Raw genomic sequence first — 115,343 nt, 5'->3', positions numbered from 1 at the left:
AGATACAGCCTAATATACACTTGCATCATCAACGAAATATAGCTTACCTTAATCGATTAATAACCGTTCCTAGCAAATAAATTTAGAATTTTACTTTACCCCTCCCATTAACTGGATGATTAATAGCTAAATATCAGTTCTAAATTGGAGGCTATGGTTAAACTAATACCTTATTTATTTCATAGTTCACTTTTTAATATTCTTAATTCACGATACTTAAGGTGTTTTGTCTTAAGCTTTGCTGTGAGTATTAATTTGCTGAACGCTCAGGCGCCATCCTGGGGTGCCGCTGGTTTGGAGAATGAAAACCTGGTAAACCCGACCTCTCTGGATTTCGGCCCTAACGGAAAGTTGTATGTATCCCAGCAGGATGGATTAATCTGGGAATATACAGTGGAGCGGGATAATGCGCCCGCAGGAGAGGGAAGCTACACGGTTAAGCAGGGAAATGTTATAACTCTTATAAAAAACAATACCCAGAATCATAATGACGATGGTAACTTAAACAATACCAAAATCAGGCAGATCACTGGTATTCTTGCTACCGGAACTGCTGAGAATCCGGTTTTATATGTTACCTCGTCCGATTGGCGTATCGGAGGGAAAAATCAGCCGGGAAACGATGTAAACTTAGATACAAATTCCGGCGTGCTCTCCCGACTTACCTGGAACGGTAACAACTGGGACAAAGTAGAACTGGTAAGGGGCCTGCCCCGATGTGAAGAGAATCATTCCACAAATGGAATGGAATTATTCACCAAAAACGGAAATCAATACTTATTTATTCAGCAAGGGGGCAATACCAATCAGGGGGCTCCAAGTAATAATTTTGCTGGTTCCTCTGAATATTTTCTTGCAGGAGCATTGCTTATTGTTAATCTTACCCAATTAGAGAATATTGAACAAAGTAACGGAGGGCCTTTTACCGATTTAAGAGATAACAACTCGAAATACATTTACGATCTGCCGACCCTGAATGATCCGGAACGACCTGATATTGATAACAGCAGTCCTGATTTCCCCTATGGGCCGGGACATCCTCTTTATAATGCTACCATAGATAAGGGAGATCCCTTTGGAGGCAATAATGGTCTGAATCAGTCATTTCCCGAGCCCAACGGTCCTGTACAGATTTTTTCTCCGGGCTATCGCAATGCCTATGACATCGTGGTGACAGCAAAAGGCGATATCTACACATTTGATAATGGCCCGAATGGGGGGTGGGGAGGTCCGCCTCTTATCAGAACCCAAAACGGATCCATAAAAGGAGACGATTACTCTACTTCTTTTAATCCTGGTTCAGGAGATTACGTCACAAATGAATTTAATTATTCGAACGGGAAAACCCATTCCGATCAGCTGCATTATGTGGGTAACATCAATGACCCCAATAACACCTATTATGCCGGTCACCCGGTACCAATTAGGGCATTTCCTTCGAAGGCAGAAGTTATCGAATACGAATATAATGGGAACGAGTGGATCATTTCAAAGAGATTCAATTGGGCCGAACTTATAGAAGGTGTTTCAGGATACTTTCAACAGAATTTCTCCATGAATGACTTCCCCGATGATCCCAGACAAGGATTTTATACTACTGATGAAATTAATAATCCAGATCTTAACATGCTGGACTTTGTACCCTCTTCTACCAACGGAATGTGTGAGTACACCGCAAGCAACTTCAATAACCAGTTAAAAGGTAATTTATTTGCCGCATCGTTTAATGGAAATATTAACCGTTATGTCATTGAACCGAATAACCACACCCTTATTGAAAAAAATAATACCTACCTCAGCGGATTTGGAAGTATTCCCCTTGACGTGATTGCACAGGGCGATGATGAGATCTTTCCAGGAACCATTTGGGCCGCCACTTACGGAGAAGATAATATAACCATATTTGAACCGGCCGATTTTGGCCAGTGCTTTTCTCCGGATGAGGAGGGATATGATCCAGAGGCGGATTATGACAAAGACGGATTTTCCAACGCAGATGAGGTAGCGAATCAGACCGACCATTGTTCAGCTGGTTCAAAACCAGCGGATGCTGATGGTGACTTTATTTCTGATCTGATTGATACTGATGATGATAATGATGGCATTCCGGACAAAGAAGACACATTTGCGTTAGACCCCTTAAATGGGACAGGAACAGACTTACCAATTACCTACCCCTTTTGGAATAACGATCCGGGTACCGGGATGTTCGGTCTTGGATTTACCGGACTCATGCTCGATCCTTCAGGGCAAACAGATTACCTTGAAACATTTGATCCGGAGAATATGTCTTTTGGGGGAGCCGGAGGGAAAGCTACAATAGACTTTACCACTCCAGGCGATGCTTTGGAGCAAAAAAATAATCAGGATTATGCATTTCAATTCGGCGTAAATGTTGATGAAAACTCAAATCCGTTTACCGTCCATACAAAAATTGAAACTCCTTTTAATGGCGAACGTCCTTTAGAAGGTCAGTCTTACGGAGCTTATATAGGTACCGGCGATCAGGACAATTATCTTAAGGTGGTTTTAATGAATGGTTCCAATCAAAATGACAATCTCGACGGAATTGCAATAGTACTGGAAACTCAGGGAAATACTGAAATACAGATTATAGATATCCCAGGCATTTTGGGAGCTATCGGGGTGGATTTATATATGGGAATCAACCCCAAAACCAAAACCATGCAAGCTTCATATTCCCTTGATAATGGTCAAACGGTACTCGCATTAGGCAATGAATTATTGCTGCCGGATAATTTTTTTACCCCTGATGATAACCATGGATTGGCAGTGGGTATAATTAGTACTGCAGGAAATTCAGGAGTTGGCTTTACGGCTACATGGGATTTTTTAAATGTCACTGAAGATCAACCCAATACACTGACTGCTAATCCGGATGCCATCGACTTTGGGATTACTACTATTAACAGCAATCCCTCAGGAATCAGTTTAGAATTGTTTAATCTCGGAGGAAATGAAGATCCGGTTATTGAGATCACCGATCTTAAAATCATTAACGATGCGGAGCAAATATTCAGTGTGAATCAAAATCTGCCTATCAGCATAGGTACAGGTGTGATACAACAGATTCCGGTTACAATTACCCCAAATGATATTACCGGAAAAAAAACGGGCGACCTTGAGATTACCCATAGCGGAATTAACAGCCCTTTGGTGATCCCCTTATCAGTGGAATTGGAAAATGCTAAGATTGAAGAACCCATAGTTCGCATCAATGCAGGTGCATTGACCAATTTCCTGGCTACAGACGGAGGACCGGTTTGGGAGGCTACGGCAAGTAACGGATTTTACAAAGGAAGTTTTTTTGAAGTAAATACAGGAATTAATTACAATACACAATTTAGTTATAACTTAAGACATGAGAGTATTCCTTCATATGTCGATCAACCCTCTTTTAACGAGATTTTTAGTCATGAAAGGTTTGATAGTGCTTCGGGGGAAGAAATGAAATTCAGTATCCCATTAAAAAATGATACCTATGCGATAAGAATTTATCTTGGGACAAACTTTAATGGCACAAGTGAAATCGGTAGTCGGGAATTTGACATCCTTGTAGAAGGCCAGGTCGTAAAACCTGCATTCGACCCTGTTTTGGAGTTTGGATTCGGAAAAGCCGGAATGCTTGAATTCCCGGTGAATCTGCAAGACGGGAATTTGAATATATCCTTCACCCATATCACCGAAAACCCCAACATCTACGCAATTGAAGTGCTTGGTTATTCCCTGTTCAATGGGGTAAATGCACAGGCCCTTGCCTTTCCTGTAAAAGGTACTGCTCCTCTGGAGGTTGCATTTAATGGCAGTGGCTCCAGTGCCTTTAATAATCTGGAGTCCTATGAATGGGATTTCGGCGATAATTCCTCCTCTACAGAAATCAATCCGATCCATACATTTACCTCCTCCGGAAAATATACGGTTACATTAACTGTTTCTGACGGGAAAAATCAGGATACAGATACCTTAACCATCACGGTAGATGAGCCAGTAAAACCAGAAGATTTTGCCTTATTGATCAATGCTGGTGGTGAAGAAATTACCTATAATGGGAAAATCTTCAAACAAGATCAATATTTTAACGGAGGAGATATCTACAATAATAAGCAGGCAGAAGTTCCTAATATTTACCGAACAGAAAGAAACAGCAGTGAATCTTTAAGTTATGGCATACCAGTAACCAATGGGACCTATGAACTAAACCTCCATTTCGCTGAAATATATTTTGGAGCCAATGGTGGCTTCTATGCTGTTGATCCCGGGCAACGTGTCTTTGATGTATATATTGAGGATAGCCTTGTACTCGATAATTACGACATCCTGAAAGAAGTTGGCCCCGAAACACCCGATATAAGAACATTTACGCAAAAAATATCAGATGGTGAGATAAACATATTCTTAACTTCATCGTTTTCGACCGGAGGAGTTGGTAGCGCAAAAATTTCTGCACTGGAGATTTATGGACTGGACCCTAATGGTAAATTTTCACCTCTTGTGGTCGAAAGTATTCCCGATCAATACAATGATGAGGGAGAAACTCCAAACCTATCTATTAATGCCTCAGGAGGAGATCCATCAGAAAACTTTACATATTCGATTTCAGGACAACCTCGGGGGATAAATATAGAGCCCACCAACGGAATGGTCTTTGGTGTTGTAAGTTCTGGGGCCAGAACAGAAGGTCCCAATTCGGATGGTGTATACAACGTAACTATAACTGTTTCAAAAACTGGATCGCAACCTGTCCAAACTGAATTTACCTGGACAATTACACCAGCACTGAATGAATGGTTCAATAAAGATGAAAATGAAAATTATACAGCCAGACATGAATGTTCCTTTGTTCAGGCAGGACAAAGCTTTTTCCTGATGGGAGGAAGGGAAAACGCAAACAGCGTAGACGTTTACGATTATCAGAATAACAATTGGTCAAACCTTGACAACAATACTCCTTTTGAATTCAATCATTTTCAGGCTGTAGAATATCAGGGCTACATTTGGGTAATAGGCGCATTTCAAACCAATTCCTATCCAAATGAAATTCCTGCGGAGTCAATCTGGATATTTAATCCTTTAACTTATGAATGGAAAAAAGGACCGGACATACCTGAATCCAGACGCAGAGGCTCCTCTGGACTTGTAGTTTACAATGATAAATTCTACATAGTGGGAGGAAATACAGACGGACACGATGGCGGATATGTCCCCTATTTTGACAGCTATGACCCTATAACTGGTGAATGGAATGTACTACCCGATGCCCCTCATGCCAGAGATCATTTTCATGCCGTTTTAGCCGATAATAAACTATATGCCATCGGAGGTAGGCTTTCCGGTGGGAACGGAGGGGTATTTACCCCGATTATACCTGAGGTTGACGTTTACGATTTCAATACGAACTCCTGGGAAACCCTTGATCCATCTTCTAATATCCCCACACCCAGGGCAGGCGCCATAACGGTGAATTTCAAAAATAAGATTTATGTTGCAGGAGGTGAGGTAAATAACTCTCCCGAAGCCTTTAAGATAACTGAGATATTTGACCCGGTTAGTCAGCAATGGACAGTGGGAGATGATATGAATCATAATCGTCATGGCACCCAGGGTATCGTTTCCGGAAATGGAATATTTGTAGCGGGTGGTTCCCCTGTAAAAGGGGGAGGAAACCAGAAAAATATGGAGTATTACAACTATGATACCCCATCCGGGATAAAGTTAATTAATAGTAAAATTAATCTCCCTTCGCAGGTGGTTTTCAAACCAGGGGAAACTAAAATCATTGAAACCTATGTTAGAGATGGTAATATGGCAATTTTACCGGATTCTTTGACCATTACCGGATCGAGTTCAAATCTTTTTAAAATAGAGAATGTAACCCTTCCTGAATTGATAAAATCGAATTCTACTATAACATTTGAAATTACATACACTGGAGAAGGGCAATTCGATGCAGCTAATTTTACTCTCTATTATAATAACGATCAAAAAGTTTCGGTTAATCTAACATCTAATGATATCCCGAATACATTGGAGCTTATCCCAATTTTGAGAATAAACACGGGAGGAGAAGGAATTGTTTCAATGGATGAAGGACCTGATTGGTTTCCGGATAATAAGAATGGAACTCAAAAATATGATGATTTCACAGTTAACGGAGGTAGCGTATATAATGGAACTGATCTCAATTATTTTGACAAAAATGGGTCTATCCCGAATTATATCGATAAAAGTACATTTGAACAACTGTTTTCTTCCGAGAAATATAATGCCAAATCTGAACTGAAATACAGTATTCCTGTCGTCAATGGTACTTATGTAGTGAACCTGTATTTTGGAACCTCATTTGAAAAAACAAGTTCTGTTGGAGATAGGTTGTTTAGCATAACCTTGGAGAAAGAAGTTGTAGATCCTCAATTTGATGTGATTAAGAAATTTGGATTTAAAATTGGAGGAATGTTCTCCAAAGAAGTTTTAGTAGAAGATGGGGAATTAAATATAGATTTAAAAGGTATCGTTCAAAATCCATTTATCAATGGAATTGAAATATTAATTGACCCTAGAAACTATAATGAGCCTCCGATAGCTAAAATTAGCACTGATAAAAATACCGGTTATAATCCGCTTTCCGTCAGCTTCTCTGCCAGGCAGTCCACAGATGATTATGGTATAAACACCTACGCCTGGGACCTTGGAAATGGAGACATCGCTAGCGGGCAAGACTTAAATTATACCTTTGAGGAACCCGGAGAGTACCTGGTTACTCTTACCATAGCAGATCGTTATGGTCTTACAGGTACCGATACTACCACCATCAAGGTTATAGAACGCCCAGAACCTGACCTGGTGAGCAATCGCGATACCTTAGATTTCGGGAAACACATCATCGATGGCGAGATCGCCAATATGGAATTAATTTTAACGAATCCTTCTCAGGAATTCAATGGAATAAATAATATAAGTTCTATTTCCATTAGAGGTGAAGACGCTTTCTTATTTGAGCATGAGTTTGAAATACCTGCTTCGTTAAATACAGCCTCAAGTATTGCGGCGGATATAACCTTTAATCCTGCAACACAAACCATTGGTAAAAAAAAGGCCTTGTTACAGGTTGTTCATAATGGTGAAAACTCTCCCCTGGAAATTATCCTGCAGGCCGAGGTAATTAACAACCCCGAACTTAAACCTCTTTATCGAATCAATGTTGGTGGAGATGTCACAGTAAAAGCCAACGATAATGGCCCGGATTGGGAAAAAAATCCGGATGACGGATATTACCTGGGTACCTATTATGAGGTTTTTGGAGGTAAAAACAATAAGGGAGAATTGAACTATAGTGACAGAAACAGTTCCATCCCCCCTTACCTGGATGAATCTACCTATCTGCAACTTTATTCTACGGAAAGGAATGTGGATATGAACGACCCACAAATGGAATTTGAAATCATCGTTCCGAATGGTGATTACGTACTCAACATTTACCTGGGCAGGGAAGATGAAAACAATGTCGTGTATGATCTTAGCGTAGAAAATGTTGAAATAAAGAACCTGGATCTGGGAAAACTTATATCCAGTAAGCAATCTGCTATGATGAGCATACCGGCAACCGTTACGGATGATCGACTTAATTTCTTAATCAATGTCCTTGATGGTACGTATTCGCTATTTGCATTAGAGGTATTATCTGCTAAAAATGTAGAATTAGAAGACCTTATTACCTTCGATGATGAAAGAGGAAATATCGCATTAAATATATTCCCAAATCCGGCAGCTGAAGAAGTGAATTTCCTTTACGGAAATAGCGGGATTCCATTAAAGACTATTCAGCTCTTCGACCTGAATGGAAGGCTCATTAAAGGTTTTGATCCCTCAGCATTAAAATCAAGTGCACCTTTGTCAAACAAAGAGAACAGCAGGTTATACACCCTCCCTCTTGAAGGGCTCTCTCGTGGCTTATATATACTAAGTCTGGAAAATGATAACGGTGACCAAAAGAAAGCCAAGCTCGTAATAAGTAAACCCAGATAATACGAACGCGCACTTAAAGCTATGCTAAGAAAGATATCGGGTGATCTTTTACAAGTCCCACAGCATACCCTGTAAATTAAATGTGAATTGAATATTCAATAACTAGGAAACTAAAATCTTTAAAACTATTATTCCATTCGCTGAAAAATAAAATGATCAGGTAGCAACCGAATTCATAAAAAAAGGCCCCGGAAATCCGGAGCCTTTTTTAATTTTTGGAATACAGGAGAATGTTACTCCCATAAAAGTTTATATTCGGTTCTTCTGTTCTCTCTGTGTTGCTCCGGAGTACATGGAGTACCTTCAACACAATTGTTAACCAATTGATTTTCTCCCAGTCCAACAGCTATCAGCCTGGAGGCATCAATCCCTTTGCTCACTGCATAATCAACAATGCGCTTGGCTCTTCGGTCTGATAACCACAGATTGTACTCTTCTGTACCTCTGCTATCGGCATGCGCCCGGATTTCCAGCTTAGCATTAGGATACTTATTCATAAAGGCAATCATTTCATCTACAATTCTCTTATCATCTTCAGTGATATAAGAAGAATCAAAAGCGTAATAAACCTTATCCATTGCTTCAAGCTCTGCCGTCTTCTGCTCTCTTAAAATTTCCTCTTCTGACTTCGCTGGAATTACTTCTTCTACCTCTTCTTCAACGGGCTCCTCTACAACAGGCAGAACCTCGGGTTCCATATCTGGTTCAGGTTCAGCTTGTCTTACAGGCATCGGAGTAGGTTCAGGCTTTTTCTTAAACAAGTCCGGGCGGATAACCACACCAATACTATGCTGAATGTGATTTCTACCGGAATCATCTCCTAAGCCCCATTTACCCAAGGTTCCAAGGTTTAAGGCTAAATTATCGTTAAACCAGAAATTGGCTCCTCCTCCAAGATTAAAAGTTATTATTTCATTTTTATTAACTGAACTAAGCCCTGCTCCGGTAGCAAGGTAAGGATCGAAAAATCCTCTTTTCCCGAAAAACTTATTTAAAGCATAGGTAATACTACCATCTATGGCGAAATAATTCTGATCAGCTGTGATTTCAGTCCCATCAATAATTTTCCCTTCCTTATATTTATTCAGAGTAAAAACTCCCTGGAAAGTGAACCCGTTAGCTAAGGCGTACCCCGCACCAAACCGGTTTGGATAAAAGGTTGAATTCCAGTTTTCACCGATATTAAAGGGTTCGTTACCCCTGGTTCCTGAATCGTCAACAAAATTATAACCTACATCAAATACCCAGCCTTCCTGCCTTTCCTGGCCAAAAAGTTGAAACGTTGATACCAAGAGAATCAAACAAATTCCAAAAAAGTAATTTTTTTTCATAAGATAGTTTAAGTAATTGCTTTTATTCTAATATGTACGCCCCTGAAAAGGCCAAATTACATTGGTAAATATATAAATTATGTAAGATTATTCAGGATTTAATTATAGAAAAAGAAGGGTCATCTTTTGTAGGAATATCAGTAACATAAGAGGAAGATGAAAATAACGGAGATACCAAAATCACATATTACACTAATATCCAATACATTAAAATTAGTTTAAGGTCTGCAGACACCCTCAATTTCATCCACAAAAATTCGGATTATTTGATCGAAAATTCAAGGCCCAACGCTTGCACGTATGAAGTCGTTTATTTTACGGAAAAGAGGCACTACATCACAAGGAATTACCCACTTACCCTAATACCTTGGTAAAGGCTTCCTTATACAAGTCTTCGTACATCGTTACGATCTTATCAATATCAAACCGGGAAGCCTGTGCTATGGCCTGATTTTTAAATTTAGAAAGTGTTGCATCATCCTTTAATATACTTATCCCCTTTTCAGCCATATCATCACACTCGCCAACATTGCTTAGATAACCACTAAACCCCTGCTCATTGACCTCAGGAATACCCCCGGTATTACTGGAAATTACCGGAACCCCGTTTGCCATCGCCTCAAGAGCTGCCAATCCAAAACTTTCCGTTTCCGAAGGCAACAGAAAAAGGTCCGAATATCCCAGTATTTTATCCACTTCATTGCTATTCCCCACAAAGATCACTTTCTCTGCCATCCCCAGGTTTTCACATAACCGTTCAGCAGCCTCCTTTTCCGGCCCCTCTCCTACCATTATGAGCTTGGAGGGGACTTCCTTCTGGATCAGATAAAAGGTCTTTATAACATCAGGTATACGCTTTACTTTCCGAAAATTACTTACATGAGTTACGATGCGCTCATCCTTATTTGCCATTCGCTCCCGTTTACAGTCTTTGGTAATTCCCTGATATTTATTGACATCGATAAAATTAGGAACCACATGTATATCGATCTTGACATCAAAATGCCTGTAGGTATCCTGCTTGAGGCTCTCAGAAACAGAAGTAACGATATCAGACTTATTAATACTGAAATTTACGGCTGGCTTATAAAAAGGGTGATTCCCAACAAGGGTAATATCTGTTCCGTGAAGGGTGGTAACCATAGGCAGCTTTATACCGACTTCCGCCAGCATCATTTTCGCCATATAACCTGCATAGGCATGGGGTATCGCATAGTGAACATGAAGCAACTCGATATCATGCATTTTAACCATATCCACCAATTTACTGGATAAAGCCAATTCATAAGGCTGATAATGAAAAAGGGGATATTCAGGAACATTTACTTCATGAAAGTGGATATTCTTATCCAGCAACTCCAGCCTGACCGGCTGGCTATAGGTAATGAAATGAATTTCATGCCCTCGTTTGGCCAGGGCCATTCCCAATTCTGTTGCTACTACACCACTCCCTCCGAATGTCGGATAACATACAATACCTATTTTCATATTTCCTGATTTGCCTGCTTTTCCCTTTCTGCAAGGATTTACAGCATCTTTAGCAAATTTAGTTAATATGTAGGTTTTATCAATTAAGAATGGAGTCGTAAATGATTTCCTGTATAACAGTTCGCGTACCTTCAGTGATTAACTTCCTGTTTTCCATGCTTGGAAAGGTTCTGTTCGAAAGAAAGATATAAATAAGGTCTTCTTCGGGGTCAGCCCATGCATAGGTTCCGGTAAATCCGGAATGTCCGAAACTGGTCATAGAAACACATCCGCAGGTAGGTCCTGCCTCACCCAACTGTGGTTTATCAAACCCCACTCCCCTTCGGTTATCCTCTTCACAGTAGTAGCAGGTATTGAATTTATCCAGGGTTTGGGAAGTAAAAAAACGTTCTCCACCGTAATACCCCTTCTGAAGATACATCTGCATGATCTTGGCCACATCATCAGCATTACTGAAGAGTCCGGCATGGCCCCCTACCCCGCCGAGCATGGCCGCAGCCATGTCGTGCACGTATCCCTGAAGGGTCTGGTACCTGTAATAATCATCCACCTCCGAAGGTACAATTTCTCCTTTTTTAAATTTTTCAAGAGGGTTATAAGTAGTATGGCTCATCCCCAAAGGACGATAGAAATTTTCCTGAACCACCTCATCCAAGGGCTTTTTAAGCTTTCTCTCTATAAATCTTTGCAGAAAAAAATAGGGAAGATCACTATAGCGATATTGCTTAACCTTAAGTAAGTCACTTTCTTTGATGATCTTAATAATAGAATCCTGGTAATCTCCGCGCATGTATAGTTCGTCTGCGATCCGGACATTATAATCTGCATCCGGCTCCATACGATAATAATTGTCACTTGGCTTCTTGGTCCCATCGTCAAGAGTATACATATAGAATGGCAACCAGGGTTTTAATCTTGCATAGTGTGAGAGCACCTCTATGAGGCGTAAATTTTCCTTATTACTTCCTTTGAGATCCGGTAACATTTCACCCAAGCGTGATTCCAGGGAAATCTCCCCCCTTTCCGTAAGCTGCATGATCACAGGAAGTGTGGCTAATATTTTGGTTAGTGATGCAAGGTCATAAATATTCGAATCCCGTACCCTTTCTGCCTCCTGGGCGTAATCGAAGCGACCAAAACTTTTATTATATATTACTCTCCCGCGCCTGGCAATAAGAATCTGTGCACTTGGAGTAACTCCTGTTTTAATGGCCCTGTTAATTACAGAATCAATCCTTTTAAGATTAGTACCATCCATGCCTACCGCTTCCGGAAAGCTGTACCCTAATCGCGATAAAGAATTCGTATTATACCCCAGGTTTTCCGGCATCCACTCATTGACAGTTACCGGAAGGATTCCTCTGGCTTTTACAGCACCAAAGATCACCTCTGCAGAGGCGATCTGCGCCAGTGGATCGTTTTGGTAACTCACCACTAAAGATTCGATATTACCAATAGACTTCAACTCCTTCAAAGCGTACGGTTTTACAAATACATCGAGGATCACATCCTTAAGCCTTGAGATTTCATAAAGCCAGGTTTTTTCTGTATCAGTAAGTTCTGCGGCCTTCCAGGGAGTATCAGTATCCCTGTGAAAACCTATAATAACGGTCTCATACGGTTTTAAACGCTCAAGGAGATCAGCAAGGTCTGCTCCCCGAATAAAATCTACTTTGGTATATTTCTTCAATGTCGAAAGGAAGGGCTGATGATCTCCATCCCCCATCTTGACATAGGCAATCCTTCTTTCTTCAAGGTCCCTGACAGGGACTAATTGCCGGTCATTCCTTACGAGGGTTATGGCATTTTCCATGATCTCCTTATACAGCACATCATCATCTGCAGTATGGAGATCTTTAGCAATACCATCTATTGAAACGGGTTGATAACGGTTTAACCCTACTTTATATTTTGCTTTAAGTATTTTCTTAACGGAATGTTCAAGCCTGGGGGCCGTGATCTTTCCTTTAGCCAGGGAACTTTTAATACTCGCTACAGCCTCAGGTACATCTTCAGACATCAAAAGGATATCATTCCCGGCAAGAAAAGCCTGAACATCTGTATCCCCTGCCTTGCCGTATTGAGAAACCCCTTTCATTCCCAGGGCATCCGTGAAAATCAATCCCTTAAAAGACATTTCTTCCTTTAACAGGTCAGTAACCACATTTTCGGATAAAGATGTAGGCATGTCCTTTTTCCGTTCCAGGGCGGGAACATTTAGATGAGCCACCATAACGCTTGCTAAACCTTCGCCGAACATGCGTCGGTAAGGATAAAGCTCAATGCTATCCAGCCGACTCTTATCAAAAGATACGGTAGGAAGTGTCTTGTGAGAATCCTGATCGGTATCCCCATGACCGGGAAAGTGTTTTGCGTTGGCCAGAATCCCTGCAGACTGTAACCCTCTGGTATATGCCATTGCCTTTTCGGTAACGTTCATTTTATTTTCACCGAAAGAACGGTTACCTATTATCGGATTATCAGGGTTGGTATTAACATCCACTACCGGACCAAAATTGACGTGCACCCCAAGTCGTTTACAATGCTCGCCGATACGTTTACCCGCTGCTTCAATAAGATCATTATTTTGTACTGCTCCCATCGCCATATTATAGGGATAGGCAAAGGTTGAATCCAGGCGCATGGAAAGGCCCCATTCAGCATCCAAGGCGATCAACATTTTGGTTTTGGAGAGCTCCTGCCAGGCATTGGTAAGTTCCGCCTGCCTTACTGGACCTCCCTTTGTAAAGATGATTCCTCCAATATGATAATCCCTGATAAGCGATTCGATAGTTTCATTATAGGATTTCTCCTTGTTTGAAAAAGCCTGTACCATGAATAGCTGGCCGATACGCTCATCCAGTGTCATCGCATTATATACGCTATCCACCCATTGGGATTGTTTTTCGGGATTTTCAGCTAACAGAGGATCAGGCGTTGTCTGGCTTTGCAGCCAAAAAACCGACATCATACACAGGAACACAGCAACATTTGCAGATCTCATTCAGCAATCAGTATTTAAGGTTTTGGGGATAGGTTAATTCAGGATTTGGGAAAACTGACGACCTTTAACTCATAAAACGGGCGTGCCAGCTATCTCTTGCGGGCACCTCCCAATAATTTTGGTACTCTTCCTTTGTATTAACCAGGTTGTTAAATACAATGGTGTTTTGGGACACCGCTCTGTCCTTAGCCATTTTCTTAAAATCAACAAGTGGCTTATATGCAATAAAATCGCCCTGCCTGTAGGACACATTCATCTTATCCAGCAAATCAATTCCGTATTTTTTCTCCAGTTCCTGGATAAAATGAACTGATGCATCAATGGAGCATCCGGAAGCCATATTCATAGACTGATCCAAAGCTATAATCAGAAATCGTTTATAGCGAATTTCATACCCGGCCCTGAGGTTGGCCCCATGGGCCGTCCACTGTTTTAGAAATTCGTTGAGACTGGATCTCAGCTCCTCAATTTCATCATCTGTAAAAGTCCTGCTGGCCTGGTATATCCAAACTCTGGCATCATCAGGCAAACTTTCAAAAGACACCAACATAATAATCTTCTTTTTTAAAGATCATCAGCATTGGCTATCAGTTCTGCGATATCCAATACTTCAATCTCTTCTTCCTTTTCCTTTCCTTTAACTCCGTCCGTCAACATGGTATTACAAAACGGGCACCCTGCAGCTACAATATCCGGCCTGGTTTCCAGCGCCTGTTCAGTACGCTCTATATTGATGTCTTTATTACCCTTCTCAGGTTCTTTAAACATCTGAGCTCCCCCGGCACCACAACACAATCCTTTTTTGCGGCAATTTTTCATTTCCACCAGTTCAGCATCCAACTTTTTAATCAGATCCCGTGGAGCCTCATAAACGTTGTTGGCTCTGCCCAGGTAACATGGGTCATGAAAAGTAATACGCTTCCCTTTAAATTTACCACCTTCAATGGTTAACCTTCCATCCTCGAGAAGAGACTTCAGGAACTGTGTATGATGCACTACATCATAATCTCCTCCAAGTGAAGGATATTCATTTTTCAGGGTATTAAAACAATGGGGGCAAGCGGTGACAACCTTCTTTACTTCGTAGGCATTCATCACCTCTATATTGGTCATTGCCTGCATTTGAAACAGGAATTCATTCCCTGCTCTTTTTGCAGGATCGCCTGTACAACTCTCCTCAGTTCCCAAAACAGCAAATTCAACTCCTGCCTTGTTCAGGATTTTCACGAAGGCTTTGGTTATTTTCTTGGCCCTGTCGTCAAAACTACCGGAACATCCCACCCAAAACAAAACTTCAGGCGATTTTCCGGCAGCCATCATCTCCGCCATTGTTGGAACTTTTAATGCTTCACTCATAGCAATTTGCTCGTATTTTTTCCCTTGCGGGGTTTTACATTATCAATCGTGTCTGCCGTCATCGAAAACCTGAATGGTCACTTCCTTATCCACCAGGTCCGTAAATTTACCATTATAACGGGTAGCCTTCACCAGGTGGTTATCTATCCAGTGATAATTCCCTCCTCTGGGTTTTCCCATCACCATCCCATGATATTTAAATCCATGACGATTCAACCACTCCTCGGTAACTGCCCTGTGATCTTCTGTACGGGAGGTAAAGAAGAAAATAATATGGCCTTCATCAAACCACTTGTTCAGGGTTTTAAGGGCATCCGGATAAACTTCAGCGGTTGCCATTCTTTCCGGCTCCTCATTCGGGATATCATCACAAATGGTACCGTCTATATCGATGAGATAGTTCTTCATCCCTTCAGGTAAAACAGGACTAACGTGTGCTCCGTTCTCCAGTTTCTCTTTCAGGATCTTATCTACGTCTTCTTTTTTCATAATCAGTGTATAGGTTAAGGTTAATTAATTATTTATTCATCTTTCCAATTCAGCCTGTCCATTTGATTAAACGGCCAGGGAGCAGCATTGTTCTCAATATTCGACATCATATTATTCAGTTCTGCGGGAGCGGCAGATTGCTCCATAACCAGATACCTTCTCATATCCATTATTATGGATAAAGGATCAATACTCACCGGACAGGCTTCAACACAGGCATTACATGTGGTACATGCCCATAGCTCTTCGCGGGTAATATAATCGTCGAGTAATTGTTTTCCGTCATCCTTGAAAGTGCCGTTGTTAGCATCTATATTTCTACCCACCTCTTCAAGTCTGTCGCGGGTATCCATCATAATCTTACGCGGACTCAACTTTTTCCCTGTTTGGTTAGCAGGGCATTCACTGGTACACCTTCCGCATTCAGTACAGGTATAGGCGTTAAGCAATTGAACCTGATTCAGGTCCGTAACGTCTGAAGCACCAAATTTTTCGGGTTCCCCTTCCGCATCATCCCCTTCAGCAGCTGCAAAAGGATCTGCATCAGGATCCATCATAAGTTGCTCCTCTTTTGTTACCGCCTCAAGGTTATTGAACCCACCCTTGGGCTTAAGGTTAGCATACCAGGTATTTGGGAATGCGAGAAGGATATGTAGGTGTTTTGAAAAATACAGGTAATTCAGGAAAATAAGGATACCCACAATGTGCAGCCACCATGCTGTGCGCTCAATGACAATAAGAGTTCCTTCACTTAACCCATCAAACAACGGAAGCAAATACTGACTTACAGGAAAGGCTCCTGCCTGAGTGTAGTGCTCTGCCCCGAGGTGCTGTAATTGAAGATCACTACCGTTCATGGTAAGGAAAAGCAGCATAAGGACCACCTCAAAATACAGAATGATATTTGCATCATTCTTAGGCCAACCCTTCATTTCCGGCTTGATAAAACGCTGCAGCCTCATAATGTTTCGCCGTATCCAGAATATGACAACTGCAACAATAACAAGAAAAGCAAGAATTTCAAAGGAACCGATGAGCACATCGTAAAAACCTCCTAAAAAAGAAAAGATTCTATGCGTACCGAATATACCATCAATGATAATTTCTAAAACCTCAATATTGATTATAATAAACCCAACATACACGATCACATGTAAGAATCCTGCAATTGGACGAACCACCATTTTTTGTTGTCCAAGGGCAATGCGCGCCATATGCTTCCAACGTTCTGCAGGATGATCGTTACGATCTATATGTTTTCCGAGCTTGATATTCCTGATCAGCTTTTTAATATTCCTGGCGAAATAGCCAATCCCGGAAGCCAGAACAAGCACAAACAGTATTTGAGGTATCAGATTCATGAATAGATTTAAATTTAATGGTATGAGTTAATTTGATGGGTTCTCTTCAAGAGGCCCTTCGTAAGGTTCAGCCTTTTTTCCGAAAAGGGAGAAGTGTACATATCTCTTTGGATTTACACGCATATCCTCCAATAAAAGTTGCAACTCACCCGAAGCACTGTTCAGGTTGTTATACAATTTCTCATCGTTTATTAATTTTGCCAGAGAACCATCGCCCTGCTGGATTTTCGAGATCATCTCGTTCAGATTAGATGCAGTGCTCTCCAGTGCCCTTATAGTCTTACCCAGATCTGCCTCTGCAATGGTATCGCTTACTTTTGCCAGGTTAGCAGTTAATCTGCCCACGTTTTCCAAAGAAGTACCCAGGTTTTCCTTATTGTCATCCAGAAACTGATCCAGTTTTCCGGAAACCGATTTTACATTGACAAGAACATCATTGAGATTTTCAATACCGGAGCGCAAATTTTCACGAGACTCCGGATTCATCACCTTATCCATACCTACCAGAACCGTATCTGCACTGGTGAGTAACATTTCCAGTTTTTCCTGCAGAGGATTTAACCGCTGGGTAACCAAATCGGTAATACCAGGTTTGATACTCGACACCAGAGTGTCTCCGGATTTTGCCGTAGGGCCTCCATCAAAAACCGGGATAATGCGAAGGCTTTTACCCCCAATTATTCCTGTGTCATAGATCTCTACCTCACTATTCTCAGAAAACTCAAAGTCCTTGGAAACCGTGAAGGTAACCACGAGGTTTCCCCGCTCATCGACAAAGCGAATATCCTTTATGCTTCCTACGGCTAAGCCATTTATATCGACTGAGGTACCGGCAGTGAGCCCGTTAACATTTTGATAAACGGCATAAAATGTTTTACTGGAATCAAAAAGTGAAGATGATTTAAGGAAGGTGAATCCAAGTACGAACAAAAGGATCCCCCCTATGATGATTATAGCTGTTTTTAGTTCTCTTGATAATTTCAAAGGGTCTCTTATTTAAGGATAAGTAACAAAATTAGAAATATTTTCAAAAGAAGGATGTTAATTAGCTATTGATTTCACTGCTGTTTCAAGGTCCATTTTCTCACCGTTCTTATATGCAACAATAAAACAGGAAGGGAAACCTTTTGCAGCAGCAGTTTGTTGCAGTCCCTGTACTTCCTCCCAACTGTGGGTAGCTCCATAAAAATACCGATATATAGCACCGGCCTTTTCCTTACTTAGTTCCGACAAACCATTAAAATTAAAAGGTTGCAATTCCAAATCCTTAGAACTGGCGGCAATCTGCACCTTAAAAATCACATCGTGATCGGCATCCTTAAGCAATGCGTCCCTGGATTCTGCAATATCACCCCCCGTCGCAGAATTCAACCCGACATCATCTTTGCGTACTTCGAATGAAAAATCGTCTCCCACAAAGCCTTCGACCATATTTTTATAAGTGAAAACTGCTTCGGTAACCGATACGGCCATTTCCCGCTGTCCCCTGGCAGAGTTTAGATACTGTCCTTCCGGCTTGTAGGTAAGGAATCCGGTCTCAATCAATACACTGGGCATGTAGGTTTGAAGCAGCACAACGAAAATATTCTGTTTCACCCCACGGTTTTTACGCTTAAGTTTATTTTCAAAATTGTCCTGTATAGCGTCTGCCAGTAAAATACTTTGATCAAGATATTCTTCCTGCATCATCGTAAGACCGATGAGCGATTCCGGGGCATTAATATCATACCCTGCATAATTAACCTCATAATCCTCCTCCAGGTAGATTACCGAGTTCTCTTTTTTGGCAACCTCCATATTGTATTTATTCCCGTTTAACCCCAATACCCAGGTTTCCGTACCATGGGCACTTGAATGATGTGAATTACAGTGTACGGATATGAAAAGATCAGCTTTAGCCTTATTGGCTATATTGCCACGTTCTTTAAGGTCAACAAAAACATCCGTTTTACGGGTGTAGACTACTTTGAAAGATGGATTTTTCTCCAGCATTTCCCCGATCTCAAGCACAATGTTCAGGGCAATATCCTTTTCCTTAAACCCATTCCCTAAATTCCCCGGATCATGACCTCCGTGGCCCGCATCCAGAACCACAGTAAAAACCTTGCTCTTAGCAGGTGGATCAAGGGGTTTTCCGTGGAGGAAACTCATACTCAGCAGGCTAAAAAGAATAACAGTAAAAAAATCGGATTGCTTCATAGATATCAAACGAAATCAGGGCTTCTTTATTGGTTAAAAATTAGCATAAATAATTAACAGACCAAAAAATATACGTAAGTTTGGCACGGCTAAAACCTTACCGCTTTATTGTACAAAAATAGGATTTAAAGCTTTGCTAGCAAACAAACTCAACATACTTTTAAGTCTTATACTCCTGTTTTTCAGCAGTGTCATTTTAGGACAGGTTTCTCCCCTTCCAGAACCTTTGCCAACCCAACCTCTTAAAGACAGCATAAACATAAAAGCACCTGAAAATTTCCTGCCCGGGAATCATCAGGACAGCACCGCAACAGACAGCATTCAGCCTGCCCAGGGGTTTCTCCTGGGGGATATCCAGTATAACGCTAAAGACTACAGGCAAATAAACAGAAGTGAGAACAGGATCTACCTTTACAATGAAGCCGAGGTATATTATCAGGAATACGAGCTTAAAGCCGGAATCATCGTTATCGACTACAACACAAATGAAGTCTATGCCGGGCGTATAAAAGACAGTACCGGAAACTATAGTCAGACCCCCTATTTTAAACAGGGAAACAATGTAGTGGAACCGGACTCCATTCGCTTCAACTTTGACACCAAAAGAGCTCTTATCTTTAATTCCAGATCTGAGCAGTCTATAGGAGAACCTATGAAAGTATATGCCGAAACCGTAAAAAAGGAAAACGATTCGGTATACTTTTTAAAGGAAGGTAAACTTACAACTTCGGAAAATGCTGAAGACCCCGATTATTACATCCGTGTAAGAAATGGAAAATTTGTACCTAAGAAGAAGATCATAGCGGGATTCAGTAATATGTATATTGCAGATGTGCCCACTCCAATCGCCGTACCATTTGCATATTTCCCCCTGAACCAGGAAACCAATGCTTCAGGTATCATTCTCCCCACCCCGGGACAAACCAACCTGAGAGGCTATTCCCTTCAAAACGGCGGGTATTACTTTGCGATCAATGATTATATGGATCTTGCGGTACTGGGAGACTATTATACCAACGGCAGTTATGGTTTAAGACTGGAGAGCAGCTACGCCGCCCGCTACAAGTACAGGGGAGCCTTGCGCTTCAGGTATGAGAACCTTATCAATAGTCAGCGGGGATTTCCGGATTATAATCGCAGTACCATATACAATATTCAATGGAATCATAACCAGGACGCCAAGGCTAATCCGAATTCAAGGCTTTCAGCATCGGTGAATTTTGGTAGCAGTCAATACTATCAGCAATCGATTAACCAGATCAATACAGGGAACTTTTTGAACAACACCCTTCAATCGTCTGTAAATTACAACAAGACATTTTCAGGATACCCCATGGTTAACGTAGGTATTACGGCCGCTGTGAGCCAAAACACCCAGACGCAGTCGGTAAACCTCACCCTACCCACGCTTCAGGCCAGTATGGAACGAATTTTCCCTTTTGCCAAACGTTCAGGAACCAAGAAGGGAATTATTCAGAACATAAACTTTCAGTACACCGGTCGGGGCGAAAACCGGATAAACACTATAGACAGCCTGTTGTTCAAGCCGGAGATGTTTGACGATGCCAAGGCGGGTTTCCGCCATGTTATACCTGTAAGTACCAATTTCAAGCTCTTCAAGCACTTCAGTACCTCCCTAAGCTTTAATTACAACGAGGTATGGCAATTAAAAACCATCCGCATAGACGATTACAATCAGTTGCTGATGCAACAACCAAGAGACACGGTTAGCGGATTTGACCGTTTTGGCACTTACAATTTTAACGCCAATGTTGGAACCACGCTTTACGGTACCTTTAATTTCAGGGAAGACGCCAAGATTCAGGCAATAAGACACACAGTAAGGCCATCTGTAGGCTATGGCTACACCCCGGCATTCGACCAGTATTACGACGAGTACGTAGACGAGAACGGAGTGCAGCGCATGTACACCCGGTTCGAAGGCGGACTTTTCGGAACTCCGGGCCTTAACAACTCCAACAACCTGAATTTTGCCTTGAGCAATGTGGTCGAAGCAAAGGTCAGGGACAAGGATACCACTGCTACGGAACCCAAAAAAGTAAAGCTCCTGAACAACCTCAATTTCTCGTCTTCCTATAACATTGCCGCCGATTCCTTAAACTGGAGCCCTGTTCGTATGTCGGGAAACACCCAGCTGCTCAACAACAAAATGAGTATTAACTTTGGCGCTACCCTGGACCCATATGCCCTGGATAATTCAGGCAACCGCACCGATGTTTTTAACCTGGAAAACGGAGGGAGTATATTCCGTCTCACCCAGGCGAATGTAAATGTGAGCTACAGCATCGATAATTCTCTCTTTAGCGGAAGGGATGACGACAGGGACGACAATACCCAAAGTGGTGGTCGTCCGGATGACCTTTTTGGCAGCGGAAGGGATTTCAGCGATAAGCGCACCTTTGGAAGAGACCCCGAAGAAACGGCTTCAGAAGGCCCAACAGAACTGTACAAGGCAAAGGTGCCATGGAATTTCAGAATGGCCTATGCCCTCACCTACTCCAACAACAGGAGGCAAAGTGAGATCACCAACAATTCCTTAATGTTTTCCGGAAATGTAGACTTAACCCCTAAATGGAGGCTAGGTATTTCCTCCGGATACGACTTCAAACAACAGGGATTCACCTATACCCAATTCCGGTTTGATCGCGTAATGGACAGCTGGCAGATGAATTTTCAATGGGTTCCCTTCAGCACCAGAGCTTCCTGGTTCTTTACAATAGGTATCCGCTCTTCCCTGCTCAGCGACCTGAAATGGGAACAGCGACGTGAGCCAGACAGACGACTCTAAAATCATAAAACACCACCATATGAAAACTATCATCAAAACCGACAAAGCCCCTGCACCCATAGGGCCTTACAACCAGGCTATACTCGCAGGGAACACCCTGTACATTAGTGGTCAGATCGGCATTAATCCTGCCACCGGAGAAGTGGCTGAAGGAGGGGTTGAAGAAGAAACCAAACAGGTTATGAAAAACCTTCAGGCCATTCTTTCTGCAGCAGACATGTCTTTTAAAGACGTGGTAAAAAGTTCGATATTTCTGAGTGACATGAATGATTTCAGAGGAGTTAATGGAATCTATGCCGCTTATTTCGACAGTGAAACCGCTCCCGCAAGAGAGACAGTGGAAGTAGGCAATCTCCCAAAATTTGTCAATGTAGAGATCTCCATGATCGCCATTAAATAAAAAAAGTGGTTGTGGAAACTATTTTACATCATCCACAACCACCTTATATATTCTTCATCAGGAACAACCTATCCAAACATGGCCATATGGTAATCTACAAGACCGTCAATAGGCCGTCTTAATACTTTCCCTAAATGCAACCCGTTATCTTCCATAACCTGTTTAAGTTCCTCCTGCAGATAGAAAGCGATACTCCCCACAAAATGGACGGGAACCTGATTCGCCTGTTCGTATTGCCTGATGGCATTATCTATGAATAACTGCATGCCCTTACGAATAAGTTTTTGGGAGTACTCCTCATTCTTATTCTGAATCAAAAACCGGGCAAACGTAGCCAGGTACGTATTTGGATTAGGCTGCTTATACAAATGATTCTTTATGGTATCTTCGTCCAGATCGTATTCTCTGGCGAACTTCGAAGCCAGTTTCTGAGGAATCTTTCGATAGTAGTAATCTCTCAACAGTTGACGCCCAAAATAATTACCGCTGCAATCATCCATCAGAATATACCCCAGAGAAGTCACTTTCTGGTAAAGCTCTTTGCCATCCCAGTAACTGCAGTTTGACCCTGTACCAAGGATGCAAACAATGGCATTTTCGTCGGGATTCACTGTCGCATAAATCGCTGCATAAGTATCCTCTTTAACGGCAATCTTGGCATTCACAAAATAGGTCTCAAAAATGCCTTTGAGAAAATCTCTCATGCGTTGTGTACCACACCCTGCACCATAGAAATACAGCTGAGACACCTCTTTTCGATGTTTGTACAACTCAAAGTTATTGGCCAGCCGTTCGTCTATGATTTCCTTGGTCAACACTTCAGGACTTAAACCCAGCGTTTGGGTCATAAACAATTTTTCGCCCTGTTCATCCAGTGCTATCCAATCGGCCTTTGTGGCGCCACTATCTACTATTAATATCATGATATCAAATCAAAATGATCCTCTCCCTTCCGGGAGAGGATATTTAACACCTGCTAATATTTTAATTTCTTAAAGCCCGTGTACGTACTGAGCCAGGTCAACCAGTTTATTGGAATATCCCATTTCGTTATCGTACCAGGAAACTACCTTAAAGAATTTGGAATTGAGCTCAATACCAGCTCCTGCATCGAATACAGATGTACATTTTTCCCCAACAAAATCCTGAGAAACCACATCTTCTTCCGTATAGCCTAAAATTCCATTAAGTTCTCCCTCTGAGGCTGCTTTCATAACCTTTTTTATCTCTTCATATGAAGTTTCCTTTTCCAGGCGAACCGTAAGGTCTACCACAGAAACATCGGCAGTAGGAACCCGGAAGGCCATCCCAGTAAGTTTACCCACCAATGAAGGTATCACTTTGGTCACAGCTTTGGCCGCACCTGTTGATGCAGGAATAATATTTAAAAGCGCACTTCTACCCCCTCTGTAATCCTTTCTTGAAGGACCATCTACAGTTAACTGGGTAGCGGTTGTTGCGTGAACCGTTGTCATCAGTCCTTCCTCAATGCCAAAATGGTCATTAAGCACCTTGGCTATCGGCGCAAGACAGTTGGTGGTACAGGAAGCGTTAGACACGATATTATCAGACGCCTTTGCCTCCTTATGATTTACGCCCATCACAAACATTGGCGCATCTTTAGACGGAGCCGAGATCACTACTTTCTTCGCTCCGGCATCAAGGTGATACTGAGCAGTATCAAGAGTGGTGAAAATACCGGTACATTCAGCTACGACATCAGCACCTACCTCATCCCATTTCAGACTTTTCGGATCTTTCTCTGCTGTAATTCGAACGGTTTTACCATTAACCACGAGGTGACCATCTTTGATCTCCACGGTACCGTTGAATCTGCCATGAACAGAATCATATTTTAAAAGATATGCCAGATGCTCCACATCAAGAAGGTCATTGACTGCGACAACCTCCACATCATTTCTTTCAAAAGAAGCCCTGAAAACCAGTCTTCCAATTCTACCAAATCCGTTTATACCAATTTTTAATGTTGACATGTGTTCTAATTTTTATTCTACTAATATTAAGTGGTCATGATATCGGAAACTCTGATGAGTTCCTTATCAATCTCTGATTTTCCTTTAACAGCCTGCTCCAGGGGAGTAAGATTAAGTTCGTCATTGCTGATCCCTACCATGAAATTTGATTTTCCTTCAATAAGGGTTTCAACAGCTTTTACACCCATCCTACTGGCCAGTACCCGGTCCCGACAAGTCGGAGTACCTCCGCGCTGCACATGGCCCAGCACCGTAACCCGGATATCGTAATCCGGCATATTTGTTTCTACATATTCTGCGAGCTCAAAAACATTTTTCCCGGTTTTATCACCTTCTGCCACCACTACGATAGATGAAGTCTTTCCGGTAATCCGGCTTTTCTCCAGTGATTCGAGTAAGCGATCCAGACCCAGGTTCTCCTCCGGTATCAAAATCTCTTCAGCCCCTGCTCCAACACCTACATTTAAGGCAATATGGCCAGCATCGCGTCCCATAACCTCAATAAAGAACAAGCGGTCATGCGAACTTGCCGTATCCCTGATACGGTCTATAGCTTCCACGGCTGTATTAAGTGCTGTATCGTATCCCAGGGTAAATTTCGTGCCGTAGATGTCATTATCAATAGTTCCGGGAATTCCAATTACGGGATACCCAAACTCCTCGTTAAAGATCATTCCTCCGGTAAAACTTCCATCTCCGCCGATAACCACCAGGGCATCAACTCCGTTTTTCAACAGATTTTCGTGGGCCTTTTTTCGCCCTTCCTTGGTACGGAATTCCTGTGATCTGGCCGATTTCAAAATGGTTCCGCCACGATTAATGATATTGCGCACACTCCGGGCAGACATTTCCACCATATCTCCTTCTATGAGCCCCTGATACCCCCTGTAGATTCCAACACATTTCACCTTGTGAAATGCGCAGGTTCTAACCACAGAACGAATAGCCGCGTTCATCCCTGGAGAATCACCTCCGGACGTCATCACTCCTATTTTTTTAATACTTGAAGACATGCATTTTTTTTTGATCAACGTAAAACTACCAAAGAATTTTTAATAATAAGGCAATGAAACACCTTGTATTATTAATAATGAAAATTTCAAACGTTTTCGTTGATAAATTCCTATTTAACAAGCTATTCGAGCATAAAAAAGTTCAGGATTTTCACTAATTCCCGGGAATTGAACCCGAAAATAAATGCAAGTAAAACGGGACCGAAAACATGCATACCAGCCCTTCTCCGTTTCATGAAAAGGAAGCATACAAAAGATCATTACAGGTGGGTACTAGTTATCGTTTTTAGGGCGGATGGTTACCATACCATTTCCTAAAGTTCGTTTTGAATTGGAGGTTGTTGAAGGCGCTTGTTTTTCATCTTCTTCAATGGGGGATTGACGATCCTTACCCAGAAGCTTTCTGAAAAGCTCCCTAAAGGTATCAAATTCTACCTGATAAGACAAACCTACCCCCTGGGTATACCCCTGTTCCTGAGCAAAAAACTGACGTATCTCGTTCTCACGATTAAATATGGTGGCACTCAGGGTTCCGTCATCATTTAGAAGGATCTGTACCTCAACATCCCCGGCCACTACACTTTCACTTACCCCTCCGATGGGCATTCCTATCTTACCATTAACCAGGATCCGGTCACTGATTTGTGTGGAAACTGTAACCCCTAACCGGTCGTCAGTAACGAAATCCTGGTTAGGATTGCGTTCCCCGATCTCATAAGATACCCCAACATCGAATACCCCGTCTCCGGAATTCAGGATCTGGTTAAACATACTGGAAGCAGTCTGCACCAGGTTTCCGGTAACGGCTTGCTGGGTAATACTCAGGTCATTAATAAACGCTCCCTGGGAGAGCAGGGAGAAGGCCTGCATTTCCCTTTTTGTATTATCGTCCAAACGGTATTGAAGTTCCGAGTTGGTTACAGCACTTGCTGTTGGAAATCGAATCTCATAATCAAAGGTTGGTTGCACCAGCTCTCCCAGCATATTTATTACTACCTCGGTTTCAATCTTCCGGGTATACTGGGCATTGTCGAGCAGCACCGAAGGGTTTGCATATAAGGAATAGGTGGCGGTTAAATTTACATCAGCCTGTAAAGGATCCCCATTCCAGACGATGGTACCATTGGGTTCCACATTAAATTTCTTATCGATAAAGCCCCCGTACTTAAAATTGTATTCCCCCCGTGAAGTAATAAAGTCTCCCCACATATTAAACTTCCCGTTGGTGTTTATTTCAATGAGCATGTTCCCCGCACCACTTCCCTTAAGGGAACTTCCTGTTTTCTCATCAATCACGATCTCCACTTCCGCTGCCGGGGTTACATCCAGATCAAAAAAGAGCTCAAGGCCCTTATAATCCCTCAATTCCCTTTGATCTGCCCCTCCTTCTCCGTTATTCTTGTCTTTAAAATTAATAAATGATAAATCGCCGATCTCGGTTTCATCACTTATCGGAATCTTAAAAACAGTACCTCGCTCTGTTCGCGCATTCACCTCTATATTTAACAACTCATCCGTTAACCCGGAGATCGTAGCAGACCCAGAGATAAATGCAGTTCCATAATAAAGCTCATCACTGCCTGCCGGTGTATCCAGCACCAGGAAGCGCTCTCCACGGCTCTTCAGATCAAGGTCCAGGTACCAGTCGCTAAAACCATTATGCGATATAGATCCGTTAAAAAGGGCCTTGGTTTTAAATTTCCTGTCCGTCAGAATAAGATCCTCGAACAGGAACGATTGTTTTTCAAGACGCACCCTTGATAATTTATTAAAATCCAGGTCCAGGTTCAGGTAGGGTATTTTTAATCCGGCATCGGCCAGTTCTATATAACCATTAATATCCGGATTTTCCAGCGGCCCCGTAACCCGCACCTTCCCCCCTGCCGTGCCCCGGAGGTCCGAAAGCACTATTCCGCCCAGCGGACTAAAGGGTTCAAGCTGAAAACCATCCAGATTGACATCCAGGCTTAAACGGGTTTCCTTATTCGCATATTTAATCTGCCCCAGCACATTCATGCGTTCCCGGTAACCATCTACAACCTTGGCATTTACATCATAACTCGAAAGGTCCCGGTTTCCGATAATTGCCACAAAAAGATTCCCCAGCCTATAGCCATTGACTTCAAATCCACCAATCTTCACATTGGAGGAAGGAACATAATTATTGTCTCTTTGCAGAATATTCAGGTATCCATCTACCTTTCCCTTCAGATGAAGGCTGTCGATCTCCGGAATAATATTTTGAAGGTTCACCTGGCTGAACTCAAGATCAATATCCTTATAAGTCGTATCAATGAGCATCCCCTCCAGACGTATCTGCTCTTCCCTGTAGTTCATTACCAGCTGGTCGATCTGGATGGTATCCAGGGTACGGTTAAAAGTAACCTTATTCTGCCGGTCGTTATTCTCATTGATCACCCATTCATTCCCTTTAAATCCAAGCTGAGAACGTTTCAAACCAATTACCGATCGCTGTTCCTTATTAAAAGTATGGTAGAAATTCAGGCTGTATTCATCATTAAACTCATTTCCCCCCTTAAATTCTGTCCTGAAGAATAACGTATCCTGTATCTTGGTATTGATCAGGTTAAAATCAGAAACATCGTAAAAGTTAGAATTGATCTGCCCTACCTCCACAAAGGTGTTGAACAGTGGGTTTTTATTATCGATATTCACATTAATGCTGTCAAACACATTGCCGAAAGCATCTATATGGGGCGATTTGAAGGTGAGCTTGAAATCACCATCATCGGCATCCATTTTACCTCGAATCAAGGTGTTTGGTCCAAACTCCACTTCCGGGAAAAAGACCTCTACGATCTTATTGTAGATCTCCAGATTGAAATCTACATACTGCCCGGGTGAGATCTCATAAGGGCTGTAGTTGGTATAGATACTTCCTATGGAATTACTTACAAGATTACCCAGCTCCTTTACTTTAAATACCCCTTCTACCGTACCGGTAATAATATCCGGGGAATTGATCTTTAAAATCCGTTCCCCATCGCGGAATTCAGAAGTAACTTTGAAATCATTGAAATAGTAGGTGTCGTTCTGATTAACAAATTCCGTATCTGAAAACCTGACCTCTCCTTCAAAATCGTCGAGGTTACGTCCTACCACATTCATATTGATCTTCCCTTTAAATACGGCAACACTATCGCGCTTGAGGAAATTGAGACGTTTCAGGTCTGCTTTATTCACTGACGCCACGAAATTAAACTCATTGGTTGTCCCGGAGATATCTGCCAATCCTTTAAAGTCTACTTCGAAATTCTCATCCCGGGAGATCAGTCTCCCGTCAAAAAGCTCATCTTTAAGGATCCCTGAAACTCTCAGGTCATTGTACTCATACCCATTGTAGGTAAGCTTAAAGATCTGACCAATAACTTCAGTATTCAGCACTTCCTTTTTAAAACCACTACCGTCAATATTCATATCCAGGGATGTGAGTCCGAGCTGAGGATTCTCTAGAAAGTTACCCAGATCAAAATCTGTAAGAGACAAAAAGCCGCTATATGAGGCCTCTTCGATATTATCAAAATTAGTGAGATTAATATCGGTATACCCTTTACCCGTTTCTGTTTGTACGGCGATACGGGAATAGATATTATCTTCGGTAAGTTCCAATCTTCCGGTAACATTGAACTGGCCGAAACGACCGAAGTTCGCCGGCAGGGAATTTCCAAGAATATTTGGCATCAACGACCGGAGCTGAAAGTAATTGGAAGAGGCTTTTTCAAGGTCGGCTTCCATGCTAAATCCCTTTTCGAATTCAAAAAGATTATGAAAATCAAAATCACCCCTGATCGAGGTGTTTCCACTTCTCAGGTTTACTCCTTTTAATTGCAGCTGGTTGAGCACACCTTCAAATTCGGTTTGGAAGGAAACCCGTTTGCCCTTTCCGAATTCATCGTAATAGAGATTTAATTCATCCAGGGATAAATTGGATTCTTTAAAACTTCCCTGGAACTGCACCTTATTTACAAAATCTGCAAAATCTTCTCTGTTATAAGACAGATAGATATCTCCGGAAAGGTCAGATCCTTCCGTATGTACCTCAAGACCCTCAAGGCTCATATCCTCCTTGGTATACTTAAAATCTCCCCTTAAATGATCCACCACCAATCCCCGTTCTGAAGTAAATCCAAGCCGGTCGATCAGTGCAAAGACCTTCGGGCCTAAAATCTTAAAATCTTCCACCTCGGCAGTGATGTTATTCAATACCAATAAACGCTCGCTCTCCAGGTTCTTATCAAGCAATAAGAAAGTGCCTTGATTGATATCAACTTCCGGTGCGGTAAGTAAAAAGGGTGGGGTATTGGGGTCGGAAGGGCCGGTATCCAGTTTGTTAACAAAAACATCGAGATTCGTATCGCTTTCACCTTCATAGGTGACCATCTTAAAAAGCACCTTATCCGCCTCAATGCTGCCAAATTCAAGATCGCCCCCCAGGATACGCTTCATACTCAGGAGGGAGGTGTTCAAATGGTTTACATAGACCAGTGTATCTTTCCTGTAGTCACGGATAAAAACTTCTTCAAGAGCCACATCCCCGAAAAATATAGACACCTTTACCCGTTCTACATTTATATCGGTATTAAAATTCTCGTTGATATAGTTGGTTGCCTTTTGCGCCAGTTGCGTCTGTACAGGGGGCAAGGATAGTATGGTACCCGTTAATACTAAGAGGCCTAACAGGACCAAAACCAAACGCAATAATATTTTTCGCAGTTTATTGATAGGGCTTTATGTTTTACCTTTGTGGTCCAATAATTATTCCAAATATAAGATGAATAGCCAAGATATCTTTATTCTTGCCATAGAATCCTCTTGCGACGATACATCTGCAGCCGTATTACATAACGACAAGGTATTGAGTAATGTTGTTGCCAATCAACATATTCATGAGGCCTACGGAGGTGTGGTTCCAGAACTGGCATCAAGGGCGCATCAGCAAAACATAGTTCCTGTAGTGCACCAGGCACTAGCCAAGGCAAATATCGATAAAAATAGTTTATCTGCCATTGCTTTTACCAGAGGTCCAGGGCTCATGGGATCGTTGCTCGTGGGTACTTCATTTGCCAAATCGCTTAGCCTTGGATTAGGAGTGCCGCTTATTGAAGTGAACCATATGCAGGCCCACATCCTCGCACACTTTATTGAAGACCCTGAAATGGCCAAACCTGAATTCCCCTTTTTGGCAGTTACCATAAGTGGCGGGCACACCCAGATCGTTCGGGTGATGGATTACTTTGAAATGGAGGTTATTGGTGAAACCATAGATGATGCGGTTGGAGAAGCTTTTGACAAAAGCGCCAAAATTCTCGGGCTGCCCTATCCCGGCGGACCCCTGATCGATAAAAATGCTGCTCAAGGCGACCCTAAGACCTTCGAATTTCCGATTCCTAAAGTAGGCGGATTAGACTTTAGTTTCAGTGGATTCAAAACCTCTGTATTGTATTTTATTCAAAAAGAAGTCGAAAAAGATCCTGACTTCATCGAGCATCATATGAATGATATCTGTGCCTCCATTCAGGATACCATCATTCGCATCCTGATGAAAAAAATCAAAAAAGCGGTAAAGGAAACAGGAATCCGTAAAGTTGCCATCGGTGGAGGTGTCTCTGCCAATTCAGGAATCAGAAAAGCCATGCAGGATGCCGAAAAAGAATTGGGTTGGCAAACCTTTATTCCTAAATTTGAATACACCACAGACAATGCTGCCATGATCGGCATTGTTGGATACCATAAATATCTCAAAGGTGATTTTACCGATGAAACCATAGCCGCCAAAGCGCGGTTTTCGATCTAAATATACTCGTATGCAAATATTTTATGCTCCCCAAATTAAGCCGGAAAACGCAGAATTTCATTTCGACAAGGATGAAAGTAAACATATCAGCAGGGTTTTAAGAAAAAAAGAGGGAGACAGCATACTCTTAACAGATGGAAAAGGAAACCTGTTCCATGGCACGATAACCCTTTCTTCTTCAAAGGCCTGCCAGGTGCGGATTGACAGGGTAGAAGAAAAGTCCCCGAGAAGGTATTCCCTGCATATGGCAGTGGCCCCCACAAAAAACAACGACCGTTACGAATGGTTTCTTGAAAAGGCCACTGAGATTGGCGTCGATGAAATTACTCCCATCATCTGTGATCATTCAGAGCGAAAAGTAATTAAGACCGACCGTCTGGAAAAGATCCTGCAATCGGCCATGAAGCAATCCCTGAGTTGTTTTCTGCCCCAATTGAATGCCCCTGAAAATTTCAGGGATTTCATAGCAAAAGAAAAACCGAGACAAAGTTTTATAGCGCATTGTCTTGAAGAGGATCGCTACGAACTTAAAAGAAGGGTACAGCCGGACTGCCCTATATTGATCCTGATTGGTCCGGAGGGGGATTTCTCGGAAGAGGAAGTAGACCTGGCCATAGAAAGGGGTTTTTTGCCTGTCATCCTAAGTGACAACCGACTGCGAACAGAAACAGCAGCTATAATTGCCTGCCACACGGTTGCCTTGATTAATCAATAAAGCATGAGATCCGCTATGAAAAAATGGCTTACCACAACGTTAATTCTTCTGTCTTCTCTGGTCATTCATGGCCAGGAAATCGCTGTGTTAAAATATAAAGGCGGCGGCGACTGGTATGCCAATCCCACTGCCCTTCCCAACCTCATCGAATTTTGCAATCAAAACCTGAATACCCGCATAAAATCAAAGCCAGCTACGGTAGATGCAGGTAGTGATGAAATATTTAATTATCCGTTTATTCACATGACTGGTCATGGGAATGTCTTCTTCAGCGAAGAAGATGCCCGTAACCTGCGAACCTATCTTTCAGGAGGGGGCTTTTTACACATCGACGATAATTACGGGATGCGTCCGTATCTGGAAAAAGAGCTCAAAAAAGTATTTCCGGATAAAACCCTCACCGAAATAGGTACTGACCACCCTGTTTTTCATCAGAAATTCGATTTTTCAAACGGCCTTCCTAAGATCCATGAGCACGACGGGTTAAGACCTCAGGCTCTTGGTATTTTCCATGAAAACAAACTGGTATTGCTCTTTACCTTTGAAAGTGATCTTGGCGATGGCTGGGAAAACAGGGAGGTGCATAACGACCCGGAGGATATCCGTCTTAAAGCTCTTCAAATGGGGGCTAATATTGTTCAGTTTGCCTTTGAATTTTAAGACCATGGCAGAACAACTGGAACATCACCAGCATAATTTTAAGCAACGTCAATTCCCCATAACCCTGGTTTGTGACGGGGTGAGCTCTGCTGCCAATACCGGTTCCCTGTTTAGAATTGCAGATGCCTTTGGGGTGGAAGAAATCATTTTTTGCGTTTATCCACCGGCTTTCAGCAGGCGTATGGAAAAAACTGCAAGATCTGCCCACCTAAGGGTCACCAACCGCTTCGAGCCGGAGACATCAGTGGTACTCAAAGCGCTAAAAGATGAGGGATACCGACTGATCGCGCTGGAGATCACCAACACCAGCACACCCTTAAAGGAACTTAAAATCCCTGAACATCAGAAAACAGCACTCATCATAGGAGGAGAAAACCACGGCATAGCACCCGAGCATCTGGCCCTGGCAGACCAACATATTCATATTGAGATGTTCGGAATAAACAGCAGCATGAACGTGGCTATGGCTACCGGCATATGCCTGTATGAAATGACCCGGTTGTTAAAATAATTTTTTATACTACCTTGTAAGAAAATAAAACCAGACCACTTTCCATCAATGAATTCTAAGATTATTGCCAACGGAATTTTACGCGCCATAGCCATCCTTGCAGGCATTGTTCTGCTTGGTTTATTTCTTTATGAAATACAGTCGGTTATTGCTTATATCCTGATTGCTGTGGTAGTATCCCTGATCGGAAGACCCCTTGTCATTTTTCTGCGAAAACGCCTTAAGTTTAATGATACCCTTGCCGTGGTAACCACCATGCTCCTTATGGTCTTGTTCCTGGTAGGACTGATAAGTCTCTTTATTCCGCTTATTATGGAACAGGGGAAAAATCTTTCACTACTGGATTACAACAAGTTACGAGCCAGCCTGGAGGGTGTATTTCTGGAAGTTTCGGACCACCTCAACATCAGCCGCTCACAGGTAGAAGCTTCCTTACAGGCCTCCCTTAAACAATCAGACCTGGTCTCCAAATTTGGTTTGTCGGCTATACCAACCCTGCTTAACAATGTACTTGGAGGTATAGGTACTTTTAGTTTTGGATTATTCACGGTTATATTCATCTCATTCTTTTTCCTGAAAGACAGCATGTTGTTTGAAAATGCCCTTATGGCCTTTATTCCTGATCAGAAAGAAAAAAGAGTAACCAATTCCATCGAAAAAATAAAGAATCTGTTATCCCGGTATTTCATCGGACTGCTAATTCAGATCAGCATTCTTTTCATTTTCTACACCATTGTCCTTCTCATTGTTGGAATCGAAAACCCCGTGGTTATTGCCTTTTTATGTGCCCTGCTCAACCTCATCCCCTATATAGGCCCTCTTATTGGAGGGGCCCTGATGCTCGCCCTTACTATGTCGAGTAACCTGGGCTACGATTTCAGCAGCGTTATCCTGCCTAAAACCATCTATGTTTTCATTGGATTTCTGATTGGGCAGCTTATCGATAACTTTTTCAGTCAGCCATTCATTTTTTCCAGCAGTGTCAAATCACATCCCCTGGAGATCTTTTTGGTCATTATCATCGCCGGATTATTATTCGGCGTATTAGGTATGGTTATCGCAGTTCCCGCATATACCGCCGTCAAAGTGGTACTTCAGGAGTTTCTCTCAGATTACAAAGTGGTGAAATCACTTACCAAAGGTTTGTAATGTGAATAAAAATATACTACATAAAGAGGTTCAGCAATATATCAAAAACCAACTCCGTAACGACTTGGCCTCGCTGGCGCTGAAAGGATCTCCCTTTAATAACATCGATAACAGGGAAATCCTGCAACAGGTAGAATCCATGACAAAAGCCGAAAAGAAACTACCAACCTGGTTTGAAACGGAAGGTATTTTTTATCCGCCTGCGCTGTCTGTAGAACAAACCTCCTCGGAAATTACTGCTAAGTTCAAGGCAGCCCTGGTTGAAGGCACTCATATGGTAGATATCACAGGTGGCTTTGGGGTAGACGATTATTATTTTTCAAAACACTTCAGGAGGGTAATTCATTGTGAGGTTAATACTGCTCTTTCTGAAATTGCAACACATAATTTTAAGCAGCTCAAGGCCACGAATATAAGTACGGTAGAAGGGGACGGACTGGAATACCTCCATGAGATCGAAAGTACCGATCTTATTTATGCAGACCCCGCCAGAAGAGACCAGGCTAAGAGAAAGGTATTTCTGCTCTCTGATTGCACCCCGGACCTTACCAAACACCTTGAATTTCTTTTCAGTAAATCCAGGAAGATCCTCATTAAAACATCTCCCCTTCTCGATCTCAAAGCAGGATTGGGTGAGTTGAGTGGTGTAACGCATATTTATATCGTGGCTGTTAAAAATGAAGTTAAGGAATTACTATGGTTCCTGGATGCTTCCTCCAAACCGGAAGACCTCCTCATCACAGCAGTAAACCTGGACAGAGACTCGGATACAACCTCCGTTTTTAGCTTTAATCCGGAGGAAGAAAACCAGTCCTTAGCCGGTATCGGGCATGTTGCCACTTTTCTTTATGAACCTAATGCAGCTGTCATGAAATCAGGAGCTTTCAACCTGGTGGCAGAACGCTACGGACTTAAAAAATTGCATCCTAACACCCATTTATACACAGGAGATAAGCTTGTGGATTTTCCAGGGAGACGCTTTCGCGTTAAAATTGCGGAAGACTACAATAAGAAAAGTGTGAAAAAATTATTGGCTGGAAAAAAGGCGAATCTGACCACACGCAATTTTCCGGATACCGTCTCAAGTCTCAGAAAAAAGTTCAGGATCAGTGATGGAGGTGACACCTATGCCTTTTTCTGTTCCGGCCCGGAAGACCGGAAACTTCTGATCGTTACAGAAAAAATCTAAGTTATTTGCAATCCCAAACAAAATCGGCTATACCATAATTCAGGGTAGGCCCGAAATTATAATGCCACCATTCTGAGGTAATGGCGTTAAATCCATACGACTCCATGGTTGATTTCAATAGGATCCGGTTGCTGAGTACCTCCTCCGGCAAATCGCTGTATGCATGATGGGCGGCCTTCCCGAAAAAGTCGAAAGTTGTTCCCATGTCAAGTTCTTCTCCATCTATGTTCACAAGAGTAATATCCACAGCGCCCCCTTTATTATGGATTGATCCTTTTGCAGGATCTGCCACATAGGTTGGGTTCGGATAGATCTCCCACATTTTCTTCTGAATGCTGTGCGGACGATAGCAGTCAAAGAACTTAATCCTGAATCCCTGCTCCATAAAGGCCTGGTTCACCTCAATCAGAGCTTTAGCAGTACTTACCCTGGTATAGCATTCATCACAATCATATACCTTTTCCCCTATAAAATTATCCGTCGTTGCATATTTTAAATCGTAAACAAAATCTTTACTGTAATCTGCCAACCGAACAAAGGCAGTATCCGGCAGGTCTTCCAGGGATACAGGGATTGCAGTGGCCTTAGTTTCCTGCTTTAAAGACAATGACTCTTCATTACCCTTACCGGCAGACTGAGATGATTTGACCGAAGGGTTCTTACAACCAAAAACAAATAAAGTAAACAGGGAAATAAAAATCAGATTTCTGTGCATGCGATGGGGTTTGTTTCCAAATGTAAGATATTCTTGTCAATCCACATAAGAGTGTAATCCTCCTGCGAAATTTTCAAATAACGAATTATTCTGGTATCTTATTTTGATGCATACAAAAAAATCATTCCTCCTAAGTATTATAGCATTGTTCACCGCAATCACAATCATGCTCATTGCGATTTCACTGCATCCATTAAAACTCGTTACCTTCCCCTACACCCTCATCCTCAACAGTCTCATGGTAATACTCGCTTTTCTCTGCCTCTTTGGATTTCTTACAGCTATTAAAGCCGTAAAAGAGCCCAATTCTAAAAGAAAATATTTCGCTTTCGTAGTGCACAGTATATTCCTGATTTTTTTCCTTTATGTCATCGCTGTGAACGTTAGTGACCATATCTTAGGAGTCTGAGCCTTTGTATTAATATTACCCTTCTTACATATTTAACAGGAAACTATTAAAACACTGACCAACAAGGTGTTAAAGTTAAATCATTCATGGATAGAATAAATAAAAATGCGTACTTTTAAAGGACTTTATCGGGGTGCTTTTTATGGCTGAGATCATACCCGTAGAATTCAGCAGGTAATGCTGTTGAAGATTTAAAGTGTCAGGGGGAATACAATTGATTTTTCAATTTCTATTCCCCTTGTCTTTTGTATGCATTTCATTTCACAATCAAAGGCTGCCGCTGTCCAAAGCTGCATCTTCTTATTCTTTTACTGCTCTTTTTTCTGAAACTCAGGAGGCTATCTTCATGAACAATTCACAGGAGTAAGAGATATTTTCCTAACTTTACTGTATGCTGAAATGGCTTTACATAGCGATGGCTGGATTAATTACCTTACAATCCATGCACATGAGTCTGAATGACATCCTGAGCATAGGGAACCTCATGGAACATGCCAGTTATCACAAGGATGCCTATGGTGATGATCTGGTTAGCTTCATTGCAAAACATTACGGCTCCCAGCAATCAGATCATATGGACAGTTCCCATAAGGATCAACATCAGGATCTTCCTTTCCAGCATGCCTTTGTTCATGCATTTTACCCAATTGCCTTCGTCGATGGATTTCTGTTTGAATTTTATATTCCTGTAAGCCCCCATCCTGCGATCGATTCCTTTTACCTTCCCATCCGGAAGAATCTTTTTGCCATTAAAACCTTCCAGCCACCCAGGCTAACATAATCTTTTTCATTTGTTACTAAAGCCTTTCCCGGAAGTTGAAAAATTCCGGATGGCAAATATTTCTGTAATCCTTATCGATGCATTATGTTAACCCGATTGATCAAATTCAGTGTTCATAACAAACTGATCATTTTACTTTTCACTGCCTTTCTAATTGCCTTTGGAATATTTTCACTGACACGACTTTCCATTGGCGCTGTACCTGATATCACAAATAACCAGGTTCAGGTAATCACCACCTCCAGGAACCTCTCTACCCAGGACATGGAGCAGTTCATCACCTACCCCATAGAATTGGAAATGGCCAATCTACCCGGGGTAAAAGAGATCCGCTCGGTCTCCAAGTTCGGGCTCTCTGTGGTAACCATCGTTTTTGATGACGATCTGGGAACCTACCTACCCCGGCAACTCATTACAGAAAAAATCAAATCGGCCAGCGACAAGATCCCCCAGGGCTTTGGAACTCCGGAACTGGGCCCTATCACCACAGGATTAGGCGAAATCTACCAATACATTCTGGATGTGGAACCGGGGTATGAAGACCGATACACCGCCATGGATCTTCGCACCATACAGGATTGGGTCGTCAAGCGTCAGTTATCCGGCATTCCCGGAGTAGTAGAGATCAATACCTGGGGAGGGTACCTGAAACAATATGAGGTAGCCCTGAACACCTCTGTGCTCAATGCTATGCAACTTACGGCAGGAGACGTTTTTGAGGCACTGGAGGAGAACAATAACGTTGCCGGAGGAGGGTATATAGAAAAAACCGATCAGGCCTGGTTTATTCGCGGGGAAGGATTGGTAAACAGCCTTGAAGACCTCAGTAACATTGTGGTAAAAACAATAGACGGCAGTCCTGTTTATATTCGTGACATTGCCGAGGTCAACTACGGGTATGCTACCCGGTTTGGAGCCATCACCGGTAATGGAGAAGGAGAAAAGGTTCTTGGGCAGGTAATGATGCTCAAAGATGCTAATTCCAAACAGGTAATTGATGCGGTTAAGGCCCGGGTGTCTTCCATAGAGGCTACATTACCGGAAGGGGTTCGCATCAATGCCTTTCTCGATCGAAGTGAACTCATTTCTGAAACTACGGCCACGGTAACAGAAAACCTCATCCTTGGATTCCTGATCGTGATCTTCGCTGTTGTGCTAATCCTTGGGAACCTTCGATCGGGATTTGTAATAGCATCGGTGATCCCCTTATCCCTGCTTTTTGCCCTGTCCATGATGTATCTTTTTGATGTAGATGCCAACCTGATGAGTTTGGGAGCTATTGATTTTGGGATCATTATCGACGGAGCCGTTATCATTGTAGAATTCATTGCCTTTAAACTGGCCAGGGACAGTTTTGCACCTGAGAAGGCTTCCAAAGCCGACCGGCAAAACCACCGGGATGAAATCAGTATCTCCGGGGCTTCAGAAATGATGAATTCGGCAGTCTTCGGCCAATTGATCATTCTTATTGTATTTATCCCTATCCTTTCTTTAAGTGGTATTGAGGGAAAAATGTTCAAACCCATGGCGCTGACATTTTGTTTCGCTCTTATCGGGGCCATGATCCTTTGTTTCACTTATGTTCCGGTAATCTCCTCATTATTTCTGCGAAAATCCGTTCAAAAGAAAAATATCTCCACGAGGTTGCTGGGGGCTATTCACCGCTTCTACGACCCCATGCTGGACCGGGCCATGGAGAACAAAAAGGTAATTCTGGGAATCGCTTCTTTACTCGTTATTACCGGTGGGATTTTATTCAGCCGGCTGGGAGGGGAATTCGTTCCGACACTGGACGAAGGCGATTTTGTGATCCAACCGGTCTTAAAAACAGGGACTTCCCTGGGCAAAACCATTGAGATCACCACCCGTATCGAAACCATCCTGTTGGAGAACTTCCCTGAGGTCGATCAGGTGGTGTCCCGGATCGGAGCAGCAGAGGTACCCACCGACCCCATGAGTATGGAAGACAGTGATGTGATCATTACTCTTAAAGATAAAGATGAATGGGAATCTGCTTCAACTAAGGATGAACTGGCAGAACAATTCAAGGAAGCCCTGGCGGTAATTCCCGGGATGGAAGTGGAATTTACCCAACCCATCGAGATGCGCTTTAATGAACTTATCTCCGGAGTGCGCTCAGATATTGCTGTTAAGGTCTATGGGGAGGATCTGAATACCCTGGCATCCCTGGGGGAACGTATCAAGGATATCGCTGAACAGGTTCCGGGAGCAGCCGATGTTACCGTTGAGAAAGTAGAAGGCCTCCCTCAGATGAACGTCACCTACGATCGAACCAAGATCGCAAGGTACGGACTGAATATTGCCGAACTGAATAACCTCATTGCCATGGGATTTTCAGGAAAGACCCTCGGAAGCGTTTTTGAAGGCGAAAAAAGATTTGACCTCGTGGTTCGCCTGCAGGAACAGAACCGGAGAGGTATCGATGACCTTAAAGGTCTTTTTATAGATTTGCCTTCAGGAGGCCAGGTCCCACTGGGAGAACTGGCAACCATAGAATACAAAAAAGGAGCGGCAAAGATTTCCAGGGATAATACCCGCAGGCGGATCGTTATCGGTATCAATGTGAGAAACAGCGATCTTCAGACCGTGGTGGATCAGATTCGTTCAAAGATCGAAACCCAGGTGAACCTGCCCGTAGGATATACCATTACCTATGGTGGCCAGTTTGAAAACCTCAATGAAGCTAAAGCGAGACTTAAGGTTGCAGTACCCATTGCCCTCGTACTTATCTTCCTGATGCTTTTCTTTGCTTTTAATTCTCTCAAGAAAGCCATTCTTATCTACTCGGCAATCCCCCTGGCTGCGGTGGGAGGTGTACTTTTACTCTACCTAAGAGGGATGCCCTTCAGTATTTCTGCAGGCGTTGGGTTTATAGCGCTATTCGGGATCGCTGTATTAAATGGAATTGTTTTGATCGAACACTTTAAGGAAATGGAACAACATGCATACAGCAATATCGAAACCCTGGTAAAGGAAGGAACCAAGAACCGGTTAAGGGCAGTTTTACTAACGGCCACAGCTGCTGCATTAGGATTCTTACCCATGGCTGTTTCTACCAATGTCGGTGCCGAGGTACAACGTCCCTTGGCAACAGTGGTTGTGGGCGGACTCATTACTGCAACCCTGCTTACCTTACTGGTATTACCTGTTTTATATGCCTTGTTTTATAAAGGCAGTACGAACGAAAAATCACGAATTGCTCTCAAGCCTTCAAAACTAAGCCTGCTACTGCTGGTTTTTGGCCTTGGCAGTATGATGAAGTCAACCGCCCAGGAAAGGATATTAACCCTTGACAGTCTCCGGATATTGGCTTACGAAAACAACAGCAAACTAAAAGCATTAGAGCTGGAGCAGCTTCAGGAAGAATCTTTAAAGGGAGCCGCCTGGAATTTTGATAAAACCGAGATCTACTATCATTACGACCAGAATAACCTGGCCGTTAATGGCCGTCCTCTTGAGGTATACGGAATACAACAGAATTTTCTTTTCCCCACTGTGTATACTTCTCAGCGCAAGGTTCAAAAGGTAAGGGCTGTTAGAAGCTCGCATCAATTAGATCTTCAAAGGAACATCCTTACAAGAGACCTGGAACAGGCCTGGTACCAATACCAGGTCGCAGCAGAAAAACAAGACATCTATCGCAGACTTGACAGCCTCTATGAAAAATTCGCCTATGCCGCAGGTCGGCGGTTTGAATTGGGAGAGACCAACTATCTGGAAAAGATAACGGCCCGTTCAAAGCAACAGCAGATCGCGATACAACTTAAGGCAGCCATCGCAAAAACCGCGATCAAAAAAAACCGGATACTTGCCCTTGTCCAGGCGTCAGACAGTTTTGCCCTTGGTCGAGAAACCCCTGTAAAATTACCCTATCTACCGGCCGATACCCTGGTTTCGCCGGAATTGAATATTATGGAGAGTAGTATTTCCCTCAGAGCTGCCGAGAATCAGCTGGAAAAAAACCGCTTTCTGCCGGATATAAGTCTGTCCTATTTCCAGGGGAGTAACAGTACGCTTAACGACCAACGCTACGGATACCAGGTCGGACTAAAGATCCCTATACTGTTCGGAGGCCAGGCTTCCAGGGTGAAGGCAAGCAATATCGCCCGTGATGCCATGAATAGCAGGAAGGATGCTTTTATGGTGGCCTACGAGAACAAGGTGATGGAAATGCAGACCCTAATGCACACCTATGCTCAAAGCCTGAAGTATTACGAAACTGAAGGCAAGGCCATTGCAGAGGAGTTGATTCGTACCGCAATGCTTAGTTACCAGAATGGCGAGATCAATTTCTTTCAATACATCGCCTCCCTTGAGAATGCGTATACCATCCTGCTGGAACGGCTGGAGCAATTAGAACTTTACAACAATACCGTTATTGAACTGCAATACTTAACCTTATCAGAATGATCATGAAAAATTCAGCAAAATATATCCTCATTTTTATCCCATTCCTCTTTGCATGTCAACCGTCTGAGAAGGAACAACCCCAAAATGAAATAACCGCACAAAAGAATCCCTCATTAATCGTAGTAAGCAAAGAACAATTCGAAAAGAACCGAATGGACTTCGATACCCTATCTGTGACAATTTCCCCCGATGGCATCAGGGCTACCGGTATTATAGATGTACCCCCGGAAAACAGGGTATCCCTGAGCCCGCTTATGGGGGGATACGTCACCTACAATCCGTTTCTAGTTGGTGACCATGTCCAAAAGGGGCAATTGCTGTTGAGGCTGGAAAATCCTGAATTTGTAACCTTGCAGCAGGAGTATCTTGAAATCAGGGAACAATTAAAATACCTTAGGGAAGAATATACCCGACACAAGGAATTACTGGAAGAGCAGATCACCTCCCGCAAAAACTTTCTTCGGGCAGAGAGTGAATACCGGTCGGCTAACGCAACATACTTTGGCCTGCGCAAGCGGCTGCAATTACTCGATCTCGATCCCGACCGGGTAACCCCGGAAAACATCACATCCCAGATCAGTATTTATGCGCCAATTTCCGGGAGTATCACAAAGATCCATGTTACTAAAGGAAGTTTCGCAAATCCCTCCTCCCCGGCTTTGGAGATCATCAATGGTGACCACCTTCACCTCGAAATCAATGTTTTTGAAAAGGATGTAATGAAGGTCAAGAGAGGCCAAAAGATTTCCTTTCAGGTTCCCGAGGCAGCGAAAGAAACTTTTCCTGCAGAGGTTCACCTGATCAGTGAAGCACTCTCGGACCAAAGAACCATAAGAGTACACGGGCATATTCCCGATTCGCTGAAAAACAACTTTGTTGTTGGGATGTATGTGGAAGCCATGATTCAAAATAATCCATTTAAAGAGGACAAGCCGACGGACTTATCGGCGGCGTCTGCTGCGGTGGTTGAAAAAGAAGGACGGTACTTTATCCTGATCCTTGAAAAAGATGAATCGGATGCATATACCTTCAGGCAGGTAGCGGTAAGTGCAGGAGCAGAAATTGAAGGACGAAGAATACTCAGGAGCCCGGATTTATCTGTAAATAGCGTAGTTCTTAAAAAAGGGGCTTTTGATCTGGTTCGATAAGGTTTTTAAAATTCTGGAATATTATGCGTAGCGCGCCCTTATATTTTCGAATCTTAAATTTCCTGTTCTAACAAAAGAAATACTTTTTCAAAAAAGTATCGATAATAGCTACATTTTCTTTATTATTGACATCCGAAAAGGGTCATTAACTCAGTTGGTTTAGAGTGTCACCTTGACAGGGTGGAAGTCACTGGTTCGAATCCAGTATGACCCACATCAAGCGCAATCCCGGTGCCTTTTGGCACCGGGATTTTTGTTTTGAACACCGTTGAAAGCTTGCTTTCATAAGGTGGGTAAAACAAAAAGACCGACGGCTTAACCGCGTTAAGCCGCGGGATTGCATTTGCAGGAGTGGTTCTTCTCTGGATCATGTCAATAATCCTTCTCTTTATCTCTAAGTCCAAAATAATTCCTCCCAGAAAAATCCCGGGAGAGCGAAGCTCATAGGATGGTCCCGAAGCGTCGGGATGCAGGAGTGGTTCTTCCCTGGATCATGTCAATAATCCTTCTCTTTATTCCTGATTACAAAATATTTCCTCACAAAAAAATTCGCGGGAGAGCGAAGCTCTTAGGATGGTCCCGAAGCGTCGGGATGCAGGAGTGGTTCTTCTCTGGATCATGTCAATAATCCTTCTCTTTATTCCTGATTACAAAATATTTCCTCACAAAAAAATTCGCGGGAGAGCGAAGCTCTTAGGATGGTCCCGAAGCGTCGGGATGCAGGAGTGGTTCTTCCCTGGATCATGTCAATAATCCTTCTCTTTATCTCTGAGTCCAAAATAATTCCTCCCAGAAAAATCCCGGGAGAGCGAAGCTCTTAGGATGGTCCCGAAGCGTCGGGATGCAGGAGCGACTCCCCTTCGGATCACCCATAAAAGGAGGTAATCCGGAAGAACGGAAAGAGGAAAGAACAAAGACTTAAGAAGCAAGAGCTAAGACCCTATATAAAAAGCACCATATCGATAGTCATTTTCCTTAAGATATGAACTAAAAATATTTTCGACCGTACCTGCTATCCCCGACCTCTCTCTGTTTTTTATAATGCTCAACCCGTGAATTTAGCCTTAAACAGATAAAACGACAGGCTTAATCAAAATTTACATAGATTTACTTAATAAACTGAATTAGTGATACTTAAATAAAACATGAGAATCATATGATCAATTATTTAAGAAAGAGAACAGCCCTTTTTTTCCTTATCCTGATCGCTTTCGTTTTTACCTGTCATGGGCAAATTGAATCCAGGTTCGTTGAGGATAGCTTGATTAATCTGGATCCTAAAAAAGATTTTTCCTGGGACATGTCTTTCGCCTTTAAAAGCATGAATGTATTTCGCGGTTTAATTCCTTCAAAAGCTCCCGTTCTATCAACCCAGGCAGGTGTGAGATATAAAGATTTTATAGGAGGTTTTTACGGTGGTGCATCCTTTAACGGCGGCTATACCGAAACGGACCTGATCCTTGTGTATTACCGTCCGAAATTCAACATTCGTGCAGATTGGTATTACAACTTTACTGAGGGCATTACCAATATCCCTGTAGCCACTGGTTTTTTTGATTTCAATCCTGATGTAACCCGTGGATTACTGGATTTCATGGTAACCTATCATATTAACCATAACCTGAGCATCCATTCTTCCACGCTTCTGTATGGCAGAGACCGGGGAGTACTACCGGAAGATGCAGCAAATCAAGTGCAATTAAGACGAGGACCCCAACGCTATTCTCAATACTTCCAATTGCAATATTCCTGGTATATGAAAAAGTCAAAATTCTCCGCCCATGTGGGCGGGTCTTTCAGCTGGCAGGATTTTGGAGGTCCCTCCTTCTACGGAGACCGGCCGGGCTTCAATGATATTGGCATATCTTTCAGCAGAAAACTGGTAGATACTCCAAGTGTGACCATCCCTATAAAAGTTGCGTCCTATCTCAATACCCTTTCTAATAACTTATATCTTGTGGCAGTAATACAACTTATAGATCTTTCCAGCCTGTTGGAATAAGATTAAATGCCAGGGATGTTCCATACAGGAAGTAAAACTGTATGTATTTAGGAACAAGGACTCGAACCAGAGGGCATTCCCGCAGAGTTGTTTCATGGGTAAAACCCAAAAAAACACTTTGTCAAAAAGTGACCTTTATCCACTTACCGACCTTCCAGCTTACCGCATCACCTCTGCTCCTTCAGGTTCAAGGTATTTCCCTCCCATTCCATTCCAAGGATTTTTGCCAGAGTCGGTGCGATCTGGCTGCTGTATAATTGGCTCGTACTACTAACCTCCCCCAATGGCTCGACCCCAACACCAAAGACCAGCATCCAGACCTGGTCGCTCCCTTCTACCTCACTCCCGTGACCTGTCCAGGTATCCAGGGGCTGGGTACCCCTTCCATGGTCGGTAGTGACAAGAAATACTGTCCGGTTGTGGTAAAAGTCGTCTTTCTGGGTAAATTCCCATACATCCCGAAGTAGGTCGTCTGTATTTCGGGCGGCATTCAGATAAGCTTCATAATTCCCTGCATGGGCAAAATCATCGGTTTCCCCATAGGCGATATAAACAAAATCGGGGTGTACCTTCTTCATGTACTCCAGGGCATAATGATGGGTAAAGGCATCAAGGCGCACTTCCTTCCAAGGACTCGGGACCTGCCCCTGCAATTCGTTAAGGAATACTTCCCGGTCACTGAGGTTACCTGAAGCCGTCTCGAATCCTGCATTTACCGGAACTCCTGACCGCTCTTCATTGATGATATAGGGAAATACATCCCAACTCCCAAAAGCTGCGACTGCACCCTCCCTATTCCTTTTATTTTGATAAGCCTCTAATAAGGTCGTGTTTGGATTGGGTACTTTATCGTTACTACGGATACGCGCATCATCGGCTTTACCGGTTAGAATCTCATTGTAGCCCGGATAGGAAAACCACATGGTATTAGTCAGGTTCATACTATTCCCAATGTTCCTGTTTCCATATAGCTGCCCCATGTTCACTGCATCATTCCAAATAAAGGGGAACAGTGCCAGGCGTCTTTCTTCAGCAGTATCCCTCCATAAATCGGCTTTCAGCAACTCAGGGTGATTTGTATATTTTTCATTTGTGATAAGGTCCATATCGGCACCTGTAAAGAGTTCCTGCCAACGCAATCCGTCCATAGTGATCAGAATAACCTTGGTTGAGGGTTGCTGTTGCCCGTAGAACCACCAACCATAATGGAGTAATGCAATAAGAAAGACATGTTTCATAATAATGGGGATTAAAGTTTTATTCTAACCCGGATGTGTAACCGCTGCAAATAAGAACCGGAACAAATACGTTTTTTAAAGATATATAATTCACCTCAGGAACATCTGAAAAATCCTGACATGGATTCGGGAACAAATGTGAGCAAATCATTTCCCTTTTGCCGGACACTCATTTAGGGTCAGTCCGGCACACATTTCAAATACCATTAAAACACTGGTTTTTAACACATTAAAAAACGTGGTCTTTGTATTTTTACATTATTACCAACTGTTTACCTGATGAATAATCCACGCCAATCCATATTTCCACCCCTCCCCCTGGACGAATGGGAAGCTACCAAAGAAACCCTGCACCGTTACTTCCAGATCGCCGGAAAGATCAGGTTAAAGCTCATGCCGCGAAAGAATCATTGGTGGTATATAACCTTGCACCCAAATAGTCGCGGTTTTAGTACGGGAAGCATTCCATACGGACCCCTCTTTTTCGAAATACAATTTGACCTCCTGAACCATCGATTGGTCATTTCGAACAGTAATGGCCCTGATCAGTATTTCGAACTGTATAACGGACTTACGGTTGCACAATTCTATACCCGTATCATGAAATTACTGTTTGATATAGGGGTTGAGGTACAAATTCTGGGCAAACCTTATGATCTGTCGGATGAGATCCCTTTTGCATCCTGTGAAAAACACCATACCTATCAAAAGGACTATGTATACAGGTTCTGGCAGATCATGTTACAGGTAGATCATGTTTTTAAAGAGTTTAGCGGGAGGTCCTACAGCAAGACCTGCCCGGTACATCTTTACTGGCATCATATGGACCTGGCCGTTACGCGGTTTTCAGGAAAAAAGGCCCCGGAGATGAAAGGTGCCGGGATCGCCGATAAGGATGCGTATTCTCATGAGGTGATAAGCTTCGGATTTTGGGCCGGGGATCAGGAAGTTCGGGCCCCAGCATTTTATTCATATACCTATCCCTCACCGAAAGGCCTTGACCTCGAACCGTTACAACCGGATACAGCCCGTTGGATCGATAGCAACGGCAGTCCAATGGCCCTGCTTATGTATGACGACATCAGAGTCAAGGACGATCCAAGGGAATCGATCCTGGAATTTCTGGAAAGCACCTACCTGGCCGGGGCAAAAAGAGCGGGGTGGGATATCGATGGGCATCGTGTACCCTCCCTGGAGGACCTGAAGGCAGGAACCTGACCCTACCCTGTGAATGATCCATGCAGGATGACTTGGTGATCCTTACCAATCCCCCCTGAAAATAAAAGCCTCAGCCCTGCTACCGCAGGCCTGTCTTTTTTTATTCCCCATGCGCTTATAAAAGCAAGCTTGTCTGACGAAAGTCAGGCTTTTGACGTTTTTGGATTATTGATATGGTTCCCCGCCCTGGTCAGGGAGGGGTGGCAACGTCCTCGACGGTGCCGGGGTGGGTTGATCAGGATTACTCTCTGATCCTTACCAATCCCCCCTGAAAATAAAAGCCTCAGCCCTGCTCGCGCAGGCCTGGTCTTTTTTTATTCCCCCTGCGCTTACAAAAGCAAGCCTGTCTGACGAAAGTCAGGCTTTTGACGTTTTTGGATTATTGATATGGTTCCCCGCTCTGGGCAGGGAGGGGTGGCAACGTCCTCGACGTGACCGGGGTGGGTTGATCAGGATTACTCCGTGATCCTTTCAGTTCCCCCCTGAAAATAAAAGCCTCAGCCCTGCTCGCGCAGGCCTGGTCTTTTTTATTCCCCCTGCGCTTACAAAAGCAAGCCTGTCTGACGACAGTCAGGCTTTTGACGTTTTTGGATTATTGATATGGTTCCCCGCCCTGGTCAGGGAGGGGTGGCAACGTCCTCGACGGTGCCGGGGTGGGTTGATCAGGATTACTCCGTGATCCTTACCAATCCCTCCTGAAAATAAAAGCCTCAGCCCTGCTCGTGCAGGCCTGGTCTTTTTTATTCCCCCTGCGCTTACAAAAGCAAGCTTTTGACGCTTGGGGGAATAAAAAAAGCCGCATCATTTCTGACGCGGCTTTTGCTTTAAGTGATCGAGACAGGATTCGAACCTGTGACCGTCTGCTTAGAAGGCAGATGCTCTATCCAGCTGAGCTACTCGACCTTTCCTTTCGGGCTGCAAATATAAGTGTACTTTCATTTAATTTCCAACAGAAATCTCGTTTTTTTCAAAAAAAACAATCCTGAAATGCCTTTACCCATTCCAGGACTTGTCACATACTTCATCGAAGGCTGTGGTTCAGAATTCTTTACCCAAAAATGCATGGTATTGCACAGTATGCAGCTGCAACCATTATTGTTTGCCGGATGGCATGGTCACACTTTGATATTCCTTTTTACTGATCGTATTAGACGCTTCCTTGAGAGCAACACACCGCATGGAAAGATCATTACTATCCCCGGTCTTATCCTTCATATGCATCTCCATCATGAGTCCGTATTTCCCGTCTTTACGCACCCATTCAGGATCAAAATTCGCAGGTAAGTCTTCATTAACACCAAATACATTAGCCATAGTGACCTCCGCATCAAAGGTATTATAAACCGTTACCAGGTACTCCGGCGTTTCCACCTCAAATCCCTGGCAGTCATACCCCAGGATCTCCTTACCCGCTATTTCCCTCACTTCAAAGGGAGAAGCTTCCATATCTTCCTCATTCATTTCTGACAGATCCGTCTTAAAAGCCATCGCCATTTTCTGGCCATCCTGATCCATAAACATCACCATGAGGTTTTTATCAGCATCATGAACCATGGTCATTTGTTCTGCCTGTTTCATTTGCATACCCCAATATCCCGCATCCGGCTCCAGATACATATCCATCGTTGTGGCTTCATTTTGGGTATCATCCTTCATTTCGAGGGTATATACATAAGAAAAGCCATAGGTTTCTGCCACATCAGACATATCTGCCATTTCGCCCCTGCTCATCATCGGATTCTGATTCATGAAATCGCCCTCGAGCATCTGCTCCATGGCCTTCCCTGCCTCATGCTGTACCTTTTCATTGGTTTTATCGATTACGGTCTTCTCCAATCCCTTTTCGATCTTCTTTTGTAATTTCTTTAAAATCTGCGCCTGCACAGGTATCAGTCCCCCGGAAATAAAAAGTATGGTCAATACTATTCTAAGTGCTTTCATAATTCAAATATTAATGGTTTCTTCATTGATTAGGTACAATAGCAGGGTAATGTCAGGGAATAAACATTTTTAAAATACTTAAAATCAATTCTTTATCAAAATGAAAGGGTGGTTTATTTATATCATCATTCCAGGAAAAAAACAGATCGCTCTTCGAAATTTTAAGAGTCTGTTAAAAGACTTTTCCTGATAAATTTTGTTCTTTCAAAAACTAAAATGCAAGTTCATGGAATTATCTGAACGTCAAACCGACAGAATCATTGAAATGGCATGGGAAGACCGGACTCCTTTCGAAGCTATCGATTTTCAATTTGGGTTAGCAGAAAAGGAGGTGATTACACTTATGAGAAAGGAACTGAAGACTTCCAGTTTTAAAAGGTGGCGGAAAAGAGTCAACAGCGGGGTAAGCAAAAAACATCTAAAGAAAAGAAATCCGGAAATTACGCGCTTTAAATGCTCCAGGCAGAAGGCTATTTCCGGAAACCGCATCAGCAAAAGATAAAACTCACGAATCAAATATTGCTATAATTACTCCTGACTGCATCGAGTAGCTGCTTCGCCAGAACAATATAAATCGCATATCCCAAAAAGGCATGGAATATTTTGTTAAGGAAGGTTCTATCGTGAGAAGTATCTGGGGCGACGGCGATACCGTACTTTTAATTTTTGCCGGGGCCGCGGCAGAGTTCGCCCTGAACAAAGCCGTAGATTGGTTGTATTTTACCGGAAAACTTCCTGCAGATCCTCTTGGCCGGTTGTTCTCTACCGTTTCCTACGCCCGGGAGATCGTATTTTCTGATGAAGCATCTGCTTTGAAAGCCATCTCCAGGATCAATCAAATTCATGGAAGCGTAGAACGGATGCGGCAAAGCGAAATCCCCCAATGGGCATATCGGGATGTACTGTTCATGCTGGTTGATTACTCCATCCGGGCTTATGAGGTCATGCACCGAAAGCTCAACTATTCAGAAAAGGAAGAGGTTTTTCAGGTTTTTTACCGGGTGGGATTGGGGATGCATATAGCAGCATTGCCACTGAATTTCTCCACCTGGGAGGAGGCCAGAAAGGAGCACCTTCTTAGCGATCTGGAATATAGCACGTATACCGCGGACCTCTATTCTCAATATGAAAAGCACCTTGGTCCACTGAGGTTCCGACTGCTCAAAGAAGCCCAAAAGATACTGGTTCCGAAACGGATGGCCACGCTCCTAGGGTTTAATTCCATCCCACTTCTGAGACCGGCTTTGACATGCTACATATTTTTAAAAAAGCATGGGTATGCAACCCCCTTAAAAACCGTGATCATTCCGGGAGCTTATCGCGAAAAAGTCAGATCATTAGACCATCACCGTGGATAAACAAGAGACTGCGAGATACTATATCCATCCCCTCAACACCCCCTGTTGCTTTTATATAAATCAAGGCAAGGTTTTCTCCTTTTTACTGGGTTATCCATCACCAATTGAATAAATTTAACGTAGGAAAAAATCCATTAACATATATTCCAAAGGGCCCCTTGTATTCAGAATTTTAAATACCATTTAAACCCCATAAACAGGGAGCCTGAAAACATTCATTATGAAACAAACCCATGTTGTTATCATCGGCGGAGGTTTTGCCGGGCTTGAACTTATTGAACAGCTCAAAACTTCGGACAAGTTCAGGGTGACCCTGGTAGATATGAACAATTACAACTTCTTTCCCCCTTTACTGTACCAGGTGGCTTCCGGATTTATGGAACCTTCCGCAATTAGCTATCCCTTCAGAAAGATTTTAAGGAAGAAGAACAATACCAGGTTCCGACTCGGGGAATTGAAGCAGGTGCTTCCGGAAGAACAAAAGGTGATTCTATCCAATGGGGAACTCAGATACGATATCCTGGTCATGGCCACCGGAGCCGAATCCAACTTTTTCGGGAATGCGAATGTCGAAAAGAATGCCCTCCCGATGAAAACCATCAGCGATGCCTTGTCCCTTAGAAATATGATATTAACAAGGGTGGAAAGAGCTACCAGGATCGAAGATCCTGAACAGCGCAAGAAGCTGCTTACCTTTGTTATTGCAGGGGCCGGACCTACCGGCGTAGAGCTCTCGGGAATCTTTGCTGAAATGCGAAAACACATCCTTATCAAAGATTATCCGGAGCTGGAAAGAAAAGACCTTGGAGAGATCTACCTTATTGATGGTCAGCAGGCCGTATTATCTGCAATGTCTGTCAAATCGCAGCAATACAGCAAGGCAAAACTGGAAAAGCTTGGGGTAAGAGTCAAGCTGAATACCCTTGTTCAGGATTTTGATAAGGAAACCGTATTCCTATCCAATGGGGAAACCATTTCTTCCCGAAATCTTATCTGGGCAGCAGGAATATACGCCAGAGTGTTCGAAGGATTTAATAAAGAGGATTACGGACGTGGCCGACGTCTTAAAACCGATGCCTTCAATAAGGTAAAAAACTATCAGAACATTTATGCCCTGGGTGATGCAGCCCTGGTCGAGGGCGACCCCGGTTATCCGGAAGGACACCCCCAGGTAGCACAGCCGGCCATTCAACAGGCCAGGAATCTGGGTGAAAATCTGTTAAAAGCTCCTTCAAAAACATGGACACCCTTCAAATACAGTGATAAGGGCTCCATGGCCATTATCGGGAGCAACAAGGCGGTAGCCGATGGTCCGGAGGAGAGGTTTTTCCTGAAAGGCTTCATTGCCTGGTTTGCCTGGGTATTTGTGCATATCATGTCCCTGGTCAACTTCAGAAACCGCCTCAGAGCCCTGTACGACTGGACCGGATATTACACCCATAAGGACCAGAGTTTCCGAATGATCATTAAGCCGAGGGAAATGAAAAAATAAATACCCCTCCCAGCATATTACATTTCCATTTTCTCACCATCAGCCGGAATCCAGGTTTTCTCCAATAATCCCTTCGCCTTTAAAATTTCTTTTAATTTTTCCCTGGTGGTGGGACAATGGTTTACCGCCTCCAGATGATTCGCAATGACCTTTCCGGGAGCATTTCTGATAAATCTCACAATATCCTCCGAAGTCATCAGGATAGGCTTGAAAAAATCCATTTGGGCCGAACCACAAGCGACCACACTAAGATCGGGAGCTAAGGTCTTAAGCACTTTATCTACATCGCTTGTGTACACCGTGTCAGAGCTCAGGTATACAGATGGGGCTCCCGGAAGCTTTATAAAAAATCCCATTACCTTACCCATCCGCTTGGCAATGTATCCATAACCGTGGAGTGCGGGAATACCGGTAATGGAGCCTCCAAGAAAGTCTGTAGGTTGTCCGTATTGCAATACCTGTACAATATGCAATCCTTTATCCTTAAAAAAGGTCTCATCCAAAGCGCTGCAGGTTACAGGTATCTTATGTTTCTTTAGAAAGGCTATTCCGGATTCATCAATATGGTCGGGATGCCTGTGAGTGATCAGGCAATGCGTGATCCCTTTCAGAACTTCTCCGGTATGCTCCGGCAGATCGACTATGGGATTCCTCCTTGCCCTGAACCGGAAATAAGTGAAAGCGGGCAAAGAACCCTTAGGACCGAGCATGGGATCTACCAAAATCCTGTCAGTGTCCGTTTCGATAATCATGGTAGCATTGCGTATGTGATGTATCCTCATGCTATTTCCTGCTATTTATTTCTTGATATCCAAAATTAACTAAAAGGAAAACAGCCCACATCTTCCTCAAGTAAGAACGGTAATTTCCCTTCAAATAGCGAACTTATCCACCATCGATAAAACAGGGCTAAATTTTATTTTTGAAAATTAATATTACATTTTATATCAGAAAATATCTTACTGCCACTTTAATTGATCTGCAATTTTTAATACCTTCCGTACTGTTTAAGAAACAATTACTAGGCTCTACAATGAAGAACAACTGCAAACTATGGTTTTTGGGACTGTTAATGTGTACTGCACCGCTTTTAGCACAAGAAAATAAGAATGCCGGCGACAGCACAAAATTGGCTACAAAGGAACTTCCTCTGGAACCTGAAAGAAGCATTTCCTTTACCTCTAACGAAGGTACCTGGCTGTCCCTGGACGTAAGTCCTGATGGAAAGACCATCATCTTTGATATGATGGGAGACTTGTATACCATCCCCATTTCCGGCGGGAAGGCTACCAAAATTACCGAGGGTATGGCGTATGATGTCCATCCCAGGTTTAGTCCTGACGGCAAATCCATCGTGTACATCTCCGATAAAAGCGGGTCAGACAATATCTGGACCATGGACCTCGAATCTGAAGAGACCAAACAAATCTCAGAAGATAAAGACCAGAACTTCTTCTCTGCCGATTGGAGTCCGGATGGCAAATACATTGTGGGTGCCAGGGGCCGCAGAAATATCAAACTTCATCTCTATCATAAAAAGGGGGGCAAAGGTGCCCAACTTATCGATGAACCTAAAAATTTAAAAACCATCGATCCCGGGTTCAGCCCGGATGGAGAACTGATCTATTTTTCGCGCAGAACTGCGGCATGGAATTACAATGCACAGTTGCCCCAATATCAGATTGGAACTTACAATATGAAAGATGGTAAGATGGCAACCATCACCTCCCGCTATGGCTCCGCCTTTACCCCAACCCTTTCCCCGGATGGAAAATGGATGGTGTACGGAAGTCGGTTTGAAACGGAAACCGGTCTGGTGTTACGCAACCTGGAAAACGGAGATGAGCGCTGGCTGGCTTATCCGGTACAACGCGATGAGCAGGAATCCATTGCTCCGCTGGGTGTTTTGCCTGCTATGGCTTTTACCCCGGACAGTAAAAACCTGGTTGCCAGTTATGGGGGGGGAATTTACAGTATCGATATCTCCTCCAACACCGCAACCGAAATTCCTTTTGAAGTAGATGTACATCTTGAGATGGGGCCAAGGCTATCTTTCAAATATCCTATTGAGGATACCCCGGAAGCCCTGGTTACACAAATACGAAATGGGGTACCCTCCCCGGATGGAAGTCAGCTCGCATTTACGGCCCTGAACAGGTTATACGTTATGGATCTGCCCGATGGAACTGCAAAGCGTTTAACCACCAATAACTTCACGGAAGCCCAACCAACCTGGTCTCCGGATGGCAAAAGTATTGCGTTTGTAACCTGGGAGACTGATGGCGGGCACATCTACAAGGTCAATTCCAATGGAAGAGGCAAACCTCAAAGACTCACAAAGGAAGCTGCCGTATATACCCATCCGTCGTGGTCCTATAAGAGCAACCGGATTGCCTTTACCCGGGGAGCAGCTCAGGTGTACAGAGATGCCATTGACCCGTTCACTCCGGGCACTGAAGAAGACCTGGCCTGGATCCCTGCAGATGGTGGGGAAGTCACCATTATCGATAAATCCGGAGGACGTACCCATCCACACTTCTCAAAGATCGATGACCGTATTTATTTAAATAAGGAACGCTCCCTTCTCTCCATTCGTTGGGATGGCACTGATGAAAAAGAACACCTGAAGCTAAGCGGTATCACCACCTATGGGTCATCCAGTATGGGTTTTCACGACCACAAAGGGGGGCACAATATTTTACCTGGATCTTATAATGCACCGGAACCTGAAGATAAATCTTCTGCCCCATCCGAAATGAAAATTTCTCCTGATGGCACAAAGGTCCTGGCCAAGATCAATAACGATCTCTACACCGTTACCATTCCAAAATTTGGAAAAACACCAAAGATCTCTGTAGCCGATGCCGAAAAGGCAGCCTTCCCTGCCATGAAACTCACCGTTATGGGAGGAGAATTCCCGGCCTGGGCAGGAAACAGCCAGGATGTACATTGGTCTCTCGGAGCCAGCCATTTTATCTATAATATTCCTGAGGCAGAAGCCTACGCAGATAGTGTTGCCTTAGCTAAAAAGAAAGAGAAGGAGTTGGAAAAGGTAAAGGACAAGGAAAGCGAGGACAAGGAAGAGGATAAAGAGGAAAAGGATGAAGACCCCGGCTATACGGCACGGGAATTAAAAATAGCTGTGACTTACACCAAGGACATTCCGGAAGGCAATATCCTGCTTCGCGGAGGACGAATCATTACCATGAACAATGATGAAGTCATTGAGAACGGAGACCTCCTTATAGAGAACAACCGCATCAAGGCCATAGGGCCATCAGGTTCCTTAACGGTCCCCAAAGGAACCATCGAGATCGATGCCAGCGGAAAAACCATTACTCCGGGCTTTGTAGATACTCATGCCCATATGTGGCCCAACTGGGGAATCCATAAAAACCAGATCTGGATCTACTCTGCCAACCTGGCTTATGGGGTTACCACCACCCGGGATCCGCAAACAGCTACCACCGATGTCCTCACCTATGCCGATATGGTAGATGCCGGTATGATGCACGGACCACGGGTATACAGTACAGGACCGGGAGTGGGATTCTGGGCTTATAAGATCAAGTCGCTCGACCACGCTAAAGAGGTACTGAAACAATACAGCGAGTACTACAATACAAAAACCATCAAGATGTATCTTACAGGGAACCGTCAGATGCGTCAATGGATCATTATGGCGGCCAAAGATCTGGAGCTTATGCCCACGACAGAGGGCGGTCTCGATTTTAAACTTAATATGACCCAATTGCTGGATGGATATCCGGGACATGAGCATTCCCTGCCTATTTATCCGATTTATAAGGATGCTGTGCAAACCATTGCCGAATCAAAAATGGCCGTAACCCCTACCCTCCTGGTATCTTATGGAGGCCCTTGGGCTGAGGAATACTACTACGCTACAGAAGATCCTTACCATGATGAAAAACTGCAATACTTTACTCCTTATAAGGAACTGGCTCAGAAGTCAAGGAGAAGAGGTGCATGGTTTATGCCGGAAGAACACGTTTTCCCAAAACATGCCGAGTTTATGAAAGACCTTGTTGAAGCCGATGGTCTTGGAGGCGTTGGAAGTCATGGACAGTTGCAGGGACTGGGGTATCACTGGGAGCTCTGGAGTGTTGCCAGCGGAGGTATGAAGAATATGGATGCCCTGAAGGTCGCGACCATTCTCGGAGCTGAAGCCATAGGCCTGGATGGTGACCTCGGGAGTATTGAGGAAGGAAAACTGGCTGACCTGCTTATCATGGACCAAAATCCGCTGGAAGATATCCGCAATACCAATACCCTTAAGTTTGTCATAAAAAATGGAAAGGTATACGATGCCAATACCCTGGATGAAGTGGCCCCTGAAAGGAAACAGGCGGAAACCTTGCACTGGCAAACCAAAAAGCCCGAAGGAATTCCAGGAATAAAGAAATAATTAAGAACCCATGAATCAAAGCCACATTTTAATATCAAAATGTGGCTTTTTCTGTTTCAATTGGCTGAGTCATTCTGTATATCCAGATTTTACACTTGAGATATTCCTTACTGAAAAAATGGATAACCATCTGGGCCCCGGTGGTTTTCTGAATGTCCGGGAAAAAGTAATTTTTAACTATCTTTCAAAACCTGAAAACCATTTACAAGACGTATCCTAATGACCCTGAACAAAGACCTGTTAACGCAAGAGGCACCTTACTTAGATTCTACCCGGAACAAACTATGGCTTATCGGTATCTTGTCAGTATTTACGATTGTTTTTCTATTGGTTTACAATCCATTCAATTCGGAACATTGGGATGGTCATGTCACCGGATATGTTATCGTTGGTTCATCCTTTATGCTTTTTAGTCAGTTCGCTTTAAGAGGGATCCTCAAAAAACAGCAATTAAGACTTTATGAACTCATCCTTTTTGGTATGGGAGAATTACTTGTGATTCCCCTGTTAATCCAGCTCACGTATGGCCCTGAATTCCCAACTCCGGAGAAAAACATTGCAGAATACCTCGTGACTTTAAAGTTCGTTGCCCTCATCGTTATTGGACCCTATATTTTATCTGTATGGATTCTGGCCTTTAAACATAAGATTTCTTCATACCAGGCGATCAGCGAAAGTAGCCCTGGGGCAAAAGATCTAAAAAAGAATACGTTGTTAACCATTACGGGGGAGAACGACAACGTGATTATGGCTATCAAATACGACCAGCTGTTGTATGTGAAATCCTCCGGGAATTACCTTGAAATATATTACCTGAGAGGGGAAACCTTAACCAAACAGCTCGTCCGTTCCAGTCTTAAAGAGCTGGAGGCTAAAATCACTGATCCCGCAATTGTGCGTATTCACCGATCCTATATGGTAAACAGACACAAGATCTCTTCTTTCAAAAAAGAAAGAAAGGGTTATAAACTGGTTGTACAGCACGCCCCGGAGGAATTCCTTCCGGTGTCTCTTAGCTATAAAGAAAAATTCGAGGAGGCGCTTGCATTGAACGCCGGCCCATTCGTCACCGTATAAGGTCCATTCATCACAATGGGCATAAAAATGCCTGATACCTCCTGAAATTATTTTTAATTCGTTGCATCCCTTGTATTTTAGTTACAGGCTGTACCCATTAGCACTAATCAGGTCATCAGACAATGAAAAAGAAAGATCTTCTGATAAAATCGAGCATCCCTGTTCTTCTGGCAGCATTGCTGTTATTGCATTATGCCTTTAAACAACCCGCAACCGATTATGAGGAGATTCCCCTGCTGAACACAGATTGTCCCCCAGGGTTTAAACGCAATGCCAATAACGAATGCATTGCACAAAACCTGTATATGCAGTACGATTCTCCAAATAATAAGGGAGTAGGAGGACTACAAACAGGTTTGCCGGAAATTCGGGATGGATTTACACCCCAGGAGATCGATCTGGGACGGTATTTGTTTTTTGACCCGGTCTTGTCTGGTGACGGCACTATTTCCTGTGCTTCCTGCCATGATCCGGGGAAAGGTTTCAGTGACGGCCTGGCAACCAGTATCGGCGCAAATAATCACACCCTTAAACGCGCAGCGCCCTCCCTGTGGAACGTAGGTTACTTAAAAAAACTTTTCTGGGATGGCCGGGCTTCTTCCCTGGAAGAGCAAATGAAGGGGCCCTTATTTTCGCCTGAAGAAATGAACAACACCCCGGACAACCTTATTCATACGTTGAATTCCATCGAACAATACAAGCTTTTATTTGCTGAGGCATTTCCCGAAAGAGACAGGAATGCTCCCATTAAACTGGCCGAAGTTTACACATCTGTAGCAGCATTCCAGGCATCGCTGGTTTCCCTGAACAGTAAATATGACCGTTACGCCCACGGGTATCACCAGGCCCTCAACGATAAGGAAATTGAAGGCATGAATGTCTTCCGTTCCTTTGTTGCACGCTGTGCCGAATGCCATACTCCCCCATTATTCACGAACCAGCAGTTTGCCGTTATTGGAAGTCCGGAACCGGATGACCTGCCTTTAGATCCGGGTGCAGAAATCCCTTTCCAGGACAAAACATTAAGAGGAGCCTTTAAGGTTCCAAGCCTGAGAAATATTGAGAAAACCGCCCCCTATATGCACTCCGGAAAGTTTAAGACACTTCGTGAAGTGGTTGAATTTTATACCGGAGGCCGCGGCCATGCCGTTCCTGAAGGTGAAGACCTCATCATACACTGGCATATCTGGGAGCCTGAGCTTAGTGAATACGAATTAGACCGACTTGTGGATTTCCTGAAAACCCTGACCGACGAAACCTTTACCCCCGAAATACCACAAACCTTACCTTCAGGGTTAAACCCAACCGTTAAACCATAATTACTGCATACTTTATGAAATCGAAATTAACAAATATCCTTGGCGCCATCTTCCTTTTAGGAATAGGCGTGTTTTTAGGAAGATCTTTTTTCTCAGTACCACAGGAAGTTACCATTCCCATTCCATCCACCATCAAATATCGAAATGCGGGGACATCAGCAGATACCCTCCAGGTGGCCGCGGCCAGAGAGTTTAATGGCCAAATTATTGAAGTAAAAGATGGGGAATCCATACAAGCTGCCGTGAGCCAGGCCAATCCTGGAGATTTGATCAGGGTCTATCCGGGCACCTATTCAGAAAATGTATATATAGACAAAGACGACATCAGTTTACAAGGTATTGTTATAGATGGAAAATGGCCAACCCTGGACGGAAAAAAGGAGATCAACGACGCCTTTCTCTATTCCGGGAATGGCATTCTCATAGAGAACTTTAAGATCATCAATTACAAGGGGAACGGGATTATGGGACAGGCAGGAAACAATTTCGTTATCCGCAACAACTGGATCATTGACACCGGAGTATATGGTATTTTTCCGCAATATGGAAAAAATGGCCTTATCGAGCACAATGTACTGAGCATTATTGCCGATGCCGCTATTTATGTAGGCATGTGTGATAATGTGGATGTCAGACACAACGAAGTGTTTGATAGTGTTGCCGGGATCGAAATTGAAAATTCCAGGCATTGCCTGGTGGAAAATAATTATGTCCATGACAATACGGGAGGTCTCCTGGCCTTTATTACTCCGGGCTTGCCCATTAAAACGACCTTTGACGTCATTTTCAGGAACAATTTTGTGGTCAACAACAACCATGAGAATTTCGGAGCCCCGGGATCTACTGTAGCCGGTATACCTCCCGGAACAGGAATTCTGATCATGGCTGCAGACGATGTTATTGTTGAAAATAATATCATCACCGGGAATAACAACGCAGGAATCACGATAGTAGACCTTGCCAACGGAGATCCCAAAGCCAACGATCCCAGTGCTGAAGGAAACCCCGACCGGGTGATCATCCTCGATAACATTATGTTCGACAACGGAAAAGACCCGACTGGAGAATTAAAAGCTATAATGCTTACCCAGCTGGACAGTAAGGGCCCGGATATTTTTGCCTATGGCGGAGGAACCGGAAGCACTATACGCGACAAAAACAAATACCGTACTTTCGGACTGGATGACTATGGCATACCACCAATTACGGATACTGAGGAAATTCAGACCATGATGACCCCTTCCCCGGTACCGGCGAGGTCGGTTTCGAAAGAACAGCTGGGCGAACTCACGTATTATGGCGTTTGCGCAGGTTGCCATTCTTTTGGCAACAGATTGATAGGGCCGCCTACCGAGATCATCCAGGCGATCTATCACGGAAATCCTCAGGGAATTGTGAATTACATCAACAAACCGCTCAACGTTCGGGAAGACTATCCGGAGATGCCGCCACAGGACTACCTGCCGGAAGAGGCCAAACTGGCCGTTGCAGAGTATATATTGTCCCTGAAAAAATAAATGGTCTCCGGCCCCGGGTCACCCCCAACCCAGGCGGGCAAAATATACAGCTTTAAGATATAATTAAATACTGTGAATCTACCGGAAGCAGTCCGTTATCGGTATCATCATGTGGGGCGTATCGGGAAGATCTAAAGAAGAATAAGGCTTTGGGAATCTCTTAAAAAAACACCTACCTCTTGTAAAACCTAAGGGCTGTTTTTTATAAGAAGTATAAAAATACCTGTCAGACCAAGAGTTTATAACCCCTGTCCTGACAGGTATTCTTAATATTAATCCTTCACTCTTAAGGGCTTTATGCCGTATTCTCAACTTACTTAAATTTACCACAGTAATACAATCCAAAGCTTTAGCAAAATGGTCTGCAGCCGCCTGCTAAAGTTTTTTTTGTTCGGGTATAAACTACTTCCCCTAACCCGGTATTGCCTTTGACAATTTCATAACATGCTTTAACAATGCCATCCCCTTCTGCATTGCACATGCATTTATTTGCCCAGGTCACAAGTTTCGGGGCCTTTTTAAATGACTTTATGTGATTGAAAACAGTTTTAAAACTCCTTATTTGCTGAGGTATTTGGAAGTTGATTAACTCTTTTTAATCTGTTGATATGCAGCTTAACCCTAATCAGATTTCAAACCTATTTAAGGATAAGATACCATCTCATCGCGACCTCAAACACCTGTTTTTCAAATTATTACACCTCAACTAAACTTATTCAGAATTTTAAAATACCTATATTTACTTAATGAAGTTTGAATATGATTCTGTGACGATACTGTTGCTGCCTGGCTGCTTTTTCATTCAACGTCAGCAGGTATTCAACATTTGAGTTGACTATGCTTTAGAGTGTGTTAAATAAGATTAATACCAGACAACTTACCTGAATATTAAAACTTCCTGCAAATTAAATAGCCATTGAAATTAATGCCTGCTCGTGAATTGAAAAAATGAGAAGATAGGAAATGATACCATTACAGACCTTTTTGACACAAAAAGGTCTGCTATTAACAGGTTTACACCTTCCTCTATTCCATTTCGAAATTTGCCTCTAAAGGCCGCCTGATCAGTATAAGAACAAACCGAATAACAGAACTCGATCTTAATGGAATTAAAGCGCGATCATTTAAAAATCTCCCATTCCAGGTAACACATCCTCCCTGCGGTTTATAATGACGGAAAAAATTATAACAGGATGCTGACACAGCATCTGTAAATATGAATTATCAATTCGAAGATTATGAAAAATAAATGTGTTATTATAACAGGAGCCCTCCTGTTTATTTTGAGCTTTATAACCCCTGTCCATGCGCAGGAATACGACATTGCTATTTTAAATGGCCGTGTTATGGACCCTGAAACCATGCTGGACAAGATTTTGAATGTTGGTTTAAAAGACGGTAAGATTGCTGTGATTACTGAAGAAGTAATTACGGGAAAAGAAACTATAAATGCGGAAGGCTTAGTGGTTTCTCCCGGGTTTATCGATATACATTGTCATATTTCTGATTTCCCCTTTGGTCAAAAATTAAGTTTACGGGATGGGGTCACTACCCCACTTGACATGGAAGCAGGTGCCTATCCCGTAGATGCTTGGTATGCAAAACTAGATAGTAAATCTCAAACAAATTACGGTGCGGCTGTATCTACAGCATCAGTAAGAGAAATTCTTGCAAACCCTGATTACAATACATCCACAGCTTCTATCCTATTGGATGCCTTCGACCCTCATAATAAGAGTGGTTTCAATATGTCCTTAACCGAATTTCTTCCAACGCCGGAGCAAATAGACGAGATGGAAAGAATGCTTGAAAACGGCATACGACAAGGAGCATTAGGGCTGGGAGCGGTTCCAGGTTACATGACTAAAGGCACCACCAGTCGGGAAACCATTATGTGGCAAAAACTAATGGGAAAATACGGACTTAGCACGGTACTCCATGGTAGATTTTCAAGTCAGATGCCTCCGGCCACAGGTATCTTAGGAACCCAGGAAATGGTGTCCAGTGTTGCTGCCTATGGTGGCGGTTTATATGTAAGTCATATCCATCAGCAGGCCTTAAGTTATACTCCAACAGCCATTGAGCTTTTAGATGCCGCAAGTAAGAAAGGATTAAATACGGTTGCGGCAATTTATCCCTACTGGCAGGGCGCCACTGTAGCCGGTGCAGACTATTTGGCCCCCGATAATTATCAGCGCAATATGGGAAGAAGCTATGAGGACATCATCGAGGTTGCAACTATGAAGCCACTTACCAAAGAACGCTATGAGGAGTTGTTGAAAACACAGCCTGGAGCATCGGTTATTTTTGGCGGTGTGGAAGAAAAAATAATGCTGGAGGCATTAGCCGACCCGAGAACTATGATTGAATCTGATGCAGCACCTTTATCCATTTCAGAAACAGGAGAATTGGCACTCGACTGGTCAACTCCATATGAGGCTACACAGGGTCATCCGCGTGGGGCAGGGTCCCATGCTAAAGCTTTACGTTTAGTCAGAGAAAAAAAATTAATGCCACTCATCCTGGCCATTTCAAAAATGAGCTACATGCAAGCTAAATTTTTGCAGGAAAATGGGGTGGAGCAAATGGCTGCAAAGGGCCGTATTCAGGAAGGAAAAGATGCCGACATAACTATTTTTAATCCGGAAACAGTGATGGATAACGCCACTATGGAAAAGGGAGGGTTACCCTCTACTGGCATTCCTTATGTTATCGTTAACGGAACCATCATCGTAAAGGACGATAAGGTTCTCGAAGGGGTGTATCCGGGTAAACCGATACGTAACAATATCATCGATTAACCAATCATCATGCACGCAAAGCGAATAAAATTGGTATGGCAGAAGTTATTTGATTAAAACGATTTGGAGTTCAATAAGCAAAAGCAGAACCCTGACAAAAAATCAGATTACAGGTTGAGTTAAAAGCAGGTTATTAATGTCTACGGCTGCCGAGGATCCCTGCCTGTGGAAGCCATGCAGGGAGTTCCATTTGGGGGATTTCAGACCATACTACTGAAATAATACAGATTTCCACCTGGGTCGGGGTTGTGATCGTTGGCGGAGTGTCTCTGAAGTGCTGCACCACGTAATGGTGTACTGCCCTTTTTTATGCCCTTTTGCTTATGCAAGCGAGCTTACAGGGTCAAAATGAAGCCTGGAGTTAAAGTGCAGGATTCACTCACCTTCGGTAAGTGATCCTGATGGAAGGGTAGCCTCAGAAAAGCCGATCAAGGCTAAGCCTTGACGGTCTTTTTTATGCCTCAAGCTTACAAGCGGGAGCACATAGGGTCAAAATGAAGCCCGGAGTTAAAGTGCAGGATTCACTCACCTTCGGTAAGTGATCCTGATGGAAGGGTAGCCTCAGAAAAGCCGATCAAGGCTAAGCCTTGACGGTCTTTTTTATGCCCCAAGCTTACAAGCGGGAGCGCTTGACGCTTTTGGGCATAAAAAAAGCCGAACAACATCCTGTTGTTCGGCTTTTCTGGTCGGGGTGGCAGGATTCGAACCTGCGGCCTCCTGCTCCCAAAGCAGGCGCGATAACCGGGCTACGCTACACCCCGAGTCAGTATCTACTGAATCTTGCGGAGAGACAGGGATTCGAACCCTGGCAACGGTTACCCGTTGACAGATTAGCAATCTGCTCCATTACCACTCTGGCACCTCTCCTATTCCGTTTTTTATCAGAACCTGCAATTTGAAATTGCGGTTGCAAAGGTATATTATCATCTCCTTTCACGCAACATTTTAGTGTATTATTTTTTAAATAAATCCCTTCCATTCTGCCGCACAAGCACTTACTATTCGGGGTATTCCACCCGCAGATGATAAATATTGCTCAGTTTGTGCTTAAGCACCTTTTTTATGGTCCGGATTTCCTTAAAGGTCACATTCGCATTGATAAACTGATCCTCTTCCACCTGCTTATCCACAATGCGCTCTACAAACTCCTCGATTACCGAGAAATTCGGATTTTTTAAACTCTTGGACGCGGCCTCCACCGAATCGGCCATCATCAGGATAGCAGTTTCCCTGGAAAAAGGAATCGGGCCGGGATACCTGAAATCGTCGGGATTAAAATCACTTCCGGCATCTTTGGCCTGCTTATAAAAATAATACACAAAGGTGGTGCCGTGATGCGTCCGGATAAAATCGATGACCCGGTCGGGAAGCTTGTTCTTTTTGGCGATCTCAATGCCTTCCAGCACATGATCGATGATCACCCGGGCACTTTCCTTGGGCAGCAGCTCATTATGCGGATTCACGCTGGTTCGCTGATTTTCGGTGAAATACATCGGATTGTTCATCTTGCCAATATCGTGATACAACGCCCCTACCCTAACCAGCATCGAATTGGCACCGATCTCATTGGCTGCTGCCTCTGCCAGATTGGCTACCTGAAGCGAATGATGAAATGTCCCGGGAGCTTTGTCAGACAATTCCTTTAAAAGCTTGGAATTCGTATCGCTTAATTCCAGCAGGGAGACATCACTCACCAGAGAAAATACCTTTTCATAAATATAGATCAACGGAAAAGCAGCAAGTGTAGCCAATCCATTTAGAATGAATTTGGCAAAGGTAAAGAGCGTGGCATTATCGAGATTTCCTTCATGAATCACCAGGAAGGCGAAATAGGCCAGTATATAGACCAGGGTAATCTGAGCCACCGAAATAAACAGGTTTACCCGTTTGTGAAGTTCCGAAATGGTTTGTATGGTGACGATCCCGGCAATAATTTGCAGGAAAACATACTCGAAACTATTAGGGACTATAAACCCAAGCAGTAATACGGTAAGCACATGCACGAACAATCCAAGTCGGGGATCAAAGAACGCCTTTAAAATAAGCGGAAGTATACACAAGGGCACTACATACACATAATCTACATTGAACTTAACCACGGCAGTGGTCAAAAAGATCAGCACCAGAATATTGAAGAAAATGAAAGTCACCTTGTTGTTATTCTCATAGACCTCCGGCCTGTACTTTTTAAGAAATAACATCAGCATAAAAAGGGTTAGCGCCACGATGAGCACATAACCGAGTACGATCCAGTTGTAATTGCGTTCATTCCACAATTGCGACTGGTACTCTCTTCTCAGGGAAGAAAGGATGTTGTACTTTTCGCCTTCCACTACCTCTCCTTTAGCAATAATACGTTTGCCCTTATCCACATTACCCCGGGTGCGGGTTACCCTGGATAATTTTGCCTGCAAGGTAGTATTGGTGAGGGCCTCGTCAAAAAAGACATTCGGGCGGATGATATCGAAAAACAGGCCGTAAAATGCAGGAGATAATTCCTCGACCTTCCTCTCCTCCAGGTGGGTATTAATAAAAGTCTCCAGCTCGCTTATCTTCAGCAATTGTCCGAACAACACGGTATTCTCCTCATTCTGGCGCACCACATTAACCACCTTATCGTCGCTCCGGTCCCCCTCAGACCGAACTACCCCCAGAGAATACATATCAGCCAAAAGCTCCTGACCGTCCTCGTATAACCTATCATACTGTCGTGTAGTAAAGCTGTCTTTAGGAAAAAACGTCGGGAACCGCTCTTCAAAATCCGCTTCCACAGTTTCCCTGACCTCCACATCGTATTGAAAATAATCCGGGTGATTGTTGGTAATATTTTCCCGATCCTGTTCTACCTCTTCCTCGGTTTTGTATATTGGAAAATCAAAAGGGGCGTAGAGGGTTTCTTCCTGCCATAATTTTCCCTTCTGAAAATCGTACTTAAACTTTCCTCCTTTTGGGAAAAAGTATACAATAAGTACAATAGTCAGGATAAACAAGAAGATCTTATAAATCAGGGATTGATTGGAATAAAGCTTATCGAGCAAACGCTTCATGGATTGGGATATTGATATTCAAATGTAAAAAAAATAAGTCATCTTACCTTTGGCATTAATGACCTTCCTACTTATGATTATCGTATTAAATTACCTAAATTCGCAACAGTAAAAAAAGTATCTTATGAATAAAGTAGTAATCGTTTCTGCTGCAAGAACTCCAATCGGGAGTTTTCTTGGAGCATTATCCAGTATACCGGCCCCAAAACTCGGAGCTATTGCCATCAAAGGCGCCTTAGAAAAGATCAACCTGTCTCCTGATCAGGTAGATGAAGTACTTATGGGAAATGTGGTTCAGGCCGGAGTTGGCCAGGCCCCTGCCAGGCAGGCAGCCATCTTTGCAGGCATCCCCGACAGTGTACCCTGTACCACAGTGAACAAAGTGTGTTCCAGCGGCATGAAGGCCGTAATGCAGGGAGCTCAGGCCATTGCCCTTGGAGATGCAGAAGTTATTGTTGCAGGAGGTATGGAAAACATGAGTTTGATCCCGCATTACGTTCATATGCGTAACGGACAAAAGTTTGGTCCTGCTACCTTGGTTGACGGACTACAGAGAGACGGACTGGTGGATGTATATGACCAGAATGCTATGGGGGTTTGTGCAGATGCATGTGCCACAGAATACAAGTTCTCAAGGGAAGACCAGGATGCCTATGCCATCCAGTCTTATGAGCGCTCTGCCAAGGCCTGGAAAGAAGGAAAATTCAATGATGAGGTTGTTCCGGTTGAAGTACCTCAGCGCCGTGGAGAACCTGTTATCGTTAGTGAAGATGAAGAGTTTAAAAATGTAAAACTGGATAAGATTCCGGCCTTGCGTCCCGCCTTCAGTAAAGACGGTACCGTAACTGCAGCAAATGCATCCACCATAAACGACGGAGCCGGAGCTGTGGTATTGATGAGTGAAGCTAAAGCTCAAGCATTAGGCCTTACGCCTCTTGCCACTATCCTGAGTTATGCCGATGCGGCCCAGGAACCGGAATGGTTTACCACCGCACCTGCCAAAGCACTGCCCAAAGCACTGGGCAAGGCAAATATAAGTATGGATGAGGTTGACTATTTTGAGGTGAACGAAGCGTTTTCTGTAGTTGCACTGGCCAACATGAAGATTCTGAATCTGCCCGAAGACAAGGTGAATGTAAACGGAGGCGCTGTTTCTCTGGGGCATCCCCTGGGATGTTCAGGCGTAAGAATCCTGATCACCCTGATGAATGTACTGAAACAGAACAATGCCAAAATAGGCGCTGCAGGAATATGTAACGGCGGTGGAGGAGCCTCTGCCATGATCATCCAAAGAAATTAATAACCTCAACACCCAAGACTAACTGAATGCAATACGGGATCTGCAATTTAAGTATCGTTCCTTTGCGTAATGAACCCAATGATCAAAGCGAACTGACCTCACAGGTTCTTTTTGGAGAACATTTCAAGGTACTGGAAATGCGCAAACACTGGAGCCGTATACGCCTTGCATTCGACCGTTATGAGGGATGGATAGACAATAAGCAATTTCTGCTTCTTGAAGAAGAGACCTACAAACGTCTCGACAAGGAACCGGCAGCCTTATCTGCCGACCTGGTAGAATTTGTATATGGAACAACGAACGATCTGCTCCCTGTACCTATGGGGAGCACGATCAGTTCGGCAAAACTCCTTGGATTTAATTACGACGGGGCTGTTAAGTCGGGGAAACACCCAAAAGAAGACCTCGTCAAAACAGCTTTTCTCTACCTGAATGCCCCTTTCTTATGGGGAGGTAAAACACCGTTCGGCATCGATTGCTCCGGTTTTACACAGATGGTGTACAAACTAAACGGATATAAACTGCTTCGGGAGGCTGCACAGCAGGCTACCCAGGGAGAAGCCCTTAGCTTCATAGAAGAAAGCGAGCCAGGGGATCTTGCCTTCTTCGATAATGATGAAGGAGAGATCATCCATGTAGGGATCATTATGGAAAACAATTACATTATCCATGCCCACGGTAAGGTTCGGATTGACCGTTTAGACCACAGCGGGATCTTTAATGCTGAAAAGAATATGCACACCCATAAGCTCAGAGTGATCAAAAAGGTGATCTGAAAACAGGCAGCCTTTTGAGTTCTCTTAATAACGCTAACAAAACAACATAAAAAAAGCACCGGTTTCCCGGTGCTTTATTTATGCTATATAGTGGATGCTTATTACTGCTCCAGGCTGGCTAATTTTTCTTTCATAGCCTTGTAGTTTTCAGTATCTCCAAGGTTACCGTAGATATTCATCAGCGTACGGGTAGCATCAATATTATTTGGATTCACCTCGAGAAGTTTTTCAAGATATGGAACCGCTTCTCTATAGAGATCCTCACGCTCTTTCTTTAATTCGTCGTAGCGCTTGTTATCAGCCGCGGTGTTCCCTAAGCCATTCATCTCCTCAACAAGATCTCTTTCCTGGTTAAGAATGGTAGAAGCCATGTTCAGGTAAGTGTTCTCACTTTTCGGATCCAGTTCAAGAGAACGCTGGTAGTATTTTATAGCATCCTCAGAATTTCCCTGCTCAGCAGAGATCACTCCAAGGTTATAGAATAATACCGGGTTATTAGGATCCATGGCAACTGCGCGCTCCATGGTTTCTTTGAACTTGTCCTTTTGATCGAGCTGAATGTAAAGGTTAGCTTCAGTTAAAAGCAGGTTTACATCTTCAGGGTTTTCTGCCTGAGCTTCCCGGATGGCCGCGATAGCCTTTTCGGTCTCTCCCTGCTGACTGTAGATAAGCGCAATATTCTTCACGATCTCAGGGTACCTGCTCTCGGTAACTTCCTCTCTTGGATTCTCATACTGACCGGTTTTTACCATCAGTTCCATTTGTTGCTTAGAACCCATGTTTTCAGTCTCCCCGGTCTCTTTGTTGTCAGCAAGATAATTAGTAGTTACCCCGGTATATCCGCTATCCTTAAGCTCGATATACCATGGCAGTGCCTTCTCGTATTTTCCGGCGTTTACCGCTCCTGAAGCTGCATAATAAAGGTAATCCTCATTTCCGCTAAGCTTGTAGGCCAGGTAAAGTTTATCAGCACCTTCCTCGAACTTCTGATTCTCATTATCCTTTACAGCTGCCTGAACGAGCTCGTTGGAGTTATTCGCCATGATCTCCTGAGCTTCTTCGGTATATTTATCCTTATACCCTTTTTCAAATTCGATCAAAGTATTAAAATACTCAGCTGACTGGGTATAGGAATCAATTGGATCCATTCCCTTTTTTCCCATATCGGCATAAGTTTTACCCATCAGGAAATAATATTCAGCCTTGTACTTGTCATCAAATCCATCTACACCCCCGGCTAAAGCATCCAAGGTTGATTTGGCCTCAGCAACATTTCCATCTTCCAACGCATCTTCGGCTGTTCTCAGTTCCTTTTTCTGAGCCATCGAAAATGTAGTAAAAAGTACCGCAGAGGCTAATAGAATTCTCTTTTTCATTGTTAATTAAATTAATTTTTGTGTTAAGAGTTAATTTTCTTTTTCGGTGTCGTTCTGGGTTGGTTCAATATCCGTGCCATCTTCGATTACCTCGATGTCATTTACGTCATTGATGTCATCTTCGTTCTTTACCACCTTGGCAACGGCCGCAATAGAGTCGTTCTTCAGATTGATCAGTCTTACCCCCTGGGTAGCCCGACCCATAACTCTGAGGTCTTCCACTGCCATTCTGATGGCGACACCTTTTTTGGTAATGATCATCAGGTCATCGCTGTCCAGCACACTTTTAATGGCCACTAAGTTACCAGTTTTTTCTGTAATAGACATGGTTTTGACACCTTTCCCCCCTCTGTTGGTTATACGATACACCGCCTCACCATCTTCAGGATCGTCGAGATAGGTTCGCTTTCCATACCCGTTTTCCGAAACAACCAGCACATTCTCTTCCATGTTATTGATAGACAACATTCCGATGACCTCATCATTTTCGTGTTCTATGGTGATACCCCGAACTCCGGAAGCGTTTCTTCCCATAGGCCTGATCTTGCTTTCTTCAAATCGGATCGCCTTTCCGGTACGAACAGCCAGCATAATCTGACTATTACCGGTGGTTAGTTTTGCTTCGAGCAGCTCATCATCCTCACGAATGGTGATCGCATTGATACCATTGGTTCGTGGCCTGGAGTACTGCTCAAGAGAGGTTTTCTTAACCACACCTTTCTTGGTGGCCATAATTACATAATGGCTGTTTATGTACTCCTCATCCTTCAGGTCTTTGGTACAGATAAAGGCCTTCACCTTATCGTCCTGCTCAATATTGATCAGGTTCTGAATGGCCCTTCCCTTGGACGTCTTACTACCTTCAGGAATTTCATAAACCCGCATCCAGAAGCACTTCCCTTTCTGGGTAAAGAACAACATGTACTGGTGATTGGTTCCTACGAACAGGTGTTCCAGGAAATCTTCGGTACGGGTAGCAGAGCCTTTTTGCCCTACCCCGCCCCTGTTCTGGGTCTTGTATTCTGTAAGTGGGGTACGCTTGATGTAACCGGCATGAGAAATGGTGATCACCACCTGCTCATCAGGGATCATATCCTCGATACTGAGGTCGCCTCCGGCATATTCGATCTGAGACCTTCTGGGGTCTCCGTATTTTGCATCAACTTCAGCCAGTTCATCCTTGATGATCTGCATACGGCGTTCCTTACGCGCAAGGATATCTTTACAGTCCTCGATGAACTTCATGATATCTTCATACTCCTGACGCAACTTATCCTGCTCCAGTCCGGTAAGCTGACGCAGACGCATCTCTACTATGGCCCTGGCCTGAACTTCTGTCAGTTTAAAACGCTCAATAAGTTTGTTGCGTGCCTCATCGGCATTGGACGATGCACGGATAAGGGCAATTACCTCATCAATATTATCGGAAGCGATGATGAGTCCTTCAAGAATATGAGCCCGCTCTTCCGCCTTCTTTAGTTCATATTCGGTTCTTCTTACCACAACCTCATGCCTGTGATCTACGAAGTGACGGATCAGGTCTTTAAGGTTGAGCATTTCAGGACGACCGTTCACCAGTGCAATATTATTCACACTGAATGACGACTGCAGGGCCGTATACTTATACAGCATGTTCAGCACGATATTAGGAATAGCGTCGCGTTTAAGGATATAAACAATTCGCATCCCCTTTCGGTCCGATTCGTCCCGGATATTGGAAATTCCTTCTATTTTCTTTTCGTTCACCAGGTCTGCGGTCTTCTTGATCATATCCGCCTTATTTACCTGGTAAGGGATCTCAGTAACCACAATGGCTTCCCGCCCGTTAACCTCTTCGGTGTGGGCCTTACCGCGCATCACGATTCGGCCACGGCCGGTTTTAAAGGCTTCTCTTACCCCGTCATATCCGTAGATAATACCGCCGGTTGGAAAGTCAGGAGCCTTAATATGCTCCATGAGTTCATCGATCTCAATTTCGTGATTATCGATATAGGCCACGGTTCCGGAAACAACTTCGCTCAGGTTGTGTGGCGGCATATTGGTAGCCATCCCCACAGCGATTCCCGAAGCCCCGTTGATCAACAGCCCCGGAACCCTGGTAGGAAGTACCTTGGGCTCTTTAAGCGTATCATCAAAGTTAAGCTGGTGATCTACTGTATCCTTATCAATATCCGCAAGCATGTCTTCTGAGATCTTGCGCATCCTGGCTTCTGTATAACGCATTGCTGCGGGACTGTCGCCGTCTACAGATCCAAAGTTACCCTGCCCGTCTACCAGCATGTAGCGCATGCTCCAGTCCTGGGCCATACGCACCATGGTATCGTATACCGAACTGTCTCCGTGAGGGTGGTATTTACCCAGCACTTCCCCGACAATTCTCGCAGATTTCTTATATGAAGTGTTTGAACGCACACCCAGTTCGTGCATACCGAATAAAACCCTTCGGTGAACCGGCTTAAGACCATCGCGAACATCTGGCAGTGCACGTGACACAATGACCGACATCGAATAATCGATGTATGCCGATTTCATCTCGTCTTCAATATTAATAGGGATCAGCTTTTCTCCTTCCGCCATATTAAATTGTTTATAATTATGGTTTGTTTACAATCGTGCCAATATACATATTTTATGAGCTCCGGTATCAATTCAGCCCAGAGTTTTTCAACGTTTTTATTAACAAACCGCCCCTTGCGCACAGTTGATAAAATGGGTGTTAATTTTTTTGTTTTTGGTACTTTTTTTTGTCTATTAGCTAAAAGTGTTTGGAATTAAGGTATAGTTTTTGCCTTGTTGTAGTTGATTTACTATTTTTATTAGAAGATTAGAAGAAAGGATATAAGCGTATGGATGACAATTTTTCACCAAGAGTTAAGGATGTGATAGCCTATAGCAAGGAAGAAGCCCTCAGGTTAGGGCACGACTTCATAGGTACAGAACATCTTATGCTCGGGCTTTTACGTGATGGAAACGGAAAAGCTATAGATATCCTTACGGCCTTAAGTATCGACCTCGATACCTTAAGACGTAAGGTAGAGATCTTGAGCCCGGCCAACTCAGGTACCGGGGTCAACACTAACGATAAACGCAATCTTCATCTGACCAGACAGGCAGAAAGAGCCTTAAAGACCACATTCCTGGAAGCCAAGCTCTTTCAAAGCACCTCTATAAATACTGCACACCTGTTGTTGTGCATCCTCAGAAATGAGAATGACCCCACTACCAAACTGCTCAACAAGTTAAAAGTAGACTACGACAACGTGAAAGAGCAGTTCAAACTGATGATCACCAGCGAAGATGATTACATAGACGCCCCGAGGGCCGAATCATTTTCAGATGATCCTTCAGACGGTGATGATGCCAAAGACAACCCCTTTGGCAATTCTTCCTCATCGGGAAGTAAGAGCAGTAAGAAATCCAAAACCCCCGTTCTGGATAACTTTGGAAGGGACCTGACCCAGCTGGCAGAAGAAGACAAACTCGACCCCGTGGTGGGCCGGGAGAAAGAGATCGAGAGGGTATCCCAGATCCTGAGCAGACGTAAGAAGAACAACCCACTGCTTATCGGGGAACCGGGAGTGGGGAAAAGTGCTATTGCCGAAGGACTGGCCCTGAGGATCGTTAAGAAAAAAGTATCCCGTATACTTTACAATAAAAGAGTGGTTACACTTGACCTGGCCTCACTTGTGGCCGGAACCAAGTACCGCGGACAGTTCGAGGAACGCATGAAGGCGGTAATGAACGAACTGGAAAAGAATGATGACATCATTCTCTTCATTGACGAGATACACACCATTGTCGGAGCCGGAGGCGCTACAGGGAGTCTGGACGCTTCAAACATGTTCAAACCCGCCCTGGCCAGAGGAGAGATCCAATGTATCGGAGCCACAACCCTGGACGAATACAGGCAATATATCGAGAAGGACGGTGCCCTGGAAAGAAGATTTCAGAAGGTGATCGTGGAGCCTACCTCTGTGGAGGAAACCATTGAAATCCTCAACAACATCAAGGCTAAATACGAAGAGCACCATAATGTAACCTACACCCCCCAGGCGGTAGAGGCATGCGTAAAGCTCACCAACAGGTACCTCACCGATCGCTTTCTGCCGGACAAGGCTATTGACGCACTTGACGAGGCAGGTTCCCGGGTACATATTACCAATATGGAAGTCCCCAAACAGATCCTCGAGCTTGAAAAGCAATTGGAGCAGGTTAAGGAACTGAAGAATTCGGTGGTTAAAAAGCAGAAATACGAGGAAGCTGCAAAACTCAGGGATGATGAAAAGCGCCTTGAAAAAGACCTGATGACGGCCCAGGAAAAATGGGAAGAAGAATCCAAATTACACCGGGAAACCGTTACCGATGAAAATGTAGCCGACGTGGTTTCCATGATGAGTGGAGTTCCCGTAACAAGGATCGCTCAGGCCGAAAGTTCGAAACTGGCGCAATTACCGGACCTTATTAAAGGAAAAGTGATAGGCCAGGATGAGGCTGTGGCCAAGGTGGTAAAAGCCATTCAAAGAAATCGTGCAGGACTTAAGGATCCGGATAAACCCATAGGATCTTTCATTTTCCTTGGGCAAACCGGAGTGGGTAAAACCCAGCTGGCCAAGGTACTAGCTTCCCAGTTATTTGACTCCGAAGACGCCCTGTTACGTATCGATATGAGTGAATACATGGAGAAGTTCGCCGTTTCCCGATTGATCGGTGCACCTCCCGGATATGTCGGTTACGAAGAAGGTGGTCAGCTTACAGAAAAAGTAAGAAGGAAACCGTACTCTGTGATCCTGCTGGATGAGGTGGAAAAAGCACACCCTGATGTTTTCAATATGCTGCTTCAGGTACTGGATGACGGTTATCTTACAGACAGTCTTGGCCGTAAGATCGATTTCCGTAACACCATCATCATCATGACCTCCAATATTGGAGCCCGTCAGTTAAAGGACTTCGGACAAGGCGTAGGTTTCGGTACCGCCGCCAAAAAAGCACAGGCCGATTCCCATACCAAGAGCGTAATCGAAAACGCCCTGAAAAAAGCCTTTGCCCCTGAGTTCCTCAACAGGATAGACGATGTAGTAGTGTTCAATCCATTGGAAAGAGAAGACATTCACAAGATCATCGATATCGAGTTGGACAAACTCTTCCGCCGCATCCAGGGCCTCGGGTACCACCTGTCGCTTACGGATAAGGCCAAGGATTATATTGCCGACAAAGGTTTTGACAAGCAGTATGGTGCAAGGCCGCTCAAAAGAGCAATTCAGAAATACATCGAAGATGCTTTGGCCGAAGAGATCATCACAGCCAAACTCACCGAGGGCGACAGCATCAAAATGGATCTTGATAAGAAAAAGGATGAACTTACCATCAAGATCACCAAACACGAAGAATCGGCAGAATCCGAATGATAGATTACTGCTTAACCAAATAAAAAACGCGATAACCAGATTATCGCGTTTTTTTATGCCGTTCCGTTATTTTAGTTCTTAAATTCGTATTTGCAAACACAGAGAAATGGAACAAGATAAGATCATCATTGGAAGTGAAGAATGGGTAAGTCTGCCTGATCTTAACATTCCTGCTATTAAGGCGCGGGTAGATAGTGGTGCCAAAACCTCAGCCCTTCACGCCGTTAATATCGAACCCTTTCAGCGCAATAATGAAGCCTGGGTAAGTTTCGACGTATATCCTCTGCAGGATAACGGCAAGAAAAGAATACGCTGCCAGGCATTTGTAATCGACAAACGCGTTATCAAAAGTTCTACGGGAAATCGCGAAAGCCGGTACATCATTAAAACTCCCATAACCATTGGTAATGAATCCTGGGATATCGAGATCTCCCTCACCAACCGCGACTCCATGGGGTACCGCATGCTGTTCGGAAGGGAAGCCATGATAGGCCGTATGCTCGTGGACCCTGAAAACAGCTTTATGATGGGCCGTATGAGCGAGGAAGAGGTCAGTCATAAATACCAGGCAGATGTCACTTTTAAAAATGGTCTGAATATTGGGTTGCTGGCCAGCAACCCGGAACTTTACAGCAATAAACGCATCATCGAGGCAGGACAGCGAAGAGGCCATAAGATCGAGTTCTATAATCTCAGGCAGTGCTACATGAAGCTCGATGCCCAGACCCCGGAAATTCATTACAGGGGCGGGAAAATCCTGAACGGACTCGACGCAGTTATCCCTAGGATCAGACCCAGCATGACTTTTTACGGGTGCACCCTTACCCGCCAATTCGAATCTCAAAATGTATTCTGCCTTAATAAGGCCGCTGCGATCCGTCAGGCCAGAGACAAGATCTTCTCCCTGCAGCTCCTGCTTAAAAACGGAATAGAGATCCCAACAACCGGCTTTGCCAATTCACCCCTTGACACCAACGACCTAATAAAAATGGTTGGCGGCTCTCCTCTGATCATTAAACTGCTGGAAGGCACACAGGGTAAAGGCGTGGTCCTGGCAGAGACCAAAAAGGCTGCAGAGAGTGTAATCAACGCCTTTAAAAGCCTTAATGCCAATATTCTCGTTCAGGAATTCATCAAAGAAGCTAACGGAAAAGACCTCAGGCTGTTCGTAATTAATGGCAAAGTGGTTGCCGCCATCCAGCGTACTGCACCCCCCGGAGAATTCCGCGCCAATGTACACCTGGGAGGCATAGCAACCCCAATACGACCTACCGCAGAAGAAAAACGTATTGCCATAAAGGCCTCCAAGGCGCTCGATCTGGATGTTGCCGGGGTCGATATCATCCGGTCTTCAAAAGGCCCGCTCTTGCTGGAAGTAAATTCCTCTCCGGGTCTGGAAGGGATAGAGAACGCTACCAACAAGGACATTGCAGAACAAATGATCATTGCCATTGAAAAGAAACTGAACTGGAAACCAATTATCGAAGACTGATCTTCGAACCCATAACCAGCCTCGGCTAAAGTTCATCTTATGAACAATTTTCCCCCATTTCCGGATCAGATCCTGAATATCGAAAAAATCGATATCGGCACCTTCTACATTTACCCTAAGTTCACGCTTGGGGTAGTAAATGAGGGAGTGAACCTTACACTCCCTCAATTGTCTGTCCTGGTTGCCTTATGTGAGCGCAATTACCACCTCAAGAATTTTGTCTATATCTCCATGCGCATCAACTCGTACTCCATAGACCCAACCCTCTATTCCTATCTTCTGGAAATGAAAAATCTAAAGGGCATAGCTGTGGTAACCAACAAGAAAATATTCAGACAAAACTTCCAGGTAGAGCAAGTTTTTTACGGAAATAATATGAGAATTTTCAACACTGTGGAAGAGGCAGTTAGCTGGAGTAATAACCTCATCGACTAAATCGGTCCGTTATACGATTAGATTTCCCGAAAATTAAAGTGCTAATTATTTTAGGGGCAGGTTTCTACCTACTGACAAACAACCTGATACCTCATATGATTACCAAGATCGAACTAGACTTCGCTACCCTAGAATTTCATGATAAAATTGTTGTAGGCACTATCTACGAAGGAGTAGACCTCTCTCAGGAGCAGGGTGGTGAGATTTTTAAAATGATCAGACAACAGTTCGGAGACGCTCCCTACGTGTTAATCTCCAACAGAAAACATTCCTTCTCTTTCAACCCATTTATGCATAATGAGCTGGCAAATAAGCAACCTAACCTCAAGGGATTTGCCGTGGTAGCCCGCACTCCTGTGCAGCGAATGAATTTTGCCATTGAACAAATGTTCATCAAAATTCCATCAGGATATTTCTCTAATCTGAAGGATGCCAAATCCTGGGCCAAACGCCAGTTAGCCCTTCACCCTAATACTCAAGAATCGGCCCGGTCAATTCAAAACGATCGATAAACCCTTTAGTCTTTTCTATATCGTAATGCAGCACGCGGTCCTGAGCAACAAAGGGTACAACAGTGGTATAGGAAGCAAGGAAATCTTCAATCTTTTCCGAGCTTTTCAGAGGCTTTCTGAATTCCAGTGCCTGAGACGCATTCATAAGCTCAATGGCTAAAATACTTTTTAAATTTTCTACTATCCTGTAGCACTTGGTTGCTGCATTGGCGCCCATACTCACATGATCTTCCTGACCGTTAGAAGACACAATACTGTCTGCACTGGCCGGAGTACACAACTGTTTATTCTGACTTACAATACTGGCGGCGGTGTACTGAGGAATCATAAATCCTGAATGCAGTCCCGGGTCATGCACCAAAAATGCAGGCAATCCTCTCAGGCCCGATACGAGCTGATAGGTTCTTCTTTCCGAAATACTCCCCAGTTCAGCCAGAGCAATGCCGAGATAATCCAGGGCCAAAGCCAATGGTTGCCCGTGAAAATTACCCCCGGAAATGATCTCGTCCTCATCAACAAATACATTAGGATTATCGGTAACCGAATTGATCTCTGTTGCGAAAACACTTCTAACATGAGCCAAAGCATCCTTGGAGGCGCCGTGCACCTGAGGCACGCATCGGAAGGAGTACGGGTCCTGCACATTTTTCTTTTCCTGGGTCGCAAGTTGACTACCCTCGGTAAATTCCAGGATTCTTTCTGCAGTACATAACTGTCCCTTATGCGGTCTGATTTTATGAATGAGGGCATTAAATGGCTCTAATCGCCCGTCGAAAGCTTCCAGGGAAATGGCGCTGATAAAGTCAGCCAGATAGGAAAGCTTATACCCCTGCAAAAGACTCCAGACACCATAGGCCCCCATGAATTGGGTACCATTGAGAAGTGCTAGTCCTTCCTTGGATTGAAGGGTAATAGGCTCCCAACCATATTCAGAAAGTACTTCTGAGGCTGCTTTGATCTCCCCCTTATAATACACCTCTCCCCTGCCGAGCAAAGGAAGTGCAAGATGGGCCAATGGAGCAAGGTCACCCGAGGCACCTAAAGATCCCTGCGTGTAAACTACAGGAAGAATATCATTGTTGTAAAAGTCAACCAGTCGCTGAACGGTGAGCAATTGTACCCCCGAATGTCCGTAACTCAGGGATTGCACCTTAAGCAGAAGCATGAGCTTCACAATCTCACGGGGTACTTTGTCTCCGGTACCACAGGCGTGAGACATCACCAGGTTTTCCTGAAGCTGGCTCAGGTTTTCCCCGGAGATCTTAATATTACACAAGGAGCCGAAGCCTGTATTAATTCCGTAAACAGGGCGTTGATCCGACAACATCCTCTGGTCCAGGTAGGCCCGGCATTTCTCAATCTTAGCACGTGCTTCATCCGAAATTTTAAGGAGCAATTTTTGGCCCAGGATGGTATTCAGGGTTGCCAGGTCCAGCTCTTCCGAAGATATATTGTAAAACGCACTCATAAAGTATACGGTAAAATTAATATTGGTTAAGTAAGGGATCATAAGCTTTAACTTATGACGTCTTAAACAGCGACTTCCCTGAAAATGAAGTATCCCTTTTATTTACATATAAAATACCTCTTCCTAAAAATCGCTGCGAAGAAAGCAAAACTTCGCTATAAAGACAAGCAATTATCCTTATTATTAGCCGTCCGCAAACCTTTGATCACACGATTTCATAAACCGGTACAACAGAAGGCCCGGATTCAGGTTTTTCAATTCAAATCATTTCCTTTGCGAATCCAGGTGTAAAAACGCATCCCCCAGAAAATCAATGATATCAGTAGCCGTTAAGCTCCACACCGAAGTTTCACGTATGGCGATATCTCCTGAGAGCCCGTGTAAATAAACTCCCAGCCGGGCTGCCTCAAAAGCAGGGTAACCCTGCCCCCTTAGGGCCGATATGATTCCGGTGAGCACATCCCCGCTTCCTCCGGTAGCCATTCCCGGATTCCCGGAAGCGTTGAAATACATACGCTCCCCATCAGTTACCATGGTGTAAGCTCCTTTTAAGACCATAATAACCTTCCGCTCCCCTGCCAGTCTCATAGCCCGCTCCATCATTTCAAAGTCATTATCCCAGGATCCTGCCATGCGTTTAAACTCCCCGGGATGAGGGGTTAAAACCGTACCTTCAGGAAGGAGACCCCATATTTCCTGTTCCTCAGCCAGGATATTCAACGCATCGGCATCGAGAACCAGAGCTCCACGGTAACCTTTCAGAAAGCGCTTCATAGCCCCTGTTGTTGATTGCTCTTTTCCCATCCCCGGCCCCATGGCAACAACATCCGGAACAAAACCGGGATTCATTTGTGTAAGTATCTTTTCATCTTCAACAGGAACACACATTACCTCAGGTACTGCGGTCTGAAATATTTCATATCCGCAATGAGGCACCAGGGCAGAAACAAGACCACTTCCTGATGTCAGGGCCGCTTCCGCACTCATCAGCGCTGCCCCGATCTTCCCGTAACTTCCTCCTACAATAAGTACATGCCCGTAGGTACCTTTGTGTGAAAACCGCGCTCGCGGCCTTAGAAGTTGCGCCATATCTTCCTGATTGCTATAGTAATATTTCGTCGGGGTATTATCGATAAAATCTTTATCCTGATCTATAGAAACCAGGCTCCAGTTTCCGGTATATCCCCCGGTTTGAGGAAGCAAAAAGACAAGTTTCGGCAATTCAAATGTAAACGTATGATGTGCCCTGATGACCGCTTCCGGATTTTCAGGCAATCCCGTCATGTATAAACCTGATGGAATATCAACAGCAACCACCCTGGCAGCGGAATTATTGATTTGAAAAATAAGTTCCTCTACCCACAAAGGGGGTCTTCTGTTTAATCCTATCCCAAAAATAGCGTCGATAACAAGATCGTTTCTGCCCGGTTTCGGAACGGGATCCCCCTCATGCAGTTCCACGATCTCACCTCCTGCAGCAACAAATTTTTGACAATTCACCTTAAGATCTTCCGACCGGCCCGAACTGAAATTCACCATGATCACCTTCACCTTTTGCCTGGCCTTTCTAAGGTAGCGCGCCACAACCAGACCGTCTCCCCCGTTATTCCCCATTCCAGCCAGAACCAGAACCTCACCTTTAACCGGCACGAATCCTTCATGCAGATGCTGAAACAATCTGTATCCGGCTCGCTCCATTAACTGGACACTGCTGATATGTTGCCGCTCCATTGTCATTTTATCAGCCTCCCGTATCTGATCTGCATTAAAAATCTTCATTCCTCAGTGATTTTAATGAATTACTGCATTATCCTTATTTTTTCTCTTAAAATTTGTTTAGAGCATTAAATCTTATACATTTGACATGAACATTAAGTCATGCCATTAACCAACCAAATACCATTTTCTACTCACTTCCCTTCCGGAAGCTATAATGGCGCGACCACCATCACCATTATTATCACCATCACCCCCTAGGGGGTACTTCATTACATATCAACTATCGCATATGGCCTTTTTTCTCAGGTCATAAAAAGTAATTATCATTTTCCAAACAAAATCTTACATGAAAGTATTAAAATTTGGTGGAACCTCCGTTGGTAACCCAGACAATATCAGGAAGGTATATCAAATCATCCGAAATAATCACAACCAGGACCTTATCGTAGTGGTTTCCGCCATGTCAGGAGTTACCAATTTACTGGATCAGGCAGTAACTACTGCGGCCTCCCAAAACAGGGAATTCGAAAATGCACTAAAGGAACTGGAGGAAATTCACGTAATCGCGATCCGGGAACTATTCCCGGTGGCGCTTCAAAGCAATCTTATCGGGTACCTGAAAAAAGAAGTGAACAAACTTGAAACGCTTTTGGAGGGTGCTTTCATGATCGGGGAATGCACTCCGCGTCTTAAAGACAAAGTCCTGAGCTTTGGAGAACAATGTTCCTCATATATCATTCAGCAGTTCTTTAATGCAAACCACCTCGACTCCTGGCTTGGCGACAGTAAGTCTTTGATCAAGACCAATGAACATTTTGGGAAAGCCCAGGTCGACCGGGATCTTAGCTACAAACTCATCAAAGCTGCCTACCGGGAACACAAGGGAGCCGTAGGGGTACTACCCGGGTTTGTCGCATCGTCCAGAAGCGGACATGTAACCACGCTGGGGCGCGGAGGATCGGACTACACGGCCGCCCTGGTTGCTGCCGCCCTGAATGCAGAGCTTTTAGAGATCTGGACCGATGTAAGCGGAATGTATACCGCAGATCCGCGAATCGTAAAACAAGCCTTTGCCATTGCTGCCATATCTTACGAGGAGGCCATGGAGCTTTCGAACTTCGGAGCTAAGGTACTCTATCCGCCAAGTATCCAGCCGGTGCTTGAAAAGGGCATTCCCATTCTCATCAAAAACACCTTTGATGCGGAAGCAGAAGGAACCATGATCGCTAAAAACCCGGAAGGGTCCAGGAGGGCTGTCCGAGGTATTAGCCGCATTAGCGGCATCAGCCTTCTTTCCCTGGAAGGTCCGGGACTTATTGGTATTCCGGGTACTTCTCAGCGATTTTTCGGAGTACTCTCGGCAGGAAACATCAATGTTGTAATGATCACACAGGCCTCCTCCGAACATTCTATCTGCGTTGGGGTATCAGATGAAGATGCTGAGAAAGCCCAGGAACTGGTCCGACTTGAATTTGAAAACGAGATCAATTCCAATAAGGTTTACGATCCGGTTATTGAGCAGGAACTTAGCATTATAGCCCTGGTCGGAGATCAGATGAAAAGTTACCAGGGACTGAGTGGCCGCATGTTCAGTGCCCTGGGAAAAAACAATGTCAATATAAGGGCCATTGCACAGGGCGCTTCCGAGCGAAACATTTCCGCAGTGATCGCCAATAAAGATGTTAAGAAAGCGCTGAATACCCTTCATGAGGAATTCTTTGAAGACCGTGTAAAGCAACTCAATCTTTTTGTTATGGGAGCCGGAAATGTGGGAAAACGATTCCTGGAGCAGATCAAAAAACAAAAAAAGTTCCTTAAAGAACAATTAAAGATCAATGTGCGACTTACCGGACTTGCCAATTCCAGAACCATGACCTTTAACGATCATGGGATGGACCTAGATAATTGGGAGAATTTACTCAAAGAAGGCCAACCGGCTACCCTGGAAGAATTTCATAACAAGGTTCTTTCCCTTAACCTCCGCAACAGTGTTTTTGTGGATATCACGGCGAATGACAAGGTAGCATCCACCTATGGCGATTACCTCTCAAAGAGCGTTGCCGTGGTTACCTGTAATAAGATAGCCGCCTCTTCAGAATATGAACACTACCGCCATCTGAAAGACCTTTCAAAAAGATACAACACCCCTTTCCTTTTCGAAACCAACGTAGGGGCCGGACTTCCGGTTTTAGACACTCTGAAGAACCTGGTAATTTCAGGAGATAAGGTCAGACGTATCGATGCAGTGCTGTCGGGAAGCTTGAATTTCATATTTAACCATTTCAATTCAGAAACCGCATTTGCGGGGGTGGTTAAGCGGGCCATGGAAGAAGGATATACAGAACCCGATCCACGAATTGACCTGAGCGGGGTGGATGTGATGAGAAAGATTCTCATCCTCGCCAGGGAAAGCGGCTACCAGCTGGACCTGGAAGACATTACCTGCAACGACTTCCTCCCTGAGAACGCTTTGAAAAGCGAGAATACAGAGTCCTTTCTTAAGATCCTCGAAGACAATGACGCACATTTTAACCGGATCCTGGAAAAGGCGAACGCAAATGGTTGTAAACTAAAGTACGTAGCCAGCTTCAACAATGGAAAAGCCAGTGTGGGCCTCCAGGAGATCGCTCCCGACCATCCCTTCTACAACCTGGAAGGCAAAGACAATATTGTCCTTTTTTATACCGACAGATACCCGGAACAGCCCCTGAATATAAAAGGAGCCGGTGCAGGAGCGGAAGTAACCGCCTCCGGAATATTTGCCGATATTATCAGAACCGTTAACTCATAACCTATGAAGAAGATCGGCGTATTTTGCCCGGCCACAGTAGCCAACATCTCCTGTGGTTTCGATGTGCTTGGACTTTGTCTTGAGAATTCCGGGGATGTCATGTATTTCAGTGAAAAAAAAGACCCCGGAGTACACATCTCCAGGGTCCAGGGGCCTCCTCTGCCCACAGACCCGGAACAGAACGTAGCCGGGGTCGCGGCGCTAGCCATGCTCAGGCACCTGGGAACCTCTCACGGGGTAACAATAGAGATCGAGAAAAGGATTAAGCCGGGAAGCGGTATAGGCAGCAGCGCTGCAAGCGCAGCAGGAGCCGTTTTCGGACTCAATGAACTTTTAGGCCGGCCGCTGTCCAGGCAGGAACTTATCGGTTTTGCCATGCAGGGCGAAAGCCTGGCTAGCGGGGCCGCCCATGCCGACAACGTAGCCCCTGCCCTTCTGGGCGGCATTACGTTAATCCGCTCTTACGACCCCCTGGAAGTGATCTCTTTGCATGTACCACCTGAGCTATGGGTTACTGTGATCCATCCCCAGCTGGAACTTAAGACAGCCGATGCACGGGCAGTACTGAAAGACCAGGTGCCATTAACCAAGGCCATCCGCCAATGGGGAAATCTGGGAGCCTTAGTGAGTGCATTATATACCGAAAACTACGAACTGCTGGGAAGATCGCTTACTGATCACATTGCAGAACCTTTGCGAAGTCCCTTAATTCCGGGGTTTACCGAAGTCAAAATGGCAGCCCTTGAAGCCGGCGCACTGGGCAGTGGAATTTCGGGATCCGGACCTTCCATTTTTGCCCTGTGTAAAGGCAAACCTGTGGCAGAGCTGGTCGCAGGAAAAATGAAAACCATTTATGACGCTCTTGGAGTTCCCTCGGAGCTCCACATCTCCAGAATTGCAACAACCGGAACACGCCTAATACCCTAAAAACAACCAACCCATGAGATATTACAGTCTGAACGACAAAAAGGAAAACAAAGACATGGTAAGCTTTCGCGAGGCCATGATCAAAGGACTCGCTCCTGACCGGGGACTATATTTCCCTTCGGAAATCCCAAAACTCGATCCCGACTTCCTGAACAACCTCGATACGTACAGCGATAACGAGATCGCCTTCAGGGCAATAAAGCCCTTTATCAATAACGAAATACCCGAAACAGAACTCCGGAAGATCGTGTCAGAAACCCTGAATTTCTCCATTCCGGTGGTGCCGGTAAAAGACAACTACAGCACCCTGGAGCTCTTTCACGGCCCCACCATGGCTTTTAAAGATGTCGGTGCCCGGTTCATGGCCCGATGCCTTGGATTCTTTAACCGCGGTAAGGAGCAAGCTACCATACGGGTTCTCGTAGCCACCTCCGGTGATACCGGAGGAGCTGTTGCCAATGGTTTTTTGGGTGTCCCGGGAGTCGAAGTCATCATTCTTTACCCTAAGGATAAGGTAAGCGACATCCAGGAGCGCCAACTTACCACCCTTGGAAAAAACATACATGCCCTTCGTGTAAGTGGGAGTTTTGACGATTGTCAGAACATGGTCAAATCGGCGTTCCTCGATCCGGAAACGCAGGAATTGAACCTCACATCAGCCAACTCTATCAATATTGCGAGGTGGCTGCCGCAGATGTTCTATTATTTCCTGGCCAAAAAACAAGTCATGTCTTCCGGCCGGAAAAAGAAACTGATCTTTGCCGTACCCAGCGGTAATTTCGGAAACATCTGCGCAGGAATGATGGCTTCGGCTATGGGGCTTGAGGTGGAGCATTTTGTCGCCGCCACCAATATCAATGACACCGTACCCCGTTATCTCGAAAGTGAGGCCTATGCACCTGAACCTACCCGGCCTACCATCTCCAATGCCATGGATGTTTCTGACCCCAGTAATTTTGTGCGAATTGAAAAGTTATTCAATAACAGCCTCCCTCTGTTAAAAAAACAATTCTCCTCCTGTAGTTTTACCGATGAACAAACCCGGGAAGCCATGAAAAAGCTCTACACCTCTTCCGGGTATATTGCAGACCCTCATGGAGCAGTAGGATTTCTGGGAGCAAAAAAAGCCATGACGGAAAAAAGCGATGTTCACGCCATCTTTCTCGAAACCGCACATCCGGTTAAATTCCGGGAAGAAGTAGAAAGGACCCTTGGGCTCACCCTGGAACTCCCCCCTCAGATACAGGAAGTAATGGAACACCCAAAGTCGTTTACCTCCATTTCCGATTACAAGGAATTGAAAGACTTTTTAATGAATACGTAATAATTTCAGGATTATTGGTCCGGCAATTTAGTTCTCCTGATTATTTTAAATAATTTTGCGACACTATAAAAAAGACCAATAAAGATGAAAAATACGGCTTTAACAGATAAGCATATTGCGCTGGGTGCAAAGATGGTTCCTTTTGCAGGATACAATATGCCCGTTCAATATGAGGGAGTTAACATTGAGCACGAAACGGTTCGCGAGCACCTCGGGGTATTCGATGTTAGCCATATGGGTGAATTTTTTATAACCGGACCCAAAGCGCTTGACCTGATCCAGAAAGTAAGCAGCAATGATGCTTCAAAACTTACTGATGGACGGGCACAGTACTCTTGTCTTCCAAATGACAACGGTGGAATTGTAGACGACCTGATCATCTACAGGATCAACGAAGAAAAATACCTGCTGGTAGTCAATGCTTCCAATATTGAAAAAGACTGGAACTGGATACAAAAGTATAATGAAGGGATCGGTGCTGAAATGGAAAATGTCTCTGATCAATACTCCCTTCTGGCCATTCAGGGACCAAAAGCTGTAGAAGCCATGCAATCGCTTACGCCAACAGACCTCTCGGCTGTTAAATTTTACCATTTTGAGATCGGTCCCTTTGCCGGAGTGCCGGAAGTGATCATTTCAGCCACCGGATACACCGGTAGCGGAGGCTTTGAGATCTATGTGAAAAATGAAGACATCGCCCAGGTATGGGAGCGCGTTCTGGAAGCAGGAGCCGGTTTCGGCATCAAGCCTATAGGACTGGCAGCAAGAGACACCCTCCGTTTGGAAATGGGATATTGCCTTTACGGAAATGATATTGATGACACTACCTCTCCTATTGAAGCAGGTCTTGGATGGATTACCAAATTCACCAAAGACTTTGTCAATGCAGAGGCCCTGAAGGCCGAAAAGGAAGCAGGCCCGGAGAGAAAACTCATAGCCTTTGAACTGGAAGAACGCGGCATTCCGAGAAAAGGATATCCATTGCTTAACGATAAGGAGGAGGAGATCGGAATCGTAACCAGTGGTACCATGTCTCCGTCGCTTAATAAAGGAATCGGCCTGGGTTACGTTAAAACGGCATTTGCTGGTTCAGAAACCCCGATACTTGTGAAGATCAGGAAAAACCTGGTCCCCGCCAAAGTGGTTAAGTAGCCCTTTTACAAAAAGCAATAAGACCCCTGATGGCTGCGTTTGACAAAAACGTCATCTGAAAAAACAGCATATTTGACCAGAATACTCATTTTAGGAGCCAGCGGATTTATTGGTGGGGCGTTATATAAGGAGTTATGTAATTATTTTGACACCTTCGGAACCTACCATACAGGAAGGATCTATTCTGAAAACCAGCACTTTTTCCATTACGACATGGAACGTCAGGATATTTTCGACATCCTTCTTGAACTGCGCCCCACCATTATTATCTCCGCCCTAAGAGGACCATTCGAAGCCCAGGTCATTGCCCATGGTCAGATTGCGGCTTATTGCCAAAACTCAAAAACCAGGGCTATTTTCCTCTCCTCAGCCAACGTGTTCGATGCCTTCAGCAACTACCCTTCTTACGAGTACGATAAAACCCTTTCCGAGAGTCCGTACGGAAAGCTCAAAATACGCCTGGAGAACATGTTCATGAAATTGCCCGAACGCCAGTATATTATTGCACGCTTACCTATGGTTTTCGGAAGTCAGTCCCCACGGATCAAAGAATTGAAATATCACCTGACTCACAACGAAGCTTACGAGGTTTTTCCAAATTTGGTAATGAACGTAACCAATGACGACATGCTAACCCGGCAGGTGCATTACATGATCAACAGAAAGCGAAAGGGCATATTTCACCTGGGATCCACAGATCTTATCCATCACAATGAATTCATTGAAGAATGCTGCTCTAAATTAGGGTTCGAAACCCCCTATTTCAAGAACGTATACACCTCCAATTTCGACCGCTTTCTGGCCGTACTCCCCAAGTCCAAGACACTTCCCAAACACCTGATGTTCAGTCACCATGATGTCATCGAAGAATTGCGTCCGCTGTAAGTTTAAATTCTTATATTTAAGCAACTAAAACCTCCAAAATGAAAAAATTGACTGAACAAGAAATCCAAAATGAGATTAAAGATTTGCAATACTGGGACCTGGAAGAGGGTATGCTGGTGACCTCCCTGGATTTTAAGAATTTTGCTGATGCCTTCGCCATGATGACACGTATTGCTTTTGAAGCTGAAGCCAACAACCACCATCCGGATTGGTCCAATGTGTACAATAACCTCACCATTCGCCTGACCACTCACGACGCAGGAGGACTCACCGACAAAGATTTTCATTTAGCCCGAAGAATCGAGGCAATTATCAATGGTGACTAATATTTCATTTTTTGCAAATTTCCCTATTTTTGCCCTGAACTATTATTTATAGAATTCTTTATGGGAAGAGCTTTTGAATTCAGGAAGGCAAGAAAGATGAAACGTTGGGCCAGTATGGCCAAAACCTTTACGCGTTTAGGCAAAGATATCGTCATGGCAGTTAAGGAAGGCGGGCCGGATCCTGATGCCAATGCAAAGCTTCGTGCGGTTATTCAGAATGCCAAGGCTGCAAATATGCCCAAAGACAATATCGAAAGGGCTATTAAGCGTGCCTCTGATAAGAACACTGCAGATTACAAGGAAGTTCTTTTTGAAGGATACGCCCCTCATGGGATCGCCATTCTTATTGAAACCGCTACCGACAATAACAACAGGACAGTAGCCAATATAAGAAGCTATTTCAATAAATGTAACGGCAGCCTGGGCGTCAGCGGATCGGTGGAATTTATGTTTGACCACACCTGCAATTTCAGAATCAACGCCGAGGGTATCGATCCGGAAGAACTGGAATTAGAACTTATCGATTTCGGGGCGGAAGAAATTTTTGTAGACGACGATGGTATACTTATCTATGCGCCATTTGAAAGTTTCGGGGCCATTCAGAAAGAACTCGAAAACAGGGATATTGAGATCCTGTCATCAGGTTTTGAGCGCATCCCGCAGGTGACCAAAGAACTGAGCCCTGAGGAGGTGGCAGATGTGGAAAAACTGCTGGAAAAGATCGAGGAAGACGATGATGTCCAAAACGTCTACCATACCATGAAAGAAACCGAAGATTAAGGTTCGAAAGAAAATTCCGGTTTCTTTCCTTTCACACCTTTAAAATAATTGTAGATCTTATTCATATCGGCTTCCATATTGTCGGTGGTATACAAGGGTTCTGAGATCCTTACCTGTTTGTTGGCAAAATCGAAGGCCACCATAACGATGGGAACACCGGCACCCCTGGCCACATAATAAAAGCCTGTTTTCAGGGTATCTACTTTTTTCCGGGTACCTTCCGGCGCGATACTCAACCTGAACTCATCCCGGCTGTTAAACAGATCAATAATGGCATCTACGGTGTTGGATTTTTTACCGCGGTCAATCGGGGCGCCTCCTGTCCAACGAAAGTACCAGCCAAAAGGGGGCTTAAACAATTCCTTTTTTCCGACGTAATTCATACGTTCTCCCGTCATTCCCCGAACCAGAAGGCCAATATAAAAGTCGTGCCAGCTTGTATGGGGCACTACAATAATCACATATTTTTTCAGGTCAGGAAACTGTCCTACAAGTTCCCAACCCATGAACTTATGATAGATTAACCGTGATAACCATTTCATAGCTTACATCTTTTCGTATAGTGAGCGTATTTTCTTCTCGTCGATCTTTTCCTTCCAATGTTCTCCAAGGGCATTTTCCCAGAGGGGCTCCATACCGAGCGCCACGCCTATCATGGTATCAAATTGCGCTTCGCTCAATCCCGAACAAACTCCTTTGGGCAGGGCTATCTCATTAATCTCCTTCATCTCCCTGAACTTCTGAACGCCTTCAGGGTAATACGCCTCAAGATGATCGAATACAATACAATTACCCACCCCATGATGAATGCCCAATTCATAGGATAACCCATAACTCAGGGCATGTGCTACCCCCACCTGAGAATAGGCTATACTGAGTCCGCCGTGCCAGGAGGCCATCATCAATTTATTCTGACGTTCGCTCTCAGACATGTGTTGGCAGGTATAAACCTCTGTGCACATCTCATATGCTTTTTCGCCATAACTCTCTGAAAAAGTATTTATAAAATGCCCCTCCAGTGACTCCACACAATGGATAAAGCAATCCATACCGGTATAAAACCACTGGTCTTTTGGCACTCCCCGGGTTAATACAGGATCAAGAACCACCTGGTCAAAAGGCGTATAATCTGAATTAATTCCGAGTTTCTTTTCAGGCCCGGTTAACACAGCAGTTCTGGAAACCTCTGCTCCCGTACCACTAAGGGTTGGAATGCCCACATGGTAAACCCCTTTTCTTTTCACGAGATCCCAGCCCTGATAATCGGAAGCACTACCCGGATTGGTAAGCAACAGGGCCGTGGCCTTGGTTAGGTCCATGACACTCCCCCCGCCTATTCCGATGATCCCGGAAGGCTCTTCCCCGTATTGTTCATTGATCATTTTAACGATCGCGTCAACCTGGTCTGTCTTTGGCTCTTCCTCAACATTGATAAAGATGATACGATCCTGAAACATCACCGGGATTCTGGAAATAAACTCCTGCTGTTGCTCCAAAACATCATCCACAAGAAATATAAATGGCGCTTCACTGTTACGTCTTTGCGGCATGAGAATTTCCCCTAATTGATCGAAACTGTTTCGGCCAAATATGACCTTTGGCACCATTTGAAAATTCCTGTACTTCATAAGTCTGTCTGTTCTTTAATACCCTTTATTCAAAAACCCTTCAAATTCTTCAGCAAACTTTCCCACATGTACCCCGTCTGCCAGGGCATGATTTACATGTACGGAAACCGGCATCATCAGCGCTCCTCCCTCTTCAAACAATTTTCCCACCGAGATCTTCGGCACGCTGTCATTCTCACGAAAACTTCTGGCATGAGACAAGGAAGTGAACTTCAGCCATGGAAGGGCCGAGAAATGAATGGTTCCCGCATCATTTTCAGAGGGAACAAGATCGTTCCCGACACGAACCCGTTTCATTTCCATTTCCGCCAATTTATAAAATTCAGCAAAACTTTCTGCATACTCCATATAGGAGAATCCAAAAGTTCCATCGTCCCGTTTAACCGTAGGTGAAATACTCACCGTATCAAAAACCACAGGGACATCATCTACGATCCTGTACCTGAACTCTTTTACTGCGTTTACCGCCTTAAGCACTGCATAGAGATAATAAATAAAGAAAGAGCGATTGTGTTCCTTGCAGAACTCATAGCCCTTACCCACCTTTACATTAAAGGCGACTCCGAAAAAAGGCTCATCAAAATCCTTAAAGAAAAGATAATGCGGTTTCCGCTTCCAGGAGTCTATATCTATTTTCTTATACCTCATAAAAACTCCAGCACTTCCGTAAGACGATCTATGGTATGGTACCCCCCGTTATTATCCTCATCCTTCACCAATTCATGTGCCCAGGTGGTATGAAAAGGAACATGAATTGCACGAGCGCCAATATTAATGATCGGGAGCACATCCGATTTCAGGGAATTGCCGATCATCAGGAATTGGTCTACGGGGATCTCCAGGTGTTCCAGAAGATTTTTGTAATTCTCCTCCTTTTTATCACTTAGCACCTCGATATGATGAAAATAATCACTCAATCCTGATTTTTCCAGCTTTCTTTCCTGGTCAAGCAGATCGCCTTTGGTTAGGAGAATCAACCTATATTTTCCGCTGAGCTTATGAAGCACCTCCTCAACCCCTTCGAGAAGTTCAACCGGATGGGTGATCATATGCTTCCCAATATCCAGGATCCTGCCAAGGGTTTGGTTATCTATTTTCCCGTTGGACAGGTCAATGGCGCTTTCCACCATAGACAGCATAAATCCCTTGATCCCGTACCCATAGATCTCCAGGTTTTTCATTTCCATTTTAAAAAGCTCCTGGTCGATCTTATTCTCTGTTTCATAACCGGATAAAAGCCTTGCGAATTCATGCTCGGCATCCCTGAAATAGGTTTCGTTAACCCAAAGGGTATCATCGGCATCAAATCCGATTACTTTAATCTTACTGTAATCTATTTCCATGCTTTAATCGCTTTCTCCAGGTCTTCCGGAGTATCTATCTCTATTCCGGAAACCCCGGTTTCCACCATTTTTATTTTTCTCCCGTATTCCAGATACCTGATCGCCTCGATCTTTTCTGTAGCCTCCAGCGGAAGCATGGGCCATTGGGAAAAGTCCATAAGTGCCTGCTTCCTGAAAGCATAGACGCCCTTGTGCTTGAAATAGGTAACCCCTGTTTTCTCATCGCGGGGGTATGGAATAGGTGACCTGGAAAAATACAGCGCAAAACCATTCCTGTCGGTGATCACCTTTACTACATTGGGGTCTTTAATTTCTTCCCACTGATGCAGCGGGGTCATTAAAGAGGCCAGGGCAATCTCATGGCGCGGGTCCTTATGAAAAACATCTATTAATCCGGAAAGACTTTCCCGTTCTGTAAAGGGCTCATCTCCCTGTACATTCACAACTATATCAACATCCATGGAAGCCACGGCTTCTGCGATTCGATCGCTTCCGCATTCATGTTCCTTTGTACTCATAAGGGCCACTCCTCCGTTAGAGATGATCTCATTGTAAATGATATCACTATCGGTAACCACATAAACCTCGTCGAAAAGCCCGGTAGACAGGGCGGCCTCATAGGTTCTGAGAATTACGGTTTTACCCTTAAGATCTTTCATGAGTTTTCCCGGGAAACGGGAGGCCGCGTAACGGGCCGGAATCATTGCTATTACTTTCATGTTTGGCTATTAAAAAAGCTCCTACAAATGTACGGCATATCCCTTACAATTGCCTCCGGCTGGGCCGTAATTTTCTGTATATCCAGTAGAGGGAAAACAGTAAAACCAGGGCAGCGATCCCGGCAAGTACCGGAGCCACAAAAGACAACACACTCATTACCACCGCGGCGAATGTTTCTATGGTAGACACAATGGGATTACCAAGGCCGGCTGTGGTAACCGAAGAACCCAGACGCGTACTGGCGGTTGCCCCTTTAACTGCGGCAGCTGTTCCTCCACCGGCAATAATAGCCAGTGCCCAGGTGATAAGTGGAGAAACATCGGCCATGGTTGCTACCATAACAGCTGTCCCCGCAATTCCTGCCAGGGGAACCGCTGCGGTATCGAGCAGATTATCAACCCAGGGAATGTAATACGCCAGGAGTTCTGCCAGCATAGCAACCCCCAGGGCCACCAGGGCTGGGGTACTGCCCAGCCACTCCCACTGGCTGTGTAAAGACCACCAGTCGAAATGTGCCGTAAGGCTTAAAGCAAATAAGGGGAGAAACACCCGGAAACCGGTAGCCGCAGCCAGACCGATTCCCAGAAATAAACTTATAATCAGGGAAGAGTCCATAGGAATAACCTTTTTTTGAGCATGTTACATCACCCTACTAAAGGTATGAAATATTGAGATAACGTATTATTCCTCAAAAAACTCATCCTTAAACCCGATAAGGTAAAGATTTTCACTTGCCCTGGTCACCGCGGTGTACAACCAGCGGAGGTAGTCCCTATCGATCCCGTTAGGCAAGAAGGGTTGCTCTATAAAAACGTTTTTCCACTGTCCTCCCTGGCTTTTATGACAGGTGATTGCATAGGAAAACTTAACCTGCAGGGCATTGAAGTAATTGTTATTCTTCACCTTCATGAATTTCCGGTAATTCGAGGTTTCATCCTGATAATCTTTCATCACTTCCTGGTAAAGCCTGTTGCCGTCTTCATAGGGCAAAGCCGGCGATTCGGCATGGATAGTATCAAGCATCAGGACGGTTTCGAAAGGTTTCATTTTCGGGTAATCCACCATCTGCACCTTAACCTCTGCAAAACGGAAACCATACAACTCCTTAATGGCAAAGATCTCCAGAACCTCCAGGATATCACCATTTGCAATAAATCCGGCCTCAGAACTGGCCTTTATCCAGAAGTAATTATTACGTACCACCATCACGAAATCCCCGGTGGCCAACTCGTTCTCAAGAAAGAGGATACGTCCCCTGATCTGCTGATTATAAAGGTTGGCGCGCTTGTTGGAGCGGACAATGATAGCGGTATCTTCCCTTCCGTATTCACTGAAAGACCTGTCTATAGCCTCCTGGATTTCGTATCCGTCCACCAGGCGCACGATATCCGGAAAACCCTGTACCCGAAACTGAAAATGGTCAAAGTAATCCGATTGCAATTGCTCCCTTAAATTGGTTGCGTTAAAGAGAATCCCGGAGTTCAATTGCTGGCGTACCACTTCATCCAGCTCCATTTTACGCACCGTCTTATTGTAATTCATCTCCAGGGTGCTCTCACTCAGTGCCGGACTAAGATCTAGATTTACGGGAGGCAACTGAGCCGTATCGCCAATGAGCACCAATTTGCAATTATGACCTGAATACACATACATTATAAGGTCGTCCAGTAAAGAGCCGTTCTCAAAAAGCTTAGAGTCTGAAGGTGCATCGGGAATCATCGAGGCTTCATCAACGATAAACACCGTATCCCGGTGCTTGTTTGGCGACAGCACGAACTTGACGCCACCACCTTTTTGCTTGCGGGGAAAATAAATATGTTTATGAATGGTATTAGCCGTTCGGCCGGAATAATTGGTGATTACCTTGGCAGCCCTCCCCGTTGGGGCGAGCAACACAGATTTTTTTAAAGCCTTCCATAAATTCGTTACCACAGCTCCGATAATAGTGGTCTTTCCGGTACCGGCATACCCCTTAAGTACAAAAACCTCATTCGTGTCCTGAGAGAAGATAAAATCGGAAAGTTGCTGTAAGACAACATCTTGCTTCAGGGTAGGTTGATGAGGGAATTTTTCCTTGATTAATTTGTAAAAAGAAGTAGCATCCATGAAGTCCGGTTCTTGCCCAAAAATAGGAATGTTTTTTAAGGCTCAGTCTTTCGTGAAAGAAAAAAAATTGTAGATTTGCGTAAAAGCACTCTAACACAAAATACAAAAAATGAAGACAGTAATACAAATTGTTCTTTGGGCTTTAAGTATATTTTTTGCTTACCAGATCTACAATTCGGTAATGGAGCCAATCAAATTTGACAAAGTTAAGCAGCAGCGTTATATGGCTACTATTGAGAAATTAAAGAGCATTCGAGATGCTCAGGAAGCTCATCGTAGTATTCACAATGCGTATGCCAACAATTTTGATCAACTGATCTCCTTTATTGATACTGCACAATTTGTAATCCTGGAGAAAAGAGATTCTTCTTTTATGAGATATAACCGCACCTATCGTATCGACATGCCGGTTGATACCGTGGTGGTTGATACCTTAGGATTTAAAGCGGTAAAAGACTCACTTTTCAAAACCCGTAATTACAAGAACCTGGCCGAGGTGCCTTTCGCACAAAACAATGCCAAGTTCGAAATGAAAACGGATATCCTTGATAAAAACGGATATAAAGCTCCGGTTTTTGAAGCAAAAGTTGCCAAGGATGTTCTTCTTTACGATCAGCCCGATTATCTTGTAGAACAGGAAAACACCATGATCGACGTGGAAGAGGTTAACGGAAACGAGATCAAAGTGGGAAGTCTTACAGATGTAAGTACAAGTGGTAACTGGCCTCCATACTATGACACAAAGAAAGACGACTAACATCATAGATACATCATTAAAAGAATTGTCCATTCAGGTTAGCTTGAGTGGACTTTCTTTTTGTATACGCGACACGGCTAAGGAACGGATTACCGCACTGGAACACCGCTACTTCGAACAGCCTGCCAATGCCGAAAGCCTCGTAGAGGAACTTCGCCGTTTACTCGAGGAAGACGCGCTGGCCTCCACCGATTTCAAGGAGGTAAAGGTTATCCACGATAACGAACTATCGACCTTTGTACCCAGGGCCCTTTTTAATGAGAGCAACCTGTCTGACTACCTGAAGTACAGCGTAAAGATCCTGGAAACCGATTATATCAGTTTTGATGAGATCAAGAGCCACGATATGTTCAATGTTTATGTGCCCTTTACCAATGTAAACAACTTTATTTTTGACCGCTTCGGCAGTTTCGAATACAAACACGCCTCTACCATCTTAGTGGAGACGCTGTTGAACAGGTTCAAAGGCGGAGATAATCACAAGGTATTTGTACAGGTGGGAAGAACCCATTTTGATGTGGTAGTGCTTTCGGATAAAAAATTACTACTGCACAACAGTTTTTCATATCAGACCCGCGAAGATTTTATTTATTACCTCTTGTATATTTTCGAACAACTCGATTTGAACCGGGAGGAAACCGAGCTCCATCTTCTTGGCGACATCCAGGAAGGCGACGGACTTTACAATATAGCATACACCTATATCAGAAAGGTATCATTGGGTGATAGCCATAACCCTACGCTTATGGCAGACCACCTGCAGCATATGGATAAGCAAACCAACCTGGTCCTTCTAAACAGTTTTTAATGCGAATCATTTCCGGTAAACATAAATCCAAGCGACTTGTCGCCCCTAAAAAGCTTCCGGTGCGCCCCACCACCGACTTTGCGAAGGAGGCGCTTTTCAACGTGCTCAACAACCATTACTACCTGGATGAGCTCACTGTGATCGACCTGTTCTCAGGCACCGGAAACATCAGCTATGAACTGGCCAGCCGCGGATGTACAGACATCACTGCAGTAGACAGCCATCCGGGATGCGTACAATTTATCTCCAAAACTTCTCAGGAACTGGATATGAACATAAAAACCGTACGCTCTGATGTCTTTAAATTTCTGGAAAGAACCTTATTAAAAGTGGATCTGATTTTCGCTGATCCTCCATATGACATGCCGGAGGAAGACATGTTAAAAATACCACAGATCGCCTTTGACAGAGCACTGCTGCTTCCCGGAGGCATGTTGGTTGTGGAGCATTCCAAGCATACCGATCTCAGCAAAGACCCGCACTTTTCAGATTCCAGGAGGTATGGTGGGAGTGTATTCAGTTTTTTCGAAAACCCGGAGGAGGAAGAGGATACGGAAGCATAAAAAAAAGCAGGTCATAAGCCGGATTCTGTGCCCATAAGGGTCCCTATCATTTATCTGGCCCTGTTATTACTAACAGGATCTAGCCGCCTACCCTCCAGCATCGGACGCGCAATCCTCAAGCACTGGTATACATGGCGTTTCACCGCATAGAGTTTACCTGATTTCACTACAGCATTACCTGTACATTCTTTCTGTTGCACTGGTCCTCGTTTTACAACGGACGGCTGTTAGCCGCTATGCCGCGCTACGGTGTCCGGACTTTCCTTCCCGATAAATCGGAACGATAGGGTGACCTGCCGGGCAAAAGTAAGTCTTTTTAACGAAGGTTGTTAATAATTAAATGCAAATAGCATCGGAATTAAATTCATTTTAAATCGCAATTTTTATCTTTGCTGTGATGGAACACTTTGTCGTATCAGCCCGAAAATACAGGCCTAAGACCTTTAAAGATGTCGTAGGACAACAGGCCATTACCAATACCCTGCTCAATGCCATAGAGAACAATCATCTGGCCCAGGCCTTATTGTTTTGTGGCCCCAGGGGAGTTGGTAAGACGACCTGTGCCCGCATACTGGCCAAAATGATCAATCAGGATGGTACGGAAAGTGAAGACGAGGATTTCGCCTTCAATATTTTTGAGCTGGATGCCGCATCCAATAACTCAGTTGATGATATTCGAAGTCTTATCGACCAGGTGCGCATTCCTCCACAAACAGGAAAATACAAGGTATACATCATCGATGAGGTGCATATGTTGTCTACCTCCGCCTTCAATGCTTTCCTAAAAACCCTTGAAGAGCCGCCAAAGCATGCCATTTTTATCCTGGCAACCACCGAGAAACACAAGATCATACCCACCATCCTCTCCAGATGCCAGATTTTCGACTTTAAACGTATTACCGTTACCGACGCAAGGGAATACCTTAAATACATAGCCGAAAATCAAGGTATCCAGGCAGAGGAAGATGCCCTGCACATTATTGCTCAGAAAGCAGACGGTGCCATGCGGGATGCCCTTTCTATTTTTGACAGGGTAGTGAGTTTCTCCGGAAGCGAGCTCACCAGGCAGGCAGTGACCGAAAATCTCAATGTACTGGATTACCAGACGTACATGGAGGTAATAGATATGCTGCTGGAAAACAATATCCCGGACCTTCTGATACGCTTCAACCACCTCCTTTCCTTAGGATTTGATGGTCATCATTTTATCTCCGGACTAAGCTCGCATTTCAGAGACCTTATCGTATGTAAGAATGAAGCGACCATAGCACTGCTGGAAGTTGGGGAAGATTCAAAGCAAAAGTACCTGGAGCAAAGCCGGAAATGCCCGGCCGACTTTTTGATGAAGGCCCTGGATCTGGCCAACACCTGCGATTTTGAATACCGAAACAGCAATAACCAAAGATTGCACGTGGAACTTTGCCTGATGCAATTAGCCTCTATCAATTTTGATGGAGAAAAAAAAAAGTCCGGTAGCTTCATCATCCCTCCCTCCCATTACAAATTAAAGGAAGGGACTCCCAAAACGGTTAACGGCTCAGAGAAAACCCCGGTGACTACTCCTGCGTTTCAGCAAAATGAAGTAGCACAGCAAAAGCCGGCTCCTGCCCATACCCCCGCTCCCGTTCCCACTGTAATGCAGGAACAGCAACAAACAGCAACACAAACTGAGGTTGCCGTAGCCGATAAACCAAAACCTAAAAAACTGGACCTGGGAACTAAAAAAGTTTCAGGACTATCCCTATCCAGTATCCAGGCAAAAAAAGCACATGAACGGGCTAAAAAAGATCTCGTTCCCGACACCGAAAATCTACCCCGGGAACCCTTCACTGAGAAAGCCATGCAGGAAGCCTGGAATACTTATGTGGATGAAATAGACAAAGAAGGGAAAAAGATCCTGAGTTCGGCCCTTGCATCTGACATCCCAAAACTTGCGAACGAAGAACGCATACGCATAGAGCTTCCAAACGACACCATGAAAAAAGAGGTGGAAAGGGATCAGTATCCTTTAATGGAATACCTCAAAAAAACGCTTAACAATTACTACATTGAACTGGAAGTCGAAGTAAACGAGCAAACCGAGAAACAATATGCATTTACGCCTATGGAAAAGTACCAGAAGATGCGTGAAAAAAATCCGGCACTCGATTTCCTCCGAAAGGAACTCGATCTGGAGATCTAAACGGTTTTTTTTCCTTTACGAAGTGAAAAAGCGTAGATCAGCATTATCAGGGCTGTAATGAATAATCCGAAAGCCTCCCTGCCTTCCTCAATATTACGGATATCTCCTCCTCCTATGGTAAAGCCTTCAAATTTAGCAGGCCATGAGATCAGGCCCCCTGCAACAAATACCAAAGCAATTACCACAGCCACCCATAAGGGGAGGCGGTCAAAAACATAAAGCAGGGATATCAGCGCAGCTATACCATATACCACATACCACAGCACCGGATCCGGGTCGTTGTATTGCAAGCCGGCCGAGATTATAAATAAAATGGCAAATAGTACTGCCAATGCCTTAAGTACATACGTTCTCATAGTTCTTCGACTTTGTCACCAGGTTTAAAATGATATCGTAAATCTCCTCGGCAGCGATTTCCTCTGTGTCTTCGAAAATTCCGGAGTTGGACATCGCCAGGGGATAGAAGTTTTTATCTTCGGGAACTCTTCCGTGAGAACCTTTTACCAATTCCGGCTTGAGGGGGATAACATCCATTAAGACCCGAAATCCCAGCTTCCTTTTTAACAACTTCCATAAGATCCTCAGCGGCATCAACGACTTGTCCGGATCGGTAAACATCTCCACAGGATCATAACCGGGTTTTCTGTGAATATCAACCGTAGGTGCAAAGTCAGGAGCTTTAGCATCATCAAACCAGTAATAATACGTAATCCAGCTGTCTTTATCAGCACTTACCACGATATCTCCTGCCCTGTCGTGCTTCAGGCCTACCTCACGCCGTTGCTCCCCGTACCAGATCTTATCCACCCCATCGAGCGCCCCAAGCTTACGGGCCAGGGTCTCAACGGATCCTTGGTCTTTTACATAAATATGGGCTACCTGGTGATCTGCAACGGCAAAAGCCTGGCTGGCTCCTGCATCCAGTAACTCCCGGCCACGCTCTTCCCTCACTGCCAACAGCCCCATTTCACGCAAGGTGCGGTTAAGGTGAACAGGGTGCCGAACATCGGTAATTCCATATTCAGAAAGTAAAACCACCTGTGCATTTTTCTTTTCATACCAACCCACAAGATCCCGGACCAGGCGGTCGATCTCCTGCAGGTCCTTCCCTACTTTCCCGGGGTCTGTCCCCCAGCGCTGCAAGTTGTAATCCAGATGTGGCAGGTATACAAGGGTGAGGGTCGGGTCGTACTTTTTATCTACCTCGACGGCCGCATTGGCGATCCACTTTGAAGAGGTGATATCTGTTGCCGGACCCCAGAACTTAAAAAGAGGAAAACGGCCGAGCTTCTGTTGCAGGTGATTTCGGAGATCGGCCGGATGGCTGTATACATCCGGAATTTTTCTCCCGTCGGCCAGGTAATTAGGTCTCGGGGTCACCGAATAATCTGCAGAAGAGTACATATTATACCACCAGAACAAATTGGCGCAGGTAAACTCCGCGTCTCTTTCCTTAAGGGTCTCCCAGATCTTAGCGCTCTGTACCAGCCGGTTGCTCTGTCTCCAGAATTTAATTTCCAACTCCTCTTTAAAATACCACCCATTACCTACAATACCGTGTTGCGCCGGTAATTTTCCGGTTAAATAAGCAGACTGTGCCGTACAGGTTACAGCCGGGAAAGCCGGTCGGATCCGCGTCATGCTTCCCCGACTGAGAAAATCATTCAAAAACGGGGTGTTTTCTCCTAACAAAGAAGGAGATAAGCCAACGATATTAATCACAACCGTCTTCCTCATAGGTGCATTTAAAGTGTTCCTTTACCCAAAGTAATTCTCTTTCGATACATTCTTCAACGCTGGTTTTCATATCTTCCGGCAGTACCTCCCAGGTATAGGTTTCCACCTCCAGGTGTTCACAAACCCTGTCGTGCTTTTTGAGGTATTCCAGGGTAGCCAGAATATGATCCTGTGTTGAATCCAGAAGTCCGTAATTCTCAAGAAATACAGGCACGTGAAAATGGGCCCGCAACTCCTTAAAACTTCGCTTACTCTTTAATACCGCAGGCAAATCCTGGTAAGTCTTTACTGTATCTCCCCGAAGTTCAGTAACCTGATGCAGGTAAACGGGCTCATCAAAACCGGCCAGGAGTTCCATCTTTTGCTGGTCGTATCTTCCGTCCAGGATGATTTTTAAAGCAGAACTGAGCTGTACCTTTCCCACTCTTATCCCGGTTTGCAAAAAGCGTTTAAAGGTCTTTGCCGGCGATTCATATGCCAGGGAAAAATGGCAGACATCGTAGCATACATTAATATATTTAAGTACCATTTCTTCGGCATCATATGGCATGCGATCGATTGTGTTTTCAATATGGTCAGAGGCGATAGGGATCAGGTATTCTCTGAAAAAATCGATGACCTCCAGGCTGTTCTGCATCAATCCATCCGGCTCCGGCTCGATATCCAGGTGAATGTATACCCCCTGGTCCCGTTCGAGCTCATATAACCTGGTAACCACCCGTGCCAGTTGTTTCGCTGCCTTCTTCATGCATTTTTCCCGGAATTCATCAGAGGTATACCAGTGGCGGTAACTCAGCGGAGAAGTAGAGATACTCCCGGACAATCCCCTCGGTAAAAGATATGCAAGCTGATCGATTAACAGGAAGGTATAATCCAGCCTGTCATCGGTAGTCCAGTCCGGAGCATGAACCAGGTCTTTAACCTCCTTAAAATGGAAACTGCCATAGGGAAAACCATTCATGGTAAATACGTAGAGATCATGTTCGAGCAGCCACAATTTCAATGCCTCCAGCTTACTCCCGGTACCCAGTTCCTCACTGGCCTTGTTGGAAAGCCGGAGTCCAACTCCGAAAGGAGTATCAGGAGCAACGCGTTGTTTTATTTCCGGTAAAAACCGCTGAAGATTTTCCCAGGTTTGCTCCCATCCTTCACCGGGGTGAATATTGGTGCAGTAACTTAAATGAAAATTATTCCTGACCAGCATTATGCTATAATTGATTAACAAACATTCTGTTTCGTACCCGATATACCGCCTCACTCATTACTTCCTTATCAATTTCGTGTACATCCTTTTTAATCCCAATACCTGATATCAGGGTAATGGTGAGAGCCCCTCCCAGGTGCTCCCGGAATTCGCCGATGCCTTCGAAGAGCATCTCAAAATCCACATGCGCTGGTATCTGCAGGTCAAACCCCAGGTGCTCCAGGGTTTGTACGATGAGTCCATGGTCCTGAGCCCCTATCATTCCTTTCAGATAAGCATAGGTTATATCAATAGCCATCCCCACCGCAACAGCCTCTCCGTGACGCATCTCAAAATTGGTGAGTTGTTCAAGCTTATGCGCTGCCCAATGCCCAAAATCCAGTGGTCTGGAAGACCCTTGTTCAAATGGATCTCCTCCGCCTATATGTTCCACATGCAGTCTCGCACAGTGATAAATAAGTTTTTTCATAGCTTCAACATCCCTTTCTTTCAAAGCTTCGGCCATGTTGCAGATCTCATGAAAAAATTCCGGGTCTTTTATTAAAGCTACCTTGACGGCCTCGGAGGTTCCGGAAATCCAATCCCGCTGATCGAGGGTACTGAGAAAGTTCCAGTCGTTGATCACCGCGTAGGGTGGTGCAAAACTCCCCAGGAAATTTTTCTTACCCTGCCAGTTCACACTGTTTTTCACCCCGATTCCCGAATCATTCTGAGATAATACGGTAGTAGGTACCCTGATAAGGCGTACCCCCCTGTGAGCCACCGCTGCAGCGAAACCTGCCATATCCAGTAAAGCTCCACCTCCGACGGCAATTACAAACGAATGCCTGCAGATACCTTGCTTGTCAATCTCTTCAAGTACGGTAGTTAAAAACTCCCGTTCGTTTTTCACCCTTTCGCCCCCGGGCACAATTAATTTGCCCGCCAGGGTGATCGAATTATTATACATCCTGGCATAGGCTGAGATTTCATCCGTAAGGTATTCATGAGCCTTACTCACCCCTTCGTCTATAACGAACAATACCTTCACAGGTTGTTCTGCACCGGAAGCCGATATGAGCTGTTGAAGCAGCGGGTTATTATAATCAAACAGGTCATTGGTAAAGTGCACCTGATAGCGGTGCCTTACCTGAAAGTCCTGTTCCAATTTCGAATATTTTTTCATCACTGATATGATTTATCTATGTCACAGCAAATTGTCTTGAGAGAAATAAGGATACCGGCAACAATACCAGTATACTCAATCCAGCCCTCCATCCGGCGAATATGACTGCAATACAGGCATCGAGGAGAATAAGCGAAATAACCCCGGCTCGTACCGCTTTTCTTATATTTTCAGGAGTGTTTTGCCTGTAGGCCTTCATCAGGGGCACCATGGTCATTACCGCAAAACCCACAAGAAAAGGCAATACAAAAACAAAAGAGACTTGACCCATATTATTAAGTCCGGTGAGAAAAACAAATACCGTGAGATACAGAAAGAAGGCGATCAGGATGTGATTCCTGTTTTTTCCCTGCACCTCTCCCCGACTGATCAGGGTAATCGCCCCGATATAGAGCACGGGTATGATGGCCATCCACCAGAGTTGTACCTCTCCAAACAAACTCATCCCCAGTAAAAGATTCAATCCCCGGCAGAGCCCCATATTCAAGGGCCCCAGGGTAGTATTCCTTTTAGCCCAGGCATCATAGGAAAGAATACTAACGGCAAGGATGACTCCCAGAATCCCACTTAGAGGAGAAACCAGAAACCCGGTGAACACTCCCAGTCCCATGAGCGTAAAACCAAATACTGCCGCAGCCATAGGAGCAACTATACCACTGGGAATCGGGCGCTCCGGCCGCTCAACCGCATCGATCCCACGATCGAAGTAATCGTTTAGCACCACACCTGAAGCATACAATAACACTGAAGCCATGCTCAGCAGCACCACCTGAGCCACCAATTCCCGGGAGCCGGGCATAAGGCCTCCTGAATTCATGATCAGTGCTGTACTTACTGCGGCTCCTGCTATGATATCTGCCACGGCCGTGGGAAGATTGGCAGGACGCGTAAGTCGTATATATGCTTTTAGTTTCTTCACCTTTTACACGATCTTTTCGGCATCTACCCTGGGCTCCTGCCCTCTTAACACCGAATTGTCATTATAGAGTTTTCTCTGATCGATCCCATCGTTGTTCTCCCAGTGTTCCTCCTTCATCTTACCACTCTTACCAAATACCTCCAGGGCATTGCGATAACAGGTCTTTTCCACATCTTCCATGGCTATTCCTCTTTTAAGCATCAGGGAGGCGGTTTTCGGCACCGCCAGAGGATCGCTGACCCCCCAATCGGCAGAGCTATCGACAATGATACGGTCGCTGCCGAATTTTTTTACAACCTCCACCATACGTTCATTTCCCATTTTGGTTTTGGGATAAATCGTGAAGGCGGCATTAAACCCCCGGTCGAGAACATCTCTCACCGTTTCCTCGTTATTATGATCGATCACCACCTTCGAAGGGTCCAAACCATGTTCCAGGCAGACCTCCATACTTTTAATGGTTCCCGCCTTTTTATCGCGATGCGGTGTATGTACCTGTACCAGCATATCAAACTCTTTTGCCAATTCCAGCTGCATCCTGAAATACCGGTCTTCAAGAGGCGTCTGATCGTCGTAACCGATCTCGCCTATGGCAACCACATTATCTTTGAACAGGTAAAGGGGAAGCAGCTCCATGACCTGTTCTGCAAGGGCTTCATTATTGGCCTCCTTGCTGTTGAGTCCAATGGTGCAATAATGCTTTATTCCAAACTGGCTCGCACGGAAAGGCTCCCAACCTACCAGGCTGCTGTAGTAATCCTGGAAAGAACCTACCTGGGTACGCGGTTGCCCGAGCCAAAAAGACGGCTCGATCACCGCTACCACGCCTGCCTTAGCCATGGCCTCATAATCATCGGTGGTTCTGGAGGTCATATGAATATGAGGATCGATAATTTTTAACTGATGTTCCATATTTTTACTTTAAGTTGTTCCAATTCAGGGTTTTATTTTTTATCCGTTCAAGAATATCCGGTCTCTCCAGGGCCAGAGCCCTTAATTGCTTATCTGCCGATGAGGCGGCTACCAGAACGGCAGCATGGATTTCGGCCTGGCTGCCTTGTTTTAATAATTTCCTGATGTCTTCCAGGGTACCGGGGGCCGGAGCAAAGGCTACAGGCCTCCAGATACGGGCATCTATCTCCCTTGATGCTGCCCAGCGTTCATGGGCGTAATCAGAAATAATACGACTCAATTCCACATTGGCGCGCTCTTCCACCCCTACGATTTGCTGTAACGGTCGTTGCATAAAAGCGGCTTTGAGGTACATCTGGTTCCACTGTTGTTCATTGAAATACAGTGTAGGATAGGGATTATGAAGTGCAATGGCATCAAAAACAGGCACCATATTGGTTCTCAGGGCTTCGACTGCCGTATCACAAAAATGTTCAAGCGCGGGAAGTAACCACAGGTCCCTCAAAAAGGTGGTTAATTCCCGGCCATCGGCCACTTCAATTAGCTTTTGAACGGCCTTTTCATAGGCTTCCGGCTGATTTTGCAACACGTTTAATAACAACCAGAGCCTGCCTGCTTCTGCTAGATTGATCTCATGATGCGCCAGGTAATCGGTAGACAATTCATCTTCACTATCCTGAAGGTCTACAGGAGTAACTCCGAACTTCTGTCCGATCAGGGTATAGGCCAAATAGAGCTCCCTGGCCGAAGGCGACTTGAGTAATTCTCCCATGCGCTGCTCAAGCCATCGAAATTGTGATGGCTCCAGGGCGGAGTGGAGAATTTTTTCGAGCACGTTTGCCATACCGTGTTGCACGAGTGAATCTCGGGAGGTAATCATAATCAGATATTAGTGAATAATGCGTAAGTCGCTAGATGTTAGGTTTTTAAAATTATAGATATTGACCAGAGGGTATCCTAAACTTCGATGAATACTTAAATTAATCGTTATAGCCCTTTAACAGGAGCATAACAGGCAGACTGGGCAGAGGTGGAGAAAATTCATAAATTTGCAAAAGGAAAAACCGGATATAAAATGCTTGGATTAAAACTACCTACAGACCCGCGCTGGGTAAACATCGTGGAAAAGAATATTGAAGAAATTCTTTCAGATCACGCCTGGTGTGAACAAAAAGCCACCAGTACGGCAATTTCACTGATCGTGCAATTTCCGGAGCATACGGAACTTGTTCAGGCCATGACCGCACTGGTGAAGGAGGAAATCAGTCATTTTAAGATGGTACACGATAAGATCGTGGAACGCGGCTGGGTTCTTGGACGCGACCGAAAGGATGAATACGTAAACCAACTTATGAAGTTTTTCCCTAAAGGTGGAAGCAGAACCACCCATCTTGTGAACAAACTGCTTTATGCAGCATTGATTGAGGCCCGTAGTTGTGAGCGCTTTCGATTGTTATCTGAAGAACTCGCAGACAAGGAACTGGCAGAATTCTACAGAAAGCTGATGATAAGTGAAGCCAATCACTATACCATGTTCCTTAAATTTGCAAGGCAATACGGCAACCGGGAGGAAGTGGATCAAAAATGGCAGGACCTGTTAACCTATGAAGCAGAGATCATGAAAGATCTCGGTAAAAAAGAAACCATACACGGTTAAACCAGCCTGCGCTCGCCGAGTTCCAGATTGTAGAGTAATTTAACGATCCCGTCAGACAGTCCTATTTTTGGCACGAAGATCTTGCGGGCCCCGCTCCATTTACAGGCATTAAGATAGATGCGTGTAGCGGGAATGATCACATCGGCCCTGTCCGGATTCAGACCCAGCTCAGAGATCCGTTCGTCAAAAGAAAGCTCCTGCAAAAACTGATACTGGGCGTTGAGATAAATATAAGACAGCGGAGTCCCGGGCTTCCTGCCGGACATCTTGAAAAGTTTATTGATATTTCCTCCGGATCCAATGATGGAAATCTTCGGATAGGCTTTGGTTTTCTCCCGGATCCATTGCTCTATACCTTTCCAGTAGGATTCGCTTACCATTTCGTTTAGCAGGCGAACTGTCCCAATTTTAAAAGATCGGGAGGTCACAATCTTTCCGCCACTGAAAATAGTGAATTCGGTACTTCCACCACCCACATCCACATAAAGATAGTTCTTATCCTGCTCAATAACCTGGTGCAGGTCGGTCGATGCTATTATAGCCGCCTCCTTTTTACCGTCGATGATCTCGATCAGGATTTCGGCCTCCTTTTTTATTCTTTCCGCCACGTCCTCTCCGTTGGCAGCCTCCCGCATGGCAGAGGTGGCACAACCCATATATTTTTCAACCCCGTGCACCTTCATAAGGTACCGGAAAGCTTTCATCGTATCCAGGATTCTGGCAACATTGTGATCAGAGATCGCCCCGCCAGTAAACACATCCTGCCCAAGCCGCACCGGTACCCGTATCAGCGCACTCTTCTTGAATTGGGTTTCCCGGTGGTCCGGAAATTCGATCACATTGTTAATGAGCAGCCTTATCGCATTTGAGCCCACATCTATCCCGGCAAACTTCCTGATCTTCAACACGTCCTGTTTTAAAGGTTTTTCTTCAAATAATACTCATAGGTAGCAAATTGCGAACGTACCGGGGCTTTTTTATTACGTCTGTAGGCGTTATCCTGTTTCACGGAAAACACACGGGCTTTCACATTATCCTTCCAGCAGATCTCGAAGGTATCCATCAATTCCTTTTTTATATCCTCATCGTAAACAGGACAGCCCACTTCGACGCGGTAATCCAGGTTTCGGGTCATCCAGTCGGCTGAGGAAATGTAGTATTTGGGGTCTCCCCCATTGGCAAAGATAAATAATCGGGGGTGCTCTAAGAACCGGTCAACCACGCTGATCGCTTCAATGTTCTCACTCATCCCCGGTACTCCGGGGATCAGGCAGCAGGTACCGCGAACAATAAGCTGAACCTTAACCCCTGCCCTGCTGGCTTCATACAGTTTATCCACCATCTTATAGGAGGTGAAGCTGTTCATCTTGATTCGTATCCAGGCTTCTTTTCCATTCCTGGCATTTTCGATCTCCTTCTTAATAAGTTTGGTGAATATATTTTTGGTATAATGCGGAGAAACGATCAGGTGTTTATATTTATACACCTTGTAATTGGTATCAAAAAAGCTGAACACCTTATTGATCTCCCGCAAAATGGGCTGATGTGCGGTAAAAAGGGTGTAATCGGTATATACCCTGGCGGTTGCCTCGTTAAAATTACCGGTGCTTATAAAGCCATAGCGCTTTAGCTCTCCTGCCTCTTCCCTTTCAATGATACAAACCTTGCTGTGCACTTTTAACCCCTGCACACCAAAGATCAGTTTAACTCCTTCTGCCTGTAATTGTTCGGCATATTTGATATTGGCCTCCTCATCAAACCTGGCCTGAAGTTCAATCTGAACGGTAACATCCTTTCCGTTCTTCACGGCGTTGACAAGGGCACTGGCCACCTGAGAATTCCTGGCCAGCCGGTAAACAGTGATCTTGATGGACTTGACATTCGGATCGATCGCCGCCTCCCTCAAAAACTTAATCACATAAGAAAAGGTATGGTAAGGGGCATATTGCAAATAGTCCTTTTTTGCGATCGATTCGAAGATACTGCCCTCCATGCTGAGCCCCTTCACCGGAAGCGGCGGAAACTTCTTATAGAGCAGATCCTCCCGCCCCAGACTCGGGAATTTCATGTAATCCCTGCGGTTATGATACCGCCCTCCCGGAATAACACTATCGGTTTCATCAATTCCCATCTTTTGTTTGAGGAAATTGAGCGTATCCTTCCCAATACTCTTGTCATACACAAAACGAACAGGCTCACTGATGCGCCTCCCTCTTACACTGCTGGAAATCTTTTCTATAAAGCTCTTCGAAAGATCATTATCAATATCCAGCTCGGCATCCCTGGTGATCTTGATCATGTGGGCAGACAAAGATTCATATTTAAAAATATTAAAGATGCTGTCCATACAATACCGGATAAGGTCATCCAGGATCATAATGTAGCTCTTCTCCCCTTTTGAAGGCAGCACCACGAAACGATCCAGGTATCGCGGAATTTCCACCAGGGCATAACGAACGGGTTTTTCAGGTCCCCCGATGAGCTTTTTAATCCCTTTTACCGGTTCTTCCGGTTTCAGCACCATTTTAACGGCCAGGTAAGCAGCATTTTCCTTCAAATGCGGAAACTCGGTCAGTTCATCAAGCATGATCACGGCTACTGCCGGACTCACTTTCTCCAGGAAGAACTGCTTTATAAATACATCCTGATCCTCAGCCACCTGATTCTCATTGACCATAAAGATATTCTCCTTCTCGAGCTCCTTCCCGATGCTCTTCAATATTTTCAGGCTTTCGGTTTGCTGCTGGATCACGATCTCTGTTATATCTTCCATCAGGTCTTTGGCATCGGCACCTCCCAGAACGCTTTTCCCCGTTTTCCCGGAAAGGGCAATGCGTTTTACAGTGGCATACCGCACCTTGAAGAATTCATCCAGGTTATTGGAAAAGATCCCTAAAAAACGAAGGCGCTCAATAAGAGGCACCTTATGATCTGCAGCTTCCTGTAAAACCCGGGCATTAAAATTTAACCAACTGATCTCACGGTTTATATATTCATTATGTACTTTGTTCATTTATCGCAGGTGCTTAGGAAAAATTTTTAATTTGGTGGTTCCTTTGGTAATGTCTGCCCAGTGCTGTTCATTGAAATGAATATGAACCAATCCGGCAGTAGGCAGGTTATCAATTTTTTCACTTCCAAATATATTAGAAATTGCCGTGAATGCATGATTATGACCAAAAATCATTACATGGTTGAGGGAATCATCCAAATTACGAATAAACCGTTCTACACTACCTCCGGAAAAATCATACAACTCTTCAGTAATGGTGAGCTGCTGAGGATCGAGTCCGAAATTCCTCATAGCGATCAGGCAGGTATGCAGGGCCCTGTTGGCCGGACTCGAGAATACCGCCTCGGGTAATTCCATGCGATCGTGGGCGAATGTCGCTACGTTACCTGCGTCTTTTACTCCACGTTCCTGTAAGGGTCTGTCCTGGTCTTTGACATCATTTTCCCACGAGGATTTTCCATGCCTCATAAGGGTTATTTTTTTACCTTGCACGCCTTAATTATTAATGTTTTACAACAATAAAGTTACTAGGTTTATAAACGATTAAAAAACACTTTACGTCAATTTTTTTTGAAAGAAAAGCCTTAACTCTGTTCCTTCGTGGATGAAAACACTTTCCTCCCGAAAAAACTGAAATTTTAAGATTGCCCAAATCTTACCTGTTAAGGATGTTCTTGATGTTGAAGGAGCACGTCCGGACTTAAGCCCTACGAAGTCTGTGGACCCTATTACTATGTGCGTATGATGAAAAGACTACTACTATTGATTTACTTCATGGTGATTTCTTATGCAACCGGGTTCGCCCAGGATTTCACCTTTGATGGTCATAATTGTAAACCGGGAGCTGACTCTGAATGGGGTATTCCGGACCATGCAGATAATGACACTGATGGAGATGGCTATGGAGAGCGTGATACTCCTACTGGAACTGCCGACGTTCTCAACCTTTGGTTCAGACAAAGTCCGCAGTACCTCTACCTGGCCTTTGAACGGCGCAAATCCGGGAATTCATTTTTCTCTTTTTACCTGAATACCGATTGTGATCCCAATACCGGAGACCCCTCTCAGAACGGGGCAGATATTGCACTGGCCTTTGATATCAGGCCGGGAAGCAACCCACAGATCACCAATAACCTGATTTACGAATGGGATGGAAATGACTTTAAAAGCACTGGTAAAAGATTTGAAGCTAAAGTAGGAAAGGAATCCTGCGATGGAGACCTTGGCAAATTCTTTGAATTCCGAATTGCAATAAGTGAAATTTTCGATACCTGTGGCGGCAGCAATAATTGCCATACCATAGGCCTCAATTTAGCGTCTGCCAATGCCGGAGGCTCACCAAATTCTGCTCATAAGGATGATTTTGATTTTCCGGTAAGTTTCGGCATCAACTCTGAGCCCACCGCAGCTATCACTGCTCCTGACGAGGTTTGTGCTCACAGTGAGATCACCCTGAGTGGGGAAAGTTCCGTTCACTATGATGCGGCACTGTACAATGCACAAAATGCCCCTGATTTCATGGATGGCATTACCGCCTACGAATGGGACCTGGATTACGACGGGAACAAATTTAAAACCGGGGCAACTACAGCTTCTGTAAACGTCACTTTTAACAAAAAGGAGAACAGAGTCATAGCCCTAAGAGTTACAGATTCTTACGGGTGCACCAACACCATAACCCACAGTATTAAAGTAGAAGAAGCACCCGAGGCTGTTTTTGAGGCTATTGCCGATGGGGACTGCGGTATGCAATACCATTTCGACGCATCTAAAAGCAAGGGCTCTTCCAAACAGAACTGCATCATTAAGTACGAATGGGACTTTAATTATGACGGTACCTTCGAAACTATGACCACCGGCGAGAAGGTTAACCGGGACTTTCCAAATTGTGGCACCTATACTGTGGCCTTAAGGATTACTGACGACAGCGATCAGTGCAACAGCACCATAAGCGTTCAAACCATAGAGGTAACAGATACCGAAGCTCCGCAGTTTACTGTACCGGCAGACCTCGAAATCTCGTCTGCTGATCTGGCTGAAGATCTGGACCTCACCGGAAATGTCACTGATGCCACCGATAACTGCCAGGTTGGCGAGATACGTCACAGCGATGTGATGGAGCTCAATTCCTGTGGTGGCGGAACCCTCACAAGGACATGGACGGTAACAGACAACTGTGGAAATGAAACGGTAAAAACCCAGAAAATTACCATCTCGGAAGAGGAAGTGGCTTATGAGATCACCGCCCCCGATGATATACAGATGGAATGTGGTATTAATTACATTCCCTGTATCGATTTTGAAGGGATTAACGACGTCTCTGTATTTACCCATGCGGGAAGAACGATAACCGTATCTGCGGGCTCTTCCAGGGGAAGCCGGACTCCTAATCTATTTGATTCCTCCAACCCTACCTCGTCCGACAAGGACCTGGGTACACCCAATGAAGATTTCGGAGGGCCCGGTATCGGCGCTGAAGGCAGAGACGGAAGTCTATATCCCAATTACATTCCTGAAAAGAATATCCTGATCATACAGAATCCATCGTACAACGTTCCAAACGATCTGAATGAAAAAGGAGCCTACCTCGATTTTGATCTCAGCGCTTTTAACGGTGTTGCCCTGAAGGGAATTACCATTATGGATGTAGAAGACAACCAGTCCAGGAGAAGGATCGAATTGTACGGCGCCACAGGAAACCTGATCGGAACGGCAAACATTCCGGCTATGGGAGACAATGGGGCAACCACTATTGATTTGAGCGGCTTTACTGATGTTTTCAGGATGAAGGTAATTCTTGATGGATCAGGAGCAGTAACTTCGGTTTGTTTTGCCAATGAAGGTTTTGACCCCGGCATTGCCACCGTAAATACAGAATGCACTCCCCCTCCGGGTATCTGGTATGAAGACCAGGTAACTGCTACCGAATGCGGTGTAGAGGAAATTATTCGTACATGGATGACCACAGACCGTGCCGGAAACATCTATTCTGATCAACAACTTCTTACATTTTATGACAACGAGGCACCTGTGTTTAATGAGGTGCTTCCGGAAAACCTGGAAGTGAGTTGTGATTTGGTGCCAGAGCCCGTTGAGTTAACAGCCACTGACAACTGTGATCCTGATATACGCGTAGAATTTATGGAAGTGATATCCGGAATGGATGATGAATGTGCTTCCAGCTACACCATCACCCGGACATGGACCGCTACGGATTGTTCCGGAAATTCTACCGCCCACACTCAGACCATTACGGTTACAGACAATAAAGCTCCCGTTTTCAACGAAACCCTCCCGGCAGATGTTGCGGTTTCCTGCGGAGAAATTCCGGAAGCTGAAACCCTTTCAGCTACCGATAACTGTGATTCTATGGTGGAAGTAACTATGGAGGAATCTGTGGTAAATAACGCTTGTGGCTCTCCGTCCAGTGTGATCAGAACCTGGACCGTAACCGATTGTAGCGGCAACAGCAACGAGCATACCCAAACCATCACCATAACAGATGATGTGGCGCCCATATTTAATGAAGAGTTACCAAGTAAAAATCTGAAGGTGAGTTGCAGCGAGATTCCTGATCCCGCCATCCTTACCGCGACCGATGCGTGCAGCGGTGAAATCGACGTTATTTTTGAAGAGGAGATCTCACAGACCAATAACTGCGGTACGGCATCGGAGATCAGAAGAACGTGGACAGCTGCGGATTGTAGCGGAAATTCTGTTTCTTATGTACAGACGATTACGGTAACAGACGATGAAGCTCCAGAATTTACCAGCGAGCTTCCAGGAGATATTACCGTGAATTGCAGCGCGATTCCGGAAGTTCCTGTGCTTACAGCCCTGGATAACTGTGACGTGGCAGTGGCTGTAGAGATGAGTGAAGATCAGGCTCCGGGCAAATGCCCGGGTTCACAGGTCATCACCCGAACCTGGACAGCACAGGATTGTGCAGGAAATACCAGCACGCATACCCAGGTAATTACTGTAGAAGACAACGAAGGGCCGGTATTGGACGGTAATCTCGACACAGACATTACTGTGAGTTGCGGTACCATTCCCGATGTTCCGGAACTGGTTTTTAGCGATGGTTGTAGCGGAAATGTTGAAGTTTCCTTTACCAGCGACAGTGATTTTGAATCCTTTGAAGAGGATTACCAGATCGTGAGAACCTGGACTGCCCGTGATGCCTGTGGGAATACTACTACCCTTACTCAGACGATTTTTGTAATGAACGACCATGAGGAGGTGGAGATTGAAACTAGAAGACTCTGCCTTGATGACTCCCCTGTGAATCTCAATTCTTTTTTACCACAGGAAGTGGTCAATACCGGAAAATGGAGGGTTATCAATAGAAATTTCAACCTGAGGAATGACATCTTTGACCCCGAGGAGGCCGATTTAGGTACCTACACCCTGCGATACGAAGGCGATAATGGCCAGTGCGGCGTTCGTTACACCCTGCAGCTGGATGTGCATGACGAATGCGTGGTGCTGCCATGCACCTCGGTAAGCGATGTGGTGATATCCAAAACCATAACTCCCAACGGAGATGCCTATAATGAGTATTTTACCGTAAAGGGAGTAAATGAAGATTGTGGTTTCAGGATTACCGTTAAGATCTTTAACCGATGGGGACTTATGGTGTATTCCTCCAATGACTATAAAAACAACTGGAACGGGTTTACGAATAATAATGCCATAGGAAGCTCCGGACAGGTTCCTTCCGGCACTTATTATTACGTTGTTGAATTGATCGACAGCGGCTTAGATCCATTCACCGGGTATATCTACGTGGGAACCGGATCAAATTAATAAAACTTCAGCCCTATGAGAATCCTTTTTACAACCATATTATTACTGCTCGGATGGCTGTCCTTCGCACAGCAACTTCCACAGTTCACTCAGTACATGTATAATACCATCTCCATCAACCCTGCCTATGCCGGGTCGAGGGAAAGTCTGAGCGTGGTGGCATTACACCGCAGTCAGTGGAGCGGATTTGAAGGCGGCCCTCAAACCCTGACCGCCTCTGTGCACTCCCCGTTAAGAAACGATCGTATCGGGTTGGGCCTTTCGTTTATAAATGACCAACTGGGATTTGAAAACTTCTCCTATGTTTACGGAGATTTTTCCTATTCTATCCAGACCGGAGCCTCCAGTGAACTGGCCTTTGGCTTAAAAGCCGGTATCACCCAGTTCGCGCTTGACCAGGCCTTCATTAATGACCCCGATGTCTCAGGTGACCCGTTCTTCAGGGACCTTTCCAACCGGGTGAGTCCGAATATAGGAGCCGGGATCTATTGGCACAGTTACCGTTGGTACGTGGGTATTTCCGCTCCGCGATTATTTATCAATAACTACAATAGAGGAAACAGCTCCCTGAACCAGGATTTTGTGGCCTCAGAAAGGGTGAGCTACTATTTTACCGGAGGACTGGTGTTCGATCTTTCGCAGGATATCAAGTTAAAACCCTCTATCCTGGTAAAAGCCACCAATGGAGCAGAAGCGGCTCTGGACA

The 115,343-nt window shown here is 44.5% G+C and carries 81 protein-coding genes, 4 tRNA genes and 1 other RNA gene (1 of these 86 running past the window's edge); 43 read left to right on the top strand and 43 right to left on the bottom strand.

What is annotated here, in order from left to right; translation table 11 throughout:
* The first annotated feature begins 243 nt into the window (after positions 1–243).
* Positions 244–8,043: a malectin domain-containing carbohydrate-binding protein gene (locus K7R11_RS08955; protein ID WP_224490189.1), complete on the top strand. Its 7,800-nt coding sequence runs from the start codon at positions 244–246 to the stop codon at positions 8,041–8,043.
* A 233-nt stretch (positions 8,044–8,276) separates the two neighbouring features.
* On the opposite strand, the gene K7R11_RS08950 is transcribed toward K7R11_RS08955, so the two are convergent.
* The 9 genes from K7R11_RS08950 to K7R11_RS08910 form a co-directional block, all read right to left on the bottom strand.
* The gene (locus K7R11_RS08950) at positions 8,277–9,374 is read right to left on the bottom strand and encodes an OmpA family protein (RefSeq protein WP_224490188.1); all 1,098 of its coding nucleotides are present in this window, start codon (positions 9,372–9,374) and stop codon (positions 8,277–8,279) included.
* A 354-nt stretch (positions 9,375–9,728) separates the two neighbouring features.
* Positions 9,729–10,862 carry an N-acetyl-alpha-D-glucosaminyl L-malate synthase BshA gene (gene bshA / locus K7R11_RS08945; RefSeq protein ID WP_224490187.1) on the bottom strand — a complete coding sequence of 378 codons (1,134 nt, stop codon included), beginning with the start codon at positions 10,860–10,862 and terminating at the stop codon, positions 9,729–9,731.
* A 79-nt stretch (positions 10,863–10,941) separates the two neighbouring features.
* A complete protein-coding gene (locus tag K7R11_RS08940; RefSeq protein ID WP_224490186.1) occupies positions 10,942–13,866 on the bottom strand; it encodes a glycoside hydrolase family 3 N-terminal domain-containing protein in 2,925 nt (974 codons plus the stop codon).
* Between the two features lie 64 nt (positions 13,867–13,930).
* The gene (locus tag K7R11_RS08935) at positions 13,931–14,416 is read right to left on the bottom strand and encodes an ABC transporter ATPase (RefSeq protein WP_224490185.1); all 486 of its coding nucleotides are present in this window, start codon (positions 14,414–14,416) and stop codon (positions 13,931–13,933) included.
* A gap of 14 nt (positions 14,417–14,430) precedes the next feature.
* Positions 14,431–15,222, bottom strand: coding sequence for a (Fe-S)-binding protein (locus K7R11_RS08930; protein WP_224490184.1), 792 nt, complete (start codon positions 15,220–15,222; stop codon positions 14,431–14,433).
* A 42-nt stretch (positions 15,223–15,264) separates the two neighbouring features.
* A complete protein-coding gene (locus K7R11_RS08925; RefSeq protein ID WP_224490183.1) occupies positions 15,265–15,711 on the bottom strand; it encodes an LNS2 domain-containing protein in 447 nt (148 codons plus the stop codon).
* A 32-nt stretch (positions 15,712–15,743) separates the two neighbouring features.
* Positions 15,744–17,072, bottom strand: coding sequence for a (Fe-S)-binding protein (locus K7R11_RS08920; RefSeq protein WP_224490182.1), 1,329 nt, complete (start codon positions 17,070–17,072; stop codon positions 15,744–15,746).
* Between the two features lie 27 nt (positions 17,073–17,099).
* Positions 17,100–18,056 carry an MlaD family protein gene (locus tag K7R11_RS08915; protein WP_224490181.1) on the bottom strand — a complete coding sequence of 319 codons (957 nt, stop codon included), beginning with the start codon at positions 18,054–18,056 and terminating at the stop codon, positions 17,100–17,102.
* Between the two features lie 57 nt (positions 18,057–18,113).
* Positions 18,114–19,223: an N-acetylmuramoyl-L-alanine amidase family protein gene (locus K7R11_RS08910; protein ID WP_224490180.1), complete on the bottom strand. Its 1,110-nt coding sequence runs from the start codon at positions 19,221–19,223 to the stop codon at positions 18,114–18,116.
* Positions 19,224–19,404: 181 nt separating this feature from the next.
* Here K7R11_RS08910 and K7R11_RS08905 point away from each other — a divergent pair, with 181 nt between their 5' ends.
* Positions 19,405–22,080 carry a putative LPS assembly protein LptD gene (locus K7R11_RS08905; RefSeq protein ID WP_224490179.1) on the top strand — a complete coding sequence of 892 codons (2,676 nt, stop codon included), beginning with the start codon at positions 19,405–19,407 and terminating at the stop codon, positions 22,078–22,080.
* Between the two features lie 19 nt (positions 22,081–22,099).
* Positions 22,100–22,480 carry a Rid family detoxifying hydrolase gene (locus K7R11_RS08900; protein WP_224490178.1) on the top strand — a complete coding sequence of 127 codons (381 nt, stop codon included), beginning with the start codon at positions 22,100–22,102 and terminating at the stop codon, positions 22,478–22,480.
* Between the two features lie 68 nt (positions 22,481–22,548).
* Here the strand turns inward: K7R11_RS08900 and K7R11_RS08895 are convergent, their stop codons facing one another.
* The 4 genes from K7R11_RS08895 to K7R11_RS08880 form a co-directional block, all read right to left on the bottom strand.
* Complete coding sequence (locus K7R11_RS08895; RefSeq protein WP_224490177.1) at positions 22,549–23,403, bottom strand: N-acetylglucosamine kinase; 855 nt, start codon at positions 23,401–23,403, stop codon at positions 22,549–22,551.
* 69 nt (positions 23,404–23,472) lie between these two features.
* On the bottom strand, positions 23,473–24,474 hold the full coding sequence (gene gap, locus K7R11_RS08890; protein WP_224490176.1) for a type I glyceraldehyde-3-phosphate dehydrogenase: 1,002 nt from the start codon (positions 24,472–24,474) through the stop codon (positions 23,473–23,475).
* 26 nt (positions 24,475–24,500) lie between these two features.
* Positions 24,501–25,487, bottom strand: a complete 987-nt coding sequence (gene pfkA, locus K7R11_RS08885; protein ID WP_224490175.1) for a 6-phosphofructokinase — start codon at positions 25,485–25,487, stop codon at positions 24,501–24,503.
* A gap of 273 nt (positions 25,488–25,760) precedes the next feature.
* Entirely contained in the window at positions 25,761–30,206 is a 4,446-nt protein-coding gene (locus tag K7R11_RS08880; protein ID WP_224490174.1) for a translocation/assembly module TamB domain-containing protein, read from the bottom strand.
* A 73-nt stretch (positions 30,207–30,279) separates the two neighbouring features.
* On the opposite strand from K7R11_RS08880, the gene tsaD reads away from it, so the two are divergent.
* From tsaD to K7R11_RS15090, 6 genes are read left to right on the top strand one after another with little or no spacing between them, the layout of a single operon-like run.
* Positions 30,280–31,302 carry a tRNA (adenosine(37)-N6)-threonylcarbamoyltransferase complex transferase subunit TsaD gene (tsaD, locus tag K7R11_RS08875; RefSeq protein ID WP_224490173.1) on the top strand — a complete coding sequence of 341 codons (1,023 nt, stop codon included), beginning with the start codon at positions 30,280–30,282 and terminating at the stop codon, positions 31,300–31,302.
* Between the two features lie 10 nt (positions 31,303–31,312).
* A complete protein-coding gene (locus K7R11_RS08870; RefSeq protein ID WP_224490172.1) occupies positions 31,313–32,017 on the top strand; it encodes a 16S rRNA (uracil(1498)-N(3))-methyltransferase in 705 nt (234 codons plus the stop codon).
* Between the two features lie 15 nt (positions 32,018–32,032).
* Positions 32,033–32,677 (top strand): DUF4159 domain-containing protein, encoded by a 645-nt coding sequence (locus K7R11_RS08865; protein WP_224490171.1) that lies wholly within the window; start codon positions 32,033–32,035, stop codon positions 32,675–32,677.
* A gap of 4 nt (positions 32,678–32,681) precedes the next feature.
* Entirely contained in the window at positions 32,682–33,188 is a 507-nt protein-coding gene (locus tag K7R11_RS08860) for a TrmH family RNA methyltransferase (RefSeq protein ID WP_224490170.1), read from the top strand.
* 48 nt (positions 33,189–33,236) lie between these two features.
* Positions 33,237–34,337, top strand: coding sequence for an AI-2E family transporter (locus tag K7R11_RS08855; RefSeq protein WP_224490169.1), 1,101 nt, complete (start codon positions 33,237–33,239; stop codon positions 34,335–34,337).
* A gap of 1 nt (position 34,338) precedes the next feature.
* Positions 34,339–35,526: a THUMP-like domain-containing protein gene (locus K7R11_RS15090; RefSeq protein WP_224490168.1), complete on the top strand. Its 1,188-nt coding sequence runs from the start codon at positions 34,339–34,341 to the stop codon at positions 35,524–35,526.
* A 1-nt stretch (position 35,527) separates the two neighbouring features.
* On the opposite strand, the gene K7R11_RS08845 is transcribed toward K7R11_RS15090, so the two are convergent.
* The gene (locus K7R11_RS08845) at positions 35,528–36,241 is read right to left on the bottom strand and encodes a M15 family metallopeptidase (protein WP_224490167.1); all 714 of its coding nucleotides are present in this window, start codon (positions 36,239–36,241) and stop codon (positions 35,528–35,530) included.
* A gap of 800 nt (positions 36,242–37,041) precedes the next feature.
* On the opposite strand from K7R11_RS08845, the gene K7R11_RS08840 reads away from it, so the two are divergent.
* From K7R11_RS08840 to K7R11_RS08820, 5 genes are all read left to right on the top strand, one after another.
* Positions 37,042–37,431, top strand: coding sequence for a hypothetical protein (locus tag K7R11_RS08840; protein WP_224490166.1), 390 nt, complete (start codon positions 37,042–37,044; stop codon positions 37,429–37,431).
* An 84-nt stretch (positions 37,432–37,515) separates the two neighbouring features.
* A complete protein-coding gene (locus K7R11_RS08835; protein ID WP_224490165.1) occupies positions 37,516–41,862 on the top strand; it encodes a CusA/CzcA family heavy metal efflux RND transporter in 4,347 nt (1,448 codons plus the stop codon).
* Between the two features lie 2 nt (positions 41,863–41,864).
* The gene (locus K7R11_RS08830; protein ID WP_224490164.1) at positions 41,865–43,010 is read left to right on the top strand and encodes an efflux RND transporter periplasmic adaptor subunit; all 1,146 of its coding nucleotides are present in this window, start codon (positions 41,865–41,867) and stop codon (positions 43,008–43,010) included.
* A 139-nt stretch (positions 43,011–43,149) separates the two neighbouring features.
* Positions 43,150–43,224: transfer RNA gene (locus tag K7R11_RS08825), tRNA-Val, on the top strand.
* A gap of 942 nt (positions 43,225–44,166) precedes the next feature.
* The gene (locus K7R11_RS08820; protein WP_224490163.1) at positions 44,167–45,012 is read left to right on the top strand and encodes a hypothetical protein; all 846 of its coding nucleotides are present in this window, start codon (positions 44,167–44,169) and stop codon (positions 45,010–45,012) included.
* Positions 45,013–45,179: 167 nt separating this feature from the next.
* Here K7R11_RS08820 and K7R11_RS08815 read toward each other — a convergent pair whose 3' ends face one another.
* Positions 45,180–46,250, bottom strand: a complete 1,071-nt coding sequence (locus K7R11_RS08815; protein ID WP_224490162.1) for an alkaline phosphatase family protein — start codon at positions 46,248–46,250, stop codon at positions 45,180–45,182.
* Between the two features lie 279 nt (positions 46,251–46,529).
* On the opposite strand from K7R11_RS08815, the gene K7R11_RS08810 reads away from it, so the two are divergent.
* Positions 46,530–47,468, top strand: a complete 939-nt coding sequence (locus tag K7R11_RS08810; RefSeq protein ID WP_224490161.1) for a DUF5996 family protein — start codon at positions 46,530–46,532, stop codon at positions 47,466–47,468.
* Positions 47,469–48,297: 829 nt separating this feature from the next.
* On the opposite strand, the gene K7R11_RS08805 is transcribed toward K7R11_RS08810, so the two are convergent.
* Both K7R11_RS08805 and K7R11_RS08800 read right to left on the bottom strand, forming a co-directional pair.
* Positions 48,298–48,371: transfer RNA gene (locus K7R11_RS08805), tRNA-Arg, on the bottom strand.
* 189 nt (positions 48,372–48,560) lie between these two features.
* Positions 48,561–49,409 carry a hypothetical protein gene (locus K7R11_RS08800; protein WP_224490160.1) on the bottom strand — a complete coding sequence of 283 codons (849 nt, stop codon included), beginning with the start codon at positions 49,407–49,409 and terminating at the stop codon, positions 48,561–48,563.
* Positions 49,410–49,635: 226 nt separating this feature from the next.
* On the opposite strand from K7R11_RS08800, the gene K7R11_RS08795 reads away from it, so the two are divergent.
* The 3 genes from K7R11_RS08795 to K7R11_RS08785 all read left to right on the top strand — a co-directional run bounded on the left by K7R11_RS08795 (position 49,636) and on the right by K7R11_RS08785 (position 52,259).
* On the top strand, positions 49,636–49,911 hold the full coding sequence (locus tag K7R11_RS08795) for a TIGR03643 family protein (protein WP_224490159.1): 276 nt from the start codon (positions 49,636–49,638) through the stop codon (positions 49,909–49,911).
* A 91-nt stretch (positions 49,912–50,002) separates the two neighbouring features.
* On the top strand, positions 50,003–50,767 hold the full coding sequence (locus tag K7R11_RS08790) for an oxygenase MpaB family protein (RefSeq protein WP_224490158.1): 765 nt from the start codon (positions 50,003–50,005) through the stop codon (positions 50,765–50,767).
* Between the two features lie 217 nt (positions 50,768–50,984).
* On the top strand, positions 50,985–52,259 hold the full coding sequence (locus tag K7R11_RS08785; protein ID WP_224490240.1) for an NAD(P)/FAD-dependent oxidoreductase: 1,275 nt from the start codon (positions 50,985–50,987) through the stop codon (positions 52,257–52,259).
* A gap of 17 nt (positions 52,260–52,276) precedes the next feature.
* On the opposite strand, the gene K7R11_RS08780 is transcribed toward K7R11_RS08785, so the two are convergent.
* Complete coding sequence (locus K7R11_RS08780) at positions 52,277–53,041, bottom strand: MBL fold metallo-hydrolase (RefSeq protein ID WP_224490157.1); 765 nt, start codon at positions 53,039–53,041, stop codon at positions 52,277–52,279.
* A gap of 251 nt (positions 53,042–53,292) precedes the next feature.
* Between K7R11_RS08780 and K7R11_RS08775 the strand changes: the two genes are divergently transcribed.
* From K7R11_RS08775 to K7R11_RS08755, 5 genes are all read left to right on the top strand, one after another.
* Positions 53,293–56,685, top strand: a complete 3,393-nt coding sequence (locus K7R11_RS08775) for an amidohydrolase family protein (RefSeq protein WP_224490156.1) — start codon at positions 53,293–53,295, stop codon at positions 56,683–56,685.
* Between the two features lie 219 nt (positions 56,686–56,904).
* Positions 56,905–57,762, top strand: a complete 858-nt coding sequence (locus tag K7R11_RS08770; RefSeq protein ID WP_224490155.1) for a LytR/AlgR family response regulator transcription factor — start codon at positions 56,905–56,907, stop codon at positions 57,760–57,762.
* Between the two features lie 122 nt (positions 57,763–57,884).
* Positions 57,885–59,081 (top strand): cytochrome-c peroxidase, encoded by a 1,197-nt coding sequence (locus K7R11_RS08765; RefSeq protein WP_224490154.1) that lies wholly within the window; start codon positions 57,885–57,887, stop codon positions 59,079–59,081.
* 14 nt (positions 59,082–59,095) lie between these two features.
* On the top strand, positions 59,096–60,598 hold the full coding sequence (locus tag K7R11_RS08760) for a parallel beta-helix domain-containing protein (protein WP_224490153.1): 1,503 nt from the start codon (positions 59,096–59,098) through the stop codon (positions 60,596–60,598).
* A gap of 1,238 nt (positions 60,599–61,836) precedes the next feature.
* Positions 61,837–63,399 (top strand): amidohydrolase family protein, encoded by a 1,563-nt coding sequence (locus K7R11_RS08755; protein ID WP_224490152.1) that lies wholly within the window; start codon positions 61,837–61,839, stop codon positions 63,397–63,399.
* Positions 63,400–64,082: 683 nt separating this feature from the next.
* Here the strand turns inward: K7R11_RS08755 and K7R11_RS08750 are convergent.
* The 3 genes from K7R11_RS08750 to K7R11_RS08740 form a co-directional block, all read right to left on the bottom strand.
* Positions 64,083–64,160: transfer RNA gene (locus K7R11_RS08750), tRNA-Pro, on the bottom strand.
* Between the two features lie 22 nt (positions 64,161–64,182).
* Positions 64,183–64,266: transfer RNA gene (locus K7R11_RS08745), tRNA-Ser, on the bottom strand.
* A gap of 131 nt (positions 64,267–64,397) precedes the next feature.
* Positions 64,398–66,446 (bottom strand): HD family phosphohydrolase, encoded by a 2,049-nt coding sequence (locus K7R11_RS08740; protein ID WP_224490151.1) that lies wholly within the window; start codon positions 66,444–66,446, stop codon positions 64,398–64,400.
* Positions 66,447–66,570: 124 nt separating this feature from the next.
* Between K7R11_RS08740 and K7R11_RS08735 the strand changes: the two genes are divergently transcribed.
* Positions 66,571–67,746, top strand: coding sequence for an acetyl-CoA C-acyltransferase (locus K7R11_RS08735; RefSeq protein WP_224490150.1), 1,176 nt, complete (start codon positions 66,571–66,573; stop codon positions 67,744–67,746).
* A gap of 26 nt (positions 67,747–67,772) precedes the next feature.
* Complete coding sequence (locus K7R11_RS08730; protein ID WP_224490149.1) at positions 67,773–68,522, top strand: C40 family peptidase; 750 nt, start codon at positions 67,773–67,775, stop codon at positions 68,520–68,522.
* A 101-nt stretch (positions 68,523–68,623) separates the two neighbouring features.
* Here K7R11_RS08730 and K7R11_RS08725 read toward each other — a convergent pair whose 3' ends face one another.
* Both K7R11_RS08725 and gyrA read right to left on the bottom strand, forming a co-directional pair.
* The gene (locus K7R11_RS08725; protein WP_224490148.1) at positions 68,624–69,898 is read right to left on the bottom strand and encodes a tetratricopeptide repeat protein; all 1,275 of its coding nucleotides are present in this window, start codon (positions 69,896–69,898) and stop codon (positions 68,624–68,626) included.
* Positions 69,899–69,928: 30 nt separating this feature from the next.
* A complete protein-coding gene (gene gyrA, locus K7R11_RS08720; protein ID WP_224490147.1) occupies positions 69,929–72,475 on the bottom strand; it encodes a DNA gyrase subunit A in 2,547 nt (848 codons plus the stop codon).
* A 269-nt stretch (positions 72,476–72,744) separates the two neighbouring features.
* Between gyrA and K7R11_RS08715 the strand changes: the two genes are divergently transcribed.
* The 4 genes from K7R11_RS08715 to K7R11_RS08700 all read left to right on the top strand — a co-directional run bounded on the left by K7R11_RS08715 (position 72,745) and on the right by K7R11_RS08700 (position 77,742).
* Entirely contained in the window at positions 72,745–75,303 is a 2,559-nt protein-coding gene (locus tag K7R11_RS08715; protein ID WP_224490146.1) for an ATP-dependent Clp protease ATP-binding subunit, read from the top strand.
* 106 nt (positions 75,304–75,409) lie between these two features.
* A complete protein-coding gene (gene rimK, locus K7R11_RS08710) occupies positions 75,410–76,795 on the top strand; it encodes a 30S ribosomal protein S6--L-glutamate ligase (RefSeq protein ID WP_224490145.1) in 1,386 nt (461 codons plus the stop codon).
* A gap of 39 nt (positions 76,796–76,834) precedes the next feature.
* Positions 76,835–77,230 carry an STAS/SEC14 domain-containing protein gene (locus K7R11_RS08705; RefSeq protein ID WP_224490144.1) on the top strand — a complete coding sequence of 132 codons (396 nt, stop codon included), beginning with the start codon at positions 76,835–76,837 and terminating at the stop codon, positions 77,228–77,230.
* A gap of 95 nt (positions 77,231–77,325) precedes the next feature.
* Positions 77,326–77,742: a hypothetical protein gene (locus K7R11_RS08700; protein ID WP_224490143.1), complete on the top strand. Its 417-nt coding sequence runs from the start codon at positions 77,326–77,328 to the stop codon at positions 77,740–77,742.
* On the opposite strand, the gene hutH is transcribed toward K7R11_RS08700, so the two are convergent.
* Positions 77,699–79,210, bottom strand: coding sequence for a histidine ammonia-lyase (gene hutH / locus K7R11_RS08695; protein WP_224490239.1), 1,512 nt, complete (start codon positions 79,208–79,210; stop codon positions 77,699–77,701). The two genes, K7R11_RS08700 and hutH, sit on opposite strands and share 44 nt — an antisense overlap.
* A gap of 264 nt (positions 79,211–79,474) precedes the next feature.
* The gene (locus K7R11_RS08690) at positions 79,475–80,989 is read right to left on the bottom strand and encodes an NAD(P)H-hydrate dehydratase (RefSeq protein WP_224490142.1); all 1,515 of its coding nucleotides are present in this window, start codon (positions 80,987–80,989) and stop codon (positions 79,475–79,477) included.
* Positions 80,990–81,275: 286 nt separating this feature from the next.
* On the opposite strand from K7R11_RS08690, the gene thrA reads away from it, so the two are divergent.
* From thrA to K7R11_RS08655, 7 genes are all read left to right on the top strand, one after another.
* Positions 81,276–83,720 (top strand): bifunctional aspartate kinase/homoserine dehydrogenase I, encoded by a 2,445-nt coding sequence (gene thrA / locus K7R11_RS08685; RefSeq protein WP_224490141.1) that lies wholly within the window; start codon positions 81,276–81,278, stop codon positions 83,718–83,720.
* Between the two features lie 3 nt (positions 83,721–83,723).
* Entirely contained in the window at positions 83,724–84,647 is a 924-nt protein-coding gene (locus tag K7R11_RS08680) for a homoserine kinase (protein ID WP_224490140.1), read from the top strand.
* A 13-nt stretch (positions 84,648–84,660) separates the two neighbouring features.
* The gene (thrC, locus tag K7R11_RS08675; RefSeq protein ID WP_224490139.1) at positions 84,661–85,971 is read left to right on the top strand and encodes a threonine synthase; all 1,311 of its coding nucleotides are present in this window, start codon (positions 84,661–84,663) and stop codon (positions 85,969–85,971) included.
* Positions 85,972–86,055: 84 nt separating this feature from the next.
* Positions 86,056–87,123: a glycine cleavage system aminomethyltransferase GcvT gene (gene gcvT, locus K7R11_RS08670; protein WP_224490138.1), complete on the top strand. Its 1,068-nt coding sequence runs from the start codon at positions 86,056–86,058 to the stop codon at positions 87,121–87,123.
* 72 nt (positions 87,124–87,195) lie between these two features.
* On the top strand, positions 87,196–88,008 hold the full coding sequence (locus K7R11_RS08665) for a sugar nucleotide-binding protein (RefSeq protein ID WP_224490137.1): 813 nt from the start codon (positions 87,196–87,198) through the stop codon (positions 88,006–88,008).
* A 38-nt stretch (positions 88,009–88,046) separates the two neighbouring features.
* Positions 88,047–88,334 carry a 4a-hydroxytetrahydrobiopterin dehydratase gene (locus tag K7R11_RS08660; protein ID WP_224490136.1) on the top strand — a complete coding sequence of 96 codons (288 nt, stop codon included), beginning with the start codon at positions 88,047–88,049 and terminating at the stop codon, positions 88,332–88,334.
* Between the two features lie 60 nt (positions 88,335–88,394).
* The gene (locus K7R11_RS08655) at positions 88,395–89,114 is read left to right on the top strand and encodes a YebC/PmpR family DNA-binding transcriptional regulator (protein WP_224490135.1); all 720 of its coding nucleotides are present in this window, start codon (positions 88,395–88,397) and stop codon (positions 89,112–89,114) included.
* Here K7R11_RS08655 and K7R11_RS08650 read toward each other — a convergent pair.
* From K7R11_RS08650 to K7R11_RS08620, 7 genes are all read right to left on the bottom strand, one after another.
* Positions 89,111–89,656, bottom strand: a complete 546-nt coding sequence (locus K7R11_RS08650; RefSeq protein WP_224490134.1) for a 1-acyl-sn-glycerol-3-phosphate acyltransferase — start codon at positions 89,654–89,656, stop codon at positions 89,111–89,113. The genes K7R11_RS08655 and K7R11_RS08650 overlap by 4 nt on opposite strands.
* 3 nt (positions 89,657–89,659) lie before the next feature.
* The gene (locus K7R11_RS08645; protein ID WP_224490133.1) at positions 89,660–90,742 is read right to left on the bottom strand and encodes an iron-containing alcohol dehydrogenase family protein; all 1,083 of its coding nucleotides are present in this window, start codon (positions 90,740–90,742) and stop codon (positions 89,660–89,662) included.
* A 15-nt stretch (positions 90,743–90,757) separates the two neighbouring features.
* Positions 90,758–91,390: a chloramphenicol acetyltransferase gene (locus K7R11_RS08640; protein WP_224490132.1), complete on the bottom strand. Its 633-nt coding sequence runs from the start codon at positions 91,388–91,390 to the stop codon at positions 90,758–90,760.
* Positions 91,387–92,085 carry an HAD family hydrolase gene (locus K7R11_RS08635; protein WP_224490131.1) on the bottom strand — a complete coding sequence of 233 codons (699 nt, stop codon included), beginning with the start codon at positions 92,083–92,085 and terminating at the stop codon, positions 91,387–91,389. The genes K7R11_RS08640 and K7R11_RS08635 overlap by 4 nt, the downstream gene beginning before the upstream one ends.
* The gene (kdsB, locus tag K7R11_RS08630; protein ID WP_224490130.1) at positions 92,076–92,804 is read right to left on the bottom strand and encodes a 3-deoxy-manno-octulosonate cytidylyltransferase; all 729 of its coding nucleotides are present in this window, start codon (positions 92,802–92,804) and stop codon (positions 92,076–92,078) included. Before kdsB ends, K7R11_RS08635 begins: the two co-directional genes overlap by 10 nt.
* Before the next feature lie 43 nt (positions 92,805–92,847).
* Complete coding sequence (locus tag K7R11_RS08625; protein ID WP_224490129.1) at positions 92,848–93,420, bottom strand: DUF4126 domain-containing protein; 573 nt, start codon at positions 93,418–93,420, stop codon at positions 92,848–92,850.
* 66 nt (positions 93,421–93,486) lie between these two features.
* Positions 93,487–94,911: an ATP-dependent DNA helicase gene (locus K7R11_RS08620; RefSeq protein ID WP_224490128.1), complete on the bottom strand. Its 1,425-nt coding sequence runs from the start codon at positions 94,909–94,911 to the stop codon at positions 93,487–93,489.
* A 109-nt stretch (positions 94,912–95,020) separates the two neighbouring features.
* Here K7R11_RS08620 and K7R11_RS08615 point away from each other — a divergent pair, with 109 nt between their 5' ends.
* The 3 genes from K7R11_RS08615 to K7R11_RS08605 are packed head-to-tail and all read left to right on the top strand — an operon-like array spanning position 95,021 to position 97,039.
* Positions 95,021–95,668 carry a hypothetical protein gene (locus tag K7R11_RS08615; RefSeq protein ID WP_224490127.1) on the top strand — a complete coding sequence of 216 codons (648 nt, stop codon included), beginning with the start codon at positions 95,021–95,023 and terminating at the stop codon, positions 95,666–95,668.
* Entirely contained in the window at positions 95,646–96,476 is an 831-nt protein-coding gene (locus tag K7R11_RS08610; RefSeq protein WP_224490126.1) for a DUF3822 family protein, read from the top strand. Before K7R11_RS08615 ends, K7R11_RS08610 begins: the two co-directional genes overlap by 23 nt.
* On the top strand, positions 96,476–97,039 hold the full coding sequence (locus tag K7R11_RS08605) for an RsmD family RNA methyltransferase (protein ID WP_224490125.1): 564 nt from the start codon (positions 96,476–96,478) through the stop codon (positions 97,037–97,039). The genes K7R11_RS08610 and K7R11_RS08605 overlap by 1 nt, the downstream gene beginning before the upstream one ends.
* Here the strand turns inward: K7R11_RS08605 and rnpB are convergent.
* Positions 97,039–97,339: RNase P RNA component class A (gene rnpB / locus K7R11_RS08600), an RNA gene on the bottom strand. The two genes, K7R11_RS08605 and rnpB, sit on opposite strands and share 1 nt — an antisense overlap.
* A 97-nt stretch (positions 97,340–97,436) precedes the next feature.
* Here rnpB and K7R11_RS08595 point away from each other — a divergent pair.
* Positions 97,437–99,221: a DNA polymerase III subunit gamma/tau gene (locus K7R11_RS08595; RefSeq protein ID WP_224490124.1), complete on the top strand. Its 1,785-nt coding sequence runs from the start codon at positions 97,437–97,439 to the stop codon at positions 99,219–99,221.
* Here the strand turns inward: K7R11_RS08595 and K7R11_RS08590 are convergent.
* The 7 genes from K7R11_RS08590 to K7R11_RS08560 are packed head-to-tail and all read right to left on the bottom strand — an operon-like array spanning position 99,218 to position 106,038.
* Positions 99,218–99,577 carry a transmembrane 220 family protein gene (locus K7R11_RS08590; protein WP_224490123.1) on the bottom strand — a complete coding sequence of 120 codons (360 nt, stop codon included), beginning with the start codon at positions 99,575–99,577 and terminating at the stop codon, positions 99,218–99,220. The genes K7R11_RS08595 and K7R11_RS08590 overlap by 4 nt on opposite strands.
* A complete protein-coding gene (locus K7R11_RS08585) occupies positions 99,558–100,958 on the bottom strand; it encodes an alkaline phosphatase family protein (protein ID WP_224490122.1) in 1,401 nt (466 codons plus the stop codon). The genes K7R11_RS08590 and K7R11_RS08585 overlap by 20 nt, the downstream gene beginning before the upstream one ends.
* Positions 100,936–102,162 (bottom strand): metabolite traffic protein EboE, encoded by a 1,227-nt coding sequence (eboE, locus tag K7R11_RS08580; protein WP_224490121.1) that lies wholly within the window; start codon positions 102,160–102,162, stop codon positions 100,936–100,938. Before eboE ends, K7R11_RS08585 begins: the two co-directional genes overlap by 23 nt.
* A 4-nt stretch (positions 102,163–102,166) precedes the next feature.
* On the bottom strand, positions 102,167–103,327 hold the full coding sequence (locus K7R11_RS08575; protein WP_224490120.1) for a 3-dehydroquinate synthase: 1,161 nt from the start codon (positions 103,325–103,327) through the stop codon (positions 102,167–102,169).
* A 16-nt stretch (positions 103,328–103,343) separates the two neighbouring features.
* Positions 103,344–104,246, bottom strand: a complete 903-nt coding sequence (gene eboC, locus K7R11_RS08570; RefSeq protein ID WP_224490119.1) for a UbiA-like protein EboC — start codon at positions 104,244–104,246, stop codon at positions 103,344–103,346.
* 3 nt (positions 104,247–104,249) lie between these two features.
* Complete coding sequence (locus K7R11_RS08565; protein WP_224490118.1) at positions 104,250–105,158, bottom strand: TatD family hydrolase; 909 nt, start codon at positions 105,156–105,158, stop codon at positions 104,250–104,252.
* 4 nt (positions 105,159–105,162) lie between these two features.
* Positions 105,163–106,038 carry an EboA domain-containing protein gene (locus K7R11_RS08560; protein WP_224490117.1) on the bottom strand — a complete coding sequence of 292 codons (876 nt, stop codon included), beginning with the start codon at positions 106,036–106,038 and terminating at the stop codon, positions 105,163–105,165.
* A gap of 195 nt (positions 106,039–106,233) precedes the next feature.
* On the opposite strand from K7R11_RS08560, the gene miaE reads away from it, so the two are divergent.
* A complete protein-coding gene (gene miaE / locus K7R11_RS08555; protein ID WP_224490116.1) occupies positions 106,234–106,815 on the top strand; it encodes a tRNA-(ms[2]io[6]A)-hydroxylase in 582 nt (193 codons plus the stop codon).
* Here the strand turns inward: miaE and K7R11_RS08550 are convergent.
* The 3 genes from K7R11_RS08550 to K7R11_RS08540 are packed head-to-tail and all read right to left on the bottom strand — an operon-like array spanning position 106,812 to position 110,296.
* Positions 106,812–107,723, bottom strand: coding sequence for a Ppx/GppA phosphatase family protein (locus K7R11_RS08550; protein ID WP_224490115.1), 912 nt, complete (start codon positions 107,721–107,723; stop codon positions 106,812–106,814). The genes miaE and K7R11_RS08550 overlap by 4 nt on opposite strands.
* A gap of 8 nt (positions 107,724–107,731) precedes the next feature.
* Positions 107,732–109,828, bottom strand: a complete 2,097-nt coding sequence (gene ppk1 / locus K7R11_RS08545; RefSeq protein WP_224490114.1) for a polyphosphate kinase 1 — start codon at positions 109,826–109,828, stop codon at positions 107,732–107,734.
* Complete coding sequence (locus tag K7R11_RS08540; RefSeq protein ID WP_224490113.1) at positions 109,829–110,296, bottom strand: SixA phosphatase family protein; 468 nt, start codon at positions 110,294–110,296, stop codon at positions 109,829–109,831.
* 273 nt (positions 110,297–110,569) lie between these two features.
* On the opposite strand from K7R11_RS08540, the gene K7R11_RS08535 reads away from it, so the two are divergent.
* On the top strand, positions 110,570–114,637 hold the full coding sequence (locus tag K7R11_RS08535) for an HYR-like domain-containing protein (protein ID WP_224490112.1): 4,068 nt from the start codon (positions 110,570–110,572) through the stop codon (positions 114,635–114,637).
* Between the two features lie 15 nt (positions 114,638–114,652).
* Positions 114,653–115,343: the 5' portion of a PorP/SprF family type IX secretion system membrane protein gene (locus K7R11_RS08530; protein WP_224490111.1), read on the top strand. It continues 233 nt past the right edge of the window; only the first 691 of its 924 coding nucleotides appear in the window; it begins with the start codon at positions 114,653–114,655; its stop codon lies off the right edge, out of view.

Source organism: Robertkochia flava (genome assembly GCF_020166515.1).
In the GTDB taxonomy this organism is placed as follows: Bacteria; Bacteroidota; Bacteroidia; order Flavobacteriales; family Flavobacteriaceae; genus Robertkochia; species Robertkochia flava.
The sequence above is the reverse complement of the archived record's forward strand: the minus strand, read 5'-3'. Positions and strand labels throughout refer to the sequence as shown.

Excerpts from the sequence above, each read along its gene's own strand:
- K7R11_RS08950 (WP_224490188.1), bottom strand. The coding sequence starts at position 9,374 with ATGAAAAAAAATTACTTTTTTGGAATTTGTTTGATTCTCTTGGTATCA.
- bshA (WP_224490187.1), bottom strand. The coding sequence starts at position 10,862 with ATGAAAATAGGTATTGTATGTTATCCGACATTCGGAGGGAGTGGTGTA.
- K7R11_RS08940 (WP_224490186.1), bottom strand. The coding sequence starts at position 13,866 with ATGAGATCTGCAAATGTTGCTGTGTTCCTGTGTATGATGTCGGTTTTT.
- K7R11_RS08935 (WP_224490185.1), bottom strand. The coding sequence starts at position 14,416 with ATGTTGGTGTCTTTTGAAAGTTTGCCTGATGATGCCAGAGTTTGGATA.
- K7R11_RS08930 (WP_224490184.1), bottom strand. The coding sequence starts at position 15,222 with ATGAGTGAAGCATTAAAAGTTCCAACAATGGCGGAGATGATGGCTGCC.
- K7R11_RS08925 (WP_224490183.1), bottom strand. The coding sequence starts at position 15,711 with ATGAAAAAAGAAGACGTAGATAAGATCCTGAAAGAGAAACTGGAGAAC.
- K7R11_RS08920 (WP_224490182.1), bottom strand. The coding sequence starts at position 17,072 with ATGAATCTGATACCTCAAATACTGTTTGTGCTTGTTCTGGCTTCCGGG.
- K7R11_RS08910 (WP_224490180.1), bottom strand. The coding sequence starts at position 19,223 with ATGAGTTTCCTCCACGGAAAACCCCTTGATCCACCTGCTAAGAGCAAG.
- K7R11_RS08900 (WP_224490178.1), top strand. The coding sequence starts at position 22,100 with ATGAAAACTATCATCAAAACCGACAAAGCCCCTGCACCCATAGGGCCT.
- K7R11_RS08895 (WP_224490177.1), bottom strand. The coding sequence starts at position 23,403 with ATGATATTAATAGTAGATAGTGGCGCCACAAAGGCCGATTGGATAGCA.
- gap (WP_224490176.1), bottom strand. The coding sequence starts at position 24,474 with ATGTCAACATTAAAAATTGGTATAAACGGATTTGGTAGAATTGGAAGA.
- pfkA (WP_224490175.1), bottom strand. The coding sequence starts at position 25,487 with ATGTCTTCAAGTATTAAAAAAATAGGAGTGATGACGTCCGGAGGTGAT.
- tsaD (WP_224490173.1), top strand. The coding sequence starts at position 30,280 with ATGAATAGCCAAGATATCTTTATTCTTGCCATAGAATCCTCTTGCGAC.
- K7R11_RS08870 (WP_224490172.1), top strand. The coding sequence starts at position 31,313 with ATGCAAATATTTTATGCTCCCCAAATTAAGCCGGAAAACGCAGAATTT.
- K7R11_RS08865 (WP_224490171.1), top strand. The coding sequence starts at position 32,033 with ATGAAAAAATGGCTTACCACAACGTTAATTCTTCTGTCTTCTCTGGTC.
- K7R11_RS08860 (WP_224490170.1), top strand. The coding sequence starts at position 32,682 with ATGGCAGAACAACTGGAACATCACCAGCATAATTTTAAGCAACGTCAA.
- K7R11_RS08855 (WP_224490169.1), top strand. The coding sequence starts at position 33,237 with ATGAATTCTAAGATTATTGCCAACGGAATTTTACGCGCCATAGCCATC.
- K7R11_RS08845 (WP_224490167.1), bottom strand. The coding sequence starts at position 36,241 with ATGCACAGAAATCTGATTTTTATTTCCCTGTTTACTTTATTTGTTTTT.
- K7R11_RS08840 (WP_224490166.1), top strand. The coding sequence starts at position 37,042 with ATGCTGAAATGGCTTTACATAGCGATGGCTGGATTAATTACCTTACAA.
- K7R11_RS08835 (WP_224490165.1), top strand. The coding sequence starts at position 37,516 with ATGTTAACCCGATTGATCAAATTCAGTGTTCATAACAAACTGATCATT.
- K7R11_RS08830 (WP_224490164.1), top strand. The coding sequence starts at position 41,865 with ATGAAAAATTCAGCAAAATATATCCTCATTTTTATCCCATTCCTCTTT.
- K7R11_RS08820 (WP_224490163.1), top strand. The coding sequence starts at position 44,167 with ATGATCAATTATTTAAGAAAGAGAACAGCCCTTTTTTTCCTTATCCTG.
- K7R11_RS08815 (WP_224490162.1), bottom strand. The coding sequence starts at position 46,250 with ATGAAACATGTCTTTCTTATTGCATTACTCCATTATGGTTGGTGGTTC.
- K7R11_RS08810 (WP_224490161.1), top strand. The coding sequence starts at position 46,530 with ATGAATAATCCACGCCAATCCATATTTCCACCCCTCCCCCTGGACGAA.
- K7R11_RS08800 (WP_224490160.1), bottom strand. The coding sequence starts at position 49,409 with ATGAAAGCACTTAGAATAGTATTGACCATACTTTTTATTTCCGGGGGA.
- K7R11_RS08795 (WP_224490159.1), top strand. The coding sequence starts at position 49,636 with ATGGAATTATCTGAACGTCAAACCGACAGAATCATTGAAATGGCATGG.
- K7R11_RS08790 (WP_224490158.1), top strand. The coding sequence starts at position 50,003 with ATGGAATATTTTGTTAAGGAAGGTTCTATCGTGAGAAGTATCTGGGGC.
- K7R11_RS08780 (WP_224490157.1), bottom strand. The coding sequence starts at position 53,041 with ATGAGGATACATCACATACGCAATGCTACCATGATTATCGAAACGGAC.
- K7R11_RS08775 (WP_224490156.1), top strand. The coding sequence starts at position 53,293 with ATGAAGAACAACTGCAAACTATGGTTTTTGGGACTGTTAATGTGTACT.
- K7R11_RS08770 (WP_224490155.1), top strand. The coding sequence starts at position 56,905 with ATGACCCTGAACAAAGACCTGTTAACGCAAGAGGCACCTTACTTAGAT.
- K7R11_RS08765 (WP_224490154.1), top strand. The coding sequence starts at position 57,885 with ATGAAAAAGAAAGATCTTCTGATAAAATCGAGCATCCCTGTTCTTCTG.
- K7R11_RS08760 (WP_224490153.1), top strand. The coding sequence starts at position 59,096 with ATGAAATCGAAATTAACAAATATCCTTGGCGCCATCTTCCTTTTAGGA.
- K7R11_RS08755 (WP_224490152.1), top strand. The coding sequence starts at position 61,837 with ATGAAAAATAAATGTGTTATTATAACAGGAGCCCTCCTGTTTATTTTG.
- K7R11_RS08740 (WP_224490151.1), bottom strand. The coding sequence starts at position 66,446 with ATGAAGCGTTTGCTCGATAAGCTTTATTCCAATCAATCCCTGATTTAT.
- K7R11_RS08735 (WP_224490150.1), top strand. The coding sequence starts at position 66,571 with ATGAATAAAGTAGTAATCGTTTCTGCTGCAAGAACTCCAATCGGGAGT.
- K7R11_RS08730 (WP_224490149.1), top strand. The coding sequence starts at position 67,773 with ATGCAATACGGGATCTGCAATTTAAGTATCGTTCCTTTGCGTAATGAA.
- K7R11_RS08725 (WP_224490148.1), bottom strand. The coding sequence starts at position 69,898 with ATGAAAAAGAGAATTCTATTAGCCTCTGCGGTACTTTTTACTACATTT.
- gyrA (WP_224490147.1), bottom strand. The coding sequence starts at position 72,475 with ATGGCGGAAGGAGAAAAGCTGATCCCTATTAATATTGAAGACGAGATG.
- K7R11_RS08715 (WP_224490146.1), top strand. The coding sequence starts at position 72,745 with ATGGATGACAATTTTTCACCAAGAGTTAAGGATGTGATAGCCTATAGC.
- rimK (WP_224490145.1), top strand. The coding sequence starts at position 75,410 with ATGGAACAAGATAAGATCATCATTGGAAGTGAAGAATGGGTAAGTCTG.
- K7R11_RS08705 (WP_224490144.1), top strand. The coding sequence starts at position 76,835 with ATGAACAATTTTCCCCCATTTCCGGATCAGATCCTGAATATCGAAAAA.
- K7R11_RS08700 (WP_224490143.1), top strand. The coding sequence starts at position 77,326 with ATGATTACCAAGATCGAACTAGACTTCGCTACCCTAGAATTTCATGAT.
- hutH (WP_224490239.1), bottom strand. The coding sequence starts at position 79,210 with ATGAGTGCGTTTTACAATATATCTTCGGAAGAGCTGGACCTGGCAACC.
- K7R11_RS08690 (WP_224490142.1), bottom strand. The coding sequence starts at position 80,989 with ATGAAGATTTTTAATGCAGATCAGATACGGGAGGCTGATAAAATGACA.
- thrA (WP_224490141.1), top strand. The coding sequence starts at position 81,276 with ATGAAAGTATTAAAATTTGGTGGAACCTCCGTTGGTAACCCAGACAAT.
- K7R11_RS08680 (WP_224490140.1), top strand. The coding sequence starts at position 83,724 with ATGAAGAAGATCGGCGTATTTTGCCCGGCCACAGTAGCCAACATCTCC.
- thrC (WP_224490139.1), top strand. The coding sequence starts at position 84,661 with ATGAGATATTACAGTCTGAACGACAAAAAGGAAAACAAAGACATGGTA.
- gcvT (WP_224490138.1), top strand. The coding sequence starts at position 86,056 with ATGAAAAATACGGCTTTAACAGATAAGCATATTGCGCTGGGTGCAAAG.
- K7R11_RS08660 (WP_224490136.1), top strand. The coding sequence starts at position 88,047 with ATGAAAAAATTGACTGAACAAGAAATCCAAAATGAGATTAAAGATTTG.
- K7R11_RS08655 (WP_224490135.1), top strand. The coding sequence starts at position 88,395 with ATGGGAAGAGCTTTTGAATTCAGGAAGGCAAGAAAGATGAAACGTTGG.
- K7R11_RS08650 (WP_224490134.1), bottom strand. The coding sequence starts at position 89,656 with ATGAAATGGTTATCACGGTTAATCTATCATAAGTTCATGGGTTGGGAA.
- K7R11_RS08645 (WP_224490133.1), bottom strand. The coding sequence starts at position 90,742 with ATGAAGTACAGGAATTTTCAAATGGTGCCAAAGGTCATATTTGGCCGA.
- K7R11_RS08640 (WP_224490132.1), bottom strand. The coding sequence starts at position 91,390 with ATGAGGTATAAGAAAATAGATATAGACTCCTGGAAGCGGAAACCGCAT.
- K7R11_RS08635 (WP_224490131.1), bottom strand. The coding sequence starts at position 92,085 with ATGGAAATAGATTACAGTAAGATTAAAGTAATCGGATTTGATGCCGAT.
- kdsB (WP_224490130.1), bottom strand. The coding sequence starts at position 92,804 with ATGAAAGTAATAGCAATGATTCCGGCCCGTTACGCGGCCTCCCGTTTC.
- K7R11_RS08625 (WP_224490129.1), bottom strand. The coding sequence starts at position 93,420 with ATGGACTCTTCCCTGATTATAAGTTTATTTCTGGGAATCGGTCTGGCT.
- K7R11_RS08620 (WP_224490128.1), bottom strand. The coding sequence starts at position 94,911 with ATGGATGCTACTTCTTTTTACAAATTAATCAAGGAAAAATTCCCTCAT.
- K7R11_RS08615 (WP_224490127.1), top strand. The coding sequence starts at position 95,021 with ATGAAGACAGTAATACAAATTGTTCTTTGGGCTTTAAGTATATTTTTT.
- K7R11_RS08610 (WP_224490126.1), top strand. The coding sequence starts at position 95,646 with ATGACACAAAGAAAGACGACTAACATCATAGATACATCATTAAAAGAA.
- K7R11_RS08605 (WP_224490125.1), top strand. The coding sequence starts at position 96,476 with ATGCGAATCATTTCCGGTAAACATAAATCCAAGCGACTTGTCGCCCCT.
- K7R11_RS08595 (WP_224490124.1), top strand. The coding sequence starts at position 97,437 with ATGGAACACTTTGTCGTATCAGCCCGAAAATACAGGCCTAAGACCTTT.
- K7R11_RS08590 (WP_224490123.1), bottom strand. The coding sequence starts at position 99,577 with ATGAGAACGTATGTACTTAAGGCATTGGCAGTACTATTTGCCATTTTA.
- K7R11_RS08585 (WP_224490122.1), bottom strand. The coding sequence starts at position 100,958 with ATGAGGAAGACGGTTGTGATTAATATCGTTGGCTTATCTCCTTCTTTG.
- eboE (WP_224490121.1), bottom strand. The coding sequence starts at position 102,162 with ATGCTGGTCAGGAATAATTTTCATTTAAGTTACTGCACCAATATTCAC.
- K7R11_RS08575 (WP_224490120.1), bottom strand. The coding sequence starts at position 103,327 with ATGAAAAAATATTCGAAATTGGAACAGGACTTTCAGGTAAGGCACCGC.
- K7R11_RS08565 (WP_224490118.1), bottom strand. The coding sequence starts at position 105,158 with ATGGAACATCAGTTAAAAATTATCGATCCTCATATTCATATGACCTCC.
- K7R11_RS08560 (WP_224490117.1), bottom strand. The coding sequence starts at position 106,038 with ATGATTACCTCCCGAGATTCACTCGTGCAACACGGTATGGCAAACGTG.
- miaE (WP_224490116.1), top strand. The coding sequence starts at position 106,234 with ATGCTTGGATTAAAACTACCTACAGACCCGCGCTGGGTAAACATCGTG.
- ppk1 (WP_224490114.1), bottom strand. The coding sequence starts at position 109,828 with ATGAACAAAGTACATAATGAATATATAAACCGTGAGATCAGTTGGTTA.
- K7R11_RS08540 (WP_224490113.1), bottom strand. The coding sequence starts at position 110,296 with ATGAGGCATGGAAAATCCTCGTGGGAAAATGATGTCAAAGACCAGGAC.
- K7R11_RS08535 (WP_224490112.1), top strand. The coding sequence starts at position 110,570 with ATGATGAAAAGACTACTACTATTGATTTACTTCATGGTGATTTCTTAT.